This is a genomic window from Streptomyces sp. NPDC008313 (assembly GCF_042956125.1).
Classification (GTDB): Bacteria; Actinomycetota; Actinomycetes; order Streptomycetales; family Streptomycetaceae; genus Streptomyces.
This window is the reverse complement of record NZ_JBIBFR010000001.1, coordinates 472,642-584,347: the sequence shown is the minus strand read 5'-3', so window position 1 is coordinate 584,347 and position 111,706 is coordinate 472,642. Positions and strand designations below refer to the sequence as shown.

The 111,706-nt window shown below is 70.1% G+C and carries 117 protein-coding genes and 4 tRNA genes (2 of these 121 running past the window's edge); 93 read left to right on the top strand and 28 right to left on the bottom strand.

Annotated features, from left to right (window positions below; translation table 11 throughout):
* From ACFY93_RS02720 to ACFY93_RS02705, 4 genes are all read left to right on the top strand, one after another.
* A protein-coding gene (locus tag ACFY93_RS02720; protein ID WP_391352918.1) for a proton-conducting transporter membrane subunit crosses the window boundary here: on the top strand, positions 1-137 show its 3' end. 1,420 nt of this gene lie to the left of the window's left edge; the window shows 137 of its 1,557 coding nt (coding positions 1,421-1,557); the start codon falls outside the window, past its left edge; its stop codon occupies positions 135-137.
* 237 nt (positions 138-374) lie between these two features.
* Positions 375-1,238 (top strand): zinc metalloprotease HtpX, encoded by an 864-nt coding sequence (gene htpX, locus ACFY93_RS02715; RefSeq protein ID WP_391352916.1) that lies wholly within the window; start codon positions 375-377, stop codon positions 1,236-1,238.
* Positions 1,235-1,627, top strand: coding sequence for a YccF domain-containing protein (locus ACFY93_RS02710; protein WP_391352914.1), 393 nt, complete (start codon positions 1,235-1,237; stop codon positions 1,625-1,627). Before htpX ends, ACFY93_RS02710 begins: the two co-directional genes overlap by 4 nt.
* Before the next feature lie 86 nt (positions 1,628-1,713).
* Positions 1,714-2,280, top strand: coding sequence for an SMI1/KNR4 family protein (locus tag ACFY93_RS02705; RefSeq protein WP_391352913.1), 567 nt, complete (start codon positions 1,714-1,716; stop codon positions 2,278-2,280).
* A gap of 61 nt (positions 2,281-2,341) precedes the next feature.
* Here the strand turns inward: ACFY93_RS02705 and ACFY93_RS02700 are convergent, their stop codons facing one another.
* On the bottom strand, positions 2,342-3,625 hold the full coding sequence (locus tag ACFY93_RS02700) for an amino acid permease (RefSeq protein ID WP_391352911.1): 1,284 nt from the start codon (positions 3,623-3,625) through the stop codon (positions 2,342-2,344).
* 261 nt (positions 3,626-3,886) lie between these two features.
* Positions 3,887-4,375: a YajQ family cyclic di-GMP-binding protein gene (locus tag ACFY93_RS02695; RefSeq protein ID WP_391352910.1), complete on the bottom strand. Its 489-nt coding sequence runs from the start codon at positions 4,373-4,375 to the stop codon at positions 3,887-3,889.
* Positions 4,376-4,574: 199 nt separating this feature from the next.
* Between ACFY93_RS02695 and ACFY93_RS02690 the strand changes: the two genes are divergently transcribed.
* Together ACFY93_RS02690 and ACFY93_RS02685 are read left to right on the top strand one after the other, a co-directional pair.
* Positions 4,575-4,656: transfer RNA gene (locus ACFY93_RS02690), tRNA-Tyr, on the top strand.
* Positions 4,657-5,083: 427 nt separating this feature from the next.
* Complete coding sequence (locus ACFY93_RS02685; protein WP_391352908.1) at positions 5,084-5,296, top strand: hypothetical protein; 213 nt, start codon at positions 5,084-5,086, stop codon at positions 5,294-5,296.
* Positions 5,297-5,447: 151 nt separating this feature from the next.
* Here ACFY93_RS02685 and ACFY93_RS02680 read toward each other — a convergent pair whose 3' ends face one another.
* Positions 5,448-6,104 carry an NAD(P)H-binding protein gene (locus ACFY93_RS02680; RefSeq protein WP_391352906.1) on the bottom strand — a complete coding sequence of 219 codons (657 nt, stop codon included), beginning with the start codon at positions 6,102-6,104 and terminating at the stop codon, positions 5,448-5,450.
* Positions 6,105-6,221: 117 nt separating this feature from the next.
* Between ACFY93_RS02680 and ACFY93_RS02675 the strand changes: the two genes are divergently transcribed.
* Positions 6,222-7,292: a hypothetical protein gene (locus tag ACFY93_RS02675; RefSeq protein ID WP_391352905.1), complete on the top strand. Its 1,071-nt coding sequence runs from the start codon at positions 6,222-6,224 to the stop codon at positions 7,290-7,292.
* Positions 7,293-7,386: 94 nt separating this feature from the next.
* On the opposite strand, the gene ACFY93_RS02670 is transcribed toward ACFY93_RS02675, so the two are convergent.
* Positions 7,387-8,646: an amidohydrolase family protein gene (locus ACFY93_RS02670; RefSeq protein ID WP_391352903.1), complete on the bottom strand. Its 1,260-nt coding sequence runs from the start codon at positions 8,644-8,646 to the stop codon at positions 7,387-7,389.
* 577 nt (positions 8,647-9,223) lie between these two features.
* Here ACFY93_RS02670 and ACFY93_RS02665 point away from each other — a divergent pair.
* From ACFY93_RS02665 to ACFY93_RS02625, 9 genes are all read left to right on the top strand, one after another.
* Positions 9,224-9,296 (top strand) — tRNA-Thr (locus ACFY93_RS02665).
* Positions 9,297-9,342: 46 nt separating this feature from the next.
* A tRNA-Met gene (locus ACFY93_RS02660) sits at positions 9,343-9,415 on the top strand.
* 88 nt (positions 9,416-9,503) lie between these two features.
* Entirely contained in the window at positions 9,504-9,668 is a 165-nt protein-coding gene (rpmG, locus tag ACFY93_RS02655) for a 50S ribosomal protein L33 (protein ID WP_004571794.1), read from the top strand.
* Between the two features lie 77 nt (positions 9,669-9,745).
* Entirely contained in the window at positions 9,746-10,195 is a 450-nt protein-coding gene (locus ACFY93_RS02650; protein ID WP_391352902.1) for a MaoC family dehydratase N-terminal domain-containing protein, read from the top strand.
* Position 10,196: 1 nt separating this feature from the next.
* On the top strand, positions 10,197-10,625 hold the full coding sequence (locus ACFY93_RS02645; protein ID WP_391352901.1) for a MaoC/PaaZ C-terminal domain-containing protein: 429 nt from the start codon (positions 10,197-10,199) through the stop codon (positions 10,623-10,625).
* Between the two features lie 289 nt (positions 10,626-10,914).
* Positions 10,915-11,484: a TetR family transcriptional regulator gene (locus ACFY93_RS02640; RefSeq protein WP_391352900.1), complete on the top strand. Its 570-nt coding sequence runs from the start codon at positions 10,915-10,917 to the stop codon at positions 11,482-11,484.
* A gap of 229 nt (positions 11,485-11,713) precedes the next feature.
* On the top strand, positions 11,714-13,204 hold the full coding sequence (locus tag ACFY93_RS02635; protein WP_391352899.1) for a DHA2 family efflux MFS transporter permease subunit: 1,491 nt from the start codon (positions 11,714-11,716) through the stop codon (positions 13,202-13,204).
* A 161-nt stretch (positions 13,205-13,365) separates the two neighbouring features.
* Positions 13,366-14,427 carry a UDP-N-acetylmuramate dehydrogenase gene (locus ACFY93_RS02630; protein WP_391352898.1) on the top strand — a complete coding sequence of 354 codons (1,062 nt, stop codon included), beginning with the start codon at positions 13,366-13,368 and terminating at the stop codon, positions 14,425-14,427.
* Positions 14,428-14,502: 75 nt separating this feature from the next.
* Positions 14,503-15,246: a thioredoxin domain-containing protein gene (locus ACFY93_RS02625; protein ID WP_391352896.1), complete on the top strand. Its 744-nt coding sequence runs from the start codon at positions 14,503-14,505 to the stop codon at positions 15,244-15,246.
* Between the two features lie 25 nt (positions 15,247-15,271).
* Here the strand turns inward: ACFY93_RS02625 and ACFY93_RS02620 are convergent, their stop codons facing one another.
* Together ACFY93_RS02620 and ACFY93_RS02615 are read right to left on the bottom strand one after the other, a co-directional pair.
* Positions 15,272-16,324: an adenosine deaminase gene (locus ACFY93_RS02620; protein ID WP_391352895.1), complete on the bottom strand. Its 1,053-nt coding sequence runs from the start codon at positions 16,322-16,324 to the stop codon at positions 15,272-15,274.
* Between the two features lie 190 nt (positions 16,325-16,514).
* Positions 16,515-17,741: an aminotransferase class I/II-fold pyridoxal phosphate-dependent enzyme gene (locus tag ACFY93_RS02615; protein WP_391352894.1), complete on the bottom strand. Its 1,227-nt coding sequence runs from the start codon at positions 17,739-17,741 to the stop codon at positions 16,515-16,517.
* Positions 17,742-18,021: 280 nt separating this feature from the next.
* Between ACFY93_RS02615 and ACFY93_RS02610 the strand changes: the two genes are divergently transcribed.
* From ACFY93_RS02610 to ACFY93_RS02530, 17 genes are all read left to right on the top strand, one after another.
* A tRNA-Trp gene (locus tag ACFY93_RS02610) sits at positions 18,022-18,094 on the top strand.
* Positions 18,095-18,200: 106 nt separating this feature from the next.
* Entirely contained in the window at positions 18,201-18,482 is a 282-nt protein-coding gene (gene secE, locus ACFY93_RS02605; protein ID WP_391352893.1) for a preprotein translocase subunit SecE, read from the top strand.
* Between the two features lie 77 nt (positions 18,483-18,559).
* Positions 18,560-19,474: a transcription termination/antitermination protein NusG gene (nusG, locus tag ACFY93_RS02600; RefSeq protein WP_391352891.1), complete on the top strand. Its 915-nt coding sequence runs from the start codon at positions 18,560-18,562 to the stop codon at positions 19,472-19,474.
* A gap of 281 nt (positions 19,475-19,755) precedes the next feature.
* On the top strand, positions 19,756-20,190 hold the full coding sequence (gene rplK, locus ACFY93_RS02595; RefSeq protein ID WP_391352889.1) for a 50S ribosomal protein L11: 435 nt from the start codon (positions 19,756-19,758) through the stop codon (positions 20,188-20,190).
* A gap of 103 nt (positions 20,191-20,293) precedes the next feature.
* A complete protein-coding gene (gene rplA, locus ACFY93_RS02590) occupies positions 20,294-21,019 on the top strand; it encodes a 50S ribosomal protein L1 (RefSeq protein WP_391352888.1) in 726 nt (241 codons plus the stop codon).
* Between the two features lie 223 nt (positions 21,020-21,242).
* A complete protein-coding gene (locus tag ACFY93_RS02585) occupies positions 21,243-22,154 on the top strand; it encodes a hypothetical protein (RefSeq protein ID WP_391352886.1) in 912 nt (303 codons plus the stop codon).
* A 78-nt stretch (positions 22,155-22,232) separates the two neighbouring features.
* Positions 22,233-23,129 carry a DUF1396 domain-containing protein gene (locus tag ACFY93_RS02580; RefSeq protein ID WP_391352885.1) on the top strand — a complete coding sequence of 299 codons (897 nt, stop codon included), beginning with the start codon at positions 22,233-22,235 and terminating at the stop codon, positions 23,127-23,129.
* Positions 23,130-23,407: 278 nt separating this feature from the next.
* On the top strand, positions 23,408-23,938 hold the full coding sequence (gene rplJ / locus ACFY93_RS02575) for a 50S ribosomal protein L10 (RefSeq protein ID WP_391352884.1): 531 nt from the start codon (positions 23,408-23,410) through the stop codon (positions 23,936-23,938).
* A 155-nt stretch (positions 23,939-24,093) separates the two neighbouring features.
* Positions 24,094-24,477, top strand: a complete 384-nt coding sequence (rplL, locus tag ACFY93_RS02570) for a 50S ribosomal protein L7/L12 (protein WP_391352882.1) — start codon at positions 24,094-24,096, stop codon at positions 24,475-24,477.
* Positions 24,478-25,100: 623 nt separating this feature from the next.
* On the top strand, positions 25,101-28,586 hold the full coding sequence (rpoB, locus tag ACFY93_RS02565) for a DNA-directed RNA polymerase subunit beta (protein ID WP_391352881.1): 3,486 nt from the start codon (positions 25,101-25,103) through the stop codon (positions 28,584-28,586).
* Between the two features lie 96 nt (positions 28,587-28,682).
* Positions 28,683-32,579: a DNA-directed RNA polymerase subunit beta' gene (locus tag ACFY93_RS02560; protein ID WP_391352879.1), complete on the top strand. Its 3,897-nt coding sequence runs from the start codon at positions 28,683-28,685 to the stop codon at positions 32,577-32,579.
* Between the two features lie 266 nt (positions 32,580-32,845).
* Positions 32,846-33,304 carry a DUF4190 domain-containing protein gene (locus tag ACFY93_RS02555; protein WP_391352974.1) on the top strand — a complete coding sequence of 153 codons (459 nt, stop codon included), beginning with the start codon at positions 32,846-32,848 and terminating at the stop codon, positions 33,302-33,304.
* 359 nt (positions 33,305-33,663) lie between these two features.
* A complete protein-coding gene (gene rpsL, locus ACFY93_RS02550) occupies positions 33,664-34,035 on the top strand; it encodes a 30S ribosomal protein S12 (protein WP_003948652.1) in 372 nt (123 codons plus the stop codon).
* A 2-nt stretch (positions 34,036-34,037) separates the two neighbouring features.
* Positions 34,038-34,508 carry a 30S ribosomal protein S7 gene (gene rpsG, locus ACFY93_RS02545; protein WP_003974303.1) on the top strand — a complete coding sequence of 157 codons (471 nt, stop codon included), beginning with the start codon at positions 34,038-34,040 and terminating at the stop codon, positions 34,506-34,508.
* A 39-nt stretch (positions 34,509-34,547) separates the two neighbouring features.
* Entirely contained in the window at positions 34,548-36,674 is a 2,127-nt protein-coding gene (gene fusA, locus ACFY93_RS02540; RefSeq protein ID WP_391352877.1) for an elongation factor G, read from the top strand.
* Positions 36,675-36,818: 144 nt separating this feature from the next.
* The gene (gene tuf, locus ACFY93_RS02535) at positions 36,819-38,012 is read left to right on the top strand and encodes an elongation factor Tu (RefSeq protein ID WP_093905285.1); all 1,194 of its coding nucleotides are present in this window, start codon (positions 36,819-36,821) and stop codon (positions 38,010-38,012) included.
* Positions 38,013-38,365: 353 nt separating this feature from the next.
* Entirely contained in the window at positions 38,366-39,601 is a 1,236-nt protein-coding gene (locus ACFY93_RS02530) for a hypothetical protein (RefSeq protein WP_391352875.1), read from the top strand.
* Between the two features lie 189 nt (positions 39,602-39,790).
* Here ACFY93_RS02530 and ACFY93_RS02525 read toward each other — a convergent pair whose 3' ends face one another.
* Complete coding sequence (locus ACFY93_RS02525) at positions 39,791-41,173, bottom strand: alpha-lytic protease prodomain-containing protein (RefSeq protein WP_391352874.1); 1,383 nt, start codon at positions 41,171-41,173, stop codon at positions 39,791-39,793.
* A 371-nt stretch (positions 41,174-41,544) separates the two neighbouring features.
* The gene (locus tag ACFY93_RS02520) at positions 41,545-42,483 is read right to left on the bottom strand and encodes a LysR substrate-binding domain-containing protein (RefSeq protein WP_391352872.1); all 939 of its coding nucleotides are present in this window, start codon (positions 42,481-42,483) and stop codon (positions 41,545-41,547) included.
* Between the two features lie 203 nt (positions 42,484-42,686).
* On the opposite strand from ACFY93_RS02520, the gene ACFY93_RS02515 reads away from it, so the two are divergent.
* From ACFY93_RS02515 to mycP, 5 genes are all read left to right on the top strand, one after another.
* Positions 42,687-45,797, top strand: coding sequence for a glycosyl hydrolase 115 family protein (locus ACFY93_RS02515; protein WP_391352871.1), 3,111 nt, complete (start codon positions 42,687-42,689; stop codon positions 45,795-45,797).
* Between the two features lie 146 nt (positions 45,798-45,943).
* The gene (locus tag ACFY93_RS02510; RefSeq protein ID WP_391352869.1) at positions 45,944-47,005 is read left to right on the top strand and encodes an endo-1,4-beta-xylanase; all 1,062 of its coding nucleotides are present in this window, start codon (positions 45,944-45,946) and stop codon (positions 47,003-47,005) included.
* A 268-nt stretch (positions 47,006-47,273) separates the two neighbouring features.
* A complete protein-coding gene (locus ACFY93_RS02505) occupies positions 47,274-47,807 on the top strand; it encodes a hypothetical protein (RefSeq protein ID WP_391352868.1) in 534 nt (177 codons plus the stop codon).
* A complete protein-coding gene (locus ACFY93_RS02500; RefSeq protein WP_391352866.1) occupies positions 47,807-49,324 on the top strand; it encodes a translation initiation factor IF-2 in 1,518 nt (505 codons plus the stop codon). The genes ACFY93_RS02505 and ACFY93_RS02500 overlap by 1 nt, the downstream gene beginning before the upstream one ends.
* Positions 49,325-49,349: 25 nt before the next feature.
* A complete protein-coding gene (gene mycP, locus ACFY93_RS02495) occupies positions 49,350-50,696 on the top strand; it encodes a type VII secretion-associated serine protease mycosin (protein ID WP_391352865.1) in 1,347 nt (448 codons plus the stop codon).
* A gap of 22 nt (positions 50,697-50,718) precedes the next feature.
* Here the strand turns inward: mycP and ACFY93_RS02490 are convergent, their stop codons facing one another.
* Genes ACFY93_RS02490 through ACFY93_RS02470 form a run of 5 tightly spaced genes read right to left on the bottom strand, consistent with a single transcriptional unit; the run spans position 50,719 to position 55,037 of the window.
* Positions 50,719-52,020 carry a YrhB domain-containing protein gene (locus ACFY93_RS02490; RefSeq protein ID WP_391352863.1) on the bottom strand — a complete coding sequence of 434 codons (1,302 nt, stop codon included), beginning with the start codon at positions 52,018-52,020 and terminating at the stop codon, positions 50,719-50,721.
* A 4-nt stretch (positions 52,021-52,024) separates the two neighbouring features.
* Positions 52,025-52,324 carry a serine protease gene (locus ACFY93_RS02485; RefSeq protein WP_391352861.1) on the bottom strand — a complete coding sequence of 100 codons (300 nt, stop codon included), beginning with the start codon at positions 52,322-52,324 and terminating at the stop codon, positions 52,025-52,027.
* Complete coding sequence (locus ACFY93_RS02480) at positions 52,325-54,076, bottom strand: putative T7SS-secreted protein (protein ID WP_391352859.1); 1,752 nt, start codon at positions 54,074-54,076, stop codon at positions 52,325-52,327.
* Positions 54,076-54,756 carry a hypothetical protein gene (locus tag ACFY93_RS02475; protein WP_391352857.1) on the bottom strand — a complete coding sequence of 227 codons (681 nt, stop codon included), beginning with the start codon at positions 54,754-54,756 and terminating at the stop codon, positions 54,076-54,078. Before ACFY93_RS02475 ends, ACFY93_RS02480 begins: the two co-directional genes overlap by 1 nt.
* A complete protein-coding gene (locus tag ACFY93_RS02470; RefSeq protein WP_391352856.1) occupies positions 54,753-55,037 on the bottom strand; it encodes an SseB family protein in 285 nt (94 codons plus the stop codon). Before ACFY93_RS02470 ends, ACFY93_RS02475 begins: the two co-directional genes overlap by 4 nt.
* 469 nt (positions 55,038-55,506) lie before the next feature.
* Between ACFY93_RS02470 and ACFY93_RS02465 the strand changes: the two genes are divergently transcribed.
* Positions 55,507-55,638 carry a hypothetical protein gene (locus ACFY93_RS02465; protein ID WP_391352855.1) on the top strand — a complete coding sequence of 44 codons (132 nt, stop codon included), beginning with the start codon at positions 55,507-55,509 and terminating at the stop codon, positions 55,636-55,638.
* Positions 55,639-55,675: 37 nt separating this feature from the next.
* On the opposite strand, the gene ACFY93_RS02460 is transcribed toward ACFY93_RS02465, so the two are convergent.
* The gene (locus ACFY93_RS02460) at positions 55,676-56,134 is read right to left on the bottom strand and encodes an ATP-binding protein (RefSeq protein ID WP_391352853.1); all 459 of its coding nucleotides are present in this window, start codon (positions 56,132-56,134) and stop codon (positions 55,676-55,678) included.
* Between the two features lie 144 nt (positions 56,135-56,278).
* Between ACFY93_RS02460 and ACFY93_RS02455 the strand changes: the two genes are divergently transcribed.
* Both ACFY93_RS02455 and ACFY93_RS02450 read left to right on the top strand, forming a co-directional pair.
* Positions 56,279-57,124: a Scr1 family TA system antitoxin-like transcriptional regulator gene (locus ACFY93_RS02455; RefSeq protein WP_391352852.1), complete on the top strand. Its 846-nt coding sequence runs from the start codon at positions 56,279-56,281 to the stop codon at positions 57,122-57,124.
* On the top strand, positions 57,121-57,309 hold the full coding sequence (locus ACFY93_RS02450) for a DUF397 domain-containing protein (RefSeq protein ID WP_391352850.1): 189 nt from the start codon (positions 57,121-57,123) through the stop codon (positions 57,307-57,309). Before ACFY93_RS02455 ends, ACFY93_RS02450 begins: the two co-directional genes overlap by 4 nt.
* Positions 57,310-57,468: 159 nt before the next feature.
* Here the strand turns inward: ACFY93_RS02450 and ACFY93_RS02445 are convergent, their stop codons facing one another.
* Positions 57,469-58,428, bottom strand: a complete 960-nt coding sequence (locus ACFY93_RS02445; RefSeq protein ID WP_391352849.1) for a hypothetical protein — start codon at positions 58,426-58,428, stop codon at positions 57,469-57,471.
* Between the two features lie 1,169 nt (positions 58,429-59,597).
* Here ACFY93_RS02445 and rpsJ point away from each other — a divergent pair.
* The 31 genes from rpsJ (at position 59,598) to truA (ending at position 77,238) form a co-directional block, all read left to right on the top strand.
* Positions 59,598-59,906, top strand: a complete 309-nt coding sequence (gene rpsJ, locus ACFY93_RS02440) for a 30S ribosomal protein S10 (RefSeq protein WP_003948644.1) — start codon at positions 59,598-59,600, stop codon at positions 59,904-59,906.
* 17 nt (positions 59,907-59,923) lie between these two features.
* Entirely contained in the window at positions 59,924-60,568 is a 645-nt protein-coding gene (rplC, locus tag ACFY93_RS02435) for a 50S ribosomal protein L3 (RefSeq protein ID WP_010986342.1), read from the top strand.
* Between the two features lie 5 nt (positions 60,569-60,573).
* Positions 60,574-61,233 (top strand): 50S ribosomal protein L4, encoded by a 660-nt coding sequence (gene rplD / locus ACFY93_RS02430; RefSeq protein WP_391352847.1) that lies wholly within the window; start codon positions 60,574-60,576, stop codon positions 61,231-61,233.
* Positions 61,233-61,649 (top strand): 50S ribosomal protein L23, encoded by a 417-nt coding sequence (gene rplW / locus ACFY93_RS02425; protein WP_359858164.1) that lies wholly within the window; start codon positions 61,233-61,235, stop codon positions 61,647-61,649. The genes rplD and rplW overlap by 1 nt, the downstream gene beginning before the upstream one ends.
* Before the next feature lie 39 nt (positions 61,650-61,688).
* On the top strand, positions 61,689-62,525 hold the full coding sequence (gene rplB, locus ACFY93_RS02420; RefSeq protein ID WP_028805741.1) for a 50S ribosomal protein L2: 837 nt from the start codon (positions 61,689-61,691) through the stop codon (positions 62,523-62,525).
* 12 nt (positions 62,526-62,537) lie between these two features.
* Complete coding sequence (gene rpsS, locus ACFY93_RS02415; protein ID WP_391352845.1) at positions 62,538-62,819, top strand: 30S ribosomal protein S19; 282 nt, start codon at positions 62,538-62,540, stop codon at positions 62,817-62,819.
* A gap of 41 nt (positions 62,820-62,860) precedes the next feature.
* The gene (gene rplV / locus ACFY93_RS02410) at positions 62,861-63,208 is read left to right on the top strand and encodes a 50S ribosomal protein L22 (protein ID WP_003974262.1); all 348 of its coding nucleotides are present in this window, start codon (positions 62,861-62,863) and stop codon (positions 63,206-63,208) included.
* Positions 63,208-64,044, top strand: coding sequence for a 30S ribosomal protein S3 (gene rpsC / locus ACFY93_RS02405; RefSeq protein ID WP_391352843.1), 837 nt, complete (start codon positions 63,208-63,210; stop codon positions 64,042-64,044). The genes rplV and rpsC overlap by 1 nt, the downstream gene beginning before the upstream one ends.
* Positions 64,045-64,049: 5 nt before the next feature.
* Positions 64,050-64,469: a 50S ribosomal protein L16 gene (gene rplP / locus ACFY93_RS02400; protein ID WP_190189403.1), complete on the top strand. Its 420-nt coding sequence runs from the start codon at positions 64,050-64,052 to the stop codon at positions 64,467-64,469.
* On the top strand, positions 64,469-64,693 hold the full coding sequence (gene rpmC, locus ACFY93_RS02395; protein ID WP_003998824.1) for a 50S ribosomal protein L29: 225 nt from the start codon (positions 64,469-64,471) through the stop codon (positions 64,691-64,693). Before rplP ends, rpmC begins: the two co-directional genes overlap by 1 nt.
* Positions 64,693-64,980, top strand: a complete 288-nt coding sequence (gene rpsQ / locus ACFY93_RS02390) for a 30S ribosomal protein S17 (protein WP_030039759.1) — start codon at positions 64,693-64,695, stop codon at positions 64,978-64,980. Before rpmC ends, rpsQ begins: the two co-directional genes overlap by 1 nt.
* A gap of 133 nt (positions 64,981-65,113) precedes the next feature.
* Positions 65,114-65,482, top strand: coding sequence for a 50S ribosomal protein L14 (gene rplN / locus ACFY93_RS02385; RefSeq protein ID WP_003992364.1), 369 nt, complete (start codon positions 65,114-65,116; stop codon positions 65,480-65,482).
* Positions 65,483-65,484: 2 nt separating this feature from the next.
* On the top strand, positions 65,485-65,808 hold the full coding sequence (gene rplX / locus ACFY93_RS02380) for a 50S ribosomal protein L24 (protein WP_053674523.1): 324 nt from the start codon (positions 65,485-65,487) through the stop codon (positions 65,806-65,808).
* Entirely contained in the window at positions 65,808-66,365 is a 558-nt protein-coding gene (rplE, locus tag ACFY93_RS02375) for a 50S ribosomal protein L5 (RefSeq protein WP_030359018.1), read from the top strand. The genes rplX and rplE overlap by 1 nt, the downstream gene beginning before the upstream one ends.
* 5 nt (positions 66,366-66,370) lie before the next feature.
* Positions 66,371-66,556: a type Z 30S ribosomal protein S14 gene (locus tag ACFY93_RS02370; protein WP_003956452.1), complete on the top strand. Its 186-nt coding sequence runs from the start codon at positions 66,371-66,373 to the stop codon at positions 66,554-66,556.
* A gap of 238 nt (positions 66,557-66,794) precedes the next feature.
* Complete coding sequence (rpsH, locus tag ACFY93_RS02365) at positions 66,795-67,193, top strand: 30S ribosomal protein S8 (RefSeq protein ID WP_010986352.1); 399 nt, start codon at positions 66,795-66,797, stop codon at positions 67,191-67,193.
* A 24-nt stretch (positions 67,194-67,217) separates the two neighbouring features.
* Entirely contained in the window at positions 67,218-67,757 is a 540-nt protein-coding gene (gene rplF, locus ACFY93_RS02360; protein WP_391352840.1) for a 50S ribosomal protein L6, read from the top strand.
* Between the two features lie 3 nt (positions 67,758-67,760).
* Positions 67,761-68,141, top strand: coding sequence for a 50S ribosomal protein L18 (rplR, locus tag ACFY93_RS02355; protein ID WP_391352838.1), 381 nt, complete (start codon positions 67,761-67,763; stop codon positions 68,139-68,141).
* Positions 68,142-68,179: 38 nt separating this feature from the next.
* Positions 68,180-68,785, top strand: a complete 606-nt coding sequence (gene rpsE / locus ACFY93_RS02350; protein WP_006376045.1) for a 30S ribosomal protein S5 — start codon at positions 68,180-68,182, stop codon at positions 68,783-68,785.
* Positions 68,785-68,967: a 50S ribosomal protein L30 gene (gene rpmD, locus ACFY93_RS02345; protein ID WP_391352836.1), complete on the top strand. Its 183-nt coding sequence runs from the start codon at positions 68,785-68,787 to the stop codon at positions 68,965-68,967. The genes rpsE and rpmD overlap by 1 nt, the downstream gene beginning before the upstream one ends.
* A gap of 2 nt (positions 68,968-68,969) precedes the next feature.
* Positions 68,970-69,425, top strand: coding sequence for a 50S ribosomal protein L15 (gene rplO / locus ACFY93_RS02340; RefSeq protein ID WP_093824865.1), 456 nt, complete (start codon positions 68,970-68,972; stop codon positions 69,423-69,425).
* Positions 69,426-69,660: 235 nt separating this feature from the next.
* On the top strand, positions 69,661-70,977 hold the full coding sequence (gene secY / locus ACFY93_RS02335) for a preprotein translocase subunit SecY (RefSeq protein WP_391352834.1): 1,317 nt from the start codon (positions 69,661-69,663) through the stop codon (positions 70,975-70,977).
* On the top strand, positions 70,977-71,639 hold the full coding sequence (locus ACFY93_RS02330; protein ID WP_391352832.1) for an adenylate kinase: 663 nt from the start codon (positions 70,977-70,979) through the stop codon (positions 71,637-71,639). Before secY ends, ACFY93_RS02330 begins: the two co-directional genes overlap by 1 nt.
* Positions 71,640-71,771: 132 nt before the next feature.
* Complete coding sequence (map, locus tag ACFY93_RS02325) at positions 71,772-72,608, top strand: type I methionyl aminopeptidase (protein ID WP_391352972.1); 837 nt, start codon at positions 71,772-71,774, stop codon at positions 72,606-72,608.
* Between the two features lie 274 nt (positions 72,609-72,882).
* On the top strand, positions 72,883-73,104 hold the full coding sequence (gene infA / locus ACFY93_RS02320; protein WP_003948620.1) for a translation initiation factor IF-1: 222 nt from the start codon (positions 72,883-72,885) through the stop codon (positions 73,102-73,104).
* Between the two features lie 82 nt (positions 73,105-73,186).
* Positions 73,187-73,300, top strand: coding sequence for a 50S ribosomal protein L36 (gene rpmJ / locus ACFY93_RS02315; protein WP_003974245.1), 114 nt, complete (start codon positions 73,187-73,189; stop codon positions 73,298-73,300).
* 206 nt (positions 73,301-73,506) lie between these two features.
* On the top strand, positions 73,507-73,887 hold the full coding sequence (gene rpsM / locus ACFY93_RS02310) for a 30S ribosomal protein S13 (protein WP_355780853.1): 381 nt from the start codon (positions 73,507-73,509) through the stop codon (positions 73,885-73,887).
* A 99-nt stretch (positions 73,888-73,986) separates the two neighbouring features.
* Positions 73,987-74,391, top strand: a complete 405-nt coding sequence (rpsK, locus tag ACFY93_RS02305) for a 30S ribosomal protein S11 (RefSeq protein ID WP_003948617.1) — start codon at positions 73,987-73,989, stop codon at positions 74,389-74,391.
* A 258-nt stretch (positions 74,392-74,649) separates the two neighbouring features.
* Positions 74,650-75,672: a DNA-directed RNA polymerase subunit alpha gene (locus tag ACFY93_RS02300; protein WP_003966937.1), complete on the top strand. Its 1,023-nt coding sequence runs from the start codon at positions 74,650-74,652 to the stop codon at positions 75,670-75,672.
* A 126-nt stretch (positions 75,673-75,798) separates the two neighbouring features.
* Positions 75,799-76,290, top strand: coding sequence for a 50S ribosomal protein L17 (gene rplQ, locus ACFY93_RS02295; RefSeq protein WP_391352830.1), 492 nt, complete (start codon positions 75,799-75,801; stop codon positions 76,288-76,290).
* Positions 76,291-76,380: 90 nt separating this feature from the next.
* Positions 76,381-77,238: a tRNA pseudouridine(38-40) synthase TruA gene (gene truA / locus ACFY93_RS02290; protein WP_391352828.1), complete on the top strand. Its 858-nt coding sequence runs from the start codon at positions 76,381-76,383 to the stop codon at positions 77,236-77,238.
* 42 nt (positions 77,239-77,280) lie between these two features.
* Here the strand turns inward: truA and ACFY93_RS02285 are convergent, their stop codons facing one another.
* Positions 77,281-78,159 (bottom strand): hypothetical protein, encoded by an 879-nt coding sequence (locus tag ACFY93_RS02285; protein WP_391352827.1) that lies wholly within the window; start codon positions 78,157-78,159, stop codon positions 77,281-77,283.
* A 236-nt stretch (positions 78,160-78,395) separates the two neighbouring features.
* On the opposite strand from ACFY93_RS02285, the gene ACFY93_RS02280 reads away from it, so the two are divergent.
* The 5 genes from ACFY93_RS02280 (at position 78,396) to ACFY93_RS02260 (ending at position 83,720) form a co-directional block, all read left to right on the top strand.
* On the top strand, positions 78,396-79,709 hold the full coding sequence (locus tag ACFY93_RS02280) for a glycosyltransferase 87 family protein (protein ID WP_391352826.1): 1,314 nt from the start codon (positions 78,396-78,398) through the stop codon (positions 79,707-79,709).
* A gap of 138 nt (positions 79,710-79,847) precedes the next feature.
* Positions 79,848-80,291, top strand: a complete 444-nt coding sequence (gene rplM, locus ACFY93_RS02275; RefSeq protein ID WP_391352825.1) for a 50S ribosomal protein L13 — start codon at positions 79,848-79,850, stop codon at positions 80,289-80,291.
* A gap of 44 nt (positions 80,292-80,335) precedes the next feature.
* Positions 80,336-80,851: a 30S ribosomal protein S9 gene (gene rpsI, locus ACFY93_RS02270; protein ID WP_391352824.1), complete on the top strand. Its 516-nt coding sequence runs from the start codon at positions 80,336-80,338 to the stop codon at positions 80,849-80,851.
* A gap of 235 nt (positions 80,852-81,086) precedes the next feature.
* Positions 81,087-82,445, top strand: coding sequence for a phosphoglucosamine mutase (glmM, locus tag ACFY93_RS02265; RefSeq protein WP_391352823.1), 1,359 nt, complete (start codon positions 81,087-81,089; stop codon positions 82,443-82,445).
* A 276-nt stretch (positions 82,446-82,721) separates the two neighbouring features.
* Complete coding sequence (locus tag ACFY93_RS02260; RefSeq protein ID WP_391352822.1) at positions 82,722-83,720, top strand: alpha/beta fold hydrolase; 999 nt, start codon at positions 82,722-82,724, stop codon at positions 83,718-83,720.
* A 102-nt stretch (positions 83,721-83,822) separates the two neighbouring features.
* Here the strand turns inward: ACFY93_RS02260 and ACFY93_RS02255 are convergent, their stop codons facing one another.
* The 5 genes from ACFY93_RS02255 to coaA form a co-directional block, all read right to left on the bottom strand.
* A complete protein-coding gene (locus ACFY93_RS02255) occupies positions 83,823-84,134 on the bottom strand; it encodes a hypothetical protein (protein ID WP_391352820.1) in 312 nt (103 codons plus the stop codon).
* A gap of 156 nt (positions 84,135-84,290) precedes the next feature.
* Positions 84,291-84,560 carry a hypothetical protein gene (locus tag ACFY93_RS02250; RefSeq protein WP_391352818.1) on the bottom strand — a complete coding sequence of 90 codons (270 nt, stop codon included), beginning with the start codon at positions 84,558-84,560 and terminating at the stop codon, positions 84,291-84,293.
* A gap of 374 nt (positions 84,561-84,934) precedes the next feature.
* On the bottom strand, positions 84,935-85,204 hold the full coding sequence (locus ACFY93_RS02245; RefSeq protein WP_391352816.1) for a hypothetical protein: 270 nt from the start codon (positions 85,202-85,204) through the stop codon (positions 84,935-84,937).
* Positions 85,205-85,505: 301 nt separating this feature from the next.
* Positions 85,506-85,982, bottom strand: a complete 477-nt coding sequence (locus ACFY93_RS02240) for a hypothetical protein (RefSeq protein ID WP_391352814.1) — start codon at positions 85,980-85,982, stop codon at positions 85,506-85,508.
* Between the two features lie 117 nt (positions 85,983-86,099).
* On the bottom strand, positions 86,100-87,089 hold the full coding sequence (gene coaA / locus ACFY93_RS02235; RefSeq protein WP_391352813.1) for a type I pantothenate kinase: 990 nt from the start codon (positions 87,087-87,089) through the stop codon (positions 86,100-86,102).
* A 199-nt stretch (positions 87,090-87,288) separates the two neighbouring features.
* Between coaA and ACFY93_RS02230 the strand changes: the two genes are divergently transcribed.
* From ACFY93_RS02230 to ACFY93_RS02215, 4 genes are all read left to right on the top strand, one after another.
* The gene (locus ACFY93_RS02230) at positions 87,289-87,582 is read left to right on the top strand and encodes a hypothetical protein (RefSeq protein WP_391352812.1); all 294 of its coding nucleotides are present in this window, start codon (positions 87,289-87,291) and stop codon (positions 87,580-87,582) included.
* A gap of 9 nt (positions 87,583-87,591) precedes the next feature.
* On the top strand, positions 87,592-89,439 hold the full coding sequence (gene glmS / locus ACFY93_RS02225) for a glutamine--fructose-6-phosphate transaminase (isomerizing) (protein WP_391352810.1): 1,848 nt from the start codon (positions 87,592-87,594) through the stop codon (positions 89,437-89,439).
* Between the two features lie 73 nt (positions 89,440-89,512).
* On the top strand, positions 89,513-89,884 hold the full coding sequence (locus ACFY93_RS02220) for a holo-ACP synthase (RefSeq protein ID WP_391352809.1): 372 nt from the start codon (positions 89,513-89,515) through the stop codon (positions 89,882-89,884).
* A gap of 103 nt (positions 89,885-89,987) precedes the next feature.
* The gene (locus ACFY93_RS02215; protein WP_391352808.1) at positions 89,988-91,439 is read left to right on the top strand and encodes an NAD(P)H-hydrate dehydratase; all 1,452 of its coding nucleotides are present in this window, start codon (positions 89,988-89,990) and stop codon (positions 91,437-91,439) included.
* Between the two features lie 67 nt (positions 91,440-91,506).
* Here the strand turns inward: ACFY93_RS02215 and ACFY93_RS02210 are convergent, their stop codons facing one another.
* Positions 91,507-93,585 carry a neutral/alkaline non-lysosomal ceramidase N-terminal domain-containing protein gene (locus tag ACFY93_RS02210; RefSeq protein WP_391352806.1) on the bottom strand — a complete coding sequence of 693 codons (2,079 nt, stop codon included), beginning with the start codon at positions 93,583-93,585 and terminating at the stop codon, positions 91,507-91,509.
* Positions 93,586-93,895: 310 nt separating this feature from the next.
* Here ACFY93_RS02210 and alr point away from each other — a divergent pair, with 310 nt between their 5' ends.
* From alr to ACFY93_RS02190, 4 genes are all read left to right on the top strand, one after another.
* On the top strand, positions 93,896-95,068 hold the full coding sequence (alr, locus tag ACFY93_RS02205; protein WP_391352805.1) for an alanine racemase: 1,173 nt from the start codon (positions 93,896-93,898) through the stop codon (positions 95,066-95,068).
* Between the two features lie 80 nt (positions 95,069-95,148).
* Positions 95,149-96,399 (top strand): alpha/beta fold hydrolase, encoded by a 1,251-nt coding sequence (locus ACFY93_RS02200; protein WP_391352804.1) that lies wholly within the window; start codon positions 95,149-95,151, stop codon positions 96,397-96,399.
* Positions 96,365-96,949: a tRNA (adenosine(37)-N6)-threonylcarbamoyltransferase complex ATPase subunit type 1 TsaE gene (gene tsaE / locus ACFY93_RS02195; RefSeq protein ID WP_391352803.1), complete on the top strand. Its 585-nt coding sequence runs from the start codon at positions 96,365-96,367 to the stop codon at positions 96,947-96,949. The genes ACFY93_RS02200 and tsaE overlap by 35 nt, the downstream gene beginning before the upstream one ends.
* A gap of 171 nt (positions 96,950-97,120) precedes the next feature.
* Positions 97,121-97,330, top strand: coding sequence for a hypothetical protein (locus ACFY93_RS02190; RefSeq protein WP_391352802.1), 210 nt, complete (start codon positions 97,121-97,123; stop codon positions 97,328-97,330).
* Between the two features lie 27 nt (positions 97,331-97,357).
* Here the strand turns inward: ACFY93_RS02190 and ACFY93_RS02185 are convergent, their stop codons facing one another.
* The gene (locus ACFY93_RS02185) at positions 97,358-97,918 is read right to left on the bottom strand and encodes a hypothetical protein (protein WP_391352800.1); all 561 of its coding nucleotides are present in this window, start codon (positions 97,916-97,918) and stop codon (positions 97,358-97,360) included.
* A gap of 135 nt (positions 97,919-98,053) precedes the next feature.
* On the opposite strand from ACFY93_RS02185, the gene tsaB reads away from it, so the two are divergent.
* From tsaB to ACFY93_RS02165, 4 genes are read left to right on the top strand one after another with little or no spacing between them, the layout of a single operon-like run.
* Entirely contained in the window at positions 98,054-98,707 is a 654-nt protein-coding gene (gene tsaB / locus ACFY93_RS02180; protein WP_391352798.1) for a tRNA (adenosine(37)-N6)-threonylcarbamoyltransferase complex dimerization subunit type 1 TsaB, read from the top strand.
* 53 nt (positions 98,708-98,760) lie between these two features.
* Positions 98,761-99,237, top strand: coding sequence for a ribosomal protein S18-alanine N-acetyltransferase (gene rimI, locus ACFY93_RS02175; protein ID WP_391352971.1), 477 nt, complete (start codon positions 98,761-98,763; stop codon positions 99,235-99,237).
* A complete protein-coding gene (gene tsaD / locus ACFY93_RS02170) occupies positions 99,230-100,348 on the top strand; it encodes a tRNA (adenosine(37)-N6)-threonylcarbamoyltransferase complex transferase subunit TsaD (protein ID WP_391352796.1) in 1,119 nt (372 codons plus the stop codon). Before rimI ends, tsaD begins: the two co-directional genes overlap by 8 nt.
* Positions 100,345-100,599 (top strand): hypothetical protein, encoded by a 255-nt coding sequence (locus ACFY93_RS02165; RefSeq protein WP_391352794.1) that lies wholly within the window; start codon positions 100,345-100,347, stop codon positions 100,597-100,599. The genes tsaD and ACFY93_RS02165 overlap by 4 nt, the downstream gene beginning before the upstream one ends.
* Positions 100,600-100,671: 72 nt before the next feature.
* On the opposite strand, the gene ACFY93_RS02160 is transcribed toward ACFY93_RS02165, so the two are convergent.
* From ACFY93_RS02160 to ACFY93_RS02145, 4 genes are read right to left on the bottom strand one after another with little or no spacing between them, the layout of a single operon-like run.
* Positions 100,672-102,984 carry a glycoside hydrolase family 3 N-terminal domain-containing protein gene (locus tag ACFY93_RS02160; protein WP_391352792.1) on the bottom strand — a complete coding sequence of 771 codons (2,313 nt, stop codon included), beginning with the start codon at positions 102,982-102,984 and terminating at the stop codon, positions 100,672-100,674.
* A gap of 53 nt (positions 102,985-103,037) precedes the next feature.
* Positions 103,038-103,922: an ABC transporter permease subunit gene (locus tag ACFY93_RS02155; protein ID WP_391352969.1), complete on the bottom strand. Its 885-nt coding sequence runs from the start codon at positions 103,920-103,922 to the stop codon at positions 103,038-103,040.
* A 19-nt stretch (positions 103,923-103,941) separates the two neighbouring features.
* Positions 103,942-104,862, bottom strand: coding sequence for an ABC transporter permease subunit (locus ACFY93_RS02150; RefSeq protein ID WP_391352790.1), 921 nt, complete (start codon positions 104,860-104,862; stop codon positions 103,942-103,944).
* Positions 104,859-106,166 carry an extracellular solute-binding protein gene (locus tag ACFY93_RS02145; protein ID WP_391352788.1) on the bottom strand — a complete coding sequence of 436 codons (1,308 nt, stop codon included), beginning with the start codon at positions 106,164-106,166 and terminating at the stop codon, positions 104,859-104,861. Before ACFY93_RS02145 ends, ACFY93_RS02150 begins: the two co-directional genes overlap by 4 nt.
* 108 nt (positions 106,167-106,274) lie before the next feature.
* Here ACFY93_RS02145 and ACFY93_RS02140 point away from each other — a divergent pair, with 108 nt between their 5' ends.
* The 3 genes from ACFY93_RS02140 (at position 106,275) to ACFY93_RS02130 (ending at position 110,179) form a co-directional block, all read left to right on the top strand.
* Positions 106,275-107,339: a substrate-binding domain-containing protein gene (locus ACFY93_RS02140; RefSeq protein ID WP_391352787.1), complete on the top strand. Its 1,065-nt coding sequence runs from the start codon at positions 106,275-106,277 to the stop codon at positions 107,337-107,339.
* Between the two features lie 224 nt (positions 107,340-107,563).
* Positions 107,564-108,955, top strand: a complete 1,392-nt coding sequence (locus ACFY93_RS02135) for an endo-1,4-beta-xylanase (protein WP_391352785.1) — start codon at positions 107,564-107,566, stop codon at positions 108,953-108,955.
* 153 nt (positions 108,956-109,108) lie between these two features.
* Entirely contained in the window at positions 109,109-110,179 is a 1,071-nt protein-coding gene (locus ACFY93_RS02130; RefSeq protein WP_391352783.1) for an LCP family protein, read from the top strand.
* Positions 110,180-110,196: 17 nt separating this feature from the next.
* Here the strand turns inward: ACFY93_RS02130 and ACFY93_RS02125 are convergent, their stop codons facing one another.
* Positions 110,197-111,372: a methyltransferase domain-containing protein gene (locus tag ACFY93_RS02125; protein WP_391352781.1), complete on the bottom strand. Its 1,176-nt coding sequence runs from the start codon at positions 111,370-111,372 to the stop codon at positions 110,197-110,199.
* Positions 111,373-111,658: 286 nt separating this feature from the next.
* On the opposite strand from ACFY93_RS02125, the gene ACFY93_RS02120 reads away from it, so the two are divergent.
* Positions 111,659-111,706: the beginning of a polysaccharide deacetylase family protein gene (locus ACFY93_RS02120; protein ID WP_391352967.1), read on the top strand. Its footprint extends 894 nt past the window's final position; the window shows 48 of its 942 coding nt (coding positions 1-48); it begins with the start codon at positions 111,659-111,661; the stop codon falls past the right edge of the window.

Here is a 111,706-nt window from a genome sequence, read left to right as displayed (position 1 = left end):
CATCCGAGGGCGAGACCGGGAAGCACCGCGTCCCGGCCCCGCTGAGCGCCGCCATCGCGCTCACCGCGGTCCTGGGAGTCGCCCTCTCCGGGGCACCCCAACTCGTCCTGCGCTTCGCGGACACCGGCCTGTTCTGAGAAGGGGCCCCTCGGAGGGCGCACGGGGCCGGGCACGGCATCACCGCGTGCCCCGTCCCTCCCTGCCGTCGGCTGTCGCCCCCTGTCACCCGGACGGCCGACGGGCCCCGCCGCGCGCACAAGGGAACTAGTGCTCCCCGCCTGGCGTTGACCAGTACGGGAGGTTCCACTGAACAGTGGAAGCAAGAGCATCAGCAGGCAAAGGGTTCCCCTGCCGCACCATTTGGAGGGCGTACCGTGCACCGCCGGCACAACGGGCTCAAGACCGCCGTACTCCTCGGGGGACTGTCCGCACTCATCATCGGCATCGGCAGCTTCTTCGGCCGTACGGGCCTCGTCGTCGCACTCGTCATCGCGATCGGCACGAACGCGTACGCGTACTGGAACAGCGACAAGCTCGCCCTGCGCGCGATGCGCGCCCGCCCGGTCAGCGAGTTCGAGGCCCCGGCTCTGTACCGCATGGTCCGTGAGCTCTCCACCCAGGCCCGCCAGCCCATGCCCCGGCTGTACATCTCGCCCACCGAGGCGCCCAACGCGTTCGCGACAGGCCGCAACCCGCGCAACGCGGCGGTGTGCTGCACCGAGGGCATCCTCCGCCTCCTGGACGAGCGGGAACTGCGCGGCGTCATCGGCCACGAGCTCAGCCACGTCTACAACCGCGACATCCTCATCTCCTCCGTGGCGGGCGCCCTCGCCTCAGTGATCATGTTCCTGGTGAACTTCGCCTGGCTGATCCCGATCGGCCGCTCCAGCGACGACGACGGGCCCGGTCTCCTCGGCATGTTGATGATCATGCTTCTGGGTCCGCTCGCCGCCTCCCTCATCCAGCTCGCCATCAGCCGGTCCAGGGAGTACGAGGCGGACGCGTCCGGCGCCCAGCTCACCGGCGACCCCCTCGCCCTCGCGAGCGCCCTGAGTAAGCTGGAGGCCGGGACCAGGCAACTGCCGCTCCCCCCGGAGCCGCGTATCGAGACCGCGAGCCACATGATGATCGCGAACCCCTTCCGCCCGGGACAGGGAATGTCGAAGATGTTCTCCACACACCCGCCGATGTCGGAGCGCATCGCCCGGCTCGAACAGATGGCAGGTCGACACCAGTGAAAACCATCCTGAACGTCATCTGGCTCGTGCTGAGCGGCTTCTGGCTGTTCCTCGGCTACCTGTTCGCGGGCGTCCTGCTCTGCATCACCGTCATCGGCATCCCGTTCGGCATCGCCGCGTTCCGCATCGGCGTCTACGCCCTGTGGCCCTTCGGCTATACGACGGTCGAGCGCCGGGACGCCGGGGCGCCGTCCTGCGTCGGCAACGTCCTCTGGCTGGTCCTCGCGGGCTGGTGGCTGGCCATCGCCCACATCGTCACCGGCGTCATGCTGTGCGTCACGATCATCGGCATCCCGTTCGGCATCGCCAACTTCAAGCTCATCCCGGTCTCCCTGCTCCCGCTGGGACGCGAAATCGTGCGTACGAACGAGCCGTTCGCCGCCCGCTGAGCCGGACCGGCGGCGTCCGCGGACGCCCTGCGCGGGGTTTTCCACAGGCCGCCCCGATTGTCAGTCGCGCGTTGCATCATGAACCCATGGCCGAATTCGAGCAGTTGCTGGCAAGGGTCGGTACCAAGGCCCGCGCCAGCCGTCCGTGGGGCTGGCCCGTGCTTCCCGCCCCGGTGGACGCCGACGCGCCCATCCGCGCCGAGGCGGCCGTGGGCTTCGCCCTGCCGCCCCTGCTCGCAGCGCTCTACCTGCGGATAGGCGACGGCGGATTCGGCCCGGAGTACGGCCTGCTGCCCCTGCTCGACAGCGCACCGTCGGGCGAACCGGCCGCCGTCACGCAGTACCTCGCGAACCGCGAGGACGGCCGCCAGGACAGCGACCGGCCCTGGCCCGAGGGCCTGCTCCCGATATCCCACTGGGGCTGCGGGATGTACGCGTGCGTGGACTGCCACAGCCAGGACGCCACCGTCCTGCTCTTCGAACCGAACGCCGACGCGGCCCACCAGGCCTGGTACGTGGACGCCCCCAGCCTCACCGACTGGCTCCGCACCTGGCTCGACGGCACCGGCTGGTACGAGGAGTCCAGCGACGATGCGGACATGGCCCCGTGGACGGACACCCGCATACGTACGGCGGCTTCGCGGCCCGCGTAGCGCCCTCCGTCCGGACCATGCCGGGCTCGCGGGGCCTGCCCGACCGGGCCCTGCCCGACGCTCACCGGGAAGCCGTCGCCCTCCGCAGGGCGTACACCGCCACGCCCGCCGCCAGCACGGCCGCCCCGGCGACCACCGACGCCCACGGCAGCGCGCACGCCAGCACCGCACACCCGACGAGCCCGACCGCCGGACCCACCCGGGCCGGCGCGGCCCGGCTCAGCGTCCACGCGGACGCGTTGGCGATCGCGTAGTACACCAACACACCGAAGGAGGAGAACCCGATCGCACCCCGCACGTCCACCGTCGCCGCCACCACGGCGACCACCGCGCCCACGGCGAGCTCCGCCCGGTGCGGCACCTGGAAGCGGGGATGCACGGCTGCCAGGGCGCCCGGCAGGTGACGGTCCCGCGCCATCGCCAGCGTGGTCCGTGAGACGCCGAGGATCAGGGCGAGCAGCGAGCCGAGCGCGGCCGTGGCGGCACCCACCCGCACCACGGGCACGAGCCCCGGGACACCGGCCTCCCGCACGGCGTCGGCCAGGGGCGCCGAGGCCCGCCCGAGACCGTCGGGCCCCAGCACGGAAAGGACGGCGACAGCGACCGCCGCGTACACGGCCAGAGCGATGCCGAGCGCCAGGGGGATCGCGCGGGGGATCGTGCGCGCCGGCTCGCGCACCTCCTCGCCGAGCGTGGCGATCCGCGCGTACCCGGCGAACGCGAAGAACAGCAGACCGGCGGCCTGGAGAACACCGCCGGGGCCCCCGGACACCGTGACGTCCAGCCGCCCGGCGTCGAAGGCACCGGACCCCAGGCACACCACCACGACGGAGGCGAGGACAGCGAGGACGACCGCGACGACGATCCGGGTCAGCCGGACCGACTTGCGTACACCGCCGTAGTTCACCGCGGTCAGGGCCACCACGGCCGCGACGGCCACGGCGTGTGCCTGACCGGGCCAGACGTACGCGCCGACGGTGAGCGCCATCGCGGCGCAGGACGCCGTCTTGCCGACGACGAACGCCCAGCCGGCGAGGTACCCCCAGAACGGGCCGAGCCGCTCCCGCCCGTACACATAGGTGCCACCCGACTCGGGGTGACGGGCGGCCAGGCGTGCCGACGACATGGCGTTGCAGTAGGCGACCAGGGCGGCGACGGCGAGTGCGACGAGCAGCCCGGACGCGGCGGCCCGTGCCGCGGGCGCGAGGGCGGCGAAGATCCCGGCCCCGACCATCGAGCCGAGCCCGACGACGACGGCGTCCCCGACCCCGAGCGTCCGTCGCAGCGAGACACCCCCCGGCCGAGAGCCGGGCGAACCGGGCTGTCCAGCCCCTGACTCTGCCATGGCCCGCACCCTACTGATCCGTGGCAACGGCCAGATGCGTCCGGGGTGCGGTGCCCGACAACAACAACGGAAGAATCACAGGCGGCGGAGTGACGGCACCATCGGCCCCAGGCGTCCCGCTGCCCTCACCGCCGCCCGCTCGGTGACGCGTGCCGCCGGGATGGAGGAGGAGCCCCTCGGGTCACACGGAGGGGAGGGCGGCGCACCACGGTGCTCCCGCCCTCCCCTCCGTACCGACGCCTACCGGTGTTCTGCCGGCGACTACCGGTAGTTCACGAACTGCAGTGCGAAGTCGAAGTCCTGGCCCTTGAGCAGCGCCTGCACGGCCTGCAGGTCGTCACGGCTCTTCGAACTGACCCGCAGCTCGTCGCCCTGGACCTGGGCCTTGACGCCCTTGGGACCCTCATCGCGGATGATCTTCGCCACCTTCTTGGCGTTCTCCTGGGAGATGCCCTCCTCGATGGACGCGAAGATCTTGTACTCCTTGCCGGACAGCTGGGGCTCACCGGCGTCCAGCGCCTTCAGCGAGATCCCGCGCTTGATCAGCTTGGACTGGAAAACGTCGAGGATCGCCTTGACGCGCTCCTCGGAGTTCGCCTCCATGAGGATCTTCTCGCCGGACCAGGAGATCGAGGCGCCGACGTTCTTGAAGTCGTAGCGCTGGGAGATCTCCTTGGCGGCCTGGTTGAGGGCGTTGTCGACCTCCTGCCGCTCGACCTTCGAGACGATGTCGAAACTGGAGTCGGCCATGTCCTGTGGCTCCTTGTATCGGGGTGCGTAGGAGCGGCCGTCGAGCCCGGCACCGGTCCCCGGCCGCATCCGCATAAGCCTAGCCACCCGCTCCCCTCCGGGTGCGGATCAATCAGGTGGCGAAGCACCCCTGGGCATCAGGTATCGTTTACGTCGTTGCCACGGAGCACCGCCCAGCGGACTCCACCGCAGCAACCCCGGCGGTGTGCCCGAGCGGCCAAAGGGAGCAGACTGTAAATCTGCCGGCTTCGCCTTCCCAGGTTCGAATCCTGGCGCCGCCACACGGGAACAAAGGGTCCGTGATCTGCGTGAATCGCAGGTTACGGGCCCTTTGTCGTTGTCCGAGAGGTGGTTGCCGCAGCTCGCCCGGACACTCGCCTCCGCCGGCCCCTCGTCCCACGCGGCTGTGGCCCCTCGGTGGCTTCCTCGGCCCCTCGCCGTGTGGGCTTCCCCGGTCCCATTCAGGCAGCGTCCAGTGCGGCTCGGGAGCGTCGTCACCGTCCGAACGACGCCCCTTGGACCACGGTCGCCCGGCCGGACGGTTCGCTGTCCGTCACCGATGGCTCCGGGGGCGGGCGGGACGGCGATCAGTCCTGTGGGTGAGTTCAACTGACGCGACGACAGCGGGAGGCGGCTCAGGGGTGCTCGGGCGTCCGAGGGCGGTCCGGGGCGCTCGTGGCATCCCCGGTCACCGGGCACACTGGGGCCATGTCTTCGCGCCGCAGGAACTGCCCCGAGTGCCGCCGGGAGATCGCTGTCGTCGCCGGCCGTTACGCGCGGCACGATCCGCCGGGCGCGCGGGGCAGCGGGGAGCTGGTGTCGTGCCCCGGATCCCGCAGGCCGGCGCAGCTGGGCGCGGCCCAGCCGGCGCTGGACGGCTACGTCGTGCCGGACTTCCCCGGCCAGCTCCCGCTGTTCTGACCGCCGGAAGCGAAGCCACCTCGCCCGGGTCCCGATGGCGACCAACCCCGCCGCCCCTGACCCCGAGGAGCAGCCGGACGGCCGGGCTCGGCGGCATCGGGGCCGGTCCGGCAACCGGCCCCGCCTCCCGACGCCAGGGCGGGTGCCCTCGTCAGTTGCCCGCGACCGCCTTCACGGCCACCGAGGTCGGTGTCGAGCCGCTGATCGCCTCCAGGGTCAGTCCCGCGGTGGCCGGTGTGTCCACCAGCTCCGCCAGGACGGCCGCCACGTCGTCGCGCGGGATCGTGCCGCGGCCCGTCGACGCCTCCAGACGTACGAGACCCGTGCCCGCGTCGTCGGTCAGGCCGCCGGGGCGCAGGACCGTCCAGTCGAGGGCGGTACGGCCGCGCACGTAGTCGTCGGCCTCGCCCTTCGCCCGCAGATAGGCGTCGAAGACGTCGTCACCCTGGTGTGCGGAGTCCGCGCCCATCGAGGAGACGACGACGTACCGCCGTACCCCGGCCCGTTCCGCGGCGTCCGCGAAGAGGACCGCGGCCGCCCGGTCGACGGTGTCCTTGCGCTCCACGCCGCTGCCAGGGCCCGCGCCCGCCGCGAAGACGACGGCGTCCGCGCCCTCGAGGTGCGCGGCGACCTCCTCGACCGAGGCCGACTCCAGGTCGCACAGCACCGGTTCCGCCCCGGCCGCGCGCAGATCGTCCCCCTGCTCGGGACGGCGGATGATCCCCGCGACCTCGTCACCGCGCGCGGCGAGCAGCCGCTCGAGCCGCAGCGCGATCTGACCATGACCTCCAGCGATGACAATGCGCATGTTTCCGACCGTACGCCCCGAGGGACGTGCCTGCCGCACAACCCTGTGGATCACTCATGAGTCACACGGGTGAAACTGTGCACGAGATGTAAGCCGTGTACGGGACCTGTGCACGAGGTGAGCTGTGCCGTAGGCGCACGGCGATGTGAGGAGACCGTCATCACCGTCATACGCAAGACCGTCACCGCGGCGGGTTGTGCCGCCGTCCTGCTGACCTCGGCGGCCGCCTGCGGCACAGTGGAGAACCTCACCGCCGGGCAGAAGGTCGACCACGCCGTCGACGAACTCGGCGAGCGGAAGTCGCTCTCCCTCGAGTTGAGCCTCGACGCCGACCCGGACGCGCTGGCCGATCTCGCCGGCGACGCCGAGCCGGGGGAGGAGATGCCGCCCGCGTTCACCGAGTTCCTGAGTGGCCTCAGCGTCGACATCTCCCTCAAGTCCCGCAAGCCGCTGTCCGATTCCAAGGAAAAGGACATGGTCGGTATGAGCGTCGCGATCGGCGGTTCCGACGGCGTCCTCGCCGAGTACCGGATCGTCGGCGACACCACGTACTACCGCTCCAACATGCAGGCCTTCGGCAAGGCGATGGGCATCCCGATGCCCTCCGCCGATGAACTGCCGGAGGGTGAGAAGGAATTGAGGCCGGTCGTGGAAGGCGACTGGATCAAGGCCGACACCAGCGGGCTGAAGGGCTCCGCACGGGCCGGGGCCTCGGGCGCCGAGAAGGACAGGATCGACGCCAAGACCCAGGAGAAGGTGCTCAAGGCGGTACGCGGTGTCTTCGCGCACGAGGTCACCTTCAAGAACAAGGGCGGAAGCGACGGAACCGAACACGTCGTCGCCAAGGCCAACTTCCGCGCTCTGCTGACCGGGCTGTTCGACAGGCTTCAGCCCCTGCGGGACGACCTGCCGGGGAACGCCGAACTGCCCACGGCCGACGAACTGAAGGACGCCCCAGACAAGAAGGTCGCCGTCGACTTCACGCTGAAGAACGGCGACCTGACGCGTGTCGAGGTCGACCTGGCGGTTCTCGCCAAGGACGCCAAGGGTGCCGAACTGCCGCTCGTCCTCACCTTCGGCAAGGCCGGTGACGTCAGCGCACCCGCGAACGCCGTAGAGCTTCCGGACAGTGCAATGCGGGGATCGCTGAACCCGTTCTTCGGCGGCATGATGGCCAACGAGATGTAGACGCCGGGACAAGTGGGATTGTCGGCGGGCACGCGCGCGTGCCCGCCGACAATCCCGAGAGCCCCGAGTGCCCCGCACGCGCGTGCGGGGCGGTTCACGAAGGCTCCGCGCGCCCCTGCCGGGGAAGGTCCAGCGTGACCCCGGACCCCGAGTCCGAGTACTCCCGTACCGCGCTGGTGCGCGCCACCACGCGCCCCGAGTGCACCACGACGCGGCTGTACGCGAAGGACAGCGCACCGGCGATCCCGTCGGCCCGTACGGCCAGCAACTCGGCGGGGAATCCCGCCTCCACGCGGACCTCGGGCAGCCCGAGAGCGGCCCGGGCGGTCGAACTCACCGTCTCGTACGCCTCCTCGGGACGCAGCCCGTACCGGGAGGCCAGCAGGTAGGCGGCCTCCAGCGGATCGCCGCGGCCCACCGGGTTCGCCACGTCCCGTACCGCCCCGCTGCCCGCCACGACGCGCACACCGGCCGCGCGCAACAGCCGTACCGGAGCCGTCCCGTGCCGTTCCGCGTCCCCGCAGCCGCCCTGGGGCAGGCACACCACGGTCACCCCGGCGGCGGCCAGCTGGTCCGCGGCCCGGGCGGCCACCTCGGCGGGCAGGCGGCCGAGACCGCCGCAGGGGCCCAGTGTCACCCCCGGCCGCAGCCCGCCCGCCATCGCCGCGAGGCGCGCGAGCCGGGCGGGATCGGAGGCGTCCGTGTGCAGGTCGACCGGACAGCCGTGTTCGGAGGCGATCTCCAGGACCGCCTCCACGTAGCCCGTCGGATCCGGGTCCGCGTCCGGGCAGCCGCCCACCACGGAAGCGCCCGTCTTCACCGCGTCCCGCAGGATCGCGAGCCCGTCGGCGCCCGCGACCCCGGTCAGCAGTCGGGGCACGGCCACCACCGTCAGCTCGGCGAGCCCCCGCAGCGCCCGGCGTGCCTGGAGCACGGCGGCCAGCCCCGCGAGCCCGCGCGCCTCACCGACGCGTACGTGCGAGCGCAGCGCCGTCGCCCCGTGCCCGAGTTGCAGCAGCGCCGCCTCGGTGGCCCGGCGCTGGACCTCGGGACTGTCGTACGAGACAGGGCCGGTGCCGTCGGCCGAGAGAGCCGTGTCGCCGTGGGCGTGGGGCTCGGCGGGGGCCGGCAGGAGCAGATAGCCGGCGAGGTCCATGCGGGCGCCGGACCCGCGCGGGCTGCCTGAGGCGCTCGGCAGCAGGCTGCCGGCGGTGCCGACCGCCTCGATGTGTCCGCCGCTCAGCCGCACGTCCACGGTCCGGCCGTCCGTGAGCCGCGCTCCGCACAGCAGGAGGGCGGCCGAATCGGTCTCCCCCGACGAGGAGTGGGGCGGCTGCGGCTGACTGTCGGGCATCGCGTTCCTGTGGATCGGGGCGGTTGACGGCCGGGAGGGGCGGAGGGCGGGCCGGAGGCGGACGGACGGGGCGGGCGGACGGACTCGCGGCTGCGGAGGACCAGGCCGACGATCACGCAGCGTGAGACGAGCCTAGGCTCGCGAACCGTCCGCATCGGGGAGGAGCGCAATAGTCGTACCGGTGTGGCCCCAAGGTCGGCAGGCCCCAGCAGCCGGCACGCGAGCGCGATACGAGGGCGCGCGATACGAGGGCGCGCGATACGGGGCGAGGGACGAGACGCGCATCGCAGACACGCGAGGGACGCGTGCGCCCCCCGGGCATCCGAGTGATGCATGAGCCGCCCGGGCATTCGGGGGACGCATGAGCCGCACGGGCACCTGAGGGGCGTGCGAGCGGCGCGAGTACCCAAGGGACGGGACGTGCCGCCTGGAGTCTCCGGGGGGCAGCGGGTGGCCCCTGAGGTGCCGTGGGTGCCCGCCGGGAGGCTGCCGGGAACGGTGCGGGAACAGGCCCGGGCGGGTGCCGCGAAACGGATTTGGGCGATCGGTCGGGGACCGTGTAATGTCTTCATCGCTCGCCCCAATAGCTCAGTCGGCAGAGCGTCTCCATGGTAAGGAGAAGGTCTACGGTTCGATTCCGTATTGGGGCTCTGGTGTGTGAGGCTCCCGTCGCAAGGCGGGATCCGATCGCATCGCAGCGGTGTAGCTCAGTCGGTAGAGCAAGCGGCTCATAATCGCTGTGTCACCGGTTCAAGTCCGGTCACCGCTACTGACAGTAGCCGATTGCGGGGTCGGTCCTTCGATCGGCTACTCTTTTATGCGTTAATCGTCCCATCCGTTCGTCAAGGAGCACTCCTGTGGCTGCCACCGACGTCCGCCCGAAGATCACGCTGGCCTGCGTGGAGTGCAAGGAGCGGAACTACATCACCAAGAAGAACCGGCGTAACGACCCGGACCGTCTTGAGATGAAGAAGCACTGCCCGCGTTGCAATGCGCACACCGCGCACCGCGAAACGCGATAAATCAGGCTCGTACGCGAGGCCGTCCCCTGTACTTCCAGGGGGCGGCCTCGCGTCGTTAACCAGGAGGTGCCGAGCCGATGGCGCTCGACCAGTCCTTCGTGGGGCGGTCCTATCCGCCCACCGACCCGTACGAGGTCGGCCGGGAGAAGATCCGCGAGTTCGCGGAGGCCGTGGGGGACACCAATCCCGCGTACACGGACCCCGAAGCCGCCAAGGCGCTCGGTCACCCCGACGTGATCGCTCCGCCGACCTTTGTGTTCGCTATCACCTTCAGGGCCGCCGGCCAGGTCGTCCAGGACCCCAAGCTGGGCCTCGACTACAGCCGTGTGGTGCACGGCGACCAGAAGTTCGCGTACTCGCGCCCGGTGCGGGCCGGTGACCGGCTGACGGTCACCTCGACCATCGAGTCGATCAAGTCCCTCGCGGGCAACGACATCCTGGACATCCGTGGCGAGGTCCACGACGAGGCGGGGGAGCACGTGGTGACGACCGTCATCAAGCTCGTGGCGCGCGGGGCGGAGGGCTGACATGGCGGCGAAGATCTCCTACGCGGACGTCGAGGTCGGCACCGAACTGCCGTCCCGGAGCTTTCCTGTGACCCGTGCCACCCTCGTCCAGTACGCGGGCGCCTCAGGTGACTTCAACCCCATCCACTGGAACGAGAAGTTCGCGGTCGAGGTCGGTCTTCCCGACGTCATCGCGCACGGCATGTTCACCATGGCCGAGGCGATCCGTGTCGTCACCGACTGGGTCGGCGACCCGGGCGCGGTCGTCGAGTACGGGGTGCGTTTCACCAAGCCCGTCGTCGTCCCGAACGACGACCGGGGCGCGACCGTCGAGGTCGCCGCGAAGGTCGCGGCCAAGCTCGACGACAACACCGTGCGGGTCGACCTCACAGCGACGAGCGGCGGCCAGAAGGTGCTCGGCATGTCCCGCGCGGTCGTACGACTGGCCTGAACGGGACCACGACCGGACCTCGGCCGGACCCCCGACCGGACCCCCGGACCTCGGTCGGACCCCATGGACCCTGGCCGGCCCTGGCCGGACCCTATGGACCCCGGCTGGGCCCGGCCGACGCTTGATGGTGCCCGGCCACCGCGGGTCGTAGTCATGACATGAACGTGAGGGGCGTCCGCCGATGCGGGCGCCCCTCACGCGTTGCCCGGCCCGGCTCCGCGAACACGTCTGCCGCTCACCCCCGCTCACCCCCTTGCGTAGTTAGTGATTGAGTACTAACTTAAGGCGCATGGTCAGGATGAGCGCGGAGGAAAGGCGTGAGAGCGTCATTCTCGCGGCGATGAGTGAGTTCGCCCGAGGTGGCTATCACGGCACGTCGACGGAGGCGATCGCCAAGCGGGTCGGCGTCTCGCAGCCCTACCTCTTCCGGCTCTTCCCGGACAAGAAGGCGATCTTCCTCGCCACGGCGGAGCGCTGTCTCGAGGAGTCGCGGCGCACCTTCGCCGAGGCTGCCGAAGGGCTGGAGGGCGAAGAGGCCCTGCACGCGATGGCCAACGCGTACACCAGGGTCATCGCCGAGCATCCCGAGCGGCTGCTCATGCAGATGCAGATGTACGTCGCCGTGGCCGCCGCCGAGCAGGCCGGCGATCACGAACTGGGCGAGTCGGTGCGAGCGGGCTGGATGCGGTTGTGGGACACCGCTCATATCCCGCTCGGCGCCGACATCGGTGAGACCACGACGTTCATGGCCTACGGGATGCTCATCAACTGCCTGGTGGCCATGGGCTTTCCGCCCGAGCACCGGGTATGGGAAGGGCTCTACCCGTCGGCGCGCGCCAAGGGCCGGCTCGAAGCCTGAAAGGGCCGGCGTCACAGCCTCAGGGGGCCCCGCAGTGTGGGGGCCGGGGAGCGGAGAGCGAAAGTACGGGCGCCTTTTCATGGGCGCGAAAGTTAGTCATCCATAACTAACAAGACGGACACCCGTTGGGGGAGCGATGTCAGAGCGAGAGCACACGGAACGGACAGGACGCGCACCGCAGGCGGCACAGACACCGCAGGCGGCGAAGCCACCTCAGCCGGCGGAAGCCGTGGGGGCAGGGGCAGAAGGGGCGGCCGGGGCCGGGGGAGCGGACCCGAAGTCCCCCGCCGCACGACGCGGCGGCGCTGCCTGGGCCCTCGTCATCACCAGCGTCGCCGGATTCATGGCGGCCCTCGACAACCTCGTCGTCACCACGGCCCTGCCCTCGATCCGTGAGGACCTCGGGGGCGCACTGGACGACCTGGAGTGGACCGTGAGCGCGTACACGCTCACCTTCGCCGTCCTGCTCATGTTCGGCGCGGCGCTCGGCGACCGGTTCGGCCGCCGCCGGCTGTTCCTCACCGGCCTCACCGTCTTCACCGGCGCCTCCGCCGCCGCGGCCATGGCGCCCGGCATCGACTCGCTGATCGCGGCCCGCGCCGTCCAGGGCGTCGGCGCGGCCATCATGATGCCGCTCACCCTGACCCTGCTGACCGCGGCCGTTCCCGTCGCCAAGCGGGGAATGGCGTACGGGATATGGGGCGCCGTGAACGGACTCGCGGTCGCCTCCGGGCCCCTCATCGGCGGCAGCCTCACCGAACACGTGTCCTGGCACTGGATCTTCTGGCTGAACGTGCCCCTGGGACTCGCCGTGCTTCCGCTCGCCCGGACCCGTCTCGCCGAGTCGTACGGCACCGGCGCCCCGCTCGACGTCCGCGGCACCCTGCTCGCCAGCGGCGGCCTCTTCGGAATCGTGTACGGACTGGTCCGCGGCCCCTCCGACGGCTGGACCGCCTCCCTCGTCCTGACGGCGCTGATCGCGGGCGGTGTGCTGCTCGCCGGGTTCGTGGTCCACGGCGTCCGCGCCGTGAACCCCATGCTGCCGATGCGGCTCTTCAGGTCCCGCGCCTTCGCCGGCATCAACGCCGCGAGCCTGCTGATGTTCCTCGGGATGTTCGGTTCGATCTTCCTGCTCAGCCAGTACATGCAGGGCGTTCTCGGCTACTCGCCCACCGAGGCGGGGCTGCGGATGCTGCCCTGGACCGGTATGCCGATGATCGTCGCGCCGATCGCGGGCTACCTCTCCGACCGGATCGGCGGCCGTCCCGTCGTCGCGGCGGGCCTCTTCCTCCAGGCCGCGGGACTCGCGTACTACGCCACCGTGGTCTCCACCGACGTCGCCTACGGCCCTCAGCTGCCCGCCCTGATCATCAGCGGCATCGGGATGTCCCTCTACTTCGCTCCGGCGAGCAACCTGGTCATGTCCAGCGTCCGGACGAGTGAGCAGGGCATCGCCTCCGGCGCGAACAACGCGCTCCGCGAGGTCGGCGGCGCCCTCGGTATCGCGGTGATGGCCTCCATCTTCTCCGCCCAGGGCGGCTACGAGTCCGCGCAGAGCTTCGTGGACGGCCTTCGGCCCGCGCTGTGGGTGGGCGCCTCGGTGGTGGCCCTGGCCGGGGCCGCGGCCCTGTACATCCCGTCCGCCCGCCGCAAGCCCGCGGCGACCACGCCGTCCGGCCCCACGGCCCCGGAGCGGGTGCTGGAGACCGCCACCCGCTGATCCGCGCACGACCGACACGACCGGCAACTGGCCGAGACGGCCGAGACGACCGGCAGGACCGGCACGGCCGAGACACCCGACACGGCCGAGACCCGACCGAGACCGCCACGACGGTACGAGAACGGCCCCGCCCGAACCGGCGGGGCCGTTCTCGTACCCTTGTGCCCGTGCAGGAACTCCACGATGTGCCCCTCGCCCCGCTGACCACCTTCCGGCTAGGGGGCCCCGCGACCCGGCTGATCACGGCGACGACCGACGACGAGGTCGTCGCCGCCGTCCGCGAGGCCGACGACAGCGGGACCCCCTTGCTGGTCATCGGCGGCGGATCCAACCTGGTCGTCGGCGACCAGGGCTTCGCCGGAACGGCCCTGGTCGTCGCCACGCGGGGTTTCTCGCTCGACGGCACGCGGCTGGAGCTGGCCGCGGGCGAGGTGTGGAGCGACGCGGTCACCCGCACCGTCGAGGCGGGCCTCGCGGGGATCGAGTGCCTGGCCGGCATCCCCGGTTCCGCGGGCGCGACGCCGATCCAGAACGTCGGCGCGTACGGCCAGGAGGTCTCCTCGACCGTCACCGAGGTGGTCGCCTACGACCGGGTGACCCGGGAGACGGTCACCCTCACCAACGCCGACTGCGCCTTCTCCTACCGCCACAGCCGCTTCAAGGCCGACCCCGGCCGGCATGTCGTGCTGCGCGTCCGCTTCGAGCTCGAGGAGGCCGGAGGGCTGTCGGCCCCGCTCAGGTATGCGGAGACGGCTCGCGCGCTCGGTGTCGGGGCGGGTGACCGGGTGCCGCTCGCGGCCGCCCGGGAGACGGTCCTGAAGCTCCGCACCGGGAAAGGCATGGTGCTCGATCCCGAGGACCACGACACCTGGTCTGCGGGGTCGTTCTTCACCAACCCGATCCTCGACGACGCGCAGCTCGCCGCGTTCCACGCGCGCGTGCGGGAGCGGCTCGGCGCCGACGTCGCGCCGCCCGCGTACCCGGCGGGCGACGGCCGCACCAAGACCTCAGCCGCCTGGCTGATCGACAAGGCGGGCTTCACCAGGGGATACGGCTCGGGGCCCGCCCGGATCTCCGGCAAGCACACACTGGCCCTCACCAACCGGGGCGGCGCCACCACCGGGGATCTGCTCGCCCTCGCCCGCGAGGTCGTCACGGGCGTGCGCGACGCCTTCGGGATCACGCTGGTCAACGAGCCGGTGATGGTCGGCGTCAGCCTCTGACGCGACCGGTCCCCCGCTCACCGGGCGCACAGTGATCGCATAGGGTCACCCCGAACCCAGGGGAGGGGAAGATCCATGCTGCGTGGAAACGTCCGCCGAGCGGCGGCATCGCTGGTGGGGGCGGCGCTGGCCGGCGTTCTCGTGACGGGCTGCGGACAGGACTCAGGAGCGAAGGCGTCGGAGGGCGACGACGCACAGCCCGAGGTGTTCGTGGACTCCGGGCACCTGCCCGAGCGCCTCGACTCCGACGGCACCACGATCGTCGTCGGCACGGCACGCGCGCGTACGGTCGTCCACCTCTACGAGGACATGCGCTGCCCCGTCTGCGAGCAGTTCGAGGAGGAGGGCGGCGGCGACGGGCTGCGCGGCATGACCCTGTCCGGCGAGGTCCGGACCGAGTACACGCTGGCCTCCTTCCTCGACGACCGGCTGGGGGGCAAGGGTTCCAAGAAGGCCGCCAACGCGCTGCGGGCGGCCCTGGAGGAGGGCAAGTTCCTGGAGTACCACGACGTCCTCTTCGCCCATCAGCCCGAGGAGGCGGTGGACGGCTACACGGACGCCTTCCTGCTGCGGATGGCCTCCAAGGTGCACGGGCTGCGGAGCGCGAAGTTCGACGCCGCCGTCAAGGGCACGAAGTACCGCGGCTTCGTGACCGCCTCGGAGAAGGCGTTTGAGAAGGACGAGGTGCCCGGCACGCCGAACCTCGCGGTCAACGGGAAGCTCCTGGACGAGGAGATGTGGAGCGCGATCTTCGACAAGAAGACCCTGCCGATGGCCATCCGGTTCGCCGCCTCGCAGAACGGCTCCGGGGAGGGCTGACGGGCACCCGGCCGGACGCGCCCGGTCAGCCGGCCAGCCAGTCGTCGATGCCCGAGAGCAGCTTCTGCACCACGTCCCCGGGCGCTGCGGAGGCCCGTACGGACTGACGCGCCAGCTCGGCCAGCTCGGCGTCGGTGAAGCCGTGATGGCGCCGGGCGATCTCGTACTGGGCGGCGAGCCGGGAGCCGAACAGCAGCGGGTCGTCGGCGCCGAGGGCCAGCGGTACCCCCGCCTCGAACAGAGTCCTGAGGGGTACGTCCTCGGGCTTCCCGTAGACGCCGAGGGCGACGTTCGAGGCCGGACAGACCTCGCACGTCACCTGCCGGTCGGCCAGCCGCTTCAGCAGCCGGGGGTCCTCCGCCGCCCGCACCCCGTGCCCGATGCGCGTGGCGTCCAGGTCGTCCAGGCAGTCGCGGACGGAGGCCGGACCGGCCAGCTCCCCGCCGTGCGGCGCGGACAGCAGCCCGCCCTCCCGTGCGATCGCGAAGGCCCGGTCGAAGTCGCGCGCCATGCCGCGCCGCTCGTCGTTGGAGAGCCCGAACCCGACGATGCCCCGGTCCGCGAAGCGCACGGCGAGCCGGGCGAGCGTACGGGCGTCGAGCGGGTGCTTCATCCGGTTCGCGGCCACCAGCACCCGCATCCCGAGCCCCGTGTCGCGCACGGCCGAGTCCACGGCGTCGAGGATGATCTCCAGGGCCGGGATGAGCCCGCCCAGACGGGGCGCGTACGAGGTGGGGTCGACCTGGATCTCCAGCCAGCCGGAGCCGTCCCTGATGTCCTCCTCGGCCGCCTCCCGGACGAGCCGGTGGATGTCCTCCGGCTCCCGCAGACAGGACCTGGCCGCGTCGTACAGGCGCTGGAAGCGGAACCAGCCGCGCTCGTCGGTGGCGCGCAGCTTCGGCGGCTCCCCGCTGGTCAGGGCGTCGGGCAGGTGGATGCCGTACTTGTCGGCCAGCTCCAGCAGGGTCGAGGACCGCATCGACCCGGTGAAGTGCAGATGCAGATGGGCTTTCGGCAGCTCGGAGACGTCACGTGCACGGGGGCGGGGCGGGGTGCGGTCCCCTGAAGAGCTCAGCATTCAAAGATCCTGCCGCACGCCCGTGCCGTCCCGGTAGCGCTTTCGCCGATCGTGGTCTTGCTCGCACACGGAAGCGGGCTCGCGTTCTGTAGGGACCCGGACGTGCGTGCGGGCCGTCTCCCCGGAGGGTGACGGCCCGCACGCGCGCGTGGAGACGCTGGAGAACGACCGGGTGACCGGCCGGGGTGCGTCAGTCCTTCGCCTCGGACAGCAGCTTCTGGATCCGCGAGACACCCTCGACCAGGTCCTCGTCGCCCAGGGCGTACGACAGCCGCAGATAGCCAGGCGTGCCGAAGGCCTCACCCGGGACGACCGCGACCTCGGACTCCTCCAGGATCAGCGCGGCCAGCTCGACGCTGCTCCGCGGGCGCCTGCCGCGGATCTCCTTGCCGAGCAGGGCCTTCACCGAGGGGTACGCGTAGAAGGCGCCCTCGGGCTCCGGGCAGATCACGCCGTCGATCTCGTTGAGCATCCGCACGATGGTCCGGCGGCGGCGGTCGAAGGCCTCGCGCATCTTCGCGGGGGCCTCCAGGTCGCCCTTCACGGCGGCGAGCGCGGCGATCTGGGCCACGTTCGAGACGTTGGACGTGGCGTGCGACTGGAGGTTGGTCGCGGCCTTGACGACGTCCTTCGGACCGATGATCCAGCCCACCCGCCAGCCGGTCATCGCATACGTCTTGGCGACGCCGTTGACCACGATGCACTTGTCGCGCAGCTCGGGCAGGAGCGCCGGCAGGGACACGGAGACCGCGTCGCCGTACACCAGGTGCTCGTAGATCTCGTCGGTCATCACCCACAGGCCGTGCTCGGCGGCCCACCGGCCGATGGCCTCGGTCTGGGCCTCCGAGTAGACGGCACCGGTCGGGTTGGACGGCGAGACGAAGAGGACGACCTTCGTCTTCTCGGTGCGCGCCGCCTCCAGCTGCTCGACGGAGACGCGGTAGCCGGTGGTCTCGTCGGCGACCACGTCCACCGGGACACCGCCCGCGAGCCGGATCGACTCCGGGTACGTGGTCCAGTACGGGGCCGGGACGATGACCTCGTCGCCCGGGTCGAGGATCGCGGCGAAGGCCTCGTAGATGGCCTGCTTGCCGCCGTTGGTGACGAGGACCTGCGAGGCGTCCACCTCGTAGCCGGAGTCGCGCAGGGTCTTCTCGGCGATCGCGGCCTTCAGCTCCGGCAGACCGCCGGCCGGCGTGTACCGGTGGTACTTCGGGTTCTTGCACGCCTCGATGGCGGCCTCGACGATGTAGTCCGGGGTCGGGAAGTCGGGCTCGCCGGCACCGAAGCCGATCACGGGACGTCCGGCGGCCTTGAGGGCCTTCGCCTTGGCGTCCACGGCGAGAGTGGCGGACTCGGAGATCGCACCGACCCGGGCGGAGACCCGGCGCTCGGTGGGAGGGGTTGCAGCGCTCATGCAACCCATCGTTCCAGACCCGAAACGCGTGCGGCACGCGGGTTTCACGGACTGAACACCCACGGATCACCAGCAGAACACCGGTCCCACCACGGCGGGCCGCACGGGGATCACCGCCGGATCCCGGCGGGGCGCCGGAAACCGCAAAGCCCGTGCGGACACTTTCTGTTCGACGCCCGGGCCCGGACCACGTACACTCTCACCTCGTTGGCCTTCACCGGCCGCGCCCACCCGGTGCACACCGAGCACCCGGGCGGATGCGGTACGTTGGGGGAACCAAAGGGTCGTAGCTCAATTGGTAGAGCACTGGTCTCCAAAACCAGCGGTTGGGGGTTCAAGTCCCTCCGGCCCTGCTACACACACCTTCGCCAGGATGTGTGCGCATGTACGTACTGAATGCACCGCCGTGCGGCCTGGCCGGGCGCGGCACGGCCACGACCCGGAATCAGGTGAGGACGAGTGACGGACGCCGTGGGCTCCATCGACAAGCCTGATGCCGAGGCGCCGGAGTCCAAGAAGAAGGCCCGCAAGGGCGGTAAGCGTGGCAAGAAGGGCCCCCTGAAGCGGCTCGCCACCTTCTACCGCCAGGTCGTGGCGGAGCTCCGCAAGGTCGTCTGGCCGACTCGCAATCAGCTGACCACGTACACCAGCGTGGTGATTGTCTTCGTCGTCCTCATGATCGGCCTGGTCACCGTGATTGACTATGGGCTCAACCACGCCGCCAAGTACGTATTCGGCTGAGCCGAGAGCGAAGGGCGCCGTCACCGGCGCCCCTTTCGCGCGTTCCACCCCCATGTAACCAGGAAGAAGCAGCCACCGTGTCTGACCCGAACCTGAACGACGCCACCGAGTCGGTCGAGTCCGTTGAGGACGAGCTCGACATCGTCGGGGGCGCGGACACCGAGGACCCGGACGAGGTCGAGGCTGCCGACGCCGCCGCCGGCGAAGCCGCCGAGGACGCGGCCGTGCACGTCGAGGACGAGGCCGGCACCGACGAGCAGGACGAGTCCGCCGAGGACGCCGCGTCCGCCGCCGAGGACGAGACCGACGAGGACGAGAGCGCCGAGGACGAGACCGAGGCCGCCGAGGCCGAGTCCGTCGAAGAGGCCGAGCCGGTCGACCCCGTCACCGCGCTGCGCGAGGAACTGCGCACCCTCCCCGGCGAGTGGTACGTCATCCACACGTACGCCGGTTACGAGAACCGCGTGAAGACCAACCTCGAGCAGCGTGCCGTCTCGCTGAACGTCGAGGACTTCATCTTCCAGGCCGAGGTGCCGCAGGAAGAGGTCGCGCAGATCAAGAACGGCGAGCGCAAGACCATCCGGCAGAACAAGCTCCCCGGCTACGTGCTGGTGCGCATGGACCTGACGAACGAGTCGTGGGGCGTCGTCCGCAACACCCCTGGTGTCACCGGCTTCGTGGGCAACGCCTACGACCCGTACCCGCTGACCCTGGACGAGATCGTCAAGATGCTCGCCCCGGAGGCCGAGGAGAAGGCCGCCCGCGAGGCCGCCGAGGCCGAGGGCAAGCCCGCTCCGCAGCGCAAGCTCGAGGTCCAGGTGCTGGACTTCGAGGTCGGCGACTCGGTCACCGTCACCGACGGCCCGTTCGCGACGCTGCAGGCGACCATCAACGAGATCAACGCCGACTCGAAGAAGGTCAAGGGCCTCGTCGAGATCTTCGGCCGCGAGACCCCGGTCGAGCTCAGCTTCGACCAGATCCAGAAGAACTGAACCCACGGGTTCTGATCTCACAAGAACTGATCCGGAAGGCCTGACCGGGCTCGACCGACGATCCGGCAGCGGATCGGAAGCCGGGGCCGGTGCCTTCCGGAGCGAGCACTTCCGACCAGGTCAGACAGACTCTCGCGGGGACGGTGTCCCGTCGGTGGGAGACCGTCTGACCTGCTCGGTTTTTGGCCCCGCATGGATACCCGTTATCGTTGTGCGGTATGCCTCCGTCCGGATGACCGGATCGGACGGCTGAAAACTCTCACTAGGACCCGGAGAGAGCAATGCCTCCCAAGAAGAAGAAGGTCACGGGGCTCATCAAGCTCCAGATCCAGGCCGGTGCCGCCAACCCGGCTCCGCCGGTCGGCCCCGCGCTGGGCCAGCACGGCGTCAACATCATGGAGTTCTGCAAGGCCTACAACGCCGCGACCGAGTCGCAGCGTGGCTGGGTCATCCCGGTGGAGATCACGGTCTACGAGGACCGCTCCTTCACCTTCATCACCAAGACCCCGCCGGCCGCGAAGATGATTCTCAAGGCCGCGGGCGTGGAGAAGGGCTCCGGCGAGCCGCACAAGATCAAGGTCGCCAAGATCACCCAGGCGCAGGTCCGCGAGATCGCCACCACCAAGATGCCCGACCTCAACGCGAACGACCTGGACGCCGCGTCGAAGATCATCGCCGGCACCGCCCGTTCCATGGGCATCACGGTCGAGGGCTGACCTCCACCCCCGTGACCACGCGGCGCGAGCCGCACAGTGATCAACGCGTGGCAGGGCCTGCTCGGCCCGCACCACGACTCCTCAGAACACACCAGGAGCAGCAGTGAGCAAGCGCAGCAAGTCTCTCCGCGCTGCGGACGCCAAGATCGACCGGGAGAAGCTGTACGCCCCGCTCGAGGCCGTCCGTCTCGCCAAGGACACCTCCACGACCAAGTTCGACAGCACCGTCGAGGTCGCCTTCCGCCTGGGTGTCGACCCGCGCAAGGCCGACCAGATGGTCCGTGGCACCGTGAACCTCCCGCACGGCACCGGTAAGACCGCCCGGGTCCTGGTCTTCGCGACCGGTGACCGTGCCGAGGCCGCGACCGCCGCGGGCGCCGACATCGTCGGCTCCGACGAGCTCATCGACGAGGTGGCGAAGGGCCGTCTGGACTTCGACGCCGTCGTCGCCACCCCGGACCTCATGGGCAAGGTCGGCCGCCTCGGCCGCGTGCTCGGTCCCCGTGGTCTCATGCCGAACCCCAAGACCGGCACCGTGACCCCGGACGTCGCCAAGGCTGTCACCGAGATCAAGGGTGGCAAGATCGAGTTCCGCGTCGACAAGCACTCGAACCTGCACTTCATCATCGGCAAGACCTCGTTCGACGAGACCAAGCTGGTGGAGAACTACGGCGCCGCGCTCGACGAGATCCTCCGTCTGAAGCCGTCGGCCGCCAAGGGTCGCTACATCAAGAAGGCCGCCATCAGCACCACGATGGGTCCCGGCGTTCCGCTCGACCCGAACCGCACCCGCAACCTCCTCGTCGAGGAGGACCCGGCCGCCGTCTGAGCCTCCCGCTCGGCACTCCGGCCGCACCGCGCACGCGATGCGTGGACGGGCCCCGCAACCTTTCGAGGTGCGGGGCCCGTCCTCGTATCCGGGAGACGTCCGCCGCACCGCGCCCACGAGGGCGCCCGGGCCCCGGGAAGGGCGGCGGCGGCCGGATCCGGACACGAGTGTCGGTGGGCTGCGCTAGCGTGCGGTTCACAGGATTCGCATAGGGGTGGGAAGCATGAAGAGCACGACAGCGCGCCGCGTGGCCCTTTCGATCGTGATGGTGACCGCGCTCACGGGGGTGGCCGCCTGCAACTCCTCGGACGACTCCGACGCCTCGGGAAGCTCCGGCAAGGACGACAGGGCGGCGCACAAGGGCACGACCCATGTGAGCCCCATCGCCGCGTTGCGCTCCGCGGAGAAGTCCACGGACAAGGCCGACTCCGCCAAGGTCGAGTCGACGACGACCATGGGCACGATGATGTCCATGAAGGCCGACGGTGCCCTCGGCTGGGGCGACGGCCTCGTCGGCAACATGACGATCACGTACACCGGCGGCCAGCTGGCCGACACGATGCGGCAGACCGGCAGTACGTCGATGGAGGCCCGCTACCTGCCCGACGCGTACTTCGCGCACATGGGCGACAAGTTCGCCGAGCAGGCGGGCGGCAAGCACTGGATCAGGTACGGGTACGACGACCTGGCGGACATCGCCGGCGGCTCGGGCGCGTACATGAAGGACCAGATGCAGAACAGCACGCCGAACCAGTCGGTGAAGCTGCTGCTGGCCTCCGGCGACGTAAAGAAGGTCGGCGAGGAGAAGGTGCGCGGCCAGAACACCACGCACTACTCCGGCACGGTGAACGTGGCGGACCTCGCGGACCGGACGTCCAGCCTGAGCGCGAGCCAGCTCGCCGACCTGAAGAAGCAGCTGCAGACCGCCGGCATCACCACGGAGACCGTCGACCTGTGGGTGAACGACGAGAACCTGCTGGTCAAGAAGGCGGAGAAGGGCGAGATGACGTCGGGTGAGATGTCCTCGACGGCGTACTACAGCGATTACGGGGTGAAGGTCTCCGCCGAGGAGCCCCCGGCGGGCGACACGGCCGACTTCAAGGACCTGATGCCGTCGCAGGGTGCCGGCGCCTAGAAACGCCTGGGACTCGCGGGTCCTTCCGGGATACCTTTCGATCAGCTGTCAATCGTTCAAGTGTCCTTGGGGGGACCTGTGAAACTCTCTGTACGCCGATCCGTGGAGCTCAGGGCGACGAGCGCGGTGCTCGCCGCCCTCCTGCTCGGCGGGGGAGCGGTCGCCTGTTCCAAGGACGACACGAAGGGCGGTGCGAAGGGCTCCGGCGCTTCCGTCGGTGACGAGTCGCCCCGGATGACGCCCGCCGCTGCCGTGGCGAAGGCCGCGAAGAACACCGAGGACATCACCTCCTTCAGCTACCGGATGTCCGGCGAGATCCCGGACCAGGGCCGTGTCAGGGCCGAGGCCTCGATGCGGGTGAAGCCGACCGTGGCCATGAGCATGAAGATGACCGCCCTCGACCAGGGAGCGGACGGCAAGGCCGAGATCCGCCTGGTGGACAAGGCGATGTACATCGGCGGGACCGCGGCGGCCGCCAAGGAGATGGACGGCAAGCGCTGGATCAAGTTCGACCTGTCCGCGCTCGGGGACGACGCGACGGGCGGCGAGTCCCTCGGCGCGGTCGGGGAGGCCGACAAGAACCCGGCCCAGGAGTCCACCTTCCTCACCGGCTCCAAGGACGTGAAGAAGGTCGGCACCGAGACCGTCGCCGGCGTGAAGACCACCCACTACAGGGGCACGGTCACCCTCGACGAGTTCCGCGACTCGCTCAAGGACGAGGACAAGGCCACCCGTGAGAAGCGGGAGAAGAGCCTCGACCAGTACGAGAAGATGGGCGTCGACACGCTCAACATGGACATGTGGATCGACGGCGACGACCATACCAAGCAGTTCCGTCTGCGGGGCGACGCCGACAAGGGCAAGCTGGACATGACGATCACCTTCCTCGACGTCAACAAGCCGGTGACGGTCCAGGCCCCGCCCGCGAAGGACACCCTCGACCTGGCCGACATGATGAACGACATGGAGGGCTGACCCGGGCGGATTTGCCTGTCGCCGTCCCGGTCCCGTACGCTTCCACAGAAGCCAAAGACCGCTGGTCGTTGCTGTGTGCTCGCAAGAGGACGCGGCGGCCGAAGGATCCGCTGAACTGCGGACGACCCGCGCAGGTGACTGTGGATGAACTCCCGGGCAGCTCCGTTCCTACGGACTCCGTCTGGTCGAGTCACGCCCCGTGCGCCTGCGCCGGGGCGTTTCGTTTTGCGCAGCCCCTTCTGAGCGGTCCTCATCACCCGGAAGGAGGCCGACGCTCTATGGCAAGGCCCGACAAGGCTGCCGCGGTAGCCGAGCTCACGGACCAGTTCCGCAGCTCGAACGCCGCCGTGCTGACCGAGTACCGGGGTCTCACCGTGGCCCAGCTCAAGCAGCTGCGCCGTTCGCTCGGTGAGAACGCCCAGTACGCCGTGGTGAAGAACACGCTGACCAAGATTGCGGCCAACGAGGCCGGGATCAACACGCTCGACGACCTGTTCAACGGTCCGACGGCGGTCGCCTTCGTCACCGGTGACCCGGTGGAGTCGGCGAAGGGTCTTCGTGACTTCGCCAAGGACAATCCGAACCTCGTCATCAAGGGCGGTGTCCTTGACGGCAAGGCGCTGTCCGCCGACGAGATCAAGAAGCTTGCGGACCTCGAGTCCCGCGAGGTTCTGCTCGCCAAGCTGGCGGGCGCCATGAAGGGCAAGCAGTCGCAGGCTGCCGCGCTCTTCCAGGCGCTTCCCTCGAAGTTCGTCCGCACCGCGGAGGCGCTTCGTGCCAAGAAGGCCGAGCAGGGCGGTGCCGAGTAATTCGGCTCGCGCATTGACCGCCGCCTGAGACCGGGCGACCGAGGGCAGCACGCCCGAGGACACCGGAGAGCGGCAGCGGTCACAGCGGGCCGAACGTACGCCCGCCTCACCTGTACATCACGGCACCAGCCGGATTAGTGGAAGGATCGCCCATCATGGCGAAGCTCAGCCAGGAAGACCTGCTCGCGCAGTTCGAGGAGATGACCCTCATCGAGCTCTCCGAGTTCGTGAAGGCCTTCGAGGACAAGTTCGACGTCACCGCCGCCGCCCCGGTCGCCGTCGCCGGTGGCGCGGCTGCCGGTGCCCCGGTCGAGGCCGCCGAGGAGCAGGACGAGTTCGACGTCATCCTCACCGGCGCCGGTGACAAGAAGATCCAGGTCATCAAGGTCGTGCGTGAGCTGACCTCCCTGGGTCTGAAGGAGGCCAAGGACCTCGTCGACGGCGCCCCGAAGCCCGTCCTCGAGAAGGTCGCCAAGGACGCCGCGGAGAAGGCCGCCGAGTCCCTCAAGGGCGCCGGCGCCTCCGTCGAGGTCAAGTAAGCCCCCTGAGAGCCCTCAGGCTCTCTCGCGCACGCACACAGCCGCTCCCGCAGGGCTGTAACGCTGACGCACCGAAGAGCGATCACCCAACTGGGTGGTCGCTCTTCGGCGTTCCAGGGGGTCCCGCAGCGGCTCCCTTGCACTGTCGGTCGCGACGAGTAGGGTGATCTTCGTTGTGCCCCTGGCCGCCTGGTGACGGGCTGCGGGAGGGGCCGTACGTGACGATCGCGGCACTCGCTCGGGCTTGGGGGGCCTTGACGAACGGCACGCAGCGCGCAATTCTCAGGACGCGTCGTCACAACGATCCGGATCCGAGGCATGGATCGGTGGCGAAGAGGGCAGTATCGATGTGCATCGAGGGCGTGGCTTGCAGCAGGGGTTGAGAACAACGAGGGTCTCAAAAAACCCGCACTGGACATCAGTGTGCCTAGTGGCTACACTGACCCTTTGCGCTGCCTGTTAGCTGCCTCCTGCCCGTCACCAGGGGCATGCCCTCGCTTGAGCACCGGTGATCGAACCGCCCCGACCTGGCCTTCCGGCCCGGTGGGGAAGCGTCGACCACCGCGCCCTAGCCGGGGACCGGTACGCGCGTAGTGAGTCCGAGCCCTCGGAAGGACCCCCTCTTGGCCGCCTCGCGCACTGCCTCGACCGCGAATACGAACAACGGCGCCAGCACCGCCCCGCTGCGCATCTCCTTTGCAAAGATCAAGGAGCCCCTCGAGGTTCCGAACCTTCTTGCGCTGCAAACCGAGAGCTTCGACTGGCTGCTCGGAAACGACGCGTGGAAGGCTCGTGTCGAGGCGGCTCTGGACAGTGGACAGGACGTCCCCACCAAGTCCGGTCTGGAAGAGATCTTCGAGGAGATCTCCCCGATCGAGGACTTCTCCGGGTCGATGTCGCTGACCTTCCGCGACCACCGCTTCGAGCCCCCCAAGAACTCCATCGACGAGTGCAAGGAGCGCGACTTCACGTTCGCGGCCCCGCTCTTCGTCACCGCCGAGTTCACCAACAACGAGACCGGCGAGATCAAGTCCCAGACGGTCTTCATGGGCGACTTCCCGCTCATGACCAACAAGGGCACCTTCGTCATCAACGGCACCGAGCGTGTCGTGGTGTCGCAGCTGGTCCGTTCGCCGGGTGTCTACTTCGACTCCTCGATCGACAAGACGTCCGACAAGGACATCTTCTCCGCCAAGGTCATCCCGTCCCGGGGAGCCTGGCTGGAGATGGAGATCGACAAGCGCGACATGGTCGGTGTGCGCATCGACCGCAAGCGCAAGCAGTCCGTCACCGTCCTCCTCAAGGCCCTCGGCTGGACCACCGAGCAGATCCTCGAGGAGTTCGGCGAGTACGAGTCCATGCGCGCCACCCTGGAGAAGGACCACACCCAGGGCCAGGACGACGCGCTGCTCGACATCTACCGCAAGCTGCGTCCGGGCGAGCCGCCGACCCGCGAGGCCGCGCAGACGCTGCTCGAGAACCTCTACTTCAACCCCAAGCGCTACGACCTCGCCAAGGTCGGCCGCTACAAGGTCAACAAGAAGCTGGGCGGCGACGCCCCGCTCGACGCCGGCATCCTGACCGTCGAGGACATCATCTCGACGATCAAGTACCTGGTGAAGCTGCACGCCGGTGAGACCGAGACCGTCGGTGACAACGGCACCTCGATGGTCGTCGAGACCGACGACATCGACCACTTCGGCAACCGTCGTCTGCGCAACGTCGGCGAGCTCATCCAGAACCAGGTCCGCACGGGTCTGGCTCGTATGGAGCGCGTCGTCCGCGAGCGGATGACGACTCAGGACGTCGAGGCGATCACGCCGCAGACCCTGATCAACATCCGGCCGGTCGTCGCCTCCATCAAGGAGTTCTTCGGCACCAGCCAGCTCTCGCAGTTCATGGACCAGAACAACCCGCTGTCGGGTCTCACCCACAAGCGCCGCCTGTCGGCCCTTGGCCCGGGTGGTCTCTCCCGTGAGCGCGCCGGCTTCGAGGTCCGTGACGTGCACCCCTCGCACTACGGCCGCATGTGCCCGATCGAGACGCCCGAAGGCCCGAACATCGGTCTGATCGGCTCCCTCGCCTCCTACGGCCGGGTCAACGCGTTCGGTTTCGTCGAGACCCCGTACCGCAAGGTCGTCGAGGGTGTCGTCACCGACGAGGTCGACTACCTGACGGCCGACGAGGAGGACCGCTTCGTCATCGCGCAGGCCAACGCGCCGCTCACCGACGAGCTCCGCTTCGAGGAGTCCCGCGTGCTGGTCCGCCGCCGCGGCGGCGAGGTCGACTACGTCCCCGGTGACGACGTCGACTACATGGACGTCTCCCCGCGCCAGATGGTGTCGGTCGCGACCGCCATGATCCCGTTCCTCGAGCACGACGACGCCAACCGTGCCCTCATGGGCGCGAACATGATGCGCCAGGCCGTGCCCCTCATCAAGTCCGAGGCGCCGCTCGTCGGCACCGGCATGGAGTACCGCTGCGCCGTCGACGCCGGCGACGTGCTCAAGTCGGAGAAGGACGGTGTGGTCCAGGAGGTCTCCGCGGACTACATCACCACCGCCAACGACGACGGCACGTACACCACGTACCGCCTCGCGAAGTTCTCCCGCTCCAACCAGGGCACCTCTGTGAACCAGAAGGTCGTCGTGGACGAGGGCGCGCGGGTCGTCGCCGGTCAGGTCCTGGCCGACGGTCCGGCCACCGAGAACGGCGAGATGGCGCTCGGCAAGAACCTGCTCGTGGCGTTCATGCCGTGGGAGGGTCACAACTACGAGGACGCGATCATCCTGTCGCAGCGCCTCGTGCAGGACGACGTCCTCTCCTCGATCCACATCGAGGAGCACGAGGTCGACGCCCGTGACACCAAGCTCGGCCCCGAGGAGATCACCCGGGACATCCCGAACGTCTCCGAGGAGGTCCTCGCCGACCTCGACGAGCGCGGCATCATCCGTATCGGTGCCGAGGTCGTCGCCGGCGACATCCTCGTCGGCAAGGTCACGCCCAAGGGCGAGACCGAGCTGACCCCGGAGGAGCGCCTGCTCCGCGCGATCTTCGGCGAGAAGGCGCGCGAGGTCCGTGACACCTCGCTGAAGGTGCCGCACGGCGAGATCGGCAAGGTCATCGGCGTCCGCGTCTTCGACCGCGAGGAGGGCGACGAGCTTCCCCCCGGTGTGAACCAGCTGGTGCGCGTGTACGTGGCGCAGAAGCGCAAGATCACCGACGGTGACAAGCTCGCCGGCCGTCACGGCAACAAGGGCGTCATCTCCAAGATCCTGCCGATCGAGGACATGCCGTTCCTGGAGGACGGCACCCCGGTCGACATCATCCTCAACCCCCTCGGCGTCCCGTCCCGAATGAACCCGGGACAGGTCCTGGAGATCCACCTCGGCTGGCTCGCCAGCCGCGGCTGGGACGTCTCCGGCCTCGGGGAGGACTGGGCGCAGCGCCTCCAGGCCATCGAGGCCGACAAGGTCGACCCGGGCACGAACGTCGCCACCCCCGTCTTCGACGGTGCGCGCGAGGACGAGCTCGCGGGTCTGCTGCAGCACACGATCCCGAACCGCGACGGCGAGCGCATGGTGCTCCCGACCGGCAAGGCGCCGCTGTTCGACGGCCGCTCCGGCGAGCCGTTCCCGGAGCCGATCTCCGTCGGCTACATGTACATCCTCAAGCTCCACCACCTGGTCGACGACAAGCTGCACGCCCGTTCGACCGGTCCGTACTCGATGATCACCCAGCAGCCGCTGGGTGGTAAGGCCCAGTTCGGTGGCCAGCGTTTCGGCGAGATGGAGGTGTGGGCACTCGAGGCGTACGGTGCGGCCTACGCCCTCCAGGAGCTGCTGACCATCAAGTCCGACGACGTCACCGGCCGCGTGAAGGTCTACGAGGCCATCGTCAAGGGCGAGAACATCCCCGAGCCCGGCATCCCCGAGTCCTTCAAGGTGCTCATCAAGGAGATGCAGTCTCTCTGCCTCAACGTGGAGGTGCTGTCCAGCGACGGTATGTCCATCGAAATGCGTGACACCGACGAGGACGTCTTCCGCGCGGCGGAGGAGCTCGGCATCGACCTGTCCCGGCGCGAGCCGAGCAGCGTCGAAGAGGTCTGACGGGAGTCCGGCGGGGCCTCTGACCAGAGGCCCCGCCGACCCCGCGACCCCCGTTTCAGACCACAGACTTACAACCCTGAGAGGGATTGACGCATAGTGCTCGACGTCAACTTCTTCGATGAGCTCCGGATCGGTCTGGCCACCGCTGACGACATCCGTCAGTGGAGCCACGGCGAGGTCAAGAAGCCCGAGACCATCAACTACCGCACCCTCAAGCCCGAGAAGGACGGACTCTTCTGCGAGAAGATCTTCGGTCCGACCCGGGACTGGGAGTGCTACTGCGGCAAGTACAAGCGTGTCCGCTTCAAGGGCATCATCTGCGAGCGCTGCGGCGTCGAGGTCACTCGCGCCAAGGTGCGCCGTGAGCGGATGGGCCACATCGAGCTGGCCGCTCCCGTCACCCACATCTGGTACTTCAAGGGCGTCCCGTCGCGCCTGGGCTACCTGCTCGACCTCGCCCCGAAGGACCTGGAGAAGGTCATCTACTTCGCGGCGTACATGATCACGTACGTCGACGAGGAGCGCCGCACCCGCGACCTGCCCTCGCTGGAGGCCCACGTCTCCGTCGAGCGCCAGCAGGTCGAGAACCGCCGCGACGCCGACCTCGAGGCCCGCGCCAAGAAGCTCGAGACCGACCTGGCCGAGCTGGAGGCCGAGGGCGCCAAGGCCGACGTGCGCCGCAAGGTGCGCGAGGGCGCCGAGCGTGAGATGAAGCAGCTGCGCGACCGTGCGCAGCGCGAGATCGACCGTCTCGACGAGGTGTGGACCCGCTTCAAGAACCTCAAGGTCCAGGACCTCGAGGGCGACGAGCTCCTCTACCGCGAGCTGCGTGACCGCTTCGGCACGTACTTCGACGGTTCGATGGGTGCCGCGGCGCTGCAGAAGCGCCTGGAGTCCTTCGACCTCGAGGAGGAGGCCGAGCGTCTCCGCGAGATCATCCGCACCGGCAAGGGCCAGAAGAAGACCCGTGCGCTCAAGCGCCTCAAGGTCGTCTCCGCGTTCCTGCAGACCAGCAACAGCCCCAAGGGCATGGTGCTCGACTGCGTGCCGGTCATCCCGCCGGACCTGCGTCCGATGGTGCAGCTGGACGGTGGCCGCTTCGCGACCTCCGACCTGAACGACCTGTACCGCCGTGTCATCAACCGCAACAACCGCCTGAAGCGGCTTCTCGACCTCGGCGCGCCCGAGATCATCGTGAACAACGAGAAGCGCATGCTCCAGGAGGCCGTCGACGCGCTCTTCGACAACGGCCGCCGCGGCCGCCCGGTCACGGGCCCCGGCAACCGTCCGCTGAAGTCGCTGTCCGACATGCTCAAGGGCAAGCAGGGCCGCTTCCGTCAGAACCTGCTCGGCAAGCGAGTCGACTACTCGGCGCGTTCCGTGATCGTCGTCGGCCCGCAGCTGAAGCTGCACCAGTGCGGTCTGCCGAAGGCCATGGCGCTGGAGCTCTTCAAGCCGTTCGTGATGAAGCGCCTGGTCGACCTGAACCACGCGCAGAACATCAAGAGCGCCAAGCGCATGGTCGAGCGCGGCCGCACGGTCGTGTACGACGTGCTCGAAGAGGTCATCGCGGAGCACCCGGTCCTGCTGAACCGCGCGCCCACCCTGCACCGCCTCGGCATCCAGGCCTTCGAGCCGCAGCTGGTCGAGGGCAAGGCCATCCAGATCCACCCGCTCGTCTGCACCGCGTTCAACGCGGACTTCGACGGTGACCAGATGGCCGTGCACCTGCCGCTTTCCGCGGAGGCGCAGGCCGAGGCCCGCATCCTGATGCTGTCCTCGAACAACATCCTCAAGCCCGCGGACGGCCGTCCGGTGACGATGCCGACCCAGGACATGGTCCTCGGTCTGTTCTTCCTCACCACCGACGGCGAGATGCGGGACACCAAGGGCGAGGGCCGTGCCTTCGGCTCCACCGCCGAGGCGACCATGGCGTTCGACGCCGGCGAGCTCGCGCTCCAGTCGCCCGTCGACATCCGCTTCCCGGTGGGCACCATCCCGCCGCGCGGCTGGACCCCGCCGGAGGGCGACGCCGCCGCCGAGTGGCAGCAGGGTGACCCCTTCCGTCTCCGTACGACGCTGGGCCGTGCGCTCTTCAACGAGCTGCTGCCCGAGGACTACCCGTTCGTCGACTACTCGGTGGGCAAGAAGCAGCTCGGCGAGATCGTCAACGACCTGGCCGAGCGCTACCCCAAGGTGATCGTGGCGGCGACGCTCGACAACCTGAAGGCGGCGGGCTTCTACTGGGGCACCCGCTCCGGTGTCACCGTGGCCATCTCCGACGTCGTCGTTCCCGAGGCGAAGAAGGAGATCGTCAAGGGCTACGAGGCGCAGGACGAGAAGGTCCAGAAGCAGTACGAGCGCGGTCTGATCACCAAGGAAGAGCGCACGCAGGAGCTCATCGCGATCTGGACCAAGGCGACCAACGAGGTCGCCGAGGCGATGAACGCGAACTTCCCGAAGACGAACCCCATCTTCATGATGGTCGACTCGGGTGCGCGCGGAAACATGATGCAGATGCGTCAGATCGCCGGTATGCGCGGTCTGGTGTCCAACGCCAAGAACGAGACGATCCCGCGTCCCATCAAGGCGTCGTTCCGTGAGGGCCTGTCGGTGCTGGAGTACTTCATCTCCACGCACGGTGCCCGTAAGGGTCTGGCGGACACCGCCCTGCGTACCGCCGACTCGGGTTACCTGACCCGTCGTCTGGTGGACGTCTCGCAGGACGTCATCATCCGCGAGGAGGACTGCGGCACCGAGCGCGGTCTGAAGCTGCGGATCGCCGACCGCGGCGCCGACGGTGTGCTGCGCAAGACCGACGACGTCGAGACCAGCGTCTACGCCCGCATGCTCGCCGAGGACGTCGTCATCGACGGCAAGGTGATCGCGCCGGCCAACGTGGACCTCGGCGACGTGCTCATCGACCAGCTGGTGCACCACGGCGTCGAGGAGGTCAAGACCCGTTCGATCCTGACCTGCGAGTCGGCCGTCGGCACCTGCGCCATGTGCTACGGCCGCTCGCTGGCCACCGGCAAGCTGGTCGACATCGGTGAGGCGGTCGGCATCATCGCCGCCCAGTCGATCGGTGAGCCCGGCACGCAGCTGACGATGCGTACCTTCCACACCGGTGGTGTGGCCGGTGACGACATCACCCAGGGTCTGCCCCGAGTCGTCGAGCTCTTCGAAGCCCGTACGCCGAAGGGTGTCGCCCCGATCTCCGAGGCCTCCGGCCGCGTCCGGATCGAGGAGACCGAGAAGACCAAGAAGATCGTCGTCACCCCGGACGACGGCAGCGACGAGACGGCGTTCCCGATCTCGAAGCGTGCCCGTCTGCTGGTCGGCGAGGGCGACCACGTCGAGGTGGGCCAGAAGCTCACCGTGGGTGCCACCAACCCGCACGACGTGCTGCGCATCCTCGGCCAGCGCGCCGTCCAGGTCCACCTGGTCGGCGAGGTCCAGAAGGTCTACAACTCGCAGGGCGTGTCGATCCACGACAAGCACATCGAGATCATCATCCGGCAGATGCTGCGCCGCGTGACGATCATCGAGTCCGGCGACGCGGAGCTGCTGCCGGGCGAGCTCGTCGAGCGCTCGAAGTTCGAGACCGAGAACCGTCGTGTGGTGCAGGAAGGCGGCCACCCGGCCTCCGGCCGCCCGCAGCTGATGGGTATCACCAAGGCCTCGCTCGCCACCGAGTCGTGGCTGTCGGCGGCGTCCTTCCAGGAGACGACCAGGGTTCTGACGGACGCGGCGATCAACGCCAAGTCCGACTCCCTGATCGGCCTCAAGGAGAACGTCATCATCGGTAAGCTCATCCCGGCCGGTACGGGCCTGTCCCGCTACCGCAACATCCGGGTCGAGCCGACCGAGGAGGCCAAGGCCGCGATGTACTCGGCCGTCGGCTACGACGACATCGACTACTCGCCGTTCGGCACCGGCTCCGGCCAGGCCGTTCCGCTGGAGGACTACGACTACGGTCCGTACAACCAGTAGCAGCGGGCGCGGGCCGCGGGCGCCACGAGCGCGTACGCGGCCCGCGGCAGTCCGACGGGCGGTCACCTCCCTCAGGGGGTGGCCGCCCGTCGGCGTGTACGGCGTCCTGGGCCCCTACGGGTGTCTTCCCGCCAGGAGGGAACCATCGCGCATCAGGGTGCGTTTGGAGATGATGGAGGCCATACCGCCGCCGGGGGAGGTATTCCGTGACGTACCCGACACCGTGGCAGCCGTGGAGCGGGCAGAACGCGCAGGACGGCTCGTCGATGCTCGCGTCCCACGCGGACCGCGAGCGCGCGGTCGACGTGCTCAGAGCGGGGTTCAGTGAGGGGCGGCTGCAGCAGGCGGAGCTGGAGAAGCGCGTCACGCGGGCGTACGAGGCGCGGACGGTGGGGGAGCTCGGGCTGCTCGTCGCCGACCTGCCGCAGGGCCCGCTCCCTGTGCAGTACGCCGTGGCCCCCGTGCCGCGCGCGTTTCTGCCGGCACCGGTGCCGCCGCCCAACAACGGCAAGGCCGTGGGCGCCCTGGTGTGCGGCATCCTGACCACGATGACGGCGGGGCTGACCGGCATCCCCGCGGTGGTGCTGGGTCACACGGCCCGCTCCGAGATACGCCGCACGGGCCAGGGGGGCGACGGCTTCGCGGTCGCCGGCCTGATCCTGGGCTGGCTGTCCATCGCGGGCTGGACGCTGTTCGTGATCGCCGTGGTATTGATGTCCAGGTAGCCGTGCGGGCCAGTGCGGCCCCCTGCGACCGGCCCCGTGCAGCGCGCGGAGGAGGCGCGACGGGCTGTGCGCGCGCCCCGCGTCGACCAGCGGATCCGGTACCCCGGGCAGGTGGCGGCCGGGTGTGCCGGAGTTGTTTTGACCGCAGGCAATGAGGTAGGTACGCTCAGACCTTGTGCCTGGGGTGTGCCCTGGCTCGCGTGCGTGCCTTCAACCGCGAGGCGAGCCGTAACCGGCCACCGTGATCTGCGCCCTTCTCGCCTCGTGCGGAAGTCCGCAGTATTCGACACACCCGACCGCGTGGGTCGGAGATGTTCCAGGTTAGCTTCACCATTCGGCACACAGAAACCGGAGAAGTAGTGCCTACGATCCAGCAGCTGGTCCGGAAGGGCCGGCAGGACAAGGTCGAGAAGAACAAGACGCCCGCGCTCGAGGGTTCGCCCCAGCGTCGTGGCGTCTGCACGCGTGTGTTCACGACCACCCCGAAGAAGCCGAACTCGGCCCTGCGTAAGGTCGCGCGTGTGCGTCTGACCAGCGGGATCGAGGTCACTGCTTACATTCCGGGTGAGGGACACAACCTGCAGGAGCACTCCATCGTGCTCGTGCGCGGCGGCCGTGTGAAGGACCTGCCGGGTGTTCGCTACAAGATCATCCGTGGTTCGCTCGACACCCAGGGTGTCAAGAACCGCAAGCAGGCCCGCAGCCGCTACGGCGCCAAGAAGGAGAAGTAAGAATGCCTCGTAAGGGCCCCGCCCCGAAGCGCCCGGTCATCATCGACCCGGTCTACGGTTCTCCTCTTGTCACCTCCCTGATCAACAAGGTGCTGCTGAACGGCAAGCGCTCCACCGCCGAGCGCATCGTGTACGGCGCCATGGAGGGCCTGCGCGAGAAGACCGGCAACGACCCGGTCATCACGCTGAAGCGCGCGCTCGAGAACATCAAGCCGACCCTCGAGGTCAAGTCCCGCCGTGTCGGTGGCGCCACCTACCAGGTGCCGATCGAGGTCAAGCCCGGTCGCGCCAACACGCTGGCGCTGCGCTGGCTGGTCGGTTACTCCCGCGCCCGTCGCGAGAAGACCATGACCGAGCGTCTGCTCAACGAGCTTCTCGACGCCTCGAACGGCCTCGGTGCGGCCGTGAAGAAGCGCGAGGACACCCACAAGATGGCCGAGTCCAACAAGGCCTTCGCGCACTACCGCTGGTAGTCGCAGACCCCATCGAGACCGAGAGAAGACCGAAGCCTTATGGCTACCACTTCACTTGACCTGGCCAAGGTCCGCAACATCGGGATCATGGCCCACATCGACGCGGGCAAGACGACGACCACCGAGCGGATCCTGTTCTACACCGGTGTCTCGTACAAGATCGGTGAGGTTCACGACGGCGCCGCGACGATGGACTGGATGGAGCAGGAGCAGGAGCGTGGCATCACGATCACCTCTGCTGCCACCACCTGTCACTGGCCGCTCGAGGACAACGACTACACCATCAACATCATCGACACCCCGGGGCACGTCGACTTCACCGTAGAGGTGGAGCGTTCCCTGCGTGTGCTCGACGGTGCCGTGACGGTGTTCGACGGTGTCGCCGGTGTCGAGCCCCAGTCCGAGACGGTGTGGCGTCAGGCCGACCGTTACGGCGTCCCGCGCATCTGCTTCGTCAACAAGCTGGACCGCACGGGTGCCGAGTTCCACCGCTGCGTCGACATGATCTCGGACCGCCTTGGTGCGCAGCCGCTGGTCATGCAGCTTCCGATCGGCGCCGAGGCCGACTTCAAGGGCGTCGTGGACCTGGTCCGCATGAAGGCGCTCGTGTGGTCCGCCGAGGCCGCCAAGGGCGAGATGTACGACGTCGTCGACATCCCGGCCACGCACACCGAGGCCGCCGAGGAATGGCGCGCCAAGCTGGTCGAGGCCGTCGCGGAGAACGACGAAGAGATCATGGAGCTGTACCTGGAGGGCCAGGAGCCCACCGAGGAGCAGCTGTACGCCGCGATCCGTCGCATCACCATCGCGTCCGGCAAGTCCAGCGACACCACGGTCACCCCGGTGTTCTGTGGCACCGCGTTCAAGAACAAGGGCGTCCAGCCCCTGCTCGACGCGGTCGTGCGCTACCTCCCGACCCCGCTCGACGTCGAGGCCATCGAGGGCCACGACGTCAAGGACCCCGAGGTCGTGGTCAAGCGCAAGCCGTCCGAGGACGAGCCACTGTCCGCCCTCGCGTTCAAGATCATGAGCGACCCGCACCTCGGCAAGCTCACCTTCGTCCGGGTGTACTCCGGCCGCCTGGAGTCCGGCACCGCGGTGCTGAACTCGGTCAAGGGCCGCAAGGAGCGCATCGGCAAGATCTATCGCATGCACGCCAACAAGCGTGAGGAGATCGAGTCGGTGGGCGCCGGTGACATCGTCGCCGTCATGGGCCTGAAGCAGACCACCACCGGTGAGACGCTGTCCGACGACAAGAACCCGGTCATCCTGGAGTCCATGGACTTCCCGGCGCCGGTCATCGAGGTCGCCATCGAGCCCAAGTCCAAGGGCGACCAGGAGAAGCTCGGCGTCGCGATCCAGCGCCTGGCCGAGGAGGACCCCTCCTTCCAGGTCCACTCGGACGAGGAGACCGGCCAGACCATCATCGGCGGTATGGGCGAGCTGCACCTCGAGGTGTTCGTCGACCGCATGCGCCGTGAGTTCAAGGTCGAGGCCAACGTCGGCAAGCCGCAGGTCGCCTACCGTGAGACGATCCGCAAGACCGTCGAGCGCGTGGACTACACCCACAAGAAGCAGACCGGTGGTACCGGTCAGTTCGCCAAGGTGCAGATCGCGATCGAGCCGATCTCGGGCGGCGACGCGTCGTACGAGTTCGTGAACAAGGTCACCGGTGGCCGCATCCCGAAGGAGTACATCCCTTCGGTGGACGCCGGTGCGCAGGAGGCCATGCAGTTCGGCATCCTGGCCGGCTACGAGATGACGGGCGTCCGCGTCACGCTCCTCGACGGCGCCTACCACGAGGTCGACTCCTCCGAGCTCGCGTTCAAGATCGCCGGTTCGCAGGCCTTCAAGGAGGCCGCGCGCAAGGCCAGCCCCGTGCTGCTCGAGCCGATGATGGCCGTCGAGGTCACCACGCCCGAGGACTACATGGGTGAGGTCATCGGCGACATCAACTCCCGCCGTGGTCAGATTCAGGCCATGGAGGAGCGGATGGGTGCCCGGATCGTCAAGGGTCTGGTGCCCCTCTCGGAGATGTTCGGCTACGTCGGAGACCTCCGCAGCAAGACCTCGGGTCGCGCAAGCTACTCGATGCAGTTCGACTCCTACGCCGAGGTTCCGCGGAACGTCGCCGAGGAGATCATCGCGAAGGCCAAGGGCGAGTAACGCACCGCGTTCCACGCCTTAGGCTTGACACCGACCGCCGGGGTTCGATCCCCACCGGAGACGACCCCGGCGGCCGGCACCCCAGCAAAGATCACCTGGCGCCGATGAGTAAGGCGTACCAGAACCACTCTCAGGAGGACCCCAGTGGCGAAGGCGAAGTTCGAGCGGACTAAGCCGCACGTCAACATCGGCACCATCGGTCACATCGACCACGGTAAGACGACCCTCACGGCCGCCATTACCAAGGTGCTGCACGACGCGTACCCGGACCTGAACGAGGCCTCGGCCTTCGACCAGATCGACAAGGCTCCTGAGGAGCGCCAGCGCGGTATCACCATCTCCATCGCGCACGTCGAGTACCAGACCGAGACGCGTCACTACGCCCACGTCGACTGCCCCGGTCACGCGGACTACATCAAGAACATGATCACGGGTGCGGCGCAGATGGACGGCGCCATCCTCGTGGTCGCCGCCACCGACGGCCCGATGCCGCAGACCAAGGAGCACGTGCTCCTGGCCCGCCAGGTCGGTGTTCCCTACATCGTCGTCGCCCTGAACAAGGCCGACATGGTGGACGACGAGGAGATCCTGGAGCTCGTCGAGCTCGAGGTTCGTGAGCTCCTCTCCGAGTACGAGTTCCCGGGCGACGACCTGCCGGTCGTCAAGGTCTCGGCGCTCAAGGCCCTTGAGGGCGACAAGGAGTGGGGCCAGTCCGTCCTCGACCTGATGAAGGCCGTCGACGAGAACATCCCGCAGCCCGAGCGTGACGTCGACAAGCCGTTCCTCATGCCGATCGAGGACGTCTTCACGATCACCGGTCGCGGTACGGTCGTCACCGGCCGTATCGAGCGTGGTGTCCTGAAGGTCAACGAGACCGTCGACATCGTGGGCATCAAGCAGGAGAAGACCACCACCACGGTCACCGGCATCGAGATGTTCCGCAAGCTGCTCGACGAGGGCCAGGCCGGTGAGAACGTCGGTCTGCTCCTCCGTGGCATCAAGCGCGAGGACGTCGAGCGCGGCCAGGTCATCATCAAGCCCGGTTCGGTCACGCCGCACACCGAGTTCGAGGCCCAGGCCTACATCCTGTCCAAGGACGAGGGTGGCCGCCACACGCCGTTCTTCAACAACTACCGTCCGCAGTTCTACTTCCGTACGACTGACGTGACCGGTGTTGTGACCCTCCCCGAGGGCACGGAGATGGTCATGCCGGGCGACAACACTGAGATGAAGGTCGAGCTCATCCAGCCCGTCGCCATGGAAGAGGGCCTGAAGTTCGCCATCCGTGAGGGTGGCCGGACCGTGGGCGCCGGCCAGGTCACCAAGATCAACAAGTAATTGCTGATCGCGTGACCCGGTTCATCCGGTAGCTCCTTCCAGAGCAGCTGAGAGGGCCCGTACGACTTCGGTCGTGCGGGCCCTTTCGCGTGCCCGGGGGACGGTCCACGTCCCTGGTGCATGCCGCGGGGCCGGTCCACACATCCCGTGCGCGCCGCGGGGACGGTCCGTGCGCCCCGTTCATGCCGCGGGGACGGCGGGCGCCTCACGGTCGCGCGCGTGTCCTGTGACCCGTTCGGCGTATCCGTCCGATCTTGAAGCAGTACCGGTTCGATCACGGGTCGTATACGGCTCTGTCCAACGCCTGTGTGCCTGCGGAAACGTTGCCGTGGTCATCTGGAGAGAGTGAGCCCGTGAGTACCGTCCCGCCGCCCGAGCAGCCCGACGAGAGATCCGGCGAGGAGCCGCCGTCCATAACCGACGAGCAGTTGGAGGCGTTCCTGCGGGACGCCGAGTCGGGCGGGGGCGCACCGCCGCCGAAGGAGCCGTCGGCACGGGCGCGGATGGTGACCCGCAGGCTGCGGGAGGCGGACGAGACGGCGACGGCGCCGGAGGGGCGCGGCGGACGCGGGCGCCGGTGGGGCCGGAAGAAGGACCGGGCACCGCAGCAGTGGACCCCGCCGGGCTGGCGCACCGGTCCCGCGTGGCAGGAGATGAACGGCAAGCGGCGCGGCGTGCGGCGCGGGCTGCTGTCGGCGCTCGGTGTGGCGGTGGCCGTCGTCCTCGCCGTCCTCGCCATACGGCCGTCGCTGCTGCTGGGCGCGCAGCCCGGCCCCGACTCCGCCTCCGCCCCGCCTCCTCTGGCCGCCGAGACGGCCCGGCCGTCCGGCGCTCCGGGTGAGGCTCCGAACCGGCAGCCCACGCCGGAGCAGCCGTTCCTCGGCTCGCCCGCCCGCGCCTGGGCCGAGGGCGCGGACGCCATCGAGGTGCCGGAGGCCAAGGCCGCAGGCGGACTGAGCAAGGGAGACGTGGCTCTCGCCCTGCGCCACGTCAAGGAGTTCCTGGTCGCCACCAACCTGGACCCGGCCGTCCTGCGCGGCGGCCGGCCGAAGGAGGCGCTCTCCCTCCTCGACCCGAAGCAGCCGGACCTGCTCGACGACGTGCGGCGCTCGCTGCGCGACCCGGACCGCGAGCACGACCCCAAGATGCTGATCAGCCGTTTCGACGCCGACGACGTCCGCCCGGTGGGGAACGTGGTCAAGGTGCGCGGGCGCATGTCGTTCGAGGCGGGCCGCCCGGGCGAGGTGCGTGTGCACGCCGACTACACGTTCGTCTATCCGCTGGTCATGGCGGACGGGGACGACGACCGGGTGGCGCGCACGATCGTCCGCCGTGAGCTGACCATGACCGTGGCGGACCCCCGCAAGTGGATCGCGACCAAGGACAAGCTGCTGCTCGAGGAGTACGACGCCGAGTACTTCAACGACGAGTGCGGCATCGACGACGGCTGGTTCCACCCCGTCTTCCCGGGCGACGCGCCCGTCGGGGGAGGGGCCAGCGGCGCGGCGGAGGACCCGTACGACCGCAGCGACTCCCTGAGGGCAGACGGCTCGGAAGAGGGCGACTGCGGGACGACCAGCCGTACCTGAGCGGATGCGGCTTTGCGCCGGATGCGGTTCCTGAGCGGGGCGCGGTTCCTGAGCGGGACACGGCCCTGCGCCGGACGCGGTCCATGAGCGGGGCGCGGCCCTGCGCCGGACGTGGGTGAAGACCGGACCCGGGTCTCCCCTCGGCGCACCCGGGTCCGGCCGGTCTGGAGAGCGGTGGTCAGCGGCCGCTCAGACGCGCTGCCACAGTGCCGGTACGTTCGGCGGCTGCCAGCCCGGCTGCGCCTGGTGACCCTGGAGACAGCGGTACGTGGCACCGCCGTACGTCACCTGGTCGCCCGCCTGGTAGACGGTGCCGGCCGCCCAGGTACCGCCCGGCTCACCGGGATCGCCAGGGTCGCCCGGGTCACCGGGGCCGGTGGTGGTCTTGAGGGTGAGGCCGTAGGCGCCCAGGATCGGGTTGACCGGCTGGAAGAACGTGGTCCCGCCGCTGGAGCAGTCGCCCGAACCGCCCGAGGTGACGCCCTGCGCCTGGCTGCCGGAGATGAAGGAGCCGCCCGAGTCACCGGGCTCGGCGCAGACCGAGGTGCGGGTGACGCCGGAGACCGTGCCCTCCTGGTACGTCACGCTGGTGTTCAGCTGCTGGACCGTCCCGCAGTGCCAGCCGGTCGTGGACCCGGAGCGGCACACCGAGGCGCCGACGGTCGCCTGGGCCGACCCGGCCACCTGGACGTTCTGGCCGCCCTGGTTGACGTACGGGGTCGCCGTCCAGTTGGAGTTGGCGGCCACCCAGGCCATGTCGTTGCCGGGGAACACCGACGCCTGGAAGGTGCCCTGGGCCACCTGGTTGGAGCCCGTGGTGCTGCTGCCGGCCCGGCCGCAGTGGCCGGCGGTGGCGAAGCCCTGCTGGGCGCCGCGGGTGACCGGGAAGCCGATCGAGCAGCGGGTGCTGCCGTTGATGTAGTACGCGTCGCCGCCCCGCAGGTCGTAGAGCGGGCGGGGCCGCTCGGCGGACTTCCTCACCCGTACGAGGTCACGCTCGACGCCCGCGGCCGTCAGCAGCGCGCGTGCGGCGGCGGGCCGGACGGCCTCGACCACCACGGTGTTGCCGCGCACGTCGACGTACCAGACGGGGGCGTCGGCGGTCGGGGTGTGCCGGGCCGCCCGGTCGAGGCGTGCCTTGGCCGCGTCCAGCGCGGCGAGGGAGTGGTCCACGACGGTGGCGTGGGCGCCCCTCGCCTCGATCGCCGGTACGTCGGCGGCGTCGGTGGTGGCCACGGTCAACGTGTCCGACTCGGCGCCGCGCACCCAGGCGCCGGCGAAGCCGGTGCCCAGCGCGGCCCGCAGCCTCCCCGCCGTGGCACCCGCCTCCGCCTCGTTCGCCAGCCGCCGCTCGGCCTGCCCGCGGCCGAGGCCGAGGTCGCGCCGCATGGCGTCCAGTACGGCACCGGTCGTGTCGGCGGTGCGCAGCGTCTCGGCGGCGGCGGGCACCCGGGGTGGAGCGGAGTCCGAGTCCGCCGTCCCGGCGTTCGCCGAGCCGCTGAGGCCGGTCAGGAGCAGGGCTCCTGTCGCGGTCATGGCGGCGCACACGGCTCTGGTGTGTCGCTGGAGCATGGGGATCTCCTCGGTCGGTCTCGGGTCTCGGTCTCGGTCTCGGGTCGCGGTGTCGCGGTGTCGCGGTGGGGGAGGTGCCGAAACCGTAGGGAGGGATCCGGGAGGAGGGGCAGACACCGGCCGGCCCCCTGCACGGTGTTATGGAAGGGCGGGGCGGCGGAGGGGTGGGGGCCGCGGACGGCGCGTGCCGGGGCCGGTGGCTGCCGGGGGCCGGTGCTCGGTCACCGCGGGGCGCCGGACGACAGGGGCGCCGGGCGACGAGCGAACGGACGGACGAACGAACAGGCGACGAGTGACGGGTGCGAGCCGAGCCGGGGGCCCGCCGGGCCGATGTGCTGCCCGTGCCCGGTGGGGTCACTGGCCCGGTGGGGTCACTGGGCCGCGAGCCAGTCGGCGTAGCTGTCGCTGCGGGCCGCCGCGCCCGCGTGGGCCGTGCGGGCCTCGGCGAGGACGGTCGCGGCGGTGCCCGCCTCCTGCGTCGCCGGATGCCAGCCCAGCAGATGCCGCCAGACCAGCGGTGAGCCGGTCAGCGGCCGGGTGGTGATGCCCGGCGTGGGCGGGAACGTCGCCCGGCACAGCCCCACCGCCCGGCCGACCTGGACCAGGTGGACGCAGGAGGCGATGTCCGTCTCGTACATGCGGCGCGGGGCGAACCCGGCGCGGGCGCACGCCGCGGTGAAGCAGTCGGCGAAGCAGCCGTCGCCGGGCACGCAGGCCCACTCCTCGTCCGCCAGTTCGATGAGGTCGGCCTCGCGCCCGCCGGTGAGGGGGTGTCCGTCGGGGAGCATGACGAAGACGGGGTCGACGGCGATCTCCCGCCAGACGAGGTGCTCGGCGCCGGGCGGTTCGGCCGAGCCGCAGGTCCCGGCGAGGGCGAAGTCGAGGCGCCCCTCGGCGAGCAGTCCGGCGAGTTCGCGCTCGGACCAGGAGGCGCGGGTGGTCACCGTGGCGCCGGGCGCGGCGTCGGCCAGGCGGTCGACCAGCGCGCCCAGCAGGGGACCGTGCGTGCCGCCGAGCCGCAGCCGTTCGGTCTCGTGCCGGGTGCGGGCGAACCGGGTCGCCTCCCGCTGGAGTTCGGTCACCGCGGGCAGCACGATCCTGGTGCGCTCCAGGACCAGCTCGCCCAGCGCGGTGACCCGCACCCCGTGCCGACCGCGTTCGAACAGTGTGCCGCCGAGGGCCCGTTCGATCCGCCTGAGCTGTGCGCTCAACGCGGGCTGCGCGAGTCCGAGTACGGTCGCCGCCCTGGTCAGGCTGCCCGCCTCGGCGATGGCCCGGATCGTCTTGAGATGCCGCAACTCCAGCTCCATGAGGGGAGCTTGAAGCCGGAACGGCCGGGCGGCAAGGGTTTGGTATGGACCACTTGAACGACACGCCCGGGACTCCGAAACTATTCGGCGCGCTCGCCCCATTGTTCCCGCGGGACCCTCGCCCCACTATTTGTCATGCCGCTGAGCAAATTGATCTCGGGGGTGCCGTCAGCGGTGCCCGTCGAGCGGACGGAGGGTGTGGCATGTCTGGAGACCTCAGCCGGAGGACCGTGCTGGGAACGGGGGCCGGGCTCGCCGCGGTGCCGGTGCTCGCGGGCACCGCGCGGGCGGAGGCGGGGGCGGGGGCCGGGGCGTCGGCCGACGGAGGTCTGCGGACCACCGACGCGGGGGCGTACGTCTCCTTCACGCCGCGGGCGGGCGCGTTCACGCTGGTCCGAGGCGGCCGGGCGGTTCCCGTCGTGGTCAGCGCCAAGGATCATCCGGGCGTCGTGCGGGCGGTCGGGGACCTGCGGGCGGACATCGAGCGGGTCACCGGCGTGCGCCCCGGCGCACGGAAGGCGCGTGAGGTCGTCCTCGTCGGCACCCTGGGCCGGAGCCCGCTGATCGACGGCCTGGTCGCGGCAGGCAAGCTCGACGTCGACGGGATCGCCGGCAAGTGGGAGACCTCGCTGCAGACCGTGGTCGAGCGGCCGATGCCCGGCGTCGACCGCGCGTTCGTCATCGCGGGCAGCGACCCGCGCGGCACGATCTTCGGGGCGTACGACCTGTCGTACGGCATCGGGGTATCGCCCTGGTACTGGTGGGACGACGTGCGCCCGGTCCACCGGGAGGAGATCCACGTCCTTGCGGGCCGGCACACCCAGGGCACGCCCGTCGTGAAGTACCGCGGGATCTTCATCAACGACGAGAACCCGGCGCTCGGCACCTGGGCGCCCGAGTACTTCGGGCCCGGAAAGGCCGACGGTTTCCCCGGAGGCTTCAACGCGGACTTCTACGCCAAGGTCTTCGAGGTCCTGCTGCGGCTGAAGGCGAACTATCTCTGGCCCGCCGTGTGGGGCCGCGCCTTCGCCGAGGACGACGCGGAGAACCACGCGCGCGCCAAGGAGTACGGGATTGTCATGGGCACGTCCCATGAGGCGCCCATGATGCGGGGCATCGAGGAGTGGAACCGGCACGCCGTCGCCGCCGTGCGCGACGCCGACGGCGAGATCGTCACGCCGGGCCATGACCCGTACGGCGGCACGGGGGAGTGGTCGTTCCGCCGCAACGCCGACGCGATCAAGCAGTACTGGCGCGACGGCATCCGCCGGATGGTGGACCAGGACTTCGAGGGTGTGGTCACCCTCGGCATGCGCGGCAACGGCGACACGAGCCTGCCGGACGGCGACGGCGTCGACCTCATGCGGGAGATCATCGACACCCAGCGCTCGATCCTCGTGGAGGAGACCGGTAAGAAGCTCTCCGACATCCCGCAGGTGTGGACGCTCTACAAAGAGGTCCAGCGGTACTGGGACCGCGGACTGCGTGCCCCGGACGACGTCACGGTCGTCCTGACCGACGACAACTGGGGCAACATCCGCAAGCACCCCGACCCCGCAGAGCCCGCCCGGGACAGCGGATACGGCCTCTACTACCACTTCGACTACGTGGGCGTCGGCCGCAACTACAAGTGGGTCGACACCACTTCCCTGCCCAATATGTGGGACCAGCTGCGGCAGGCCCACGCCTACGGCAACCACGGCCTGTGGGTCACCAACGTCGGCGACCTGAAGGGCAACGAACTGCCCACCGAGTTCTTCCTCGACTACGCCTGGAACCCCGACCGCCTGCCCCTCGGCAGACTCGGTGAATGGGAACGGCGCTACGCCCGGCAGAACTTCGGAGCCGAGCACGCCGACGCCATCGCCGAGGTCCTCGCCACGTACGGACAGCTCCAGTCGCGCCGCAAGCCCGAGCTGCTCAACCGCCGGATCACACTGGACGGTTCGGAGGTCGTGTACGACGACCAGGAGACCCCCTTCTACGGCCGCGAGCTCGAACAGGTCACCGACGAGTGGCGCCGGCTGGCCAGGGACGCGGACCGGATCGCCCGCCGCCTGCCGGCGTCCTCGCAGGACGCCTGGTACGAGCTGGTCGGGTACGAGGTCACCGCCACCGCCAACCTGTACGCGCTGCGCGAGGACGAGTTCACCAACCTCCGGTACGCGGCCCAGGGCAGGGCGGCGACGAACGACCGGGCGGACGCCGCGGAGGCCGGACTGCGCCGCGACCAGTCCCTGGCCGCGCGCTTCGACGAGCGTGTCGCCGACGGCAAGTGGCGCGGCTTCCAGACCCAGCCGCACATCGACTACGGCGACGTCGAGCGCTACGGCCCGAACGCGCCCTGGCAGCAGCCGGAGATCGACAACGTCGCCCTGCCCGACGTCCTCTTCCCCGCCGTCAAGCGCATCGAGGTGCCGGCGGTGGCCGAGCTGGGCGTGGCGGTGGAGGGCTCGCGGGAGTGGTGGCCGCACGCCTCCGGGGACGCCGTACTGCCGACGCTCAGCCCGCACCGGACGGGGCCCGCGCCGTACATCGAGCTGTTCAACCGCGGCACCCGCCACTTCGACTATCACGTCGGGACGTCCGACCCGTGGCTGGTCGTCGACCGTCCGCGCGGCCGGGTCGGCGGGCAGGTGCGGCTCACGGTGAGGGCGGACTGGGCGAAGGCGCCGTCGGGCCGGTCGGAGGGCGAGATCACCGTGCGGGGCGCCGGCACCACCGTGAGGATCAAGGCGGTCGCTGAGCACCCGTCAGTCCGCGACCTGCGCGCGCTGCGCGGCTTCGTCGAGGTGGGCGGCCACGTCGCCATCGACGCGGCCCACCACTCGCGCTCGGTCGGCGCGTGGCAGCGCATCGACCGCATCGGCCGCACGGGCGCGGGCATGACCCCCGCCCTGGTGACCGCGGCCCCGCAGACACCCGGCCGCAGGACGTCACCGCGTCTGGAGTACGAGGTCAGCCTGGCGTCGCCGGGACCGGTCACCGTCTGGGCCCACCTCTCGCCCCGCAACCCGGCCCTGCCCACCGGTGGCCTGCGGTACGCGGTCTCCTTCGACGACGACACCCCGCGGACCGTCGACATCCACGCGGCGACCGGCGCGGACGACGGCACGATGAACAAGCAGTGGGCCCGCAACACCTCCGACAACGTCAACCGGACGTCGACGCGCCACACCCTCACCCGGCCCGGCGTCCACCGCCTCACCTTCTGGATGGTCGACCCGACGGTCGTGCTCCAGCGCCTGGTGATCGACACGGGCGGCCTGCGGCCGACATACCTGGGCCCCCCGGAAAGCCACCGAGCCCACTGACCCACCCCCCGCCGCAGCCGTCCGCTGCCGGGAGGACTACTCCGAGGAGCCTCTCGCCGGGGAACCCCTCACCGAAGAAGCCCTCGCCCGAGAACCACTGTCCGCAGAAGCACTGTCCGCAGAACCACTCCCCGAAGGAACCGTTCATGAAGCACTTCCGCATGCCCGCGGCCGTACTGCTGAGCGCGGCGCTGCTGGTCACGGCGGCCCCGGCCGCCTCCGCGCACGGGGGCGGCGACGCCCCGCTGCGCGCCCTCGCCCACCGTGACCACGTCCGTATCGGCACCGCCGTGGACACGACCGCGCTGGCCGACGACACCACGTACCGCAGGACGACCGCGCGTGAATTCGACTCGGTGACGGCCGAGAACGTCATGAAGTGGGAGTCGGTGGAGCCCGAGCGCGGCACGTACGACTGGGCGCAGGCGGACACGCTCGTCCGCTTCGCCCGCGACCACGGACAGGCCGTACGCGGCCACACGCTCGTCTGGCACAGCCAGCTGCCCGCCTGGCTGACGACGGGCGTCGAGGACGGCTCGATCGACGCGGCGGAGCTGCGGAGCATCCTCCACCGTCACATCACCACCGAGGTGAAGCACTTCAAGGGCAACATCTACCAGTGGGACGTCGTGAACGAGGTCTTCGAGGAGGACGGCTCGCTGCGGAACTCGATCTGGCTGCGGAAGCTGGGCCCCTCCTACATCGAGGACGCGTTCCGCTGGGCCCACCAGGCCGACCCGAAGGCGAAGCTCTTCCTCAACGACTACAACGTCGAGGGCGTCAACGCGAAGTCGACGGCCTACTACGAGCTGGCCCGGAAGCTGCGAGCGAAGGGCGTCCCCGTCCAGGGCTTCGGCATCCAGGGCCACCTGTCGACCCAGTACGGCTTCCCGGCCGACGTCGCCGGCAACCTCGCCCGCTTCGACCGCCTGGGCATGCAGACGGCCTTCACGGAGGTCGACGTCCGGATGCCCACCCCGGCCGACGCGACGGGTCTCGCGACGCAGGCGACGTACTTCCGCGGTCTGCTGGACGCCTGCCTCGACACGCGCGGCTGCAGGTCCTTCACCGTGTGGGGCTTCACCGACAAGTACTCCTGGGTCCCCGGCGTCTTCGAGGGCGAGGGCGCGGCGACGCTGCTCGACGAGGACTACGTCAGGAAGCCCGCGTACGAGGCGGTGCGCCAGGGGCTGCGTTCGGGGCACTGACACAGAGCCCGGCACTCCCTCCGGCCCGTCCGTCGCTCCCGCGGCGGGCGGGCCGACTCACGTGATGTCCGTCCCCCGCCCCGTGAGTACGGGCACTCATGCGCAGCCTCCGAAAGCGCGGTTGGCTGAAGTCGACCGCCCTGATCGCTCCCTGCGATGGGCCGGATGTGAACTGTCACTGCCGGTAGCTAGAGTTACTGGGGAGTCGTGAGCGGCCGTGGCAGTCGTCCACGGCTCCACGGGCGGTACGGGGAGGAGGACGGACGGCGTGTTGCCAAGCGAGGGCGGAGCCGGGACGGGGTCCGGCGCGGGTTCGGGGTCGGGGTCGGGGGAGTCGTGGTTCTCCGGCGTGTTCGACGCGGCGCGGGGCGCCGCCGCTGACCTGGCGACGGAGCTGTCGTCGTTCACGAAGTTCCAGAAGCGCGTCGACGACCTGATCCACGACCTGAAGGGCTCGGCGGCGGGCCCGGGTGAGGTGGGCCAGGAACCGCTGGCCCGCCACCAGTTCGGCGGCGGGGACGGAGCGTGGACCCAGGCGACGGGCCTCTTCACCTCCTACGAGACCGTGATCACCGAACTGGAGAACCTGTCGAAGCTGCTGTCCGACTCCATGGAGGGCATGAACATCGCCGTGCTGGCCTCACACAAGGGCTACGAGAACATCGACCTCGACGTGCGGGACCGCATGGCGGCGATCAGCGCGGAGACGACGGAGCACTACGGCGGTGCCTACGACCCCGGCCTGCCGAAGAAGCCCACGGACCAGGCCCCGGCGGGCGGCGACTCGGGAGGCTCGATCTGATGCCCGGCAAGGGGAGTGACGGCACGTCCTTCGAGGACATGAGCCACGAGCAGATGCTCGCCTGGCTGGACCGGGCGAACGCCGGCACGGTGCAGGCGGCGGCGGACCGGCTGGTCGCGGCGGCGAAGGAGATCCGCAAGATCGCGGAAGAGCTCAAGGTGCGCCCCCAGTGGGTGGAGTGGAAGGGCGAGGGAGCGGACGCGTTCCGCACGTGGACCGGCGACCTGGCCAACGCGACGCTGCGGCTCGGTGACTTCAGCGAGGACTCGGCGACGTGGCTCTCCCGCGCCTCGGACGCGATCGTCACGGCCCAGGCGTCCATCCCCCGCGACAAGCCGGGCGCCCAGGCCAACCTGGACGCGGCGACGGAGGCCCACAACGACCCGGACGCGGCGACGGTGGCCCACAAGTCCACGACGGAACTGGCGGCCCTGGCGGCGGACAAGGAAAAGGTCCGCCAGGAGGCTGCGGCCCAGATGACGAAGCTGGGCCAGTCGTACGACCTGTCGGCGACGCAACTGGACAACTTGGAACGCCCCAAGTTCCCGCCGCCGCCGAAGGCGATCGCACCGCCGGAGGCGAATCGACGTGGCGATCGGAGCGACGCCGGCCGTCAGAGTGATACCGGCCAGGTCGCCGCTGCCACGACCCGCCCCGACTCCGTGGCACTTGGGAGTGGCGAGGCTTCCGAAGCGAGCCGCGGAGTGCACTCTGGAGTCACGTCACGGGGCGAGTCCCTGGCTGAGATCCCTGTTGCTGCGGACAGTTTGCCGCCGACCCATATGGACATCGACTCCACGCCCGTGCTGCCGCAGGCCACGCACCCCGCAGAGGGTGCACAAAGCAATCTGCCCGACACAGGTCAGACGCATGGCAGGGTGAGTCCGGCAGTGGGTGAGGTACCCCCGGCGTTCGGTGGCAGTACGCGTCTTCCTGCCGGTCCTGCGGGGCCGGGGCGTGCAACGGCGACTGGCCGGTCGCCCCTGCTGCCCGGACAAGGGGGTGCCGGCGCCAACCTCGGACGTGGTCCGGGCAGCACGGGAGTTGTCGGTGGCCGTCCCGGCGTAGGTCCTGTGGGCAGGCCGCTGGGGGCCATCCCGCGCGGCACGGTGGTGGGTGCCGAGGGCACGACGACTCGCAACCCGGTGGGGCGCGCCGGAGGTCCCGGCCCTGTGGGGCAGACGCTGGGCCGGCAGACGCAAGCTCCCGGCCGCCGTGTCCCCAACGGGGGTGCCCTCGGCGGTAAGTCGCAGCAACAGCGGCCCGTGGTCGGGCGCCCGTCCGCACCTGTGGGTTCGGGTTCGGACGGAAAGCCAGCGGGAGCGCGTGGTGGAATCTCTGGCGGTACGCCCAACTCGACGCTCTCCGGTCAGAGGAACAGCACCGGTGCCCGTCCGGCACAGCCGAAATCCCCGCCGCGTACGGAAGGCAGGAGAGAGCAGCCCCGTCGCCGTGACGGGGATGGCCAAGCCAGGCAGAAGGACGGTCGCCATGTCGTACCGCCTGTGATCGACTGACGCAGAGGAAGGCGAGAGGAAGCGCATGCTCATCGGCGATATGTCGCACCAGTCATGGCGGGCCGCCGCAACGGCAGTCCTTGGCCTGTTGCTGGTGGGTGCCGCAGGAGCACCGGCCCACGCGGAGTCGACGCGTGATCAGCAGTGGTTCCTCGATGCCATGAAGGCCGAGCAGATGTGGCGGACGAGCACCGGCAAGGGCATCACCGTTGCTGTGATCGACACCGGCGTCGATCCGAGTAACCCGGACTTGAGCGGCCGCATCCTGCCAGGAAGGGATCTGGCACCGGATCAGTCGGGGGACGCGCACACCGACTACGACGGTCACGGTACGGGCATGGCGGGTCTGATCGCCGGCACGGGCGCCTACGGCGGCGGACAGGGTGCCTTCGGCCTCGCCCCCGGCGCCAAGATCCTGCCCATCCGCATGCCGAAGTCAGAAGCCGCGGCCAATCAGGCGGCGAGTGAGAAGCAGTTCAACGAGAGCGCGCCGAAGGCGATCCGCTACGCCGCAGACGCCGGCGCGCAGGTCATCAACATCTCCATGGGTGTCACGCAAGGTTCGGAGAAGTTGACCACGGCAGTCGAGTACGCCTTGAAGAAGGGCTCGTTGATCTTTGCGGCGGTCGGGAACAGCGGAGACAAGACGAACCGGGTCGAGTACCCCGCCGCCACCCCCGGCGTGGTCGGGGTGGGCGCGGTCGGGAGGAACCTCCGTAAGACCACCGAATCCGAGTTCGGGCCTCAGGTGGACATGGCAGCGCCAGGCGAAGACATGATCGAAGCCTGTGCGGAAGACAGTGGTGTCTGCCGTTCGCACGGCACCAGCGACGCCACCGCCCTCGCCTCCGCCAGTGCCGCCCTCATCTGGTCGAAGCACCCGGACTGGACCAACAACCAGGTCCTCCGGGTCATGCTGAACACCATCGGCGGGCCCACGGACGGTGCCGAGCGCAACGACTCCATCGGGTACGGCATCGTCCGCCCCCGCATCGCCCTGAAGAACCCCGGCGACCCGGGCCCGGCCGACGTCTACCCGCTCCCGGACCTTGCCGCCGCGGCCTCGAAGGCGCCGCGCGCGAGCGCCTCCGCATCCAGCGCGGCGGGTGCTCCGGCGGAGGGCGACGACGCCGCGGCCTCGTCCGAGGACAGCGGCAACGCGCTCCTTCCGGTGGCGCTGGGGGCCGGGGCGGTGGTGCTCCTCGGAGGAGTCTCCGCGGCCTTCGTCCTCGCCCGCCGACGTCGGCGCCCCGCGGCTCTGCCTCCGATGCCCGCCCATGGGGCACCGCACCTTCCTGGCACCGCGCCGGGGACCGGACCGGCCATGGGTCCAGGGTGGAGCGGCGACTCGTCCGGGCCGGGAGAGCGCTGAACGACGGCTCAGCGGCAGAGGCTCAGCGGTACCGGATCACGTGCAGCGCACGGACGCCGGTCGGGTCGAACGACACGGGTCTGTCGGACGAGCCGTCGAACAGCATCACACCGGTCGCCGTCGTGAGCCCGTTGACCAGCCAGCCCACCGCCTCGCGGCCCCGGCCGTCCGTGCGGCGGATCCAGATCAGGGCGCGCGCCCCGGGCGGGAACGCCGCCAGTTCGTCCACGGCCGAGGACCAGAGCTGGTGGTCCGATGTCGCAAGGACGGAGCCGAGCTCGGCGAGCGTCGGTTCGAACCAGTGGGCGCGGCCCGGCGCGGGAGGCGGTGGGAAGCCTCCCGTTCCGGGGACCCCGCCGGCGTCCCAGTGGGCCAGCCAGTTCCAGGGATCGGAGTTCGGCAGTCCGAATGGTTCCCCCGCGTCCTTGGGAACGACCACAGTCGCGTCGAGCATGGTGTCCTGCCAGCGCCCCTGACGCAGATGCCGCAGGGTGTCGCAGGAGAACACCCAGCCCCGCCGGGTCTCGTCCGTGGCGACCGGATCGACCAGCTCGGCCTCGCCTCCGTACGTGATCTCCAGCCACCGTCGGGCCTTCACGAGCGCCGAGTCGAAGTCGTGCGCCTCCCGCTCCCAGGGGCGGCGTCGGGGCCGGAGCGCCTCGGGCACGGCCCGGACGAACACGAGTTCGCGCACGTTGCGGGTGTCCAGTTGGGCCAGAGAGGACGTCAGTCCGTCGAGGAAGACGACCTGCCCCTTGTTGTTGTGTACGTAGACGAGGTTGCCCGACGCCTCCTGACCGCCGACCTCGCGGCGTACCCACACCACACCCCGGGTGTCGGGCCCGGTCTTGACGGCCTCCTCGACGATCTCGTCCCAGCTGTCCACCCGTACTCGCTCGAACTCCGGGAAGTACCAGCCGATCAGCCTGCTCCACCAGCCCGGGGCCTCGTCCGAGGCCTGCCAGGGCAGCGGGGTGGAGGGGCTCTTCCCGATCGCCGAGTGCAGGGCGACGAGACAGCCGCGCGCGTTGATCCTGCGTGACTGGTTCTCGACCCGGGCGACGCCCGCCTCGTACGAGGGGGCGGGCTCCAGGTCGGCCAGCGGCGCGCTTGGCGACGGGTGGAACGGAGCGCTGCCGTCCTTGGGGACGACGACCGAGGCCGCCAGCATGGGGGTGTCCGCGTAACCGGGGTGCCGCACGGTCCGGCAGGCCATGAGCCAGGCCGTGGTCGACTCGTGCACCGGATGGGGGACGGCCAGCTCAACGAGGCCGCGGTAGGTGGAGTTCAGCCAGGCGGTTGCCTGCTGTTCTGGGAAAGACATGGTGTCAGTGCCTCGCTGGGGGCCAGTCGCCTGCCGCGCGGAGGGCCATGTACTCGCTCACGCGGAGATGCGACGGGGGGAAGTGGGCGGTGGACCCGTCGTGCGGAACGATCACGACGGCGGTGAAAGGTTTCAAGGCCAGGTTTCCCGTTTCGATGTGCTCCTTGTTGTCATAGCGGATGGCCCAGCCGTAGGGGAATTCCTCTGACTCGTCCGGGAGCATCACGCGGGAAGGCCACCTTTCCGGATTGAGCGCCTTCAGGAATTCGGCAGCAGATCGGACAGCCCTTTCCTTGTCCAGCATCTAGGGAACCCCATCTCGGTATGGAATATGACCGATTACCTTTGCGTCGCTCTCCAAGCGGCCCAGAGCTCCGGTCTGGCCGTCAAGGAACACGACTCCGTGCTTGGTGTTGACGGCATTGAACACATGTGCCGAGCTGTCACGACCGATGTAGACAACGCTTCTTGCGCCCTCGCCGCGCGCCTGGAGATCGCGGATGATGTCATCGTAACTATCCACGATGTCGTAATGACCTTTGGCTCTGCCCTTGAGGCCGAGTTGCTCCGGAGGAATGTGATCGCCCTCCAGTTTCGGTGCGGCGCTGACCTCGATGCCGTCCATGCGACGGTCCACGGTGACCGTGTTGTGGCTGCAGTTGTCCACATAACCGGGGTGGCCCGTCTTGTTGACGTCCTTGAGCCACGGATATTCGGAGTCCAGGAGTTCCTGGGCCTTCTTCGGGTCCACCGAGTCATAGTGGATCGCCTTCTCCTTCACATGCTCGGTGCTGCGCGCCAGGTCGCTCCAGTCCTTCGGCGCGGCCCCGGCGGCTTCGTCCCCGTACTTCAGCCCCTTGGACGCCACGTTCGACGCGGCGGCCTCCATGCCCTCCTTCGCGCCGAGGCGGATGCCACTACGGGCGAGGCCGGCGCCCTTGGTGCCGACGAGTTCGGGGAGGAGACGGCCGACGAACTCGGAGGGGTCCTTCTTGAAGCCGTCCACCGCCGCCTGGGCGACCCGTTCCGGATGGGCGGCCGTGGACACCAGCCCTGCCAGCGTCATGTTGACGTTCTGGACGTATTCGGCGGGGTGGGTGAGGTTGTAGGGATCGGTGGGATTGAGGCCGCGGGCGAAGTTGAGCAGGCCGGCGGTGCCTTTGAGGGCGCCGCCGACGACATGGGTGAGCTCGGTGTTGACGGCCCGGTAGCCGTCGACGAGGTTGTTGCCGAGGCGGTCCAGGGGCGGGGGTTCGGCAGGGGCGTGCGCCAGCGCCGCCTTGATCCTGCCCTGCGCTGTGGAAGCCGCCGTGTTCCGCTGCTTGCGGGCCTCGGCGAGCTTCTCCCGGGCCGCCTGGATGTCGGACTTGCCGGGGTCCTTGAAGGGCTCGGGTACGGGGCCGGGGTCCTGGTCGTTCTTGATCTTCGCGTTGTACGCGTCGATGCGTTTGTTGTACGCCAGCACGGCCTGCTCGGAGGCGCGCTTCCCCTTCTTGTAGAGCTCGATGGCCTCCTTGGCCTGCCCCTGCGCCCACTTGACGGTCTCGGCGTAAGCGTCCAGGGCGTCGCCCGCGGTCTCGCAGGCGGCGGACGCCTGGATCCACTTGGTGGGGTGCGTCTCGAACTTCTTGCGGAAGGCGTCGCCGGCCTCACCCCTCCAGTGGGACGAGTCGAGCTTGCGCATCCCCTGGCCGACCTTGTCGAAGGCGACCTGGAAGTCCTTGAGGTGCTTGGCGCTCTCCGTGATCCTGCCGGGGTTGCCGTGGACGAGTTCGTCGGGGTCCTCGGTCTGGCCGAGCCGCTGTTCGCCGGGCGTGGCGCCGAGGTCGGACGCGATCTCGTCGCCCCAGTCCTCGACGGCGTCGGCGGCGTCGTGCAGACCGACGTGGTCGAGGCCCTCGCCGATCTTGCCGGTTCCCCAGTCGACGCCCTCGCCGACCAGCTTCTTGCCGTCCTCGTAACGGTCCTCCAGGGCGCCGAGGCCGTCGTTGACGCCGTCCCGCACTCCTCTGCCGAGGTCCTTGAGACCGTCGCCGAGGTCACCGAGTACCCCCATCAGTCCGTACCCCCGTCCTGTTGCCGCTGGGCGGCCTGGGCGCGCGCCTCGGGGGAGGGGCCGAACGTGTCGTCGAGCATCTGCCCGTACTCGGCGTCGGAGACCCCGAACGTGTCGTGCAGATTCTCGGGATTGAGGCCCGCGGGACCGAGCGTGTGGGAGGTCATGACGTCGCGGCCGGCGTCCTTCCAGCCCTGCCCGATGTTCTCCCCGGCCCGGTCGAAGGACTCCTTGCTGTAGTCGGCTCCTCCGAAGGCGCCGGAGGTGGCGATCTCGCCCCAGCCCTGCCGGACGACCTCGTCCTCGGAGGCGTAGGGGTTGCCGATCAGGGAGTTCTCGACGACCTTGAACGAACCCTCGACGTACTGCTCGGTCTCGTAGTACGTGCCCGCTGACAGGCCCGTCTTCACGGCGAACGCGTTGCCTTCGTTCACCAGCGACCGCACGCCCCATTCCCAGCGCTCGCAGAACGACGTGAACTCGTCGAGCAGCCCCTCGTGGCCCAGATCGAGCCCCGACAGGGCGATGTCGCCGAAACCGCGTCCCGCTCCCGCCACGCCGACCATGCCCAGCTCGTTCAGCTCATCGAGCGCGTCCGTCAGCCCTTTGGCGATCAGGCTCAGCCCGGCGGCCTTGAGGTTCCTGCCCCCGCCGCCCACCGCGGGTCCCTCACCGTTCACCACACGCCCCTCTCCGGCCCGTCGGCGTCGAGCGCCGCCTCGTCCGGCACGATCCCCGTCACCGGCGGGAAGACCACGCCATCGGGTCCGTCCGCACAGTCCAGCGCCACCCCGCACGGCACCCCGGCCGCCGGGACGGCCACATCCAGCAGGCGAGCTCCGAGGATGGTCTGGTAGGTCCACTCCCGGTGGAACTCTCCGCGTGCCTGGGCGTAACGGGCCAGGGCCTGCTCGTGGGAGAAGGCCAGGATGAAGCGGATGCCGTTGAAATCGGCTGTCATCAGGCCACGTTCGTCGTCGGGCCGCGGACCTTCGCCCAGCGGCACGAGGACCGGCGTACTCCGGAACTCATTCAGCAATGCTGCGAACTGCCGTCGCCGGGCGGCGGCTGACGGATCCTCGACCGGGTCGGCCGCCGGTGGAGACGCCACCTCTTCGGGAGGCCCGCTCCAGGGGGCCGGGAGCGTGTTCATCGGGTCCGCCGTCTCTCTCGCCGGCCCGGCCATTTCCGCGTAGTCCGCGAGTCGCGACCTCAGCATGTTCGTCCGTGGCGGTTCGGCCGCCTCGCCCCCGTGCTCAGACATGCCGAACATCATCACCACCGCAAGGTGCCCGGTGCAACGCGCCCGTGTAATGGCTCCGCCACGATCCGCATGTCCGGGAAGAACGCTCCTGTCACCGGAAGCGCTGTGGTCGGCGCCCCCGATCCGGTCTGCGTCACGGTCGGACGGAGGGTGCGGGACGCAACAGGTGGACCGCGATACGGCGAGGCTCGGGAGCGAGGCGGACGAGCCGGGCCGGGAACTGGACCCGGACGACGACTGGGGTGTCGCGGTCGTGGCGACCGTCGGACGGCAACGGGCCGGCAACGGCGTGGACTGAGGACGTGGGCGGAACTGAACCTGAGCCGCCCCGCCGGTCACTGCGGGGGAAGGACGGGCCATTGGCCGGCGGGCCCGGTGCTCAGCTCGGCCCAGACCGTCTTCCGCGGGGGCGGGCCGGGGACGACTCCCCAGCGGTCGGCGAGAGCCTCCACGAGCAGCAGGCCGCGGCCGGACTCGGCGTCGGCCGCCGCCTGTTGCGGGTACGGGAGCAGGTCACCGCGCGTGTCGGTGACCTCGATCCGGAGTGTGTCACCGATGACGTACATCAGCAGCCGGAAGTCCCGGCCGGAGACCCGGCCATGGGTGACGGCGTTGGTCGCCAACTCCCCGACGATGAGCTCTGCCGGGTGCGTCGGCAGCCCCCACAGGCGCAGTTGCTCGGTGGCCAGCAGCCGGGCGAGACGGGCGCCGCGCGGCGTGGGGGACAGCTGAAGGCCGAAGTTCCTGATGAGGCCGGTGAGGCGGCGCGGAGGCTCACTGATTTCCTGGTTCACGTCACTCAGCGTGGCGGAATTTGCTTCCGTGGATGAGCGACAACGCCTGCACGTACCGTCACTGTCCCGGCTTTTGTCTCGGCTGTCTCGGCTGTCCCGGGCGTTGTACGAGTACGAGTACGCGTACGCGCCGGAGGAGGAGCCGTGGACAAGGGTGTCGACGAGGCGGGCTGGGACGTCGAGCCGGGCGACGAGGTCGAGCCGGTGGTCCAGGCGGTGGGCCGCCTGCTCAGGGTCTGCCGGGAGGCGGCCGGGGTGAGCGTGTCCGAGCTGGCGGAGTCCCTCGGGTACGGCGAGGACATGGTCCGCAAGATCGAACGAGGGGCCCGGATTCCCCGCCCGGAGTACCTGGACCGGGCGGACCAGCTCCTGAAGGCACAGGGGCATTTGAGGGCCTTCATGGAGGACATGAGGAAGGCCCGGTACCCGAAGAAGGTGCGGCAACTGGCCGAGCTGGAGGAGCGGGCGGTGGATGTGCTCTTGTACAGCAACCTCCACATCCATGGACTCTTGCAGACCGAGGAGTACGCGCGCGCGATGTTCGGGGTGTATAGGCCTGCGCACTCACCGGACGTTCTGGAGGCTGGTGTGGCTGCGCGTATGGCTCGTCGGTCCATCTTCGAGCGAACTCCCATGCCGGAGCTGAGCTTTGTCCAAGAGCAGGTGACCCTCCAACGCCCGGTTGGAGGGACAATGGTTCTGCGTGGGCAGCTCGAACACCTCTTGGAGGTGGCGAAACGGCCCAACGTGGAGCTCCAGGTGATGCCGACCGCGCGGTGGGACCATCCTGGGCTGAACGGGCCGATCGAGTTGATGAGGTTTGCGGACGGCACGGCAATTGGGCGCTCCGACGGGGCGTTCAACGGGCATCCGACCAGAGATCCCCGACAGCTGCGGGTCCTCGAACTGCGGTATGGCATCATCCGGGCGCAGGCTCTCTCGCCAGGGGAGTCTCTGGCCTTCATCGAGCAAGCGCTGGGAGCACTATGAGTACCCCTGAACTTCACTGGTTCAAGAGCAGCTACAGCAGCGGCCCCGATGTGAACGACTGCCTCGAAGTCGCCCCCACCCCCACCACCGTCCACGTCCGCGACTCCAAGAACGCCACCGGCCCCCGGCTCGCGCTCACGCCGGAGGCATGGGCGGACTTCGTGGCCTACGCGTCCCGGAGCTGACCCCACGACGCCCGCACCCCACGCGATGCCGGAGCCTCGCGTGGGGTGTTTCGCGCCGACGACGACCGTCCCGTCTTGGGAGCCCTTACGCGGGCGTCGCCAAGGCGGAAGACGTCTGAGGCCTTGCTGGTTCCGGCCTCGGCGGGATGTGTGGGCGGACTACTCGGCGTCCTCGAGGACCTGCTCGACCGTGGGGGCGGTGACGGCGCGTCGGAGCCAGGTGCCCAGGATCTCCGGGTCATCACAGTTGGTGATGCGCTCGCGGGCCGACTCGGGCACGTCGATGCCGCGCTCTGCCAGAACGGTCAGGACGTCCTTGGCAGCACGCTGGGTCTCGCCCTCGGTTCGGCCCTCCTCACGGCCTTCCTCACGGCCTTCCTCACGGCCTTCCTCACGGCCCTCCTCGCGGCCCTCCTCGCGGCCTTGTTCGCGGAGTTCTTGAGAGAGAGCCGACTTGTAGAAAGACAGGTCCACGGCCACCAGGTTCCTCCACAGTTCTGCGGCTGGGTGCTTTCCCATGCCTTGGGCGATGAGTTCGATGATCGGGTCCGCGAGGAGCTGCGGGGTGTCCCGCAACACCGTAGTCACCGCTTTGAGTATGGCTCCGATGTCCGGATCCGTGACGTGCGTGATGGCCGAAAGGGTTGCGAGGGCGAGGTCCTTGCGGACCTCGGCCGGGTCGGTGATCACCGGCATGTTGTGCGGGCCGGCGACCAGCGGGCGCAGGGTGAGCAGGGGCCATTGAGGGGGACCGAAGTGGACGGGTCGCGCGGCCCACTCGGCGGTCGCGCGATTCTGGCAGATGACCAGCAGCATGGGCTGTAGCCGGTACTTCGTGAGCAGATACGAGGCGTAGTACGCCCAGCTGGCAGGCTTTTTCGGGTCCTTCTTGCCCTGGGCCTCGACAGCGAGGAGAAGTGGCTCGCCGTCCTCCGTCTCCAGCCGAAGCAACGTGTCGACGCGGCGTTCGAGCGGGCGGGTCTCAGTGAGGTCGGTGGGCAGGACGGTGACCGAGGTGGGTGCGGGAAAGTCGATGCCCAACGCCTCGGAGACCCGGGAGAAAAGGTCCGGGTGTTCCTGGAAGACGCGATGCATCGCCTCGTGGGGCGAGCTGACCATAGGAGTCCCTGTGCTGCTGAGGTGGTGGGGCACGGCCAGGGCATTGCCTCTGGCACATGCTCGTTCAGGTCTGCGGTGAGCGTAGAAAGTGGGACAGGGTCGACAAGCGGAAGTCGTTGGACTTCACCCGAAGGAGTGGGCGCGCGATGTGAGGCGTGACGTGTATGACGCGGCCTCCCCGCGGGTGCGGCCGCGAGGGACTGTGTCGTCAGAGGCCAGACGCCGCCGATCCCACCCGGGGCTGTTCGCGGCGGTGGGCGCGTGGCGGGAGAAGCGGGCGCGGCCAGGAGTACGCCCTCGGCTGATCGTCGAGGTGCCGGTGCCGGTGCCGATGCCGGTGCCGAGACCGGGATCGTAGGGGGTCAGCCTCAGCGCCGCGGCGGTCGCGATCCCAGTCGGGATCCGGCACGGTGCGCGGTCGGGACTCGCGCGCCGGTAGGGGCCGAGGGCTGAACGAGGGCCGGCAAGGCGGAGAGGATCCCACATCCCCGGCTGTCGACTGACCCGGCCTCCACAGACCAGAAGGAAGCAGACGACTGTCGGCACGAATCGCAGTGGCCGTCCTGGACGGGTCGTCTCAGGGGCCGCGTGGGCCGTGGGGCGCGGGGCCGTACCGGCACCGGCGGACCCCCGCCGTGCGGCTACTGCATCTGGCGCTGGCCCCACGCGCCGACCGCCTCGGACGCCGGCGGCCGGGGAGCGGCAGCGAGTTCCGGCGGCTGAGCGCCCCCGGCCGCGCTGCACGCCCGTCCTGGGTTTGACCTGCGTCACGCTCGGGGTACGATCCTCGGCTCGATTGGCCAGCCCCCCGTCTTGTATGGCAGACTAGCGGGGTTGCTCGGTCGAGTGCCGATGCTGCGCGCCTCCCGCCGGGAGGACTGGAAGCGAGTCCCACAGTACTCGTCGCTCGAACTGCCGAAAGGCAGCGCTGGGGCGGACGTACGGGAATCTTCCGGGAAGTGTCAGCGGGGTGCAGACCAGGCGCCCGGTGGGTGTTTTGCCCCCGGTCCAGCGGTTGAGGTAGGAGCCGCGTCCCTCGGCAGGGAAATCCGGATACGGAGATTTCTGTCAGCAGGAGCGCGACACGCCCGACCGCGTGGGTCGGAGCCAGGACGCGGACCCCCCGGGTTCCAGAGCGTGTTTACGAGACAAAGGACTACTGAGTAGCCATGGCGGGACAGAAGATCCGCATCCGGCTCAAGGCCTACGACCACGAGGTCATCGACTCCTCGGCGAAGAAGATCGTCGAGACGGTGACGCGCACTGGTGCGTCGGTCGCGGGCCCGGTGCCGCTGCCCACTGAGAAGAACGTGTACTGCGTCATCAAGTCGCCGCACAAGTACAAGGACTCGCGCGAGCACTTCGAGATGCGCACGCACAAGCGCCTGATCGACATTCTCGACCCGACCCCCAAGACCGTTGACTCCCTGATGCGACTCGACCTCCCGGCCGGTGTCGACATCGAGATCAAGCTCTGAAGGCCGGTGATCTGAGAATGGCTAAGCAGATCAAGGGCATCCTGGGCGAGAAGCTCGGCATGACGCAGGTGTGGGACGAGAACAACCGTGTTGTTCCGGTCACCGTCGTCAAGGCCGGCCCGAACGTCGTGACCCAGGTCCGTACGAATGACTCCGACGGCTACGAGTCGGTCCAGATCGCCTTCGGCGAGATCGACCCGCGCAAGGTGAACAAGCCCCTCAAGGGCCACTTCGCCAAGGCCGATGTCACCCCCCGCCGCCACCTCGTCGAGATCCGTACCGCTGACGCCAGCGAGTACACCCTCGGCCAGGAGATCACCGCCGAGACCTTCGAGGCCGGCGTCAAGGTGGACGTGACCGGCAAGAGCAAGGGCAAGGGCTTCGCCGGTGTCATGAAGCGTCACAACTTCAAGGGACTCGGCGCCGGTCACGGCACCCAGCGCAAGCACCGCTCTCCCGGTTCCATCGGTGGCTGCGCCACCCCGGGCCGTGTGTTCAAGGGCCTCCGCATGGCGGGCCGCATGGGCAACGAGCGGGTCACCACCCAGAACCTGACCGTTCACGCCGTTGACGCGGAGAAGGGCCTGCTGCTCATCAAGGGCGCGGTTCCTGGTCCGAACGGCGGCCTCGTCCTGGTCCGCACCGCGGCCAAGGGGGCCTGAGGACTATGAGCACCATTGACATTCTGTCGCCCTCCGGCGACAAGTCCGGGACCGTTGAGCTCCCGGCCGAGATCTTCGACGTCGAGAAGATCAGCATTCCGCTGCTTCACCAGGTCGTCGTCGCGCAGCTGGCCGCCGCCCGTCAGGGCACGCACAAGGTCAAGACCCGCGGCGAGGTTCGTGGTGGCGGTAGGAAGCCTTACCGTCAGAAGGGCACCGGCCGCGCGCGCCAGGGCTCGACCCGCGCCCCGCAGTTCGCCGGTGGTGGCGTCGTGCACGGTCCCGTGCCGCGTGACTACTCGCAGCGGACCCCGAAGAAGATGAAGGCCGCGGCCCTGCGCCACGCCCTCACCGACCGGGCCCGCAACGCTCGTATCCACGTCGTCACCGGCGTGATCGAGGGCGAGAACCCCTCCACCAAGGCCGCCAAGAGCCTGCTCGGCAAGATCTCGGAGCGCAAGAACGTGCTCCTGGTCATCGAGCGCTCCGACGAGGCCGCGCTGCTTTCCGCGCGCAACCTGCCCCAGGTCCACATCCTGGAGCCGGGCCAGCTGAACACGTACGACGTTCTCGTCTCGGACGACGTGGTCTTCACCAAGGCCGCCTTCGAGTCCTTCGTGTCTGGCCCCACCAAGGCCGATGAGACCGAAGGGAGCGAAGCCTGATGGCTACGCGTCACCCGAGCATCGCCTCGAAGGCCGCCAAGGCTGCCAAGGCCGCGCGCGTCGCCAAGGCGAAGCGCCACGCCACCGAGGGCAAGAACACCGTCGAGACCCCGCTGAGCAAGTCCTTCACGGACCCCCGTGACGTGCTCCTCAAGCCGGTCGTCTCGGAGAAGAGCTACGCGCTTCTCGACGAGGGCAAGTACACCTTCATCGTCGCGCCCGGCTCCAACAAGACGCAGATCAAGGAGGCCGTCCAGGCGGTCTTCTCGGTCAAGGTCACCGGGGTCAACACGATCAACCGCCAGGGCAAGCGCAAGCGCACCCGCACCGGCTTCGGCAAGCGTGCGGACAGCAAGCGCGCGATCGTGACCCTCGCTGAGGGCGACCGTATCGACATCTTCGGCCAGGCCTCCTAACGGAGCGCCCTGGTCCGAATATCGGACGAGGACTGAGAAATGGGAATCCGCAAGTACAAGCCGACGACGCCGGGCCGCCGTGGCTCCTCCGTCGCCGACTTCGTCGAGGTCACGCGGTCCACGCCGGAGAAGTCGCTGGTCCGCCCGCTGCACAGCAAGGGCGGCCGTAACAACGCCGGTCGTGTGACCGTTCGCCACCAGGGTGGCGGACACAAGCGCGCCTACCGCGTGATCGACTTCCGTCGTCACGACAAGGACGGCGTGCCGGCGAAGGTCGCGCACATCGAGTACGACCCCAACCGCACCGCGCGCATCGCGCTGCTGCACTACGCGGACGGCGAGAAGCGCTACATCCTCGCCCCGCGTAACCTGTCGCAGGGTGACCGCGTCGAGAACGGTCCCGGGGCCGACATCAAGCCGGGCAACAACCTGGCCCTCCGCAACATCCCGGTCGGTACCACGATCCACGCGATCGAGCTCCGTCCCGGTGGCGGTGCCAAGTTCGCCCGCTCCGCCGGTGCCTCCGTGCAGCTGCTCGCGAAGGAGGGCCAGATGGCCCACCTGCGCATGCCGTCCGGAGAGATCCGCCTGGTCGACGTGCGCTGCCGCGCCACCGTCGGCGAGGTCGGCAACGCCGAGCAGTCGAACATCAACTGGGGCAAGGCCGGCCGCAAGCGCTGGCTCGGTGTCCGCCCGACCGTCCGCGGTGTGGCGATGAACCCGGTTGACCACCCGCACGGTGGTGGTGAGGGCAAGACCTCCGGTGGTCGCCACCCGGTCTCGCCGTGGGGTCAGAAGGAGGGTCGTACTCGTTCGCCGAAGAAGGCCTCGAACAAGTACATCGTCCGCCGCCGCAAGACGAACAAGAAGCGCTAGGAGCGGGTTTAGATGCCGCGGAGTCTCAAGAAGGGGCCCTTCGTCGACGGACACCTCATCAAGAAGGTGGACGTACAGAACGAAGCCGGCACCAAGAACGTCATCAAGACCTGGTCCCGTCGCTCGATGATCGTCCCGGCCATGCTCGGCCACACGATCGCGGTGCACAACGGCAAGACCCACATTCCGGTGTTTGTCACCGAGTCGATGGTCGGCCACAAGCTCGGCGAGTTCTCGCCGACGCGCACCTTCCGGGGTCACGTGAAGGACGACCGGAAGTCGAAGCGCCGCTAACGCGGGGTGGAATGACCATGACAGACACTGGAAGGACAACCATGGAAGCCAGGGCCCAGGCGCGGTACATCCGCGTTACGCCCATGAAGGCCCGCCGCGTGGTGGACCTTATCCGTGGCATGGATGCCACGGAGGCTCAGGCGGTCCTGCGTTTCGCCCCGCAGGCCGCGAGCGTGCCGGTGGGCAAGGTGCTCGACAGCGCCATTGCCAACGCCGCGCACAACTACGACCACACCGACGCCGACAGCCTCTTCATCTCCGAGGCCTACGTCGACGAGGGCCCGACCCTGAAGCGGTTCCGGCCGCGCGCCCAGGGCCGCGCCTACCGGATCCGCAAGCGGACCAGCCACATCACCGTGGTCGTCAGCAGCAAGGAAGGAACCCGGTAATGGGCCAGAAGGTTAACCCGCATGGGTTCCGGCTCGGCATCACCACGGACTTCAAGTCCCGTTGGTACGCCGACAAGCTGTACAAGGACTACGTCAAGGAAGACGTCGCCATCCGTCGGATGATGACGTCCGGCATGGAGCGCGCCGGCATCTCGAAGGTGGAGATCGAGCGCACCCGTGACCGCGTGCGTGTGGACATCCACACCGCTCGCCCCGGCATCGTCATCGGCCGCCGCGGCGCCGAGGCCGACCGCATCCGCGGTGACCTGGAGAAGCTGACCGGCAAGCAGGTCCAGCTGAACATCCTCGAGGTCAAGAGCCCGGAGACGGACGCTCAGCTGGTGGCCCAGGCCGTCGCCGAGCAGCTGTCCTCCCGCGTCTCCTTCCGCCGTGCCATGCGTAAGAGCATGCAGGGGACGATGAAGGCCGGCGCCAAGGGCATCAAGATCCAGTGCGGTGGCCGTCTCGGCGGCGCCGAGATGTCCCGCTCGGAGTTCTACCGCGAGGGCCGCGTGCCCCTGCACACGCTCCGCGCGAACGTCGACTACGGCTTCTTCGAGGCCAAGACGACCTTCGGCCGCATCGGTGTGAAGGTCTGGATCTACAAGGGCGATGTCAAGAACATCGCCGAGGTCCGCGCCGAGAACGCCGCTGCCCGTGCCGGCAACCGCCCGGCCCGTGGTGGCAACGACCGCCCGGCCCGTGGTGGCCGCGGTGGCGAGCGTGGAGGCCGCGGTCGCAAGCCGCAGCAGCAGTCGGCTCCGGCCGCCGAGGCCCCCAAGGCCGAGGCGCCCGCCGCTGCCGCTCCGGCTGAGAGCACCGGAACGGAGGCCTGACCGACATGCTGATCCCCCGTAGGGTCAAGCACCGCAAGCAGCACCACCCGAAGCGCCGTGGTATGGCCAAGGGTGGTACGCAGGTCGCGTTCGGCGAGTACGGCATTCAGGCCCTCACGCCGGCTTACGTGACGAACCGCCAGATCGAGGCGGCTCGTATCGCAATGACGCGCCACATCAAGCGTGGCGGCAAGGTCTGGATCAACATCTACCCGGACCGCCCGCTGACCAAGAAGCCCGCCGAGACCCGCATGGGTTCCGGTAAGGGTTCCCCCGAGTGGTGGGTCGCCAACGTGCACCCGGGCCGGGTCATGTTCGAGCTGTCCTACCCGAACGAGAAGATTGCGCGTGAGGCCCTCACCCGTGCAGCCCACAAGCTGCCGATGAAGTGCCGGATCGTCAAGCGCGAGGCAGGTGAAGCGTGATGTCGGCCGGTACCAAGGCGTCCGAGCTGCGCGAGCTGGGTGACGAGGAGCTTCTCGCGAAGCTCCGCGAAGCCAAGGAAGAGCTGTTCAACCTCCGCTTCCAGGCGGCGACCGGTCAGCTCGAGAACCACGGCCGGCTCAAGGCCGTCCGTAAGGACATCGCGCGGATCTACACCCTGATGCGTGAGCGCGAGCTGGGCATCGAGACGGTGGAGAGCGCCTGATGAGCGAGAGCAACGTGACTGAAGAGACGAAGGCCGCGCGCGGCTTCCGCAAGACCCGTGAGGGTCTGGTCGTCAGCGACAAGATGGACAAGACCGTCGTCGTCGCCGTCGAGGACCGCGTCAAGCACGCGCTGTACGGCAAGGTCATCCGCCGTACGAACAAGCTCAAGGCCCACGACGAGCAGAACGCCGCCGGCGTCGGCGACCGTGTCCTCCTCATGGAGACCCGGCCGCTGTCCGCCACGAAGCGGTGGCGCGTCGTCGAGATTCTCGAGAAGGCCAAGTAGTCCCTCCGGGGCCTACGAGGCAAGCGATCCCTCCTAGGGGGATTCCCTAGGAACAGTTCCGCCAGGCTCGGGGCGGGGCCGCACATGACGTGCGGTCCCTCCCCGGGAACCGGCAGACAATCAGGAGATAGACGTGATCCAGCAGGAGTCGCGACTGCGTGTCGCCGACAACACTGGTGCGAAGGAGATCCTTTGCATCCGTGTGCTCGGTGGCTCCGGTCGCCGCTACGCGGGCATCGGTGACGTCATCGTCGCCACCGTCAAGGACGCGATCCCCGGTGGCAACGTGAAGAAGGGTGACGTCATCAAGGCGGTCATCGTTCGCACCGTCAAGGAGCGCCGCCGTCCGGACGGCTCGTACATCCGCTTCGACGAGAACGCCGCCGTCATTCTGAAGAACGACGGCGACCCTCGCGGCACCCGTATCTTCGGCCCCGTCGGCCGTGAGCTGCGCGAGAAGAAGTTCATGAAGATCATCTCGCTCGCGCCGGAGGTGCTGTAAGCATGAAGATCAAGAAGGGCGACCTGGTCCAGGTCATCACCGGTAAGGACAAGGGCAAGCAGGGCAAGGTCATTGCCGCTTACCCGCGCGACGAGCGCGTCCTGGTCGAGGGTGTCAACCGGGTCAAGAAGCACACCAAGGCCGGCCCCACCGCTCGCGGTTCCCAGGCCGGCGGCATCGTGACGACCGAGGCCCCGATCCACGTGAGCAACGTTCAGCTCGTCGTGGAGAAGGACGGCAACAAGGTCGTCACGCGTGTCGGTTACCGCTTCGACGACGAGGGCAACAAGATCCGCGTTGCCAAGCGGACGGGTGAGGACATCTGATGGCTACCACCACGACCCCGCGTCTCAAGACGAAGTACCGCGAGGAGATCGCGGGCAAGCTGCGTGACGAGTTCAAGTACGAGAACGTCATGCAGGTTCCCGGCCTCGTCAAGATCGTGGTCAACATGGGTGTCGGCGACGCCGCCCGTGACTCGAAGCTCATGGACGGTGCCGTCCGTGACCTGACCACGATCACCGGTCAGAAGCCGGCCATCACCAAGGCCCGCAAGTCCATCGCGCAGTTCAAGCTGCGTGAGGGTCAGCCGATCGGTGCCCACGTCACGCTCCGTGGCGACCGCATGTGGGAGTTCCTGGACCGCACCCTGTCGCTCGCGCTTCCGCGCATCCGCGACTTCCGCGGTCTGTCCCCCAAGCAGTTCGACGGCCGTGGCAACTACACCTTCGGTCTCACGGAGCAGGTCATGTTCCACGAGATCGACCAGGACAAGATCGACCGCGTCCGGGGTATGGACATCACCGTGGTCACCACGGCGACCAACGACGCTGAGGGCCGCGCGCTCCTTCGTCACCTCGGCTTCCCCTTCAAGGAGGCGTGAGCGAGATGGCGAAGAAGGCTCTGATTGCCAAGGCTGCTCGTAAGCCCAAGTTCGGTGTGCGTGCGTACACCCGCTGCCAGCGCTGCGGCCGTCCGCACTCCGTGTACCGCAAGTTCGGCCTGTGCCGCGTGTGCCTTCGTGAGATGGCTCACCGTGGCGAGCTGCCGGGCGTGACCAAGAGCTCCTGGTAATCCCCCAGTCGGGATTCCCCGGAAGCTCTCGGTAAGCACAGGGTTGGCAGGGGCCCACCTCTCCATGGCTTAGGCTGGGAGGGTTGGGCGTCTGCCGCCCGGACGCCATGCGGGCACCAAGCCCGCTAGACAACGCTTACTACGCCGTAGGTCCCCGCACCGCACCCGTCCCGCCTCTGAGCGGGGAGAGGGATGGCGCATACAGGAAACCCCGGCGAGAGAGGCCGAAGGCCAATTCATGACCATGACTGATCCGATCGCAGACATGCTTACGCGTCTGCGTAACGCGAACTCGGCGTACCACGACACCGTGGGTATGCCGCACAGCAAGATCAAGTCGCACATCGCGGAGATCCTCCAGCAGGAGGGCTTCATCACGGGCTGGAAGGTCGAGGACGCCGAGGTCGGCAAGAACCTCGTCCTCGAGCTGAAGTTCGGCCCGAACCGTGAGCGCTCCATCGCGGGCATCAAGCGGATCTCCAAGCCCGGTCTCCGGGTGTACGCGAAGTCCACCAACCTGCCGAAGGTGCTCGGCGGTCTGGGCGTGGCGATCATCTCCACGTCGCACGGACTCCTCACCGACAAGCAGGCCGGCAAGAAGGGCGTAGGCGGAGAAGTCCTCGCCTACGTCTGGTAACGGAAGGGAACGGAGGAAACAGCTATGTCGCGTATTGGCAAGCTCCCCATCACGGTTCCCGCCGGCGTGGACGTCACCATCGACGGCCGTACGGTCCAGGTGAAGGGCCCCAAGGGCACCCTCTCCCACACCGTCGTGGCGCCGATCGAGATCGCCAAGGGTGAGGACGGCGTTCTGAACGTCACCCGCCCCAACGACGAGCGTCAGAACAAGGCCCTGCACGGCCTGTCCCGCACGCTGGTGGCGAACATGATCACCGGCGTGACCCAGGGTTACGTGAAGAAGCTCGAGATCAGCGGTGTCGGTTACCGCGTCCTGGCGAAGGGCTCCAACCTGGAGTTCTCGCTCGGCTACAGCCACTCGATCACCGTCGAGGCCCCCGAGGGCATCACCTTCAAGGTGGAGGCCCCCACCCGTTTCTCGGTCGAGGGCATCGACAAGCAGAAGGTCGGCGAGGTTGCGGCCAACATCCGCAAGCTGCGCAAGCCCGACCCGTACAAGGCCAAGGGCGTCAAGTACGAGGGCGAAGTCATCCGCCGCAAGGTCGGAAAGGCGGGTAAGTAAGCCATGGCATACGGTGTCAAGATCGCTAAGGGCGACGCTTACAAGCGTGCTGCCATCAAGCGGCGTCACATCCGGATCCGTAAGCACATCTCGGGTACGGCTGAGCGCCCCCGCCTGGTCGTGACGCGCTCGAACCGCCACATCGTGGCCCAGGTCATCGACGACATCAAGGGTCACACCCTGGCGTCGGCGTCGACCCTGGACACCTCGATCCGCGGCGAAGGCGAGAAGTCGGCGCAGGCCGGCAAGGTCGGCGCCCTGGTCGCCGAGCGTGCCAAGGCCGCCGGTGTCGAGGCTGTCGTATTCGACCGTGGTGGCAACCAGTACGCCGGGCGCATCGCCGCCCTGGCGGACGCCGCCCGCGAAGCCGGGCTCAAGTTCTGAGCCGCTTCCGTAGCTAGCGGAAAGAGAGAGGTAATCCAATGGCTGGACCCCAGCGCCGTGGAAGCGGTGCCGGTGGCGGCGAGCGGCGGGACCGGAAGGGCCGTGACGGCGGCGCTGCTGCCGCCGAGAAGACCGCGTACGTTGAGCGCGTTGTCGCGATCAACCGCGTCGCCAAGGTTGTGAAGGGTGGTCGTCGCTTCAGCTTCACCGCGCTGGTCGTGGTGGGCGACGGTGACGGCACCGTGGGTGTCGGTTACGGCAAGGCCAAGGAGGTGCCGGCCGCCATCGCCAAGGGTGTGGAGGAGGCCAAGAAGCACTTCTTCAAGGTTCCCCGTATCCAGGGCACCATCCCGCACCCGATCACGGGCGAGAAGGCCGCGGGCGTCGTCCTGCTCAAGCCTGCTTCCCCCGGTACCGGCGTTATCGCCGGTGGCCCGGTGCGTGCGGTGCTCGAGTGCGCCGGCGTCCACGACATCCTGTCGAAGTCGCTCGGCTCCTCCAACGCGATCAACATCGTGCACGCGACCGTGGCGGCCCTCAAGGGCCTGCAGCGTCCCGAGGAGATCGCGGCCCGCCGCGGTCTGCCCCTCGAGGACGTCGCCCCCGCGGCTCTGCTCCGTGCGCGTGCGGGAGCGGGTGCGTAATGGCTCGCCTCAAGATCACGCAGAAGAAGTCGTACATCGGCAGCAAGCAGAACCACCGTGACACCCTGCGTTCGCTTGGCCTCAAGAGGGTCAACGACGTGGTCGTCAAGGAGGACCGCCCCGAGTTCCGCGGCATGGTGCGCCATGTCCGTCACCTCGTGACGGTCGAGGAGGTCGACTGATCATGGCGGAGAACAACCCGCTCAAGATCCACAACCTCCGTCCCGCCCCGGGCGCCAAGACCGCGAAGACCCGTGTGGGTCGCGGTGAGGCCTCGAAGGGTAAGACGGCCGGTCGTGGTACCAAGGGCACGAAGGCCCGCTACCAGGTTCCGGAGCGCTTCGAGGGCGGGCAGATGCCCCTCCACATGCGTCTTCCGAAGCTGAAGGGCTTCAAGAACCCGTTCAAGACCGAGTTCCAGGTCGTGAACCTCGACAAGCTGGCGTCGCTGTACCCGGAGGGTGGCGAGGTCACCGTCGAGGGTCTCGTCGCCAAGGGTGCCGTTCGCAAGAACAGCCTCGTCAAGGTCCTCGGCCAGGGCGAGATCTCCGTGGCGCTGCAGGTGACGGTCGACGCCGTCTCCGGCTCCGCCAAGGAGAAGATCACCGCCGCCGGCGGTACCGTCACCGAGCTCGTCTGAGTCTTTCAGGCGTCTCGATGACATGAGCGATCCCGACCGGGGATGCCCCACAAATGGGGCATCCCCGGTTGGTCGTTCCAAGGGGGGCAGTCTCGCCGGTAAGGTGGCCTGCACTGCCGACTTGTGTCCGGCCCGTGCCGGTCGCAGTCGGCGGACACTCACGCTCATGCCGTTATCCATCGAACCTCAAGACCGTCACCTCTGACGCACTTGCGCGGGGGTCGCAGGAGGCACCGTGCTCACCGCGTTCGCCCGGGCGTTCAGGACGCCCGACCTGCGCAAGAAGCTGCTCTTCACACTCGGCATCGTCGTGGTCTACCGGGTCGGTACCCACATTCCGATCCCGGGCGTCGACTACAAGAACGTCCAGACCTGTATCGACTCGGCGTCGAAGGGCAACCAGGGTCTGTTCGGCCTGGTCAACATGTTCAGCGGCGGCGCGCTGCTGCAGATCACGATCTTCGCCCTCGGCATCATGCCGTACATCACGGCGAGCATCATCCTGCAGCTGCTGACCGTGGTCATCCCGCGACTGGAGGCCCTCAAGAAGGAGGGTCAGGCCGGCACGGCGAAGATCACCCAGTACACCCGTTATCTGACGGTGGCGCTGGCCATCCTGCAGGGCACCGGCCTGGTGGCCACCGCCCGCAGCGGCGCGCTGTTCAGCGGCTGCCCGGTCGCCCAGTCGATCGTCCCGGACCAGTCGATCTTCACGACCATCACCATGGTCGTCACCATGACCGCCGGTACGGCCGTCGTCATGTGGCTCGGTGAGCTCATCACGGACCGGGGCATCGGCAACGGCATGTCGATCCTGATGTTCATCTCGATCGCCGCGACCTTCCCCTCCGCGCTGTGGGCCATCAAGAAGCAGGGCACGCTGGCGGGCGGCTGGATCGAGTTCGGCACCGTGCTGCTCGTCGGCTTCGTGATGGTCGGCCTGGTCGTCTTCGTGGAGCAGGCCCAGCGCCGGGTCCCGGTCCAGTACGCCAAGCGCATGATCGGCCGCCGGTCCTACGGGGGTACGTCCACGTACATCCCGTTGAAGGTGAATCAGGCGGGTGTGATTCCCGTCATCTTCGCCTCGTCGCTGCTCTACATCCCCGCTCTGATCGCCCAGTTCTCCAATGGCAATTCCAGTTGGAAAACCTGGATCACGAACAATCTGACCAAGGGCGATCACCCGCTTTACATCACTATGTACTTCTTGCTCATCGTGTTCTTCGCGTTCTTCTACGTGGCGATCTCCTTCAACCCCGAGGAAGTCGCGGACAACATGAAGAAGTATGGTGGCTTCATCCCGGGCATCCGGGCTGGCCGACCGACCGCTGAGTACCTGAGCTACGTACTCAACCGGATCACCTGGCCGGGTTCGCTGTATCTGGGAGTGATCGCTCTCGTGCCGACGATGGCGTTGGTAGGTTTCGGGGCAAGCCAGAACTTCCCGTTCGGCGGGACCAGCATCCTCATCATCGTGGGTGTGGGTCTCGAGACGGTGAAGCAGATCGAGAGCCAGCTTCAGCAGCGCAATTACGAAGGGTTCCTCCGCTGATGCGAATCGTCCTCGTCGGGCCGCCCGGTGCCGGCAAGGGAACGCAGGCCGCGTTCCTCGCCAAGAACCTGTCGATCCCGCACATCTCGACGGGCGACCTCTTCCGCGCCAACATCAGCCAGGGCACGGAGCTCGGCAAGCGGGCGAAGTCCTTCATGGACGCGGGCAACCTGGTTCCGGACGAGGTCACCATCGGGATGGCCAAGGACCGCATGGAACAGCCGGACGCCGAGAAGGGCTTCCTGCTGGACGGCTTCCCGCGCAACGTGTCGCAGGCCGAGGCGCTCGACGAGATGCTGAAGTCCGAGGCCATGAAGCTGGACGCGGTCCTGGACCTGGAGGTCCCCGAGGACGAGGTGGTCAAGCGCATCGCGGGCCGCCGCATCTGCCGCAACGACTCGAGCCACGTCTTCCACGTGGAGTACAAGAAGCCGGCGAAGGACAGCGTCTGCGACGTCTGCGGCGGCGAGCTGTACCAGCGCGAGGACGACTCCGAGGACACCGTCCGCAAGCGCCTCGAGGTCTACCACACGCAGACCGAGCCGATCATCGACTACTACAAGGCCCAGGGCCTGGTCGTCACGATCTCGGCGCTCGGCAAGGTGGAGGACGTCACCAAGCGGGCGATGGACGCGCTCGGTCGCGAGGGCGACGGCAAGTAAGGCATGAGTCGCTCCGGCCGCGGTGCCCTTCGGGGTCCCGCGGCCGTAGTGTTGTGTAGCGGGCGCACACCCGGTGAAGCAGGTGAGTGCGTGACCGGTGAATCGACGGAGAAGACGGAGAGCGCGGGCCCCATGGTGCAGATCAAGACCCCTGAGCAGATCGCGAAGATGCGCGAGGCGGGGCTGGTCGTGGCCGCCGTGCACGCGGCCACGCGTGAGGCCGCGGTTCCCGGCGCCACCACGAGGGACCTGGACGAGGTCGCGCGCAAGGTGCTCGCCGAGCACGGCGCGAAGTCGAACTTCCTCGGGTACGGCGGCTTCCCGGCCACGATCTGCACCTCGGCCAACGAGGTCGTGGTCCACGGCATCCCCGACGACAAGACCGTCCTCAAGGACGGCGACATCATCTCCATCGATGCCGGCGCGATCGTCGACGGCTGGCACGGCGACGCCGCGTACACCGCGTTCGTGGGAACCGGTCACGCCCCGGAGCTGATCGAGCTCTCCCGGGTGACCGAGGAGTCGATGTGGGCGGGCATCGCGGCGATGAAGCAGGGCAACCGCCTCGTCGACGTCTCCCGTGCCATCGAGACGTACATCCGCCGCCAGCCGAAGCCCGGCGGCGGCAAGTACGGGATCATCGAGGACTACGGCGGCCACGGCATCGGCACCGAGATGCACATGGACCCGCACCTGCTGAACTACGTCGAGCGCCGCCGGGGCAAGGGCCCCAAGCTGGTCCCCGGCCTCTGCCTCGCCATCGAGCCGATGGTCTCCCTCGGCACCCCGCGGACCGAGGTCCTCTCCGATGACTGGACCGTCATCACCACGGACGGCACCTGGTCCTCGCACTGGGAGCACTCGGTCGCCCTCACGGAGGAGGGCCCCATGGTCCTCACCGCTCCCGACTGCGGCAGGGCCAAGCTCGCCGAGCACGGGATCACGGCGGCTCCCGATCCACTGGCCTAGGGTCTCTCCCTCGGATCGGGCCGAACTCGCGGGTTCCGGTCCGATCCGGACGAAGGACCCCAGCCGTCGCGCCCCGTCCGCGGGCCGCATCCCGAGGGGTCCGCTCGGAGTACGGCATGTCGCCCCGCATGATGATCTTCAATGCGGGGCATTCTTCCTCGATTCGTCTTTCCGAGGGCACTGACGTAGACTGACTCGTCGGCTCTCGTGCATCCGCATGTCTACGTGCGGTGAGTGCGGAGTCGATCAAGGTAGTCGATTCGAAGGGCGAAGCGTGGCCAAGAAGCAAGGTGCCATCGAGATCGAGGGCACTGTCGTCGAGTCTCTTCCGAACGCCATGTTCAAGGTCGAGCTCCAGAACGGCCACCAGGTCCTGGCACACATCAGCGGCAAGATGCGTATGCACTACATCCGCATCCTCCCTGACGACCGGGTCGTGGTGGAGCTGTCTCCGTACGACCTGACGCGTGGCCGGATCGTCTACCGGTACAAGTAGATCTTGCCCGCACCTCGCGGTTTGGCGGGGTACGCATCCCGCCAGGCGCGGGGTGGTGGCACTGACCCGGAGAACCTCACCAATGAAGGTCAAGCCGAGCGTCAAGAAGATCTGCGACAAGTGCAGGGTGATCCGCCGTCACGGCCGGGTCATGGTCATCTGCGACAACCCGCGCCACAAGCAGCGCCAGGGCTGACGCACGACCTCCTTCTGCATCCGCAGATACTTCGCGCGACGCAAGCAGTACATGTTCATACGCAGAACCCGGACCTGAGCACTCAGGCCCGACACCCCCGGTCGGAGGCCGGGGACCCGGTCCGTACCGAATCCTCACCCCTGAGGACGACGGCGGGCGGGATCCGGTTCTGCGGAAGACCTCCGAACGACAACTGGAGCCATTGAATGGCACGCGTTTCCGGTGTCGACATCCCGCGCGACAAGCGCGTGGAGGTCGCCCTCACCTACGTGTTCGGCATCGGCCGGACCCTCTCGCAGAAGACGCTGGCCGAGACCGGCGTCAACCCGAACACCCGCGTTCGTGACCTCTCCGAGGAGGAGCTGGTCAAGATCCGCGAGTTCGTGGACAGCAACATCAAGACCGAGGGTGACCTCCGTCGTGAGGTTCAGGCCGACATCCGCCGCAAGGTCGAGATCGGCTGCTACCAGGGTCTGCGTCACCGTCGTGGCCTGCCCGTCCACGGTCAGCGCACCAGCACGAACGCCCGTACCCGCAAGGGCCCGCGTCGCGCCATCGCCGGTAAGAAGAAGCCGGGCAAGAAGTAGTCCTCAGCGGACGCTGCGGATGTCCGGGTTCTGCCCCGGGGCACCGCGAACCAGCGGTCTTCGCTGTAGGACCGACCACCTCCCGTAGGAGAACAAGACATGCCCCCCAAGGGACGTCAGGGCGCTGCCAAGAAGGTGCGCCGCAAGGAAAAGAAGAACGTCGCTCACGGCCACGCGCACATCAAGAGCACGTTCAACAACACGATCGTGTCCATCACGGACCCGACCGGCAACGTGATCTCCTGGGCCTCCGCCGGCCACGTCGGCTTCAAGGGCTCGCGCAAGTCCACCCCCTTCGCCGCGCAGATGGCCGCCGAGTCGGCCGCCCGCCGCGCGCAGGAGCACGGCATGCGCAAGGTCGACGTCTTCGTCAAGGGTCCCGGCTCCGGCCGTGAGACCGCGATCCGCTCCCTCCAGGCCACGGGCCTCGAGGTCGGCTCGATCCAGGACGTCACCCCCACGCCGCACAACGGCTGCCGTCCGCCGAAGCGCCGTCGCGTCTGAGGTTGCGGTGCTGGGCAGCTCCGGCTGGGGGTGTGGGGGTTACTCCCCACAAGATCGCAGCACGGCTGCCGTCCGCCGAAGCGCCGTCGCGTCTGACGCTCGGTCGCTTCCGTAGCGGCTCACGCACGTGGGATTCGGGCGGTACGGTCCAGATGGGCCGTATCGCCCGTATCCTTGCAGTACCCGTGCTTCTCATCGAGTGCGGTTTTGTCGGGCGTCAAATAGCGGGCGTCCACGAAAGAAGGATCTGATCCACACATGCTGATCGCTCAGCGTCCCTCTTTGACCGAAGAGGTCGTCGACGAGTTCCGCTCCCGGTTCGTGATCGAGCCGCTGGAGCCGGGCTTCGGCTACACCCTCGGCAACTCCCTCCGCCGCACCCTCCTGTCGTCGATCCCCGGCGCTGCTGTCACCAGCATCCGCATCGACGGTGTCCTGCACGAGTTCACCACCGTGCCGGGCGTCAAGGAGGACGTCACCGACCTGATCCTCAACATCAAGCAGCTGGTCGTCTCCTCGGAGCACGACGAGCCGGTCGTGATGTACCTGCGCAAGCAGGGGCCGGGTCTGGTCACCGCCGCCGACATCGCGCCCCCGGCCGGTGTCGAGGTCCACAACCCCGACCTCGTCCTCGCCACGCTCAACGGCAAGGGCAAGCTGGAGATGGAGCTGACCGTCGAGCGCGGTCGCGGCTACGTCTCCGCCGTCCAGAACAAGCAGGTGGGCCAGGAGATCGGCCGTATCCCGGTCGACTCCATCTACAGCCCCGTGCTCAAGGTCACCTACAAGGTCGAGGCGACCCGTGTCGAGCAGCGCACCGACTTCGACAAGCTGATCGTCGACGTCGAGACGAAGCAGGCGATGCGTCCCCGTGACGCCATGGCCTCCGCCGGCAAGACCCTGGTCGAGCTGTTCGGTCTCGCCCGCGAGCTGAACATCGACGCCGAGGGCATCGACATGGGCCCGTCCCCCACGGACGCCGCCCTCGCCGCCGACCTGGCGCTGCCGATCGAGGAGCTGGAGCTCACCGTTCGGTCGTACAACTGCCTCAAGCGTGAGGGCATCCACTCCGTGGGTGAGCTCGTGGCGCGTTCCGAGGCGGACCTCCTGGACATCCGCAACTTCGGTGCGAAGTCCATCGACGAGGTCAAGGCGAAGCTGGCCGGCATGGGCCTGGCCCTCAAGGACAGCCCGCCCGGATTCGACCCGACCGCCGCCGCCGACGCCTTCGGCGCCGACGACGACGCGGACGCGGGCTTCGTCGAGACCGAGCAGTACTGAGCGCTCCGCGAGGAGTGTTCTCCAGGCGCCTCGCAAGGGGCGCCTGGATCTCCGACGGGCGATCGCCCGCTCGGACACTGACCCCGGTACCTGATACGGCCGGGGCAGACACCTAGGAGAAACACCATGCCGAAGCCCACCAAGGGTGCCCGTCTGGGCGGCAGCGCCGCGCACGAGAAGCTGCTCCTCGCGAACCTCGCGAAGTCGCTCTTCGAGCACGGCCGCATCACCACCACCGAGGCGAAGGCCCGCCGCCTGCGCCCGTACGCCGAGCGTCTGGTCACCAAGGCGAAGAAGGGCGACCTTCACAACCGCCGTCAGGTGCTCCAGGTCATCTCCGACAAGAGCATCGTGCACACGCTCTTCACCGAGATCGGCCCGCGCTACGAGAACCGCCCGGGTGGCTACACCCGTATCACCAAGATCGGTAACCGCCGTGGCGACAACGCGCCCATGGCCGTCATCGAGCTGGTGGAGGCCCTGACCGTGGCCCAGCAGGCCACCGGTGAGGCCGAGGCGGCGACCAAGCGCGCCGTCAAGGAAGACGCCCTCAAGAAGGACGAGGCCGTCGAGGACACGACGCCGGCCGCGGCCGAGGACGAGTCCAAGGACGCCTGAGGCTCTGCCTGGCTGTGAGCGGGTCCGTCCCTTCGGGGGCGGGCCCGCTTTCCTGTACGCGCGGTGGCTTCGGCCCTGAGAGGATCTTGAGTGAGTGACGAGGTGGAGCCCGGCTTCGTACGGGTGCGGCTGGACCTGTCCTACGACGGCCGCGAGTTCTCCGGCTGGGCCAGGCAGGCCGCCGGGCGCAGGACCGTGCAGGGGGAGATCGAGGAGGCCCTGCGGACGGTCACCAGGACGCGGGAGACGACGTACGAGCTGACGGTGGCCGGACGGACCGACGCGGGGGTGCACGCCCGCGGTCAGGTGGCGCACGTGGACCTGCCCGGGGAACTCTGGGCGGAGCACCGCGAGAAGCTGCTGAAGCGGCTCGCCGGGCGGCTGCCGAAGGACGTACGGGTCTGGGCGCTCACCGAGGCCCCCAGTGGCTTCAACGCCCGTTTCTCGGCGATCTGGCGCCGTTACGCGTACCGGGTGACCGACGACCCGGGCGGTGTCGATCCGCTGCTGCGCGGCCATGTGCTGTGGCACGACTGGCCGCTGGACGTCGACGCCATGAACGAGGCCGCGGCGCGGCTCGTCGGCGAGCACGACTTCGCCGCGTACTGCAAGCGGCGCGAGGGCGCCACCACCATCCGTACGCTCCAGCGGCTGAGCCTGGTGCGCGGTGACGACGGCGTGATCACCGCGACCGTCCGGGCCGACGCGTTCTGCCACAACATGGTGCGCTCGCTGATCGGGGCGCTGCTGTTCGTGGGGGACGGCCACCGCGGGGCGGACTGGCCGGGCAGGGTGCTGGCGGCCGGGGTGCGCGACTCGGCGGTGCACGTCGTACGGCCGCACGGGCTGACGCTGGAGGAAGTCGGCTACCCGGCCGACGAGTTGCTGGCCGCGCGCAACAAGGAGGCGCGCAACCGGCGGACGCTCCCGGGTGCCGGTTGCTGCTGAACCGGGGCGGGCCGGCCCCGGTCGAGGGCCGGGTCCCTGCGGCTACTGGTCGGCGGCCGCGGACGCCTGGGCCTCGCCGCGGCGGCGGATCTGACGGAACGTGAACTCGGCGAGGTCGTCACCCGTGGTGAAGACGTCCTTGTCCTTCTCCGTCACGTCCTTGCCGCTGGTGAACCCGGCGGTGGTGAAGTAGACGTACCGGCCGTAGGTGTTGGTGGTCGTGCGGCAGACGGCGGAACGGCAGAAGGGCTTGAGGCCGGAGCCGGACAGCGAGGTGATGATGCTCTTGGCGTCCGCCTCCTTCCTGGCCTTGGCCGCCTGGGCCCGGGTGTCGAAGACGGCGACTCCGACGGTGACCGCGACGCCGTCCTTGGAGTAGCTCACGCGCATCATCCGGGTGCAGTCGTTCTTAGTGAGGACCGCGGGAAGTGTGTGCTGGGCGGCCGAGGCGCAGTCCTTCGTGGAGGCCGTCGGGCCCTTGCGGTAGACGTGCTCGCCCATGGTCAGCTGGGAGCCGGGGAAGAGGATGTCCGGGCTGAGGGGGGCCGTGTCCTTCTTGGCGCTGGATATGAAGTCGTCCGGGTCCAGCGGGGGAGGGGCCGAGGTCGGCTCGAACGACGGGGCGGGCTCGGTGGTGTCGCTCGGGATGGCCGCGGTGGCGGGCAGGCCGCCCGTCGGGTTGTTCGAGGCCTGGCTGTCGCCGTTCGCGGACACGACGGCCACCGCGACGGCGGCGCCGACCGCGACCGTGGCGAGCGCGCCGCCGCCGATCATCAGCAGTCTGCGGCGCCGGTTGCGCGACTCGGACGCCTCGGCGAGTGCCGCCCAGTCAGGTGACTGGCTGCTCTGGTCGCCCCACTGCGGCTGCTGGGATCCCGGTTTCCAGGGATCCCACTGAGGCTCCCCCTGCCCATAACTCATGGGCCGCATCTTAGGGCCTCTCGCTTGGATCATGCCGGGCTCGCGGGTTCTGGCACCGCACCTCGCGGCGTTGTCGTCGGTCGCCAGGGCTCCGCCATGGCTCCCTCCTCCGCCTTGCGATGCACGGCACCAGACCCCGCTCCCTGATCCGGCCTGATCCAAGCGAAAGACCCTGGACATGACGAGCGGGGTGCCGGTCCCCGTCCCTGGGCGATCGAAGCCCTAGCGTGACCCCAATGCACATGGGCAAAAGTGACATTTCCGAATGCTCGGGCTGCTCAGGATGCTCGGACTGCCTCGACTCGCCGGGCTTCGGCGGGTGGCTGACGGGGCGTGCGCCCTGGTACGCGTGGGCGGTGGCGGGCGCCGTGCTGGCCGCGGCGGTGGTGAACGCGGCCCGGCGGACCCGGGCCGGCGGGATGGACAACGCGATCGTCGTCGAGGCCGCCCGGACCTGGCTGGAGGGCGGATCGCCCTACGACGACCCGCACTTCCTCTATCTGCCGAGTGCCGTACTGGCGGCCGTCCCGCAGGCGCTGCTGCCGCTGTCCGCGTCCCGGGCGCTGGTCCCGCTCGCCGTGGTCTGCCTGCTGGTGGCCGGGTGGGCGTGCGCGCTGCGCGTGCACGGTGTCGCCTGCCGCAGCCGGTTCGCCGTGCTCGGCATCACGGGGCTCGCGCTCGGCTTCGCGCCCTTCAAGCATCTGGTGCTGCTCGGCAACTGGACGGTGACGGCCGCGGCCGCCCTGCCCTTCGCGCTGCTGCTGGCGGCGCGCGGGCGGTGGACCGGCGCGGGCCTGGTGATCGGTGCCGCCGTCGCGGTGAAGCCGCTGCTCGCGCCGATGCTGCTGCTGTTCCTGTTCGCCCGGCGGTGGCGCGGCGCGGCCGCGGTGGTCCTGGTGCCCGCGCTGGCCTCCGGCTGCGCGGCGCTCCTGATGCCCGACCCGGCCGGCTTCTTCACCCGGACGCTGCCGTTCCTGCTGGGCGGCCACGACGACTTCGTACGGCTCTACGAGGCGTCCCTGGTGGCCGTGCTGCCGCGGCTGGGCGTGCCGCAGGCGGCGGCGACCGTGCTGGGCCTGGCCGCGGCGGCGGGCGGGGTGTGGGGCGCGTACCGGAGGTGGCGGGGGGCAGGCCCCGAGCCGCTGCGGCTGGTGGAGAGTGCCGTGCTGCTGATGCTCTCGGCGTTCCTGGTGTCCCGGCCCTCGTACGACCACTATCTGCTGGTGGTCGTGCCGCTGCTGCTGGCGGGCGTGCTGCTGCCGGGCTCGGCGGCCCGGCGGCCGGGGTTCTGGATCGCGCTGGTGCCGCAGGTGCCGGGGTTCACCTGGCCGTACGTGGAGGCGACGACACGGCGGGCGTTCAGGGACTCGTTCACGCTGTGCGCCCTGGTGGTGACCCTGGTGACGGCCGCCGTGGCGACGGGCCCGGGGCGCGGAGGTACCCTGGTGCCTGGCGGACGCCCCCGGGCGACCCCGCGTTTTGACCCATCCGGGCCAGCGCGGGTATTCTGCCAGTTCGTTATGTGTATTGGCTTGCTCATTCTCACGTGAGGGGCCCTTACACCGGTCCACCGGGCCGATGACCAGCGGCAGGACTCGGTTGCGTCACCGAGGTCCGCCAGGGCTGTCGTACATCGTCCGTGGTGGCCATGTCAGGACCCACTCACTGAAGAAGCGAAGGCTACGACCGTGCGTACGTACAGCCCCAAGCCCGGCGACATCACTCGCCAGTGGTTCGTCATCGACGCCCAGGATGTCGTCCTGGGCCGTCTGGCGACCACTGCCGCGAACATCCTGCGGGGCAAGCACAAGCCGATCTACGCGCCCCACGTCGACGCGGGTGACTTCGTCATCATCATCAACGCCGACAAGGTGCACCTCTCCGGCAACAAGAAGACCCAGAAGCTGGCGTACCGCCACTCCGGTTACCCGGGTGGTCTGCGCTCCGTCCGTTACGACGAGCTGCTGGCGAAGAACCCCGAGAAGGCCGTCGAGAAGGCCATCAAGGGCATGATCCCCAAGAACACCCTGGGCCGTCAGGTGCTCTCGAAGCTGAAGGTCTACTCGGGCGACCAGCACCCGCACGCTGCCCAGCAGCCGGTGCCGTTCGAGATCACCCAGGTCGCGCAGTAAGTCCGGCCACACCCCCTAAGACCGAAAAGAATCTGAGGAGAATCGTGGCCGAGACCACCGTTGAGCAGCCCCTCGAGGAAACTGCCGACATCGAGAGCTACACCACCGAGTCCGAGGTCCCCGTCGAGGGTGAGTACACCTCGGAGTCCATGGCGTCCCGCTTCGGCGACCCGCAGCCGGCCGCCGGCCTGGGCCGTCGCAAGAACGCCATCGCCCGCGTCCGGATCGTCCCGGGCACCGGCAAGTGGAAGATCAACGGGCGCACGCTCGAGGACTACTTCCCGAACAAGGTGCACCAGCAGGAAGTCAACGAGCCCTTCAAGGTGCTCGAGCTCGAAGGCCGCTACGACGTGATCGCCCGCATCTCGGGTGGCGGCGTCTCCGGTCAGGCCGGTGCCCTGCGCCTCGGCGTGGCCCGCGCGCTGAACGAGGCCGACGTGGACAACAACCGCGGCGCCCTGAAGAAGGCCGGCTTCCTCAAGCGTGACGACCGTGCGGTCGAGCGCAAGAAGGCCGGTCTCAAGAAGGCCCGTAAGGCTCCGCAGTACAGCAAGCGTTAATCTCGCTGCCTGCTTGTACATTCGAACGCCCCGGCGGCACGCTGAGTGCCGCCGGGGCGTTCGTCTATCACAGCCCATAGGCGTATAACGTCACAAGGCGCTCAAAGGCTTGAATGCTTGAATGATCGGATGCCTTTGAGAGGTAAGCCTCATCATTCGATCCAGGGCTTCCCAGGGGCTCCCCGGGAGCTTCGTCGAGGCTTCTTCGAGAAGTGCGAAAGTTCGGAGGACACCAGTGGGACGACTCTTCGGCACGGACGGCGTGCGCGGTGTCGCCAACGCGGATCTGACGGCGGAGCTCGCGCTCGGCCTCTCCGTCGCGGCGGCCCACGTACTGGCCGAGGCGGGCACGTTCGAGGGCCATCGGCCGGTAGCCGTGGTCGGGCGTGACCCGCGTGCGTCCGGGGAGTTCCTGGAGGCCGCCGTCGTGGCGGGCCTGGCCAGCGCGGGCGTGGACGTCCTGCGCGTCGGTGTGCTCCCCACACCGGCCGTGGCCCACCTCACCGGCGCGCTCGGTGCCGACCTCGGCGTGATGCTGTCGGCCAGCCACAACGCCATGCCGGACAACGGCATCAAGTTCTTCGCGCGCGGCGGCCACAAACTCGCCGACGAGCTGGAGGACCGGATCGAGTCCCTCTACGAGGAGCACCGCACCGGCGCTCCCTGGGACCGTCCGACCGGCTCCGGCGTCGGCCGCGTCACCGCGTACGAGGAGGGCTTCGACACGTACGTCACCCATCTGACCGGCGTCCTGCCCAACCGCCTCGACGGGCTCACCGTCGTCCTCGACGAGGCGCACGGCGCCGCAGCCCGGGTCTCGCCCGAGGCCTTCTCCCGGGCCGGCGCGCGGATCGTCACGATCGGCGCGGAGCCGGACGGGCTCAACATCAACGACGGCTGCGGCTCCACCCACCTGGAGAAGCTGCAGGCCGCCGTCCTCGAACACGGCGCCGACCTCGGCATCGCGCACGACGGCGACGCCGACCGCTGCCTCGCCGTGGACCACACGGGCGCCGAGGTGGACGGCGACCAGATCCTGGCCGTGCTCGCGCTGGCGATGCGGGAGCGGTCCGCGCTGCGCTCCGACACCGTCGTCGCGACCGTCATGTCCAACCTCGGCTTCAAGCTGGCCATGGAGCGCGAAGGGCTCTCGCTCGTCCAGACCGCGGTCGGCGACCGCTACGTGCTGGAGGAGATGAAGCGGCACGACTACGCGCTCGGCGGCGAGCAGTCCGGCCACGTGATCATCCTCGACCACGCCACCACCGGCGACGGCACACTCACCGGCCTGCTGCTCGCGGCCCGCGTCGCCGAGACCGGCCGTACGCTGCGCGACCTCGCCTCCGTCATGGAGCGGCTGCCGCAGGTGCTCATCAACGTCCCCGACGTGGACCGGACCCGGGTGAAGACCTCCGCCGAGCTCGCGGCCGCCGTCACCGACGCGGAGCGCGAACTCGGCTCCACCGGACGCGTACTGCTGCGCCCCTCGGGCACCGAGCCGCTGGTGCGGGTCATGGTCGAGGCCGCCGACATCGACCAGGCGCGTTCCGTCGCCGGGCGGCTCGCCGACGTGGTGAAGTCCGCCCTCGGATAAGCGGTTCCCTCTCCTCGCCGGGCCCGGTGCACCACCGCCGGGCCCGGCTTTCCGCGTCAAGGCGCCCTGGGGCCGCGGGTGTTCGCGGCGGAGACCGGACGCGCCTGCCACGTGACGCCGTCGGCGCCGGGTGCCGGCGCGGCTCTCGGCCGGTGTCCACAGGGGGAGTTCGGCGGGACGGCCGCCGACACGCCCACCACCGGGCGATCAGGGACGATCGTGGACCAATGGGGGATCGTGGACAATCCGGTACCGTCCCTTCCCTCAGGGGTCCACATGCGCTCTGACGTCGACATCGCCCAGGACACGCCCGCTTCAGCGCCTGGCCGAAGGCCCCCGGCACCAGTCCGGGTGGAGGAGCGCGAGCTGGTCTTCGAGGGCTTCCGGTACCAGTGCCGTGTGGTCCGCCAAGACCAGCCCCGTACCGTGCCGTTGCTGGTGCTGGGCGGCTCCTCGCAGAACCGGTACGCCTGGGTGCGGCACGAGAAGTGGCTCGCCCCCCTGTTCACGGTGGTCACCGTGGACCTCCCGGGGTACGGGACGGCGGACTTCCTCCCCGCGCGCCACGGCCTGGACTTCCTCGCGGCCAACGTCCGTCACCTGCTGACCGAGCTGGAGATGCCGGAGGTCAACCTCCTCGGCACCTGCTTCGGCGGCGCCATCGCCCTGCGCTTCGCGCAGCACCACCCCGAGCACCTGGCCGCGCTCGCCCTGGTCGGCATGACGAGGGAGATCCCCGACGACTACGCCGACGCCGTGCCGCGGTGGACGAGGATGCTGGAGCGCGACGCGCACGCGGAGATCGCCACCGAGCTGGTCCAGCGGTTCATGTCCCCGCCCGGCACCGGCCAGGTCCGCAAGCACGAGGTCGTCTCCCGGCTGCTTTACGCGCAGTTCATGCAGCAGTCCCCCGAGGAGCTGCGGATGTCGGTGGAGCACAACGCGCGGCTGCTGAGCCACGACTGGTACCGGGACGAGCCGGTGCCCTCGGTGCCGTCGCTGGTCTTCACCGGTGAGCACGACACGCTCTGCACCCCCGCCATGGGCCGCGAGGTGGCCTCCCTGCTCCCGGCGGCGACGTTCACGACCGTCAAGGAGGCCGACCACCTGGCCCCTGTGGAGCGGATGGCGGAGTTCTCCGAGCTGATCGCCCGCTTCTTCACCGGGCAGCCGCTGACCGGTCTCGCGTACTGCAACGCGCTGGAGCGGCTGGGCACCGGGGTGGGGCGGCGCGGCGTCCAGGGGCCGGACGCGGAGGCGCCGGTGCCGGTGTGAGACCGCGGCGCCCGCGCGGGGCGCGCAGAAGCGGATGGCCGGATCCGGGGTACCCGGGTCCGGCCATCCGCTTTCGGCGTCCCACGACGTCCGACAGGGCTCCTAGGGGGCGCTGTTGGAGCACTGCGCCGTGTTGCCCACCTGCGTGGACTGCGTCCCCTGCAGGCCGGCGCCGATCTGAGGCCGCTCCAGGCGGTTCTTCGAGACCGTCTCGCAGTCCCACACCTGGTGGACGTGGACGGTGCCGTCCTCGCTCGTGTAGGCGTTCTCGCCCTTGTTCACGCAGGTGATGTTGCCCTTGGCGTCGCTCGTGCACTCGCCCGCGGACGCCTGGGCGTGGGCGGCGCCGGCACAGGTCATGGCGATGCCGCCGATGACCCACGAGACGACTGCGATCTTCTTCCGACTGGTCATGTGGTGCGGTCCTTCATGATCGATGCCCGGACGGGTACGCCGTGGACGGCAGTGCGGCCGGGCCGGGGAGAGGGACGAGGAACGGGCCCCGGCGCCGGCCGTGTGGCGCGGATACCGGAGCCCGTCCTCAGGGGGTCACTGCAGAACTGCGGACGCTCAGAAAGCGTCGTTGGAGCAGCTCACGCTCGAGCCCTGGTCGGTGACCTGGGCGCCGGGGTTGCCCTCGCCGCCCAGGGCGTTGCCCAGCACGCCGTTCAGCAGGCCGACCTCGCCGAGGACGTCGACGTTCAGGTCGTGCGAGCGGCAGGCGTTGGCCTGCGTGACGTCGACGTCCGGGCCCTCGTGGGCGGAAGCGGTGCCCGCACCCATGAAGCCGACGCTGCTGAGCATGGCGACGACGACAGCCGCCTTGTGGATCTTGCGCATGGTTTCTCCGGTCTGGTTTGTGTGGAATCACTTCTGTCGCAGTCCGTAGTTGACCGACTGCTCACAGTTACGGAGATTAGCGGAGATCGATCGCCGTCGCGCGAGGCGCGCGCTGCGGGGGCGGCCATCCGGCGCAATCGCCGAGAGGGTGCGAAGTCCCTTGGGGGGCAGGGCTGATGGGCTTCGGGCGGGTGGATCGGCCCGCTGCGGACAACCCGTTCGGACGTCCGGCGCCCGAGTGGCCGCACGGAGTGGCGGGATGCGGGCCGTGACCGCGGGGCGGGGCGGGTGCGGGCACGCGAACGGGCCCGGATGCGATGCTCGTGGCATCGGCACCCGGGCCCGTTCTCAGTGTTCTACCGAACCGCTCGCGCTCAGAAGGCGCTGTTGGAGCAGCTCACGCTCGAACCCTGGTGGGTGGCCTGCGCACCCGGGTTGCCTTCGCCGCCCAGGAGGTTGCCCGCCAGGCCGTTCAGGATGCCGACCTCACCCAGGATGTCGATGTTGAGGTCGTGCGAGCGGCACTGGTTGGCCTGCGAGACACCGATGTCCCCGCCGTCGTTGGCGGACGCGGTGCCGGCGCCGATGAAGCCGACGCTGCCGAGCATGGCGGCCACGACGGCCACCTTCTGGATCTTGCGCATTGTTTCTCCGGTTTGTTGGTGCGGAATCACGCGCGAAGCGGTCAGTAGTGGACTGACTGCTCACAGTGATGGACATTAGCGGAGATCGTCCGTCATCGCGTGAGGCGCGCGCTGGGGTGGAGGGCCATCCGGCTGAACCGGTGCGAGGGGTGCGGGGCCTCGCGTGCAAGGGGCGACGGGCTCGTGCGGGCTCGGGGTCCGGTCGCGGACCACTCGATCGAATGCGGGGCAAAAGGGGCGGGCTCTTCGGAAGGCAGTCTTCCGAAGAGCCCGCGTGTGCCGTGTCCGGCGGTGTGCGCTCCTACTCGTTGAAGGCGGGGTTGACCTGGTTGCAGGTGTCGCCCTTGGTGTCGGCGTTGGCGAGCAGGGCGATCGGGATGTTGGCCTCGATCACCGTCTGCGGGCTGCACTCCTGGTACGGGCGGTAGATGTTGTTCTGCTCCTCCGGCGCGCTGCGGGGCGCGGCGGCGGGCGCGGCCTGCGGGGCGGCCATCTGCGGCGCCGGGGCGGCCATCTGCGGAGCCGGCTGGGGCGCGGCCTGCGGGGCCGGGGCCACCATCTGCGGGGCGGGCTGCGGTTGGGCCACCATCTGGCTCTGGCCGTACTGCTGGGGAGCCGGCGCCTGCGGCTGCGCGGCCATCTGGGGCTGCGCGGCCATCTGCGGCTGGGTGGCCACCGGGGCGCCGGGGGTGTCGGCGGCGCTGACACCGGCGCCGAGGGTGACCAGGCTGCCGACCGCGGCGGCCGTGACGACGGCGATCTGCTGAAGCTTGTGCATGGGGATGTGGGGCCCTTCGCTCGCGTGCACAGGGGTGGTTACTCATAGTGAATAAACGAACGCGCGCCGTAGCGGTCACGAGCGGAGGGCAGGGCCATTCGGGTGTAATGGAGGAGGTCAGAGTTTGCGCAGGCTCAGTCGCTGCACTTTGTGGTCCGCGTCCTTGCGCACGACGAGGGTCGCCCGGCCGCGGGTCGGGGCCACGTTCTCCAGCAGGTTCGGCCGGTTGATGGTGCGCCAGGTCGTGCGCGCGTAGTCGAGGGCCTCCTCCTCGGAGACCTGGGTGTACTTGCGGAAGTACGAGGACGGGTTCTGGAACGCGGTCTCGCGCAGCTTGCGGAAGCGGTTCAGGTACCAGCCCTCGATGTCCTCGGCGCGGGCGTCCACGTACACGCTGAAGTCGAAGTAGTCGGCGAGTCCGACGCGGGTGCGGCCGTCCTTGCCGGGCAGGGCGGGCTGCAGCACGTTCAGACCCTCGACGATCAGGATGTCGGGGCGGCGGACGACGAGCTTCCGGTCGGGCACGATGTCGTAGATGAGGTGCGAGTAGACGGGCGCGGTGACCTCGCCCTTGCCCGCCTTGATGTCGGCGACGAACCGGGTCAGCGCCCGGCGGTCGTACGACTCCGGGAAGCCCTTGCGGGAGACCAGGCCGCGCTCCCTCAGCTCGCGCATCGGCAGCAGGAACCCGTCGGTGGTGACCAGTTCGACCCGGGGGTGCTCGGGCCAGCGGGCCAGCAGCGCCTGGAGGAGCCGGGCCACCGTCGACTTGCCGACGGCGACGGAGCCGGCGACGCCTATGACGAACGGGGTGCCGGACTGCGAACCCTTCTCGCCGAGGAAGGTGTTCAGCGCGCCCCGCAGGCGGTCGGTGGCGCCGACGTAGAGATTGAGCAGTCTGGACAGCGGCAGATAGATGTCCCGCACCTCGTCGAGGTCGATGACGTCGCCCAGGCCGCGCAGCTTCTCGACCTCCTCGGCGGTCAGGGGGAGCGGCGTCTTGTCGCGCAGCGCGCTCCACTCGGTGCGGGTGAGGTCGACGTAGGGAGTTGCCTCCGGCCTGGACCGGTGGGCGCTCCGCGGCAACGAGGAGACCGGAGAGATCACAGTCCATTGTTACGGGGATTCGGCCCGCGTGGCGGGTGGGGTCCGTCACGCCGGGCTGTCGCGGACATGGCGCAGATCTGTTCGTCGTCACGCTCGCGCGGTGCTTCCTGTGCGCCGGGTATGGACCGGCACCCCCATCGGGGATACGTTCCCGGGATCCGGGAGCGAGCCGCCTGCCCGGACCCGACGGGGGGTTGGGATGACGATCGCCGTGCACTTGCGCCCCTTCGGCCGCCGCAGACCGGCCCAGGCCCCTTCCGACCTCGCCGGCCGGATCTGCAGCGAACTCGCGGCCGACCTGCCGGACGAGGACGTGGGGGAGGACCTCGACGACTGCCTCGCCCTGTACGAGATGGGCAGCAAGCCGCGGTGCGAGGAGGCCGAGTACCTCGGGATGGTGCAGGACGCCATCGACCGGATCGCGCGCGGACAGCGGCCCCAGCGATCGGCCGGTCGGGCGCGTGACCCCGGCGGGCGGCGGGGCAGCCCTTAGGCTGCCGCCATGTGCGGAATCGTGGGATACGTGGGGCCGCAGTCGGCGCTGGACGTCGTGATGGCCGGGCTGAAGCGGCTGGAGTACCGGGGATACGACTCGGCGGGCGTCGCCGTCCAGGCGGACGGGGGGCTGGCCGCCGCGAAGCGGGCCGGCAAGCTCGTGAACCTGGAGAAGGAACTGCACGAGCGGCCGCTGCCGGCCGGTTCGACCGCCGTCGGACACACGCGGTGGGCCACCCACGGCGGCCCCACCGACGCCAACGCGCACCCCCACCTCGACAACGCCGGGCGGGTCGCCGTCGTCCACAACGGCATCATCGAGAACTTCGCCGCGCTGCGGGAGGAGCTGTCCGAGCGGGGCCACGACCTCGCCTCCGACACGGACACCGAGGTCGTCGCGCATCTGCTCGCCGAGGAGTTCTCCGTCTGCGCGGACCTGGCCGAGGCGATGCGGCTGGTGTGCAGGCGCCTGGAGGGCGCGTTCACGCTGGTCGCGGTGCACGCCGACGAGCCGGACCGGGTGGTGGGCGCGCGCCGCAACTCACCGCTCGTGGTCGGCGTAGGGGAGGGCGAGGCCTTCCTCGCCTCGGACGTCGCCGCGTTCATCGCCCACACCCGCTCGGCGATCGAGCTGGGCCAGGACCAGGTGGTGGAGCTGCGCCGGGACGGGGTGAGCGTCACCGGCTTCGACGGGCTCCCCGCCGACGTGCGCACGTACCACGTCGACTGGGACGCCTCGGCCGCGGAGAAGGGCGGCTACGACTACTTCATGCTCAAGGAGATCGCCGAGCAGCCCAAGGCCGTCGCCGACACCCTGCTCGGCAGGATCGACGCCGCCGGTTCGCTGAGGCTCGACGAGGTGCGCATCGCGGCGTCCGAACTGCGCGAGACCGACAAGGTCGTGATCGTCGCCTGCGGTACGGCCTTCCACGCCGGGATGATCGCCAAGTACGCCATCGAGCACTGGACGCGGATCCCGTGCGAGGTCGAGCTGGCGAGCGAGTTCCGCTACCGGGACCCGATCCTCGGCCCGCGCTCCCTGGTCATCGCGATCTCGCAGTCCGGCGAGACCATGGACACGCTGATGGCGCTGCGGCACGCCCGCGAGCAGGGCTCCAAGGTGCTGGCGATCTGCAACACCAACGGCTCCACGATCCCGCGCGAGTCGGACGCGGTGCTCTACACGCACGCCGGGCCGGAGGTCGCCGTCGCGTCCACCAAGGCGTTCCTGACCCAGCTCGTCGCCTGCTATCTGGTGGCCCTGTACCTGGGCCAGGTGCGCGGCACCAAGTGGGCCGACGAGATCCGCGCCGTCGTACGGGACCTGGCGAAGGTCTCCGGGGCGGTCGAGCGGGTCCTGGAGACGATGGAACCGGTCCGGGAGCTGGCGCGCTCGCTCGCCGGCAAGAACACGGTGCTGTTCCTCGGCCGGCACGTCGGCTACCCGGTCGCCCTGGAGGGCGCGCTGAAGCTGAAGGAACTCGCCTACATGCACGCCGAGGGCTTCGCGGCGGGCGAGCTGAAGCACGGGCCGATCGCGCTGATCGACGACGACCTGCCGGTCGTCGTGGTCGTGCCCTCCCCGCGCGGCCGGTCCGTCCTGCACGACAAGATCGTGTCCAACATCCAGGAAATCCGGGCCCGGGGCGCGCGCACGATCGTCATCGCCGAGGACGGCGACGAGGCGGTCGTCCCGTACGCCGACCACCTGATCCGCATCCCGGCCACGCCCACGCTGCTCCAGCCGCTGGTGGCCACGGTCCCGCTCCAGGTCTTCGCCTGCGAGCTGGCGACGGCCCGCGGCAACGAGGTCGACCAGCCGCGGAACCTGGCGAAGTCTGTGACGGTGGAGTGAGCGGCCCTCGCGGGCGGGGGCCGGTGCGCGAGGGCGGCACGGCCCGGACGGAGGCCCTGGCTAGGGTGCGGGCATGAGCATCATCGGGGTAGGCATCGACGTGGCCGAGATCGAGCGGTTCGCCGCCTCGCTGGAGCGGACGCCCGCGCTGGCCTCGCGCCTCTTCCTCGACAGCGAGCTGCTGCTGCCGAACGGCGAGCGGCGCGGCATCGCGTCGCTCGCCGCGCGTTTCGCGGCGAAGGAGGCCCTCGCCAAGGCGCTGGGCGCCCCGGCGGGCCTGTACTGGACCGACGCGGAGATCTACGTCGAGGACAGCGGCCGCCCCCGGCTGCGCGTGCGCGGCACGGTCGCCGCGCGCGCCGCCGACCTGGGCGTCCGCTCCTGGCACGTCTCCCTGAGCCACGACGCCGGGGTGGCGTCGGCCGTGGTGGTGGCGGAGGGGTGAGGGGCCTCGGGCGGCGCTGAGGGCCGAACGGCGCGCGGCGGACCTCGCCGGCCGGGGCCGGGGCGCGGGTGTGGGGCGCCGGGGCCGGGGAGACACTCGGGATATGCGTACTGCGTACTGCGTGGAGACCGTACGGGCCGCCGAGCGTGAACTGATGGCGGGACTGCCCGAGGGGGCGCTGATGGCGCGTGCCGCCGCCGGACTGGCGGCGGCCTGCGCGGGGTTGCTTGGCCGGGTGTACGGAAGCCGGGTCGTGCTGCTGGTCGGCAGCGGCGACAACGGCGGGGACGCCCTGTACGCCGGAGCCGCCCTCGCCCGCCGTGGCGCGGGCGTCACGGCACTGCTGCTCACCCCGGACCGCGCCCACCCCGGCGGCCTCGCCGCCCTGCGGAGAGCGGGCGGGACCGCGGCCGGAGCCGGCGAGGGCGGCGGGCTGCCCGAGCGGGCCGGGGAACTGGTGGGGCGGGCCGACCTCGTCGTGGACGGGATCGTCGGGATCGGGGGGAAGGGGGGACTGCGCGGCGACGCCGTGCCGTTGGCCGAGGCGGTGGCCCGGTCCCGTGCCGCCGTGGCCGCCGTCGACCTGCCGAGCGGCGTCGACGCGGACACCGGCGAGGTCCGCGGCACCGCGATCCGCGCCGACCTCACCGTCACCTTCGGCACCCACAAGCCGGGCCTGCTCGTCGACCCCGCGCGCGAGTACGCCGGGTCGGTGCGGCTCGTCGGCATCGGGCTGAGCCTGCCCGGCACACCCGCGCTGGAGGCCCTGCAGCACGCCGACGTCGCCGCCCTGCTGCCGTCCCCCGCGGCCGAGAGCGACAAGTACCGGCGCGGTGTCGTCGGTATCGCCGCCGGATCCGCCCGCTACCCCGGCGCGGCCGTCCTCGCCGTGTCCGGCGCGCTGCGCGGCGGCGCCGGTGCCGTGCGGTACGTCGGGCCCGCCGGGGACGCCGTCCTCGCCCGCTTCCCGGAGACGCTGGTATCCGACCAGGGCCCCGCCCGCGCGGGGCGCGTCCAGGCGTGGGTCGTGGGGCCCGGCGCCGGGGACGACGCCAAGACCGTCGCCGAGGTCCTCGCGGCCGACGTGCCCGTCCTCGTCGACGCGGACGGGCTGCGCCTCGCCGACCGCGACGCCGTACGCGCCCGTACGGCGCCCACCCTCATGACCCCGCACGCGGGTGAGGCCGCCGCGCTGCTCGGCACGGCCCGCGAGGAGGTCGAGGCGGCGCGGCTCGACGCCGTCCGCGAACTGGCCGCGCGCTACGGGGCGACCGTCCTGCTCAAGGGCTCCACCACGCTGGTGGCGGCCGACGGCGGCGGCGCCGTGCGCGTCAACCCCACCGGCACCCCCTGGCTCGCCACCGCGGGCAGCGGCGACGTGCTCTCCGGGCTGGCCGGTTCGCTGCTCGCCGCCGGACTGTCCGCCCTCGACGCGGGCAGCGCGGGCGCCTACCTGCACGGCCTCGCGGGCCGCTTCGCGGCCGACGGGGCACCGGTGGGCGCGCACGACGTGGCCGCCCTGATCCCGGCGGCGTGGCGGGACGTCGGAGCCTGACCGACGAACCGCCGTGCGCCGTACGGTCCTGACCCCGCGCCCCGTCCGGAGCGTGCCCCGCCCCGGCCTACCGCACCGTGAACGTCGGCGAGGTGCCCGTGATCGGGGTGACCGTGCCCAGGAGGTTCCTCGCGTCGCCGTGGTACACGATCCGGTAGACGCCGGAGGGCGTGCCCCGGGGGATGTCCCAGGTGATGGTGATCCTGGAGGCGGCGACGCCGTCCCGCTCCCAGTGGAACTTCGTCGCCCAGTCGCCGTCGTCCGCGACCCGCTGCCAGGCGCCGGTGCCGTCGGTGGCCCTGCGCTGGATCTCCAGGTAGGTCTCGCCGCGGTGGAGGTCGTTGCCGGGGTGGGCGCCCGCGAAGGCGACGACTGCCTGGTCACCGGCGCTGTAGGTGCCCAGCGGCTTGACCAGCACGTCCCCGAAGGACTTGAAGGAGGGCGGCGCGTCCAGCACCACCCCCGGCTGCAGGGAGAGGACCTTGCCGGACAGGTCCGGTGCCTCGGGGCCGAGCGGCGGGTGCGTGCCGTCCCGCAGCGCGGTCGCCAGGCCCGCCGCGGTCTGCTGCAGCGCCGGGAGCTGCCAGCGGCCGAAGAGGGTGCTGCCGCCCTCGTACTGCTGCGCGTCGTACTCCTCGGGCGTCGTCAGGTAGTGGAAGTAGGAGTTGGCGTACCCGGCGACCAGCACGTCGTCGAGGTCCGCGCCGACGATCCCGGCGACCGTGCGCCGCAGCCGCAGTCCCGCGCAGATGGTGACCTCGCCCGGGATGCCGATGAGGTACAGCGAGCCGATGCGCACCAGCATCACCGGCACCTGCTCCTGCACCCAGGGGTAGATCCGGTTCATCTCCCCGATGGGCACGAAGATGTCCTTCGGTGCCTGGGCCTCCTTCAGCTCCGGGGAGGCCTTGTAGATGACGGAGTCGGAGACGGCGTCCCAGAAGGGGTTCTCGCCCTCCTCGAAGCCGGGGAAGGCCGGCCCGTCCTCCACGCTTCCTGCGGCCATGGAGGCGCCGATGCACGGCTTGGAGGTCTTGTGGGTCTTCCCGTCGCCGGTGAACTCGGGCCGGACCGTGACGTCGGAGAGGTCGATGTAGACCAGCCGGGAGTCCACCGGCCCGGACAGCCGTGCGCCCTCCTGGTCCAGTTGCGCGGCGGCGGCCTCGAACTGCTTGAGCCCGCTCGCGTGGGTGTGGCCGAAGTCCCCGGGGGTGGTGGGCGGCTTCAGGTCGAGGTTGGGGGACATGTCGCCGCTGTTGGTCTGGGCGAACGCGGAGACGAAGGAGGGGGAGCCGTCGGCCAGGTAGTCGACGCCGTGGACCTCGCGCTCCCAGTGGTAGGCGGCGAAGCCCTTGTTGTCGGCGCTGATCAGCCGGTTGTCGCCGGACATGCTCGTGCCGTGCACCGGGAACCAGTTGACGGCGCCGACCGCCCGGCCCGCCCGCTCGATCCGCAGAAGGGTGGTGTGCGGGTCCACGGCGTCCGGGAAGTGGTCGCGGTCGGCCCGTGGGTTGCGCTCGAACGCGACCCGGGAGCGGTTGGCGCTCGCGCCGGTCAGCGTCCCGTGGCTGAGGACCAGTTCGGACGGCGCCAGGTCGTCGTGGGCGCGCCGGGCGGCCTCGAAGAGACCGTCGGCCACGGCCTCGAAGGTCTTGCGGTGGAAGCCGAAGGTGGTCGCGTTGTAGAGCAGGTGGTGCGAGTAGCCGCCGGGGCCGGCGTGCGTGTGCGTGGCGGTGATCAGCACGTTCTGCTCGGTGTAGAGGTCGCCGTACCGGTCGGCGAGCCGCCGCAGCACGGCCTGGTGCACGCTCTCGAAGATCATCGGTGAGTCCGCGACGATCAGCAGCACGCGCCGGCCGCTGCCCCGGTCCACCACGACGAAGCCGCGGGCCCGCAGCCGGGTGTGCAGCCCGGCGGCCTGCTGGTCGAAGCGGCCGTAGCCCATCATGCCGACCTCGGCCACCTCGCCGGTGGCGTCGGCGACGCCCCGGCCGACGAGATAGCCGGAGCCGCCGTCCGCGGACGGCGTGCCGGTGGCGGCCGCCGCGGCGCGGACGGCCGGCGGGGCGACCGCCAGCCCCAGGCCGGTGAGGGCTCCCGCCCTCAGGACGGTGCGCCGACTGCGAACGGGGGGTTCCGCGGACATCTGCAGCTCCTCGACAGGGGTGGGGGGTGACGAACGCGCAGTGCTCCAGTCGAACTTGAATAAAATTCAGGTTCGGTGCAGCGCCATTGCTACACCGCCCGCCGAGGCCGTCGCAAGGGTTCTGCACCGCCGACGGCCGACGGGGAGCACGGCCGGCCGGCTACCGCGGGCCCCGCCGACGGGTGCCGTGGTCCCCGCCGACGGACGCCGGGGCCCCGCCGCCCGGCGCCTCTGGCCCCGTCGGACGGCGTCCGTGGCAGCGGTCACGGCCGGTCCGGGTGCCGCGGCTCTCTGAGACACTGAGGGCGCGATGAACGAGACAGCACCCCTGCGCGCCCGCGCCGAGATCGACCTGGCCGCCCTGCGCGCCAACGTACGGACCCTGCGCGCCCACGCGCCCGGCGCGGCCCTGATGGCCGTGGTCAAGTCCGAGGCGTACGGCCACGGGGCTGTTCCGTGCGCCCGCGCGGCTCTCGAGGCGGGCGCGACCTGGCTCGGCTGTGCCACGCCCGAGGAGGCCCTGGCCCTGCGCGCGGCGGGTCTGCCGGGCCGCGTCATGTGCTGGCTGTGGGTCCCCGGCGGTCCGTGGCGGGAGGCCGTCGAGGCCGGTATCGACGTGGGGATCAGCGGACTGTGGGCGCTGCGGGAGGCCGTCCGGGGTGCCCGGGAGGCGGGTCGCCCGGCCCGGGTGCAGCTGAAGGCGGACACCGGCCTCGGCCGCAACGGCTGCCAGCCCGCCGACTGGGCCGAGCTGGTCGGTGAGGCCCTGCGCGCCGAGCGGGAGGGCCTGGTCCGGGTGACCGGCCTCTGGTCGCACTTCGCCTGCGCCGACGAGCCGGGCCACCCCTCGATCGAGGCGCAGCTGGCCCGCTTCCGCGAGATGGTGGCGTACGCGGAGCAGCGGGGCGTGCGCCCGGAGGTGCGGCACATCGCCAACTCGCCAGCCACGCTGACCCTGCCCGGGAGCCACTTCGACCTCGTCCGTACGGGCATCGCGATGTACGGCATCTCGCCGAGCCCGGAGATCGGCACCCCGGCGGACCTCGGACTGCGCCCGGTGATGACACTGAGCGCGTCCCTCGCCCTGGTGAAGCACGTCCCCGGCGGCCACGGCGTCAGCTACGGGCACCACTACGTCACCCCCGGCGACACGACCCTCGGCCTGATTCCGGTCGGTTACGCGGACGGCATCCCGCGCCACGCCTCCGGCACCGGCCCGGTGCTGGTCGGCGGCAAGCTGCGCACGGCCGCCGGCCGGATCGCCATGGACCAGTTCGTCGTCGACCTCGGCGGGGACGAGCCCCCGGCCGGCGCCGAGGCGGTCCTGTTCGGACCCGGCGACCGGGGGGAGCCGACCGCCGAGGACTGGGCCCGGGCGACGGGCACGATCGCGTACGAGATCGTCACCCGCATCGGAACCCGCGTGCCCCGCGTGCACGTCGACACGAGTGACACCGGCGACGGCACGGGTAACAGCGGGTAGCCGGGGCACCGTGGGCACAGGAGTAGGCACAGGCGCAGGGCAGGCCCGGAGGGCCGGGATCCGGTGAGGAGGAGCCGTACGTGAGCGAGAGCAGCGCGGACGCCGTGGAGGCCGTCGCGGACGCGGCGGCCGCCGTCGTCTCGGCCGCCTCCCCGGGCAACTGGCGCAGGGCCGGTCTCGCGGGCGCGACGATAGGCGTGGTCGCCGCGGGCGCCGCCGCCGGTGTCGCGCTGGAGCGGCTCACCGTCGGCCGGGGCATGCGGCGCAGGGCCCGGCTCGCCCTCGACGCGACCGGTCCGTACGGAGCGCTGCGGGGCACCCCCGGCAAGGCGTACGCGGCCGACGGCACCGAGCTGTACTACGAGGTCGACGAGGTCGAGGCGGACGCCAAGCTCGCCACGCGCCGCCGCCGGCTGTTCGGCCGCAAGGCGCCCGCCCCGGTCACCGTCGTCTTCAGCCACGGCTACTGCCTCAGCCAGGACTCCTGGCACTTCCAGCGGGCCGCGCTGCGGGGCGTCGTCCGCACGGTCCACTGGGACCAGCGCAGTCACGGCCGCTCCGGGCGGGGCGTGGACCAGCTGCGCGAGGGCACGCCGGTCTCCATCGACGAGCTGGGCAGCGATCTGAAGGCGGTCATCGACGCGGCGGTGCCCGAGGGTCCCGTCGTGCTGGTCGGCCACTCCATGGGCGGCATGACGGTCATGGCCCTCGCCGACGCGTATCCGGAGCTGATCCGCGACCGGGTCGTCGGTGTCGCTCTCGTCGGTACGTCCTCGGGGCGGCTCGGCGAGGTCAACTTCGGGTTGCCCGTCGCCGGGGTCAACGCGGTGCGGCGGGTGCTCCCCGGTGTGCTGAACGCGCTCGGCCGGCGGGCGGAGCTGGTGGAGCGGGGGCGGCGGGCGACGGCCGATCTGTTCGCGGGGGTCGTCAAGCGGTACTCGTTCGCGTCGAGGGACGTCGATCCCGCGATCGAGCGATTCGCCGAGCGGATGATCGAGGGGACGCCGATCGACGTGGTCGCCGAGTTCTACCCGGCGTTCACCGAGCACGACAAGACCGAGGCACTGGGCCGCTTCGTGGGGCTGCCGGTGCTCGTCCTGGCCGGGGTCAAGGACCTGGTGACGCCCAGCGAGCACAGCGAGGCGATCGCCGGCCTGCTGCCGGACGCGGAACTGGTGCTCGTACCGGACGCCGGGCACCTGGTGATGCTGGAGCACCCCGAGGTGGTCACGGACCGTCTCGCCGACCTCCTCACCCGGGTCGGCGCGGTCCCGGCAGGCACTACCGTGGGTGGCTATGGAAGCACCAGCAGCACCGCGCGACCCGGCTGAGCCGACCGGACCCACCGGGGCCACCGAGGCGACCGGAACCACCGGAGTGACAGGGCCGGCCGCCGGGGACAGCGCACAGATCACCGTCGACTCGCCCGAGCGGATGCGGGAGCTGGGCCTCCGGCTGGCCGGGCTGCTGCGCGCCGGCGACCTCGTGATGCTCAACGGCGAGCTCGGCGCCGGCAAGACGACGCTCACGCGCGGCCTAGGCGAGGGCCTGGGCGTGCGCGGGGCGGTCACGTCACCGACGTTCGTCATCGCCCGCGTGCACCCGTCCCTCGGCCAGGGGCCGCCCCTGGTCCACGTGGACGCGTACCGCCTCGGCGGCGGGCTGGACGAGATGGAGGACCTCGACCTCGACGTCTCGCTGCCCGACTCGGTCGTCGTCGTCGAGTGGGGCGAGGGCAAGGTCGAGGACCTGACCGACGACCGGCTGCACGTGGTCATCCACCGCGCGGTCGGCGACACGACGGACGAGGTCCGCCACGTCACGCTGACCGGGCACGGCGACCGCTGGACTGCGGCGGACCTGGGCGCGCTGGACCGCTGACGGTTCCGGTGCCGTGGGCACGCCGGGCCGCTGACGGTTCCGGTGCGGTGAACGTTCCGACAAGTCGTCGGCAACGTGTTGCTTTCGGTGCGCCGGGCGTGGTCACATGGATGCCAGCTCGTAGTTAGGTCTACCTAACCACGCTTGCCCCCGCGGCCCCAGGAGGCGTCCATGCCGGCTTCAGAACGAGACGAGGCGCCGCGGCGCGTGGTGTCCGGAGTGCCGATGCGGGAGCTTCTGGCGTCGTGCGCGGCGGCCGCCGCCCTCTCCACGCCCCCGCCCCCGCCGGGCGTCGAGCGCACGGCGGCCGGCCGGCCGGGCCCCGGGACCCCCCGGACCGCGGCGGCGCCCACGGCACGGCAGCGCCGCGAGGCCGCGTGAACAACCCCGCGGCTCAGGTCAATACGCCTAGCCGGTGACGACGACCTTCTTGCCGATCGTGGCGAAGCCCCACATCGCGGCGCCGTTCTTGCGGGACTCGCGGATGCCGCCCAGCTTCTTCGTCGAGTCCGGCGGCGGGGTGGAGCCGTCGACCGCGGCGCTGAAGCCGATGGAGACGCCGTCGGTGGTGGCGAAGCGGACCACGTGCTCGACCGGGTTGCCGTCGGAGCCGGTGACGGAGTTGGAGCGGGAGGTCACCGTGTACGAGGCGGGGGCGGGGTCGACCGTGCCCGGCGTCACCTTGAACGTGCGGTCCACCGCGCCGTCCGCGCCGACCAGCCAGACGCGGTCGGCGGACAGCGAGTAGACGACCCGCTCACCGCTGCCCGACCCGTCGGGCAGCGCCTTCGGGCCGGCCTTCCCCTTGTCCTTGGGAGCCTTCGGCGCCACGGTGCTCCCGGACGACGGGGCGTGCGGCTTGCCGAGGTCGTCGGGCGCGCTGGCCGACGCCTGGTAGGCGAGGAAGCCGACTGCGGCGACGGCCGCCGCGGTGAGCCCGGCCACGATTCCCGAGCTGCTCCTAGCCACCTTGTGTGTCCACCTTTCGTGCCCATTTCCGCGGACCCCGTGAGGTCGCGGAACCTCTGCTCCGTGACCGTAGCAGCCGCCGTCGTACCGCCCGGGGCGGCCGTGCCCCGGGCGCGGGAGCCGTAGGCTGTTCGCGTGCTCTTGCTCGCTCTGGATACCGCCACCCCCGCCGTCACCGTCGCCCTGCACGACGGCACGTCCGTCGTCGCCGAGTCGAGCCAGGTGGACGCGCGCCGGCACGGGGAACTGCTGCTGCCCGCCGTCGACCGGGTGCTCGCCGAGGCCGGCACCCGCCTCGACGCCGTCACCGGCGTCGTCGTCGGCGTCGGCCCCGGCCCGTACACCGGGCTGCGCGTCGGCCTGATGACCGCCGACACCTTCGGTCTCGCCCTCGGGGTGCCCGTGCACGGCCTGTGCACCCTCGACGGCCTCGCCCACGCCTCGGGTCTCGACGAACCCTTCGTCGTCGCCACGGACGCGCGGCGCAAGGAGGTCTACTGGGCGCGCTACGACAACGCCCGTACGCGCGTCACCGAACCCGCCGTGGACCGCCCGGCCGAACTGCCCGCCGACGTCACCGCCCTGCCGGCCGTCGGCGCCGGCGCGCTGCTCTACCCCGGCACCTTCCGCGACGCCCGCGACCCCGAGCACGTCTCGGCGGGCGCGCTGGCCTCCCTGGCCGCCGAGCGCCTCGCCGCCGGCGAGGAACTGCCCGCGCCCCGGCCGCTCTACCTGCGCAGGCCCGACGCGCAGGTCCCGAAGAACTACAAGGTGGTCACCCCCAAGTGACGGAGCCCCCGACCGATCCCGCGGCGCCCCCGGCCGAGCCCGTGCTGCGCGAGATGCGCTGGTGGGACATCGATCCCGTACTGGAGCTGGAGAAGGACCTCTTCCCCGAGGACGCCTGGTCCCGGGGGATGTTCTGGTCCGAGCTCGCCCACGCCCGCGGCCCCGAGGCGACCCGCCGGTACGTCGTCGCCGAGTCCCCCGGGCACCGGATCGTCGCCTACGGCGGCCTCGCCGCCGCCGGTGACATCGGCGACGTGCAGACCATCGCCGTCGCCCGCGGCCAGTGGGGAACCGGGCTCGGCGCGCGGCTGCTGACGGAGCTGCTGCGCGCGGCGACCGCGTTCGAGTGCGCCGAGGTGATGCTCGAGTGCCGGGTCGACAACGTCCGCGCCCAGAAGCTGTACGAGCGCTTCGGCTTCGAGCCCATCGGCTTCCGCCGCGGCTACTACCAGCCGGGGAACATCGACGCCCTGGTGATGCGCCTCCAAGACCCCTCCGCCTCCGTACAAGGAACCGAGATCCATGGCTGACTCCCGCGACGAGCCTCTCGTACTGGGCATCGAGACCTCCTGCGACGAGACCGGTGTCGGCATCGTCCGGGGCACCACCCTGCTCGCGGACGCGATCGCGTCCAGCGTCGACGAGCACGCCCGCTTCGGCGGTGTCGTCCCGGAGGTCGCCAGCCGCGCCCACCTGGAGGCGATGGTCCCCACCATCGAGCGTGCCCTCAAGGAGGCCGGGGTCAGCGCCCGCGACCTCGACGGGATCGCCGTGACCGCCGGTCCCGGGCTCGCGGGGGCGCTCCTCGTCGGTGTCTCGGCCGCGAAGGCGTACGCGTACGCCCTCGGCAAGCCGCTGTACGGCGTCAACCATCTGGCCTCGCACATCTGTGTGGACCAGCTGGAGCACGGCGCGCTGCCCGAGCCGACGATGGCGCTGCTCGTCTCCGGCGGCCACTCCTCGCTGCTGCTGTCGACGGACATCACCTCCGACGTGCGGCCGATGGGCGCGACCATCGACGACGCGGCCGGCGAGGCCTTCGACAAGGTGGCCCGCGTGCTGAACCTCGGCTTCCCCGGCGGCCCGGTCATCGACCGGTACGCGAAGGAGGGCGACCCGAACGCGATCGCGTTCCCGCGCGGGCTCACCGGGCCGCGCGACGCCGCGTACGACTTCTCCTTCTCGGGGCTGAAGACCGCCGTCGCCCGCTGGATCGAGGCCAGGCGCGCGGCCGGCGAGGACGTACCGGTCCGGGACGTCTCCGCGTCCTTCCAGGAGGCGGTGGTGGACGTGCTGACCCGCAAGGCGGTCCGCGCCTGCAAGGACGAGGGCGTCGACCATCTGATGATCGGCGGCGGTGTGGCCGCCAACTCCCGGCTGCGCGCGCTCGCCCTGGAGCGGTGCGAGGCCGCCGGGATCCGGCTGCGGGTGCCGCGCCCCAAGCTGTGCACGGACAACGGCGCGATGGTCGCCGCGCTCGGCGCGGAGATGGTGTCCCGGGGCCGCGCCGCCTCCGACTGGGACCTGTCGGCGGACTCCTCGCTGCCGGTCACGGACCCGCACGTGCCGGGCACGGCGCACGCGCACGGCCACGGCCACGACCACGTGCACGAGGTCAGCAAGGAGAACCTCTACTCGTGACCGTCGCGCTGATGTGGGAGGCCCGCGCCGTCGCCGGACGGGGCGGGGACCTGCTCGACTGGGTGCGTGCGCAGGAGCTGCCGGGGCGGCCCCTGCGCCGGGAGGTCCTGCGCGCGCCGCAGGACCGGGTCCTGGTGATCACCTGGTGGGACGCGGCGTACGACGCCGAGCTGCCCGAGCTCCCCGAGCCGGACGGGGAGCTGGTGACGCGGGCCGTGCACCGCTGGCGTTTCGAGTCGGTCTCCGGCTGACCGGACGCCTTGGGGCCCCTCGTCCGGACCGGGCCGGGCTCGCGGGGCCCGATCCGGACGGAAGACCCCGGGTCAGTCCGCCGGCGCCACCTCGGTGACCTCGGCCGCGCAGAGCAGCTCGCGGTCCGTGCCCACGCTCCGCTCCGGGCCGGTGAGCGTCAGCCGGGTCGTGTGCAGCGTCCGCGCGCTGGAGTAGCCCAGCCGCAGTTCCAGGGCGCCCGGCTCGACGACGCGGTGTCCGGCGCGGCCGGTGAACGCGGAGAGGTCACCGTGGAAGCGGAAGCTGACACGCCGTGCCTGGCCGGGGGCGAGTTCGAGCCGCTGGTAGCCGATCAGCCGGACGTCGGGCCGGGTCACCTGGGCGACCGGGTCGTGCAGGTAGAGCTGGACCACCTCGGCGCCCTCACGCGTGCCGGTGTTGCGGACGGTGACAGCGATGTCGTGCGTGCCGTCCGTGGCCGTCTCGGCCTCGGACGCGGTGAAGTCGTCCCAGACGAACGTCGTGTACGACTCGCCGTGCCCGAAGGGGTACAGCGGGGTCGGGTCCAGATTGCTGACCTCGCCGACCAGGCCCAGCGGCGGCTGGAGGTACGTCCACGGCTGGCCGCCCGGCTCGCGGGGAACGCTCACGGGCAGCCGGCCCGACGGGTTGACCCGGCCGCTGAGCACGCCGGAGACGGCCGGGCCGCCCTCCTCGCCGGGGAAGAACGCCTGCACGGTGGCCGCGAGGCGGCCGTCCCAGCGGCCGAGCGCGTACGGGCGGCCGGTGAGCAGCACGAGGACGACGGGTGTGCCGGTCGCGGTCAGCGCGTCGAGGAGCTCCGCCTGGACGCCGGGCAGGCTCAGGTCGGCGGCGTCGCAGCCCTCGCCGGAGGAGCCGCGGCCGAAGAGGCCGGCGCGGTCGCCGAGGACGGCGACGCAGACGTCCGCCTCGGTGGCGCGGGCCACGGCCTCGGCGAAGCCGGAGGTGTCGTCGCCGGTGGTGTCGCAGCCCTCGGCGTGGGTGAGCTTCGCGTCGGGGAGTTCCGTGCGCAGGGACTCCCACAGGGTGGGGATCTCGATGCCGACGGGGTGGTCGGGGTGGTTCGGGCCGACGTGCGAGGGAAACGAGTAGCAGCCGAGCATGGCCAGGGGGTCGTGGGAGCGGGGACCCACGACGGCGATTCTCGTGTCCGGGGCGAGGGGGAGCGCGCCGGTGGGGTTGGCCAGCAGGACGACGGACGCCTCCGCGATACGGCGGGCGAGGTCGCGGTTGCCCCGCGAGTCCAGGTCGATGGTCTCGGCGGCCGGGGAGGCCGCGCCGTCCAGCAGGCCCAGTTCGCACTTCTGGATCAGGACCCGGCGGGCCGCCGTGTCCACCAGGGACTCGGGTATCCCCCCGGCCCGGACGGCCGAGGTCAGCGCTTCTCCGTAGCACCGCAGCGTCGGGAGCTCGACGTCGATGCCGGCCGCGAGGGCGGCGTGGGCCGCGCCGGCGGGGCTGTCGGCGACCTTGTGGAGGGTTTCCAGGAAGCCGATGCCGAAGTAGTCGGAGACGACCGTGCCGGTGAAGCCCCACCGGTCGCGCAGGAGTCCGGTCAGCAGGGCCGGGTCGGCCGACGCGGGGACGCCGTCGGTCTCGTTGTACGCGGCCATCACCGAGCGGGCGCCGCCCTCGCGCAGGGCCAGCTCGAACGGGGGCAGGGTCACGTCGGCGAACTCGCGCACGCCCGCGCGCACGGGCGCCAGGTTGCGGGCGCCCGCCGAGGACGCGTACCCGGCGAAGTGCTTGAGGGTGGCGATGATCCCGGCGGACTCCAGGCCCCGCACGTACGCCGTGCCGATCGTGCCGACCAGGTACGGGTCCTCGCCGATGGTCTCCTCGACGCGGCCCCAGCGCAGATCGCGTACGACGTCGAGGACCGGGGCGAGACCCTGGTGGACGCCGACGGAGGCGAGGTCGTGGCCGATGCGGCGGGCCATCTCCTCGACGAGTGACGGGTCGAAGGTTGCGCCCCAGGCGAGGGGCACCGGGTACGCGGTGGCGCCCCAGGCGGTGAAGCCCGCGAGGCACTCCTCGTGGGCGATGGCCGGGATGCCGAAGCGGCTCGACTCGGCGATCTGCTGCTGGGCGCGGGCCAGGGCCATCGCGCCGAGCGCCGGCTCCACCGGGGCGGTGCCGAAGGAGCGGGTGATCTGGCCGAGACCGCGGGTGATCACCTCGTCCCAGGCATGGGTCTCCGTCATGTCGTGCTGGTGGGGGGCGACGCCGCCGCCGTCGGTGGCGGCGCCCACCCAGATGCCGTACAGCTGGGCCGTCTTCTCCTCCAGGGTCATCCGGCCGAGGAGGTCCTCGACGCGGACGTCGGCGGGCAGGGACGTGTCGCGCCAGGGGGTGGTGCTCATGGGACTCCTGTCGTGTTCGGGGGGCACGGTGGTCGTGCGCGGGTGGCGCGGGTTCACTTGCCGCCGACGCCCATCAGTCCGCCGACGAGGGCGCGCCGGGCGACCAGGTAGACGGCGAAGATGGGGATGCCGGAGAGGACGACCGAGGCGAGCAGGGCGGGGATGTTGACGCCGAACTGGCTCACGTAGTTGAAGAGTCCGAGGGTGAGGACACGGGGTCCGTCGGACTGGGTGAAGATCAGCGGGAAGAGGAAGCCGTTCCAGGCCTGCAGCGCCGCGTAGATGGTGACGGTGCTGATGCCGCCCTTGGCCATCGGGATGGTCAGCTTGAACATCATCCGCAGCGGGGAGGCGCCGTCCAGGGCCATCGCCTCGTACAGCTCCTCCGAGACGTCCCGCAGGGTGCCGACGAGGATCAGCACGGAGACCGGCATCGCGAAGGCGGCGGTCGGCAGGATGACGGCGAGCAGGCTGTCGTACAGGTCGAGTTTCGAGATCAGCAGATAGAGCGGGACGACGACGGCCTGGGCCGGGATCGCGACGCCGAGCAGGAACATCCGGAAGGCCAGCCCCGACCAGCGGTTGCGGGCGCGTACGGCGACGTAGGCGAGGGGCAGCGCCAGAACCAGGACGATCGCGACGACGGCGGCCGCGACGATCGACGTGTTGGCGAGCAGATGCCCGAAGCCGCTGTGCAGCACGGTGTTGTAGTTGTCGAGGGTCGGGTCCGTGGGCGGCCGCAGCGGGTTGGCGGTGAGCGCCTTGTCCTGGGTGGTGAGCGAGGCCGACAGCATCGCGTACACCGGGACGATGACGACGAGCAGCCACAGGAACGAGGCGATGCCCGCGACCGGGTTGGCGCGCCGGGACCAGTGCCGGCGGGGGCGGGGGGCCGGGGGGCCCGGCCGCTGGCCGGTCTTCACCGGACGCGACCGCAGTGTGGCGTGTGACACTCCGTCACATCCCTTCGCGCGCGCTGCGCATGGAGGCGAAGCCGGTCAGCCGGACCAGGATCAGCGACAGGCCGGTGGCGACGACCACCAGGAACGACGCGATGGCGCTGGCGTAGCCGAAGTCGTAGCTCTTGAAGCCGGCCTCGTACATCAGGTAGGGCAGGATCGCGGTGTCGGTGCCCGGGCCGCCCTTGGTGAGGATGAGGACGGTCTCGAAGTAGGTGAGCGAGCCGACGACCATCAGCACGGTCGACGTGGTGATGGTGTGCCGCAGCTGGGGCAGGGTGATCGAGAAGAACTGCCGGGTCTGGCTCGCGCCGTCGATGGCCGCCGCCTGGTACAGCACCTCGGGGATCTGCCGTGCACCGCCCTGGTAGATCAGGGTGTGGAAGGGGATGAACTGCCAGCCGCCGACGAAGACGATCGCCAGGAACGCGCCGCTGGACGAGCCGAGGATGTTCTCCCGGATGATGCCGAAGTTCGGGTCGAGCAGCGCGTAGTAGAGGAGCGCGATCGCCGTCGAGGACAGCAGGAACGGCACGAAGAAGATGGCGGACAGGATGGCCCTGTTGCGCTGCCGGCCCGCCGCCCAGACTCCGAGCAGGAGGGCCACGAACGTCTGGAAGGCCCAGCTGACGACGGTCAGCAGGACGGTCACCCACAGGGACTGGACCATCCGGTCGTCGTCGATCAGCTTCTTCCAGTTGTCGAGGCCGACGTACCGCGGATCGCTCAGGCCGTCCCACTCCGTGAAGGAGAGGTAGAAGGCCAGAAGCATCGGGACGACGGCGAAGAACGCGAAGTAGAGGACTGCGGGCAGGGCCCAGGCGGCGTTCGGCCGCCCGACCCCCACCTTCCCCGCCACACGCCTCCGTCGTACGGAGGCGGTGGCGGGGCCCTGCTTGACGGGAGCGGTGGTGCTCACTTCAGCCCCTTCAGCGCACCCACGAAGCGGGCGGGCGTCGACTTCCCGACGAACAGCTTGTTGATCTCGGTGAGCATGGGTGTGGAGACGTCAGGGTCGACGGCCTGGTCCCAGCTGAGCGTGAACGCGGGCGCCTTCTGGACCATCTCGTACTGGAACTTGGCGAACTCCGGGTTGGGGGAGGCGTCGAGCAGCTTCGCCGCGTTGGCGGTCGTCGGGACGTCTCCGTTGGCGACGAGGGCCTTCGCGTACTCCTCCGAGGCGCAGGTCCTGAGGAACGCGATGGCGGCGTCCTTGTTCTTCGTGCGGGAGTTCACCGACCAGTAGTTGGTGGGGTTGCCGACGACGTTGCGGATGTCGCCGGCGCCGCCCTCGACGGTCGGGAACGCGCACCAGCCCATGTCCTTCTTGGCGAAGTCCGGGAACTTGCCGAGCTGCGTCGAGTACTCCCAGGAGCCCATCAGGTGCATCGCGGCCCTGCCCTTGGCGAAGACCGCCGGGGCGCCGGCGTTGTTGTACCCGACCGAGCTGTACTTGGAGCCGAAGGCGCCGTCGTCGATGAGGTCCCGGACGGTCTGGGCGGCCTTGAGGACGGCCGGGTCGCCCCAGCCGGAGGCGTCACCGTTCTGGATCTTCCGGAAGACCTCCGGTCCGCCGATGCGGTCGACCAGGTACTCCAGCCACATCAGCTCGGTCCAGGTGTCCGCGCCGCCGAGCGCGAACGGGGTGATCTTCGCCTTCTTGAGCTTGGCGTTGTTGTCCAGCAGCTGGTCCCAGGTGGTGGGCGGCTGCAGCTTGTGCTCGGCGAAGAGCGTCTTGTTGTAGAACAGGATCACGGGCTGCATACCGCGCATCGGTATGCCGTAGTGGCGGCCGCCGAGGTCGCCCGCCGAGAGCACGGACGGCAGGAAGCCGTTCGCCAGGACCGAGTCGACCTTGATGGTGTCCGTCAGGTCGACGAGCCTCTTCGCCTCCTGGTAGGCCTTGATCGAGCCGCCGCCCCAGTTGAAGAAGAGGTCGGGGGCGCTGGGCGAGCCCATCGCGGTGCGCAGCTTGGTGGGGTAGTCGGAGCCGGGGATCTTCTCCAGCTTGATGTCGCCCTTGGCCTTCTTGGACGCGGCGGACTTGTTGAACCGGTTGACCGCGGCCGTCTGCACCTTGACCGCGTCGTCACCCCACACGAACGCGGTGAGTTCGGATCCGCCGTCCGAACCGCTGTCGCCGGAGCCGCAGGCGGTGAGCCCGGCGGAGAGCAGGGTGGTGGCACCGGCGCCGAGGACCCAGCGTCTGCTGTAGGACTCCATGTGGCAAGCACCTTTCGCGAATGTTTCGAGTAATACTTCGAATGTTCCGGGAACCTAGGGTGCCGAGGGGGGTTCGTCAAGGGGGTGCGCAGGGATACGATCGCGGCCATGAGTCCTTCCCAAGCACAGCCCGCCAGTCGGCCCGGCAGGGCTTCCGCACAGACGGCGACGCTCGCGGAGATCGCCCGCGAGGCCGGTGTCTCGGCTCCGACTGTTTCGAAGGTGCTCAACGGCAGAGCCGACGTCGCCCCGGCGACCCGCACCCGGGTCGAGGAGCTGCTGCGCGCGTACGGCTACCGGCGCCGCAGGGCCGAGGCGAGCCGTTCGCCCCTGATCGACCTGGTCTTCCACGAGCTGGAGAGCGCCTGGGCGATGGAGGTGATCCGGGGCGTCGAGAACGTGGCCCGGGACGAGGGGCTGAGCGTCGTCCTGTCCGAGAGCGCCGGCCGGCTGACACCGGGGCGCAGCTGGGCCGACCAGGTCGCCGCCCGCCGGCCGCACGGCGTGATCCTCGTGCTGTCCGGGCTCGACGAGTCTCAGCGGGCACTGCTGACCAGCCGGTCGATCCCCTTCGTCGTCATGGACCCGGCGGGCGACCCCGGCGACAACGTGCCGTCCATCGGCGCCACCAACTGGCAGGGCGGCCTCGCCGCCACCCGCCATCTCGTCGAGCTGGGCCACACCCGGATCGGGGCGATCAGCGGACCGTCGCGGATGATGTGCAGCCGCGCCCGCGTCGACGGCTACCGGGCCGCGCTGGAGACGGCCGGGCTGCCGGTCGACCCCGCGCTGATCCGCGCGGGCGACTTCCACCACGAGACCGGCTACCGCGCGGGCCTCGAACTCCTGGGCGCCCCCGACCGGCCCACCGCCGTCTTCGCCGGGAACGACCTCCAGGCCCTCGGCCTCTACGAGGCGGCGCGCGAGCTCGGACTGCGGATCCCGGAGGACCTGAGCGTCGTCGGCTTCGACGACCTGCCGATCGCCCGCTGGGTGGGGCCGCCGCTGACGACCGTGCGGCAGCCGCTGACGGAGATGGCGGAGGCGGCGGCCCGGCTGGTGCTGCAGCTCGGCAACGAGGACGGCGCCTCCGTGGCGACACGCGTGGAACTGGCCACCAGCCTGGTGGAGCGCAGCAGCACGGGGGCACCGCCGCCGCACCCCGCCGGATGAGCGGCCACCCGGACAGGCGTTCGCCGGGCCGGACGCCGACGTGCCGGACGGCCGGGGTGCCGACGGCGGGCCGGGTGCCGGCGGCGGCGCGGTGGCAGACGGGGCCCGTCGGACCTGTGAGGTGCGTGCGGCGTATTGACGGGCCGGGCCCGGACCCCCACACTCCTGCGAAGTCAATCGGCTGAAACGCCGAAACTTTCGGAGTTCTCGGAGGTACCCCCGCAATGAGATCCTCCTTACATCCCCGCCCCGCCCGCCGCCCCCGCCCACGCTCCCGGACGCGCTCCCGGCTGGTCGCCCTGTTCACGGGCGTCGCCGCCGTCGGCGTCCTGCTCGCGGCCGGCACGACGGCACGCGCCGCCGACGCCCCGCTGCGCGATCTCGCCGAGGCCAGGGGGAAGGTGATCGGCACCGCCGTCACCGGCTCGAAGCTCACCGGCACGTACGGCGACCTCGCGGGCGGTCAGTTCAACTCGCTCACGCCCGGCAACGCCATGAAGTGGGAGACCGTCGAGCCCAGCCGGGGCAGCTACGACTGGGGCGAGGCCGACCGGATCGTCGCCTTCGCGCAGGCCCACGACCAGCAGGTGCGCGGGCACACCCTGGTCTGGCACAGCCAGAACCCGGGCTGGCTGACCGACGGCAGCTGGACGGCCGACCAGCTGAGCACGCTGCTCCAGGACCACATCACCACCGAGGTGACCCGGTACAAGGGCGAACTGGCCGCCTGGGACGTGGTGAACGAGCCCTTCAACGAGGACGGCACCTACCGCACGTCCCTCTGGTACCAGGGGCTCGGCTCCGACTACATCGCCCGGGCGCTCACCTGGGCCCACGCGGCCGACCCGGACGCCAAGCTCTACATCAACGACTACAACGTCGAGGGCGTCAACGCGAAGAGCACCGCTCTGTACGACCTGGTCAAGTCCCTCAAGGAGCGCGGCGTCCCGATCGACGGCGTCGGCCTCCAGGCCCATCTGATCCTCGGCCTGGTGCCGTCCACGCTCCAGCAGAACATCGAGCGGTTCGCGGCGCTCGGCGTCGACGTGGCGGTCACGGAGCTGGACATCCGGATGCAGCTCCCCTCCACCGACGCGAAGCTGGCCCAGCAGGCCGCCGACTACCGGGCCGTGATGAACGCCTGCGTCGCGGTGAGCCGGTGCGCCGGGGTCACCGTCTGGGGCTTCACCGACTCCGACTCCTGGATCCCCGACGTCTTCGACGGCTACGGCGCGGCGACCCCGTACGACGCGAACTACGTCCCGAAACCGGCGTACGGCGCGATCGCCACGGCGCTCGGCGGGACGTCGACCCCGCCGACGGGCGACTGCACGGCCGCGTACAGCGTCGCCAACGAGTGGAACACCGGATTCACGGGCCAGGTGACCATCAGCTGCTCCGGGGCGGCGCTGTCGTCGTGGAAGGTGAGCTGGGACTACGGCGCGGGCCAGCGGATCACCCAGGCGTGGAACGCGACATGTGCCCAGTCCGGTACAACCGTCACCTGCTCCAACGCGTCGTACAACGGGACGGTGCCGAGCGGCGGCTCGGTGACGTTCGGCTTCAACGGCACCTGGAGCGGGAGCAACCCGGTCCCGGCGGTGACGCTGGGCTGAGGCCCGTGGCGGCCGCCAGGCCGGGGTGACGGCGGGCTGCGACCTGGGCTTCGTCGGGCTTTGTCTGAGGAAACCCTGAGAAGTCTAAAATTTTGGGCAGGAAACCTGAGACAAGGCTTCTCCTCGTCATAAGTCCGACTTACGTTCTCCCTCGTGAGCGGAGAAAACGAACACGAGGACGAAAACGGGGGCGCCGCGAGACGCGGTGGCCGGCGGCGCGGGCTGGTGAAGGCCGCGGGGATCGCGCTCGCCGGCGTACTCGTCCTCTCCGCCGCGGGGGCGGGCTGGGCCTACTGGCACCTGAACCACAACATCAAGGGCGTCGACATCGACAGCGCGCTGGGCGACGACCGCCCGGCCAGGTCCGGGCCCACCTCCGCCACGCCGGAGGCGTCCGCCTCGGCGAGCCCGGCCCCGAGCACCGCGCTGAACATCCTCGTCCTCGGCTCCGACTCGCGCAGTGGCGCCGAGAACGCGAAGCTCGGCGGCGGCGACAGCGAGGGAGCCCGCTCGGACACGGCGATGGTCGTGCACATCGACGAGGGCCGCACGACGGCGACGGTCGTCAGCATCCCGCGCGACACCCTGGTCACCCGGCCGTCCTGTCCGACACCGTCCGGGGGGACGACGGCGGTGGCGTACAACGCGATGTATAACACCGCGTACTCGGTGGGCGGACCCGTCTGCGCGGTGAAGACGGTCGAGTCGATGACGGACGTCCGCATGGACCACTACCTGGAGATCGACTTCGCGGGCTTCGCCGACCTGGTGGACGCGCTCGGCGGTGTCACCGTCACCACGGACGAGGACATCGACGACGACCAGAGCCACCTCCACCTGAAGGCGGGCGAGCACCGGCTGGACGGCAGGAAGGCGCTGGCGCTGGCCCGCACCCGGCACGGCATAGGCGACGGCAGCGACCTCGGCCGCATAGGTCTGCAGCAGAAGCTGGTCAAGGCCCTGCTGGACCAGATCTCCGCCACGAACCTGCTCACGGACCCCGCCAGGCTCTACAAGGTCGCGGACGCGGTCACCGGCAGCCTCACCACCGACACCGGCCTCGACTCGCTCGGCGAACTCATGGACCTCGGCCGCAGCCTCAAGGACCTGCCGTCCGAGGCGGTCACGACCGTCATGATGCCGGTGGTCCAGGCCCCCTCGGACCCCAACAGGGTGGTGGCGGACGAGCCGGAGGCGGGCGACCTGTGGGCCTCGCTGAAGTAGCCCCACCGGAAGGGCTCCTATCCGGCGGGCCGGCCGAGGAGCATCGTCGGGGCGCCGGCCACGCGGGTCAGGAAGACGGTGAGCGCGCCCCTGCCGTGGGGCTTGGGCAGCGCCTTGCGGCGCAGTTCCTCCGGCTCGACCGCCGACCCGCGCTTCTTCACGGTCAGGACACCGATCTCGCGCTCCCGCAGCAGGACCCTCAGCCGCTTCACGTTGAAGGGGAGCAGGTCGGTGATCTCGTAGGCGGTCGCGTACGGGGTCGGGTGCAGGACGTCGGACGTCACGTACGCGATCGTCTCGTCCAGAAGTCCGCCGTCGAGCTCCTCGGCCGCCTCGGCGACCAGGTGGGCGCGGATGACGGCGCCGTCCGGCTCGTACAGATAGCGGCCGGGCGGGCGGACGCCGGGGTCGGGCAGCCCGCGCCCCCGCAGGACACGGGGGCCCGGCAGGAGGGTGGCCCGCACCAGTCCCGGTTCCGTGCCGAACCAGAGCACGGCCTCCTTCACGTCCCCGCCGTCCGAGATCCACTCGGCCTCCGCCTCGGCGGGGATCGCCTCGTGCGGGATGCCGGGTGCGATCTTCAGCGCGGCGAGCGGGGCCCCCAGGGCGGCCCCGGTGGCCCAGGACAGGGGCGGTGAGTACGCCTCCGGGTCGAAGATCCTTCCGCGTCCGCCGCGCCGCGCGGGGTCCACGAAGACCGCGTCGTACGCCGCCGTGTCGACCTCGGTGACATCCGCCTCGCGGACCTCGATCAGTTCACCGAGGCCGAGCGCGTCGGCGTTGGCCCGCGCGACCGCCGCCGTCAGCGGGTCCCGGTCGACGGCGAGGACCCGGATCCCGGCGCGGGCCAGCGCGATCGCGTCGCCGCCGATGCCGCAGCACAGGTCTGCGACGGACCGCACGCCGAGGTCGCGGAAGCGCTCGGCCCGGTGCGTCGCCACGGTCGTACGCGTCGACTGCTCGACCCCGTTCGGCGTGAAGAACATCCGCTCCGCGTCCTCGGCCCCGAACTTCGCCGCCGCCCGCTGCCGCAGCCGCGCCTGGCCGAGCGCCGCCGAGACGAGCTCGGCGGGATGCTCCCGGCGCAGCCGGGTCGCCACGGCCAGCTCCCGCGCCGGGTCGGTACCCCGCACCTCGTCGAGGAGGGCACGGCCCTCGGGGGTGAGCAGAGGGGCGAGGGAGACGTCGTTCACCGGGCCATTGTGGGCCACTGTGGGCCAGTCGGTGGATGGTGCGGGCGCGGTGGCGGTGTCGGCCCGGTGCGGCTGCCCTGGCCTGCGAGGATCCGGCGCCATGCGATCAGTACGACAAAATGAGGAAAACCGGTCGTCGGGTGGGGTGCGCACGGGGGCCGGACGGGGGACACGGGTGGGTACACGCGCACGGACCGGGGCGCGGGCCGGGGCGTCGACCGGGCCGCGGGCCGGATCGCGGCCGACCCGGACGAGGGCCGGGGCCGGGGCGCGGGTGCGGGCCGGGATCGTCGTGCTCGCCGCGGCCTCGCTCGCCGCCGGCTGCGGACAGGCC

Bases quoted from the DNA above. Each gene is read 5' to 3' on its own strand.
- ACFY93_RS02705 (WP_391352913.1), top strand. From the start codon at position 1,714: ATGGCCGAATTCGAGCAGTTGCTGGCAAGGGTCGGTACCAAGGCCCGC.
- ACFY93_RS02700 (WP_391352911.1), bottom strand. From the start codon at position 3,625: ATGGCAGAGTCAGGGGCTGGACAGCCCGGTTCGCCCGGCTCTCGGCCG.
- ACFY93_RS02695 (WP_391352910.1), bottom strand. From the start codon at position 4,375: ATGGCCGACTCCAGTTTCGACATCGTCTCGAAGGTCGAGCGGCAGGAG.
- ACFY93_RS02685 (WP_391352908.1), top strand. From the start codon at position 5,084: ATGTCTTCGCGCCGCAGGAACTGCCCCGAGTGCCGCCGGGAGATCGCT.
- ACFY93_RS02680 (WP_391352906.1), bottom strand. From the start codon at position 6,104: ATGCGCATTGTCATCGCTGGAGGTCATGGTCAGATCGCGCTGCGGCTC.
- ACFY93_RS02670 (WP_391352903.1), bottom strand. From the start codon at position 8,646: ATGCCCGACAGTCAGCCGCAGCCGCCCCACTCCTCGTCGGGGGAGACC.
- ACFY93_RS02650 (WP_391352902.1), top strand. From the start codon at position 9,746: ATGGCGCTCGACCAGTCCTTCGTGGGGCGGTCCTATCCGCCCACCGAC.
- ACFY93_RS02645 (WP_391352901.1), top strand. From the start codon at position 10,197: ATGGCGGCGAAGATCTCCTACGCGGACGTCGAGGTCGGCACCGAACTG.
- ACFY93_RS02640 (WP_391352900.1), top strand. From the start codon at position 10,915: ATGGTCAGGATGAGCGCGGAGGAAAGGCGTGAGAGCGTCATTCTCGCG.
- ACFY93_RS02625 (WP_391352896.1), top strand. From the start codon at position 14,503: ATGCTGCGTGGAAACGTCCGCCGAGCGGCGGCATCGCTGGTGGGGGCG.
- ACFY93_RS02620 (WP_391352895.1), bottom strand. From the start codon at position 16,324: ATGCTGAGCTCTTCAGGGGACCGCACCCCGCCCCGCCCCCGTGCACGT.
- ACFY93_RS02615 (WP_391352894.1), bottom strand. From the start codon at position 17,741: ATGAGCGCTGCAACCCCTCCCACCGAGCGCCGGGTCTCCGCCCGGGTC.
- rplK (WP_391352889.1), top strand. From the start codon at position 19,756: ATGCCTCCCAAGAAGAAGAAGGTCACGGGGCTCATCAAGCTCCAGATC.
- ACFY93_RS02585 (WP_391352886.1), top strand. From the start codon at position 21,243: ATGAAGAGCACGACAGCGCGCCGCGTGGCCCTTTCGATCGTGATGGTG.
- rplJ (WP_391352884.1), top strand. From the start codon at position 23,408: ATGGCAAGGCCCGACAAGGCTGCCGCGGTAGCCGAGCTCACGGACCAG.
- rplL (WP_391352882.1), top strand. From the start codon at position 24,094: ATGGCGAAGCTCAGCCAGGAAGACCTGCTCGCGCAGTTCGAGGAGATG.
- ACFY93_RS02555 (WP_391352974.1), top strand. From the start codon at position 32,846: ATGCTCGCGTCCCACGCGGACCGCGAGCGCGCGGTCGACGTGCTCAGA.
- rpsG (WP_003974303.1), top strand. From the start codon at position 34,038: ATGCCTCGTAAGGGCCCCGCCCCGAAGCGCCCGGTCATCATCGACCCG.
- fusA (WP_391352877.1), top strand. From the start codon at position 34,548: ATGGCTACCACTTCACTTGACCTGGCCAAGGTCCGCAACATCGGGATC.
- ACFY93_RS02525 (WP_391352874.1), bottom strand. From the start codon at position 41,173: ATGCTCCAGCGACACACCAGAGCCGTGTGCGCCGCCATGACCGCGACA.
- ACFY93_RS02520 (WP_391352872.1), bottom strand. From the start codon at position 42,483: ATGGAGCTGGAGTTGCGGCATCTCAAGACGATCCGGGCCATCGCCGAG.
- ACFY93_RS02515 (WP_391352871.1), top strand. From the start codon at position 42,687: ATGTCTGGAGACCTCAGCCGGAGGACCGTGCTGGGAACGGGGGCCGGG.
- ACFY93_RS02510 (WP_391352869.1), top strand. From the start codon at position 45,944: ATGAAGCACTTCCGCATGCCCGCGGCCGTACTGCTGAGCGCGGCGCTG.
- ACFY93_RS02500 (WP_391352866.1), top strand. From the start codon at position 47,807: ATGCCCGGCAAGGGGAGTGACGGCACGTCCTTCGAGGACATGAGCCAC.
- mycP (WP_391352865.1), top strand. From the start codon at position 49,350: ATGCTCATCGGCGATATGTCGCACCAGTCATGGCGGGCCGCCGCAACG.
- ACFY93_RS02490 (WP_391352863.1), bottom strand. From the start codon at position 52,020: ATGTCTTTCCCAGAACAGCAGGCAACCGCCTGGCTGAACTCCACCTAC.
- ACFY93_RS02485 (WP_391352861.1), bottom strand. From the start codon at position 52,324: ATGCTGGACAAGGAAAGGGCTGTCCGATCTGCTGCCGAATTCCTGAAG.
- ACFY93_RS02480 (WP_391352859.1), bottom strand. From the start codon at position 54,076: ATGGGGGTACTCGGTGACCTCGGCGACGGTCTCAAGGACCTCGGCAGA.
- ACFY93_RS02470 (WP_391352856.1), bottom strand. From the start codon at position 55,037: ATGACAGCCGATTTCAACGGCATCCGCTTCATCCTGGCCTTCTCCCAC.
- ACFY93_RS02450 (WP_391352850.1), top strand. From the start codon at position 57,121: ATGAGTACCCCTGAACTTCACTGGTTCAAGAGCAGCTACAGCAGCGGC.
- ACFY93_RS02445 (WP_391352849.1), bottom strand. From the start codon at position 58,428: ATGGTCAGCTCGCCCCACGAGGCGATGCATCGCGTCTTCCAGGAACAC.
- rpsJ (WP_003948644.1), top strand. From the start codon at position 59,598: ATGGCGGGACAGAAGATCCGCATCCGGCTCAAGGCCTACGACCACGAG.
- rplC (WP_010986342.1), top strand. From the start codon at position 59,924: ATGGCTAAGCAGATCAAGGGCATCCTGGGCGAGAAGCTCGGCATGACG.
- rplD (WP_391352847.1), top strand. From the start codon at position 60,574: ATGAGCACCATTGACATTCTGTCGCCCTCCGGCGACAAGTCCGGGACC.
- rplW (WP_359858164.1), top strand. From the start codon at position 61,233: ATGGCTACGCGTCACCCGAGCATCGCCTCGAAGGCCGCCAAGGCTGCC.
- rplB (WP_028805741.1), top strand. From the start codon at position 61,689: ATGGGAATCCGCAAGTACAAGCCGACGACGCCGGGCCGCCGTGGCTCC.
- rpsS (WP_391352845.1), top strand. From the start codon at position 62,538: ATGCCGCGGAGTCTCAAGAAGGGGCCCTTCGTCGACGGACACCTCATC.
- rplV (WP_003974262.1), top strand. From the start codon at position 62,861: ATGGAAGCCAGGGCCCAGGCGCGGTACATCCGCGTTACGCCCATGAAG.
- rpsC (WP_391352843.1), top strand. From the start codon at position 63,208: ATGGGCCAGAAGGTTAACCCGCATGGGTTCCGGCTCGGCATCACCACG.
- rplP (WP_190189403.1), top strand. From the start codon at position 64,050: ATGCTGATCCCCCGTAGGGTCAAGCACCGCAAGCAGCACCACCCGAAG.
- rpmC (WP_003998824.1), top strand. From the start codon at position 64,469: ATGTCGGCCGGTACCAAGGCGTCCGAGCTGCGCGAGCTGGGTGACGAG.
- rpsQ (WP_030039759.1), top strand. From the start codon at position 64,693: ATGAGCGAGAGCAACGTGACTGAAGAGACGAAGGCCGCGCGCGGCTTC.
- rplX (WP_053674523.1), top strand. From the start codon at position 65,485: ATGAAGATCAAGAAGGGCGACCTGGTCCAGGTCATCACCGGTAAGGAC.
- rplE (WP_030359018.1), top strand. From the start codon at position 65,808: ATGGCTACCACCACGACCCCGCGTCTCAAGACGAAGTACCGCGAGGAG.
- ACFY93_RS02370 (WP_003956452.1), top strand. From the start codon at position 66,371: ATGGCGAAGAAGGCTCTGATTGCCAAGGCTGCTCGTAAGCCCAAGTTC.
- rpsH (WP_010986352.1), top strand. From the start codon at position 66,795: ATGACCATGACTGATCCGATCGCAGACATGCTTACGCGTCTGCGTAAC.
- rplF (WP_391352840.1), top strand. From the start codon at position 67,218: ATGTCGCGTATTGGCAAGCTCCCCATCACGGTTCCCGCCGGCGTGGAC.
- rplR (WP_391352838.1), top strand. From the start codon at position 67,761: ATGGCATACGGTGTCAAGATCGCTAAGGGCGACGCTTACAAGCGTGCT.
- rpsE (WP_006376045.1), top strand. From the start codon at position 68,180: ATGGCTGGACCCCAGCGCCGTGGAAGCGGTGCCGGTGGCGGCGAGCGG.
- rpmD (WP_391352836.1), top strand. From the start codon at position 68,785: ATGGCTCGCCTCAAGATCACGCAGAAGAAGTCGTACATCGGCAGCAAG.
- rplO (WP_093824865.1), top strand. From the start codon at position 68,970: ATGGCGGAGAACAACCCGCTCAAGATCCACAACCTCCGTCCCGCCCCG.
- ACFY93_RS02330 (WP_391352832.1), top strand. From the start codon at position 70,977: ATGCGAATCGTCCTCGTCGGGCCGCCCGGTGCCGGCAAGGGAACGCAG.
- map (WP_391352972.1), top strand. From the start codon at position 71,772: ATGGTGCAGATCAAGACCCCTGAGCAGATCGCGAAGATGCGCGAGGCG.
- rpmJ (WP_003974245.1), top strand. From the start codon at position 73,187: ATGAAGGTCAAGCCGAGCGTCAAGAAGATCTGCGACAAGTGCAGGGTG.
- rpsM (WP_355780853.1), top strand. From the start codon at position 73,507: ATGGCACGCGTTTCCGGTGTCGACATCCCGCGCGACAAGCGCGTGGAG.
- rpsK (WP_003948617.1), top strand. From the start codon at position 73,987: ATGCCCCCCAAGGGACGTCAGGGCGCTGCCAAGAAGGTGCGCCGCAAG.
- ACFY93_RS02300 (WP_003966937.1), top strand. From the start codon at position 74,650: ATGCTGATCGCTCAGCGTCCCTCTTTGACCGAAGAGGTCGTCGACGAG.
- rplQ (WP_391352830.1), top strand. From the start codon at position 75,799: ATGCCGAAGCCCACCAAGGGTGCCCGTCTGGGCGGCAGCGCCGCGCAC.
- ACFY93_RS02285 (WP_391352827.1), bottom strand. From the start codon at position 78,159: ATGAGTTATGGGCAGGGGGAGCCTCAGTGGGATCCCTGGAAACCGGGA.
- ACFY93_RS02280 (WP_391352826.1), top strand. From the start codon at position 78,396: ATGCACATGGGCAAAAGTGACATTTCCGAATGCTCGGGCTGCTCAGGA.
- ACFY93_RS02260 (WP_391352822.1), top strand. From the start codon at position 82,722: ATGCGCTCTGACGTCGACATCGCCCAGGACACGCCCGCTTCAGCGCCT.
- ACFY93_RS02255 (WP_391352820.1), bottom strand. From the start codon at position 84,134: ATGACCAGTCGGAAGAAGATCGCAGTCGTCTCGTGGGTCATCGGCGGC.
- ACFY93_RS02250 (WP_391352818.1), bottom strand. From the start codon at position 84,560: ATGCGCAAGATCCACAAGGCGGCTGTCGTCGTCGCCATGCTCAGCAGC.
- ACFY93_RS02245 (WP_391352816.1), bottom strand. From the start codon at position 85,204: ATGCGCAAGATCCAGAAGGTGGCCGTCGTGGCCGCCATGCTCGGCAGC.
- ACFY93_RS02240 (WP_391352814.1), bottom strand. From the start codon at position 85,982: ATGCACAAGCTTCAGCAGATCGCCGTCGTCACGGCCGCCGCGGTCGGC.
- ACFY93_RS02230 (WP_391352812.1), top strand. From the start codon at position 87,289: ATGACGATCGCCGTGCACTTGCGCCCCTTCGGCCGCCGCAGACCGGCC.
- glmS (WP_391352810.1), top strand. From the start codon at position 87,592: ATGTGCGGAATCGTGGGATACGTGGGGCCGCAGTCGGCGCTGGACGTC.
- ACFY93_RS02220 (WP_391352809.1), top strand. From the start codon at position 89,513: ATGAGCATCATCGGGGTAGGCATCGACGTGGCCGAGATCGAGCGGTTC.
- ACFY93_RS02215 (WP_391352808.1), top strand. From the start codon at position 89,988: ATGCGTACTGCGTACTGCGTGGAGACCGTACGGGCCGCCGAGCGTGAA.
- ACFY93_RS02210 (WP_391352806.1), bottom strand. From the start codon at position 93,585: ATGTCCGCGGAACCCCCCGTTCGCAGTCGGCGCACCGTCCTGAGGGCG.
- alr (WP_391352805.1), top strand. From the start codon at position 93,896: ATGAACGAGACAGCACCCCTGCGCGCCCGCGCCGAGATCGACCTGGCC.
- tsaE (WP_391352803.1), top strand. From the start codon at position 96,365: ATGGAAGCACCAGCAGCACCGCGCGACCCGGCTGAGCCGACCGGACCC.
- ACFY93_RS02190 (WP_391352802.1), top strand. From the start codon at position 97,121: ATGCCGGCTTCAGAACGAGACGAGGCGCCGCGGCGCGTGGTGTCCGGA.
- rimI (WP_391352971.1), top strand. From the start codon at position 98,761: ATGCGCTGGTGGGACATCGATCCCGTACTGGAGCTGGAGAAGGACCTC.
- tsaD (WP_391352796.1), top strand. From the start codon at position 99,230: ATGGCTGACTCCCGCGACGAGCCTCTCGTACTGGGCATCGAGACCTCC.
- ACFY93_RS02160 (WP_391352792.1), bottom strand. From the start codon at position 102,984: ATGAGCACCACCCCCTGGCGCGACACGTCCCTGCCCGCCGACGTCCGC.
- ACFY93_RS02145 (WP_391352788.1), bottom strand. From the start codon at position 106,166: ATGGAGTCCTACAGCAGACGCTGGGTCCTCGGCGCCGGTGCCACCACC.
- ACFY93_RS02140 (WP_391352787.1), top strand. From the start codon at position 106,275: ATGAGTCCTTCCCAAGCACAGCCCGCCAGTCGGCCCGGCAGGGCTTCC.
- ACFY93_RS02135 (WP_391352785.1), top strand. From the start codon at position 107,564: ATGAGATCCTCCTTACATCCCCGCCCCGCCCGCCGCCCCCGCCCACGC.